Origin of the sequence: Streptococcus vicugnae, from assembly GCF_016461705.1 — a bacterium.
In the GTDB taxonomy this organism is placed as follows: Bacteria; Bacillota; Bacilli; order Lactobacillales; family Streptococcaceae; genus Streptococcus; species Streptococcus vicugnae.
The window spans coordinates 576,714-692,056 of the sequence record NZ_JAEMHW010000001.1; the positions used below are offsets into that span (position 1 = coordinate 576,714).

At 37.2% G+C, this 115,343-nt stretch carries 110 protein-coding genes, 1 tRNA gene, 1 other RNA gene and 6 pseudogenes (2 of these 118 cut by a window edge); 21 read left to right on the forward strand and 97 right to left on the reverse strand.

Annotation, left to right across the window (positions count from 1 at the left end):
• The 11 genes from JG537_RS02820 to rsgA form a co-directional block, all read right to left on the reverse strand.
• Positions 1-83: the start of a phosphoglycerate kinase gene (locus JG537_RS02820; RefSeq protein WP_132869847.1), read on the reverse strand. It extends 1,114 nt beyond the left edge of the window; only the first 83 of its 1,197 coding nucleotides appear in the window; its start codon is at positions 81-83; the stop codon falls past the left edge of the window.
• Positions 84-266: 183 nt separating this feature from the next.
• On the reverse strand, positions 267-1,280 hold the full coding sequence (gene gap / locus JG537_RS02825; RefSeq protein WP_004233286.1) for a type I glyceraldehyde-3-phosphate dehydrogenase: 1,014 nt from the start codon (positions 1,278-1,280) through the stop codon (positions 267-269).
• A 207-nt stretch (positions 1,281-1,487) separates the two neighbouring features.
• Complete coding sequence (gene fusA, locus JG537_RS02830) at positions 1,488-3,566, reverse strand: elongation factor G (protein ID WP_132869672.1); 2,079 nt, start codon at positions 3,564-3,566, stop codon at positions 1,488-1,490.
• A 198-nt stretch (positions 3,567-3,764) separates the two neighbouring features.
• Positions 3,765-4,235 (reverse strand): 30S ribosomal protein S7, encoded by a 471-nt coding sequence (rpsG, locus tag JG537_RS02835; RefSeq protein WP_004233289.1) that lies wholly within the window; start codon positions 4,233-4,235, stop codon positions 3,765-3,767.
• Positions 4,236-4,256: 21 nt separating this feature from the next.
• On the reverse strand, positions 4,257-4,670 hold the full coding sequence (rpsL, locus tag JG537_RS02840) for a 30S ribosomal protein S12 (RefSeq protein WP_009854984.1): 414 nt from the start codon (positions 4,668-4,670) through the stop codon (positions 4,257-4,259).
• A 274-nt stretch (positions 4,671-4,944) separates the two neighbouring features.
• Positions 4,945-5,760 (reverse strand): pur operon repressor, encoded by an 816-nt coding sequence (gene purR, locus JG537_RS02845; protein WP_074482592.1) that lies wholly within the window; start codon positions 5,758-5,760, stop codon positions 4,945-4,947.
• Positions 5,761-5,911: 151 nt separating this feature from the next.
• Positions 5,912-6,853 (reverse strand): 3'-5' exoribonuclease YhaM family protein, encoded by a 942-nt coding sequence (locus JG537_RS02850; RefSeq protein WP_074482593.1) that lies wholly within the window; start codon positions 6,851-6,853, stop codon positions 5,912-5,914.
• A complete protein-coding gene (locus JG537_RS02855) occupies positions 6,843-8,117 on the reverse strand; it encodes a DNA recombination protein RmuC (protein WP_199543376.1) in 1,275 nt (424 codons plus the stop codon). The genes JG537_RS02850 and JG537_RS02855 overlap by 11 nt, the downstream gene beginning before the upstream one ends.
• A gap of 2 nt (positions 8,118-8,119) precedes the next feature.
• The gene (locus tag JG537_RS02860) at positions 8,120-8,752 is read right to left on the reverse strand and encodes a thiamine diphosphokinase (RefSeq protein ID WP_199543384.1); all 633 of its coding nucleotides are present in this window, start codon (positions 8,750-8,752) and stop codon (positions 8,120-8,122) included.
• The gene (gene rpe / locus JG537_RS02865; RefSeq protein ID WP_074564456.1) at positions 8,745-9,407 is read right to left on the reverse strand and encodes a ribulose-phosphate 3-epimerase; all 663 of its coding nucleotides are present in this window, start codon (positions 9,405-9,407) and stop codon (positions 8,745-8,747) included. Before rpe ends, JG537_RS02860 begins: the two co-directional genes overlap by 8 nt.
• Positions 9,408-9,413: 6 nt before the next feature.
• Positions 9,414-10,286, reverse strand: coding sequence for a ribosome small subunit-dependent GTPase A (rsgA, locus tag JG537_RS02870; RefSeq protein WP_132869853.1), 873 nt, complete (start codon positions 10,284-10,286; stop codon positions 9,414-9,416).
• A 152-nt stretch (positions 10,287-10,438) separates the two neighbouring features.
• Here rsgA and JG537_RS02875 point away from each other — a divergent pair.
• A tRNA-Ser gene (locus JG537_RS02875) sits at positions 10,439-10,527 on the forward strand.
• 940 nt (positions 10,528-11,467) lie between these two features.
• On the opposite strand, the gene JG537_RS02880 is transcribed toward JG537_RS02875, so the two are convergent.
• From JG537_RS02880 to JG537_RS02905, 6 genes are all read right to left on the reverse strand, one after another.
• Complete coding sequence (locus tag JG537_RS02880) at positions 11,468-12,832, reverse strand: sensor histidine kinase (RefSeq protein WP_199543386.1); 1,365 nt, start codon at positions 12,830-12,832, stop codon at positions 11,468-11,470.
• Positions 12,833-12,844: 12 nt separating this feature from the next.
• Positions 12,845-13,573 carry a LytR/AlgR family response regulator transcription factor gene (locus JG537_RS02885; protein WP_199543388.1) on the reverse strand — a complete coding sequence of 243 codons (729 nt, stop codon included), beginning with the start codon at positions 13,571-13,573 and terminating at the stop codon, positions 12,845-12,847.
• A 98-nt stretch (positions 13,574-13,671) separates the two neighbouring features.
• On the reverse strand, positions 13,672-13,965 hold the full coding sequence (locus JG537_RS02890; protein WP_199543390.1) for a bacteriocin immunity protein: 294 nt from the start codon (positions 13,963-13,965) through the stop codon (positions 13,672-13,674).
• A 46-nt stretch (positions 13,966-14,011) separates the two neighbouring features.
• Entirely contained in the window at positions 14,012-14,239 is a 228-nt protein-coding gene (locus tag JG537_RS02895) for a bacteriocin (protein WP_132869871.1), read from the reverse strand.
• A 270-nt stretch (positions 14,240-14,509) separates the two neighbouring features.
• A complete protein-coding gene (locus JG537_RS02900) occupies positions 14,510-14,821 on the reverse strand; it encodes a bacteriocin immunity family protein (protein ID WP_199543393.1) in 312 nt (103 codons plus the stop codon).
• Between the two features lie 168 nt (positions 14,822-14,989).
• Positions 14,990-15,289, reverse strand: coding sequence for a DUF3884 family protein (locus JG537_RS02905; RefSeq protein WP_199543396.1), 300 nt, complete (start codon positions 15,287-15,289; stop codon positions 14,990-14,992).
• 218 nt (positions 15,290-15,507) lie between these two features.
• On the opposite strand from JG537_RS02905, the gene JG537_RS02910 reads away from it, so the two are divergent.
• Positions 15,508-15,645, forward strand: a complete 138-nt coding sequence (locus tag JG537_RS02910; RefSeq protein WP_199543399.1) for a competence protein — start codon at positions 15,508-15,510, stop codon at positions 15,643-15,645.
• Between the two features lie 21 nt (positions 15,646-15,666).
• Here the strand turns inward: JG537_RS02910 and JG537_RS02915 are convergent, their stop codons facing one another.
• The 11 genes and pseudogenes from JG537_RS02915 to JG537_RS09830 form a co-directional block, all read right to left on the reverse strand.
• Positions 15,667-16,974: a sensor histidine kinase gene (locus tag JG537_RS02915; protein WP_199543402.1), complete on the reverse strand. Its 1,308-nt coding sequence runs from the start codon at positions 16,972-16,974 to the stop codon at positions 15,667-15,669.
• 7 nt (positions 16,975-16,981) lie between these two features.
• A complete protein-coding gene (locus tag JG537_RS02920; protein ID WP_199543405.1) occupies positions 16,982-17,713 on the reverse strand; it encodes a response regulator transcription factor in 732 nt (243 codons plus the stop codon).
• Positions 17,714-17,729: 16 nt separating this feature from the next.
• Positions 17,730-18,056 (reverse strand): LytTR family DNA-binding domain-containing protein, encoded by a 327-nt coding sequence (locus JG537_RS02925; protein ID WP_009855002.1) that lies wholly within the window; start codon positions 18,054-18,056, stop codon positions 17,730-17,732.
• Positions 18,057-18,255: 199 nt separating this feature from the next.
• Complete coding sequence (locus JG537_RS02930) at positions 18,256-18,456, reverse strand: hypothetical protein (RefSeq protein WP_009855003.1); 201 nt, start codon at positions 18,454-18,456, stop codon at positions 18,256-18,258.
• Between the two features lie 321 nt (positions 18,457-18,777).
• Positions 18,778-19,791: a DUF6568 family protein gene (locus JG537_RS02935; RefSeq protein ID WP_199543407.1), complete on the reverse strand. Its 1,014-nt coding sequence runs from the start codon at positions 19,789-19,791 to the stop codon at positions 18,778-18,780.
• A gap of 884 nt (positions 19,792-20,675) precedes the next feature.
• Positions 20,676-20,843, reverse strand: a complete 168-nt coding sequence (locus tag JG537_RS09845; protein ID WP_447464613.1) for a Gip family bacteriocin immunity protein — start codon at positions 20,841-20,843, stop codon at positions 20,676-20,678.
• 5 nt (positions 20,844-20,848) lie between these two features.
• A pseudogene (locus JG537_RS09850) lies at positions 20,849-20,923 on the reverse strand (ComC/BlpC family peptide pheromone/bacteriocin); the annotation flags it as partial.
• Positions 20,924-21,161: 238 nt separating this feature from the next.
• The gene (locus JG537_RS02940) at positions 21,162-21,350 is read right to left on the reverse strand and encodes a class IIb bacteriocin, lactobin A/cerein 7B family (RefSeq protein ID WP_006531876.1); all 189 of its coding nucleotides are present in this window, start codon (positions 21,348-21,350) and stop codon (positions 21,162-21,164) included.
• Between the two features lie 19 nt (positions 21,351-21,369).
• Positions 21,370-21,603 carry a Blp family class II bacteriocin gene (locus JG537_RS02945; protein ID WP_199543415.1) on the reverse strand — a complete coding sequence of 78 codons (234 nt, stop codon included), beginning with the start codon at positions 21,601-21,603 and terminating at the stop codon, positions 21,370-21,372.
• A 176-nt stretch (positions 21,604-21,779) separates the two neighbouring features.
• Positions 21,780-22,451 (reverse strand): CPBP family intramembrane glutamic endopeptidase, encoded by a 672-nt coding sequence (locus JG537_RS02950; RefSeq protein WP_199543419.1) that lies wholly within the window; start codon positions 22,449-22,451, stop codon positions 21,780-21,782.
• Positions 22,452-22,589: 138 nt separating this feature from the next.
• Positions 22,590-22,700, reverse strand: a pseudogene (locus JG537_RS09830) (bacteriocin class II family protein); the annotation flags it as partial.
• A gap of 247 nt (positions 22,701-22,947) precedes the next feature.
• Here JG537_RS09830 and JG537_RS02960 point away from each other — a divergent pair.
• From JG537_RS02960 to JG537_RS09815, 6 genes and pseudogenes are all read left to right on the forward strand, one after another.
• Positions 22,948-23,205: a hypothetical protein gene (locus JG537_RS02960; protein WP_199543422.1), complete on the forward strand. Its 258-nt coding sequence runs from the start codon at positions 22,948-22,950 to the stop codon at positions 23,203-23,205.
• A 106-nt stretch (positions 23,206-23,311) separates the two neighbouring features.
• Complete coding sequence (locus JG537_RS02965; RefSeq protein ID WP_199543435.1) at positions 23,312-25,459, forward strand: peptide cleavage/export ABC transporter; 2,148 nt, start codon at positions 23,312-23,314, stop codon at positions 25,457-25,459.
• Positions 25,460-25,470: 11 nt separating this feature from the next.
• Positions 25,471-26,864 (forward strand): annotated as a pseudogene (locus tag JG537_RS02970) (bacteriocin secretion accessory protein).
• A 550-nt stretch (positions 26,865-27,414) separates the two neighbouring features.
• Complete coding sequence (locus JG537_RS09705; RefSeq protein WP_246454260.1) at positions 27,415-27,729, forward strand: CPBP family intramembrane glutamic endopeptidase; 315 nt, start codon at positions 27,415-27,417, stop codon at positions 27,727-27,729.
• A gap of 17 nt (positions 27,730-27,746) precedes the next feature.
• Positions 27,747-27,917: a hypothetical protein gene (locus JG537_RS02980; RefSeq protein ID WP_157769870.1), complete on the forward strand. Its 171-nt coding sequence runs from the start codon at positions 27,747-27,749 to the stop codon at positions 27,915-27,917.
• Between the two features lie 17 nt (positions 27,918-27,934).
• Positions 27,935-28,606 carry a CPBP family glutamic-type intramembrane protease gene (locus JG537_RS09815; RefSeq protein WP_199543437.1) on the forward strand — a complete coding sequence of 224 codons (672 nt, stop codon included), beginning with the start codon at positions 27,935-27,937 and terminating at the stop codon, positions 28,604-28,606.
• Positions 28,607-28,639: 33 nt separating this feature from the next.
• On the opposite strand, the gene rsmA is transcribed toward JG537_RS09815, so the two are convergent.
• The 4 genes from rsmA to JG537_RS03005 form a co-directional block, all read right to left on the reverse strand.
• Positions 28,640-29,512, reverse strand: coding sequence for a 16S rRNA (adenine(1518)-N(6)/adenine(1519)-N(6))-dimethyltransferase RsmA (rsmA, locus tag JG537_RS02990; RefSeq protein WP_009855016.1), 873 nt, complete (start codon positions 29,510-29,512; stop codon positions 28,640-28,642).
• An 88-nt stretch (positions 29,513-29,600) separates the two neighbouring features.
• The gene (locus JG537_RS02995) at positions 29,601-30,125 is read right to left on the reverse strand and encodes a DUF1697 domain-containing protein (protein ID WP_199543439.1); all 525 of its coding nucleotides are present in this window, start codon (positions 30,123-30,125) and stop codon (positions 29,601-29,603) included.
• A complete protein-coding gene (gene rnmV, locus JG537_RS03000) occupies positions 30,122-30,691 on the reverse strand; it encodes a ribonuclease M5 (protein WP_199543449.1) in 570 nt (189 codons plus the stop codon). Before rnmV ends, JG537_RS02995 begins: the two co-directional genes overlap by 4 nt.
• Positions 30,684-31,454 (reverse strand): TatD family hydrolase, encoded by a 771-nt coding sequence (locus tag JG537_RS03005; protein ID WP_199543451.1) that lies wholly within the window; start codon positions 31,452-31,454, stop codon positions 30,684-30,686. The genes rnmV and JG537_RS03005 overlap by 8 nt, the downstream gene beginning before the upstream one ends.
• Before the next feature lie 162 nt (positions 31,455-31,616).
• Here JG537_RS03005 and JG537_RS03010 point away from each other — a divergent pair, with 162 nt between their 5' ends.
• The gene (locus JG537_RS03010; protein WP_199543453.1) at positions 31,617-33,182 is read left to right on the forward strand and encodes an ATP-binding cassette domain-containing protein; all 1,566 of its coding nucleotides are present in this window, start codon (positions 31,617-31,619) and stop codon (positions 33,180-33,182) included.
• A 140-nt stretch (positions 33,183-33,322) separates the two neighbouring features.
• The gene (locus tag JG537_RS03015) at positions 33,323-34,528 is read left to right on the forward strand and encodes an L-lactate MFS transporter (protein ID WP_132869676.1); all 1,206 of its coding nucleotides are present in this window, start codon (positions 33,323-33,325) and stop codon (positions 34,526-34,528) included.
• 120 nt (positions 34,529-34,648) lie between these two features.
• On the opposite strand, the gene JG537_RS03020 is transcribed toward JG537_RS03015, so the two are convergent.
• Both JG537_RS03020 and JG537_RS03025 read right to left on the reverse strand, forming a co-directional pair.
• Positions 34,649-35,920, reverse strand: coding sequence for a 2-hydroxycarboxylate transporter family protein (locus tag JG537_RS03020; protein WP_199543455.1), 1,272 nt, complete (start codon positions 35,918-35,920; stop codon positions 34,649-34,651).
• A gap of 21 nt (positions 35,921-35,941) precedes the next feature.
• Positions 35,942-37,564 carry a malolactic enzyme gene (locus JG537_RS03025; protein ID WP_199543458.1) on the reverse strand — a complete coding sequence of 541 codons (1,623 nt, stop codon included), beginning with the start codon at positions 37,562-37,564 and terminating at the stop codon, positions 35,942-35,944.
• 157 nt (positions 37,565-37,721) lie between these two features.
• Here JG537_RS03025 and JG537_RS03030 point away from each other — a divergent pair, with 157 nt between their 5' ends.
• Positions 37,722-38,603 (forward strand): LysR family transcriptional regulator, encoded by an 882-nt coding sequence (locus tag JG537_RS03030; RefSeq protein ID WP_006530968.1) that lies wholly within the window; start codon positions 37,722-37,724, stop codon positions 38,601-38,603.
• A gap of 54 nt (positions 38,604-38,657) precedes the next feature.
• Here the strand turns inward: JG537_RS03030 and dltD are convergent, their stop codons facing one another.
• The 13 genes and pseudogenes from dltD to JG537_RS03095 all read right to left on the reverse strand — a co-directional run bounded on the left by dltD (position 38,658) and on the right by JG537_RS03095 (position 51,598).
• Complete coding sequence (gene dltD, locus JG537_RS03035) at positions 38,658-39,923, reverse strand: D-alanyl-lipoteichoic acid biosynthesis protein DltD (protein WP_199543461.1); 1,266 nt, start codon at positions 39,921-39,923, stop codon at positions 38,658-38,660.
• A complete protein-coding gene (dltC, locus tag JG537_RS03040) occupies positions 39,916-40,155 on the reverse strand; it encodes a D-alanine--poly(phosphoribitol) ligase subunit DltC (RefSeq protein WP_199543465.1) in 240 nt (79 codons plus the stop codon). Before dltC ends, dltD begins: the two co-directional genes overlap by 8 nt.
• A 26-nt stretch (positions 40,156-40,181) precedes the next feature.
• Positions 40,182-41,444, reverse strand: a complete 1,263-nt coding sequence (gene dltB, locus JG537_RS03045) for a D-alanyl-lipoteichoic acid biosynthesis protein DltB (protein WP_199543469.1) — start codon at positions 41,442-41,444, stop codon at positions 40,182-40,184.
• Positions 41,441-42,979, reverse strand: coding sequence for a D-alanine--poly(phosphoribitol) ligase subunit DltA (gene dltA / locus JG537_RS03050; RefSeq protein WP_199543477.1), 1,539 nt, complete (start codon positions 42,977-42,979; stop codon positions 41,441-41,443). Before dltA ends, dltB begins: the two co-directional genes overlap by 4 nt.
• A 15-nt stretch (positions 42,980-42,994) precedes the next feature.
• A pseudogene (locus JG537_RS03055) lies at positions 42,995-43,099 on the reverse strand (teichoic acid D-Ala incorporation-associated protein DltX); the annotation flags it as partial.
• 27 nt (positions 43,100-43,126) lie between these two features.
• Positions 43,127-44,284: an ATP-binding protein gene (locus tag JG537_RS03060; protein ID WP_199543604.1), complete on the reverse strand. Its 1,158-nt coding sequence runs from the start codon at positions 44,282-44,284 to the stop codon at positions 43,127-43,129.
• Positions 44,278-44,967: a response regulator transcription factor gene (locus tag JG537_RS03065; RefSeq protein WP_199543482.1), complete on the reverse strand. Its 690-nt coding sequence runs from the start codon at positions 44,965-44,967 to the stop codon at positions 44,278-44,280. Before JG537_RS03065 ends, JG537_RS03060 begins: the two co-directional genes overlap by 7 nt.
• 317 nt (positions 44,968-45,284) lie before the next feature.
• Positions 45,285-46,079 (reverse strand): helix-turn-helix domain-containing protein, encoded by a 795-nt coding sequence (locus JG537_RS03070; protein WP_199543484.1) that lies wholly within the window; start codon positions 46,077-46,079, stop codon positions 45,285-45,287.
• Positions 46,080-46,238: 159 nt separating this feature from the next.
• Positions 46,239-46,886: a beta-glucanase gene (gene bglS / locus JG537_RS03075; protein ID WP_132868951.1), complete on the reverse strand. Its 648-nt coding sequence runs from the start codon at positions 46,884-46,886 to the stop codon at positions 46,239-46,241.
• Positions 46,887-46,913: 27 nt separating this feature from the next.
• Positions 46,914-48,239, reverse strand: coding sequence for a beta-glucanase (gene bglS / locus JG537_RS03080; RefSeq protein WP_199543486.1), 1,326 nt, complete (start codon positions 48,237-48,239; stop codon positions 46,914-46,916).
• Positions 48,240-48,264: 25 nt separating this feature from the next.
• The gene (locus JG537_RS03085; protein WP_074482398.1) at positions 48,265-49,110 is read right to left on the reverse strand and encodes a carbohydrate ABC transporter permease; all 846 of its coding nucleotides are present in this window, start codon (positions 49,108-49,110) and stop codon (positions 48,265-48,267) included.
• Positions 49,110-50,054 carry a carbohydrate ABC transporter permease gene (locus JG537_RS03090; RefSeq protein ID WP_058832839.1) on the reverse strand — a complete coding sequence of 315 codons (945 nt, stop codon included), beginning with the start codon at positions 50,052-50,054 and terminating at the stop codon, positions 49,110-49,112. Before JG537_RS03090 ends, JG537_RS03085 begins: the two co-directional genes overlap by 1 nt.
• Positions 50,055-50,230: 176 nt before the next feature.
• Positions 50,231-51,598 (reverse strand): ABC transporter substrate-binding protein, encoded by a 1,368-nt coding sequence (locus JG537_RS03095; protein ID WP_199543488.1) that lies wholly within the window; start codon positions 51,596-51,598, stop codon positions 50,231-50,233.
• Positions 51,599-51,976: 378 nt separating this feature from the next.
• Between JG537_RS03095 and JG537_RS03100 the strand changes: the two genes are divergently transcribed.
• Both JG537_RS03100 and JG537_RS03105 read left to right on the forward strand, forming a co-directional pair.
• Positions 51,977-54,676, forward strand: coding sequence for a GH36-type glycosyl hydrolase domain-containing protein (locus JG537_RS03100; protein WP_199543489.1), 2,700 nt, complete (start codon positions 51,977-51,979; stop codon positions 54,674-54,676).
• Positions 54,677-54,695: 19 nt separating this feature from the next.
• A complete protein-coding gene (locus JG537_RS03105) occupies positions 54,696-57,107 on the forward strand; it encodes a glycoside hydrolase family 94 protein (RefSeq protein ID WP_199543491.1) in 2,412 nt (803 codons plus the stop codon).
• Positions 57,108-57,537: 430 nt separating this feature from the next.
• On the opposite strand, the gene bglS (JG537_RS03110) is transcribed toward JG537_RS03105, so the two are convergent.
• From bglS (JG537_RS03110) to JG537_RS03240, 27 genes and pseudogenes are all read right to left on the reverse strand, one after another.
• The gene (gene bglS / locus JG537_RS03110; RefSeq protein WP_213085470.1) at positions 57,538-58,257 is read right to left on the reverse strand and encodes a beta-glucanase; all 720 of its coding nucleotides are present in this window, start codon (positions 58,255-58,257) and stop codon (positions 57,538-57,540) included.
• Positions 58,258-58,640: 383 nt separating this feature from the next.
• Positions 58,641-58,814 carry a hypothetical protein gene (locus JG537_RS03115; RefSeq protein WP_199543493.1) on the reverse strand — a complete coding sequence of 58 codons (174 nt, stop codon included), beginning with the start codon at positions 58,812-58,814 and terminating at the stop codon, positions 58,641-58,643.
• A 151-nt stretch (positions 58,815-58,965) separates the two neighbouring features.
• Complete coding sequence (locus JG537_RS03120) at positions 58,966-59,175, reverse strand: CsbD family protein (RefSeq protein WP_074482394.1); 210 nt, start codon at positions 59,173-59,175, stop codon at positions 58,966-58,968.
• A 126-nt stretch (positions 59,176-59,301) separates the two neighbouring features.
• The gene (rpmH, locus tag JG537_RS03125) at positions 59,302-59,436 is read right to left on the reverse strand and encodes a 50S ribosomal protein L34 (RefSeq protein WP_002885866.1); all 135 of its coding nucleotides are present in this window, start codon (positions 59,434-59,436) and stop codon (positions 59,302-59,304) included.
• Positions 59,437-59,542: 106 nt separating this feature from the next.
• Positions 59,543-59,641, reverse strand: a complete 99-nt coding sequence (locus JG537_RS03130) for a helix-turn-helix domain-containing protein (protein WP_246454261.1) — start codon at positions 59,639-59,641, stop codon at positions 59,543-59,545.
• A gap of 11 nt (positions 59,642-59,652) precedes the next feature.
• Complete coding sequence (locus JG537_RS03135; RefSeq protein ID WP_199543495.1) at positions 59,653-60,396, reverse strand: hypothetical protein; 744 nt, start codon at positions 60,394-60,396, stop codon at positions 59,653-59,655.
• A gap of 56 nt (positions 60,397-60,452) precedes the next feature.
• Positions 60,453-61,023 (reverse strand): annotated as a pseudogene (locus JG537_RS03140) (hypothetical protein).
• A 47-nt stretch (positions 61,024-61,070) separates the two neighbouring features.
• Positions 61,071-61,294: pseudogene (locus JG537_RS03145) on the reverse strand (hypothetical protein).
• Positions 61,295-61,488: 194 nt separating this feature from the next.
• The gene (locus JG537_RS03150; RefSeq protein ID WP_199543504.1) at positions 61,489-64,833 is read right to left on the reverse strand and encodes a GBS Bsp-like repeat-containing protein; all 3,345 of its coding nucleotides are present in this window, start codon (positions 64,831-64,833) and stop codon (positions 61,489-61,491) included.
• A gap of 140 nt (positions 64,834-64,973) precedes the next feature.
• Positions 64,974-65,675 (reverse strand): LPXTG cell wall anchor domain-containing protein, encoded by a 702-nt coding sequence (locus tag JG537_RS03155; protein ID WP_246454262.1) that lies wholly within the window; start codon positions 65,673-65,675, stop codon positions 64,974-64,976.
• A 225-nt stretch (positions 65,676-65,900) separates the two neighbouring features.
• Positions 65,901-66,302 (reverse strand): DUF3021 domain-containing protein, encoded by a 402-nt coding sequence (locus JG537_RS03160; RefSeq protein ID WP_132868985.1) that lies wholly within the window; start codon positions 66,300-66,302, stop codon positions 65,901-65,903.
• Between the two features lie 10 nt (positions 66,303-66,312).
• Entirely contained in the window at positions 66,313-66,768 is a 456-nt protein-coding gene (locus JG537_RS03165; protein WP_132868984.1) for a LytTR family DNA-binding domain-containing protein, read from the reverse strand.
• 13 nt (positions 66,769-66,781) lie between these two features.
• The gene (locus JG537_RS03170) at positions 66,782-67,621 is read right to left on the reverse strand and encodes an ABC transporter permease (protein ID WP_132868983.1); all 840 of its coding nucleotides are present in this window, start codon (positions 67,619-67,621) and stop codon (positions 66,782-66,784) included.
• Between the two features lies 1 nt (position 67,622).
• Positions 67,623-68,474 carry an ABC transporter ATP-binding protein gene (locus JG537_RS03175; protein ID WP_132868982.1) on the reverse strand — a complete coding sequence of 284 codons (852 nt, stop codon included), beginning with the start codon at positions 68,472-68,474 and terminating at the stop codon, positions 67,623-67,625.
• Positions 68,475-68,596: 122 nt separating this feature from the next.
• A complete protein-coding gene (jag, locus tag JG537_RS03180; protein WP_132868981.1) occupies positions 68,597-69,607 on the reverse strand; it encodes an RNA-binding cell elongation regulator Jag/EloR in 1,011 nt (336 codons plus the stop codon).
• Between the two features lie 12 nt (positions 69,608-69,619).
• Entirely contained in the window at positions 69,620-70,435 is an 816-nt protein-coding gene (locus JG537_RS03185) for a YidC/Oxa1 family membrane protein insertase (RefSeq protein WP_132868980.1), read from the reverse strand.
• Positions 70,419-70,781, reverse strand: coding sequence for a ribonuclease P protein component (gene rnpA / locus JG537_RS03190; RefSeq protein WP_074482386.1), 363 nt, complete (start codon positions 70,779-70,781; stop codon positions 70,419-70,421). Before rnpA ends, JG537_RS03185 begins: the two co-directional genes overlap by 17 nt.
• A 140-nt stretch (positions 70,782-70,921) precedes the next feature.
• On the reverse strand, positions 70,922-72,316 hold the full coding sequence (argH, locus tag JG537_RS03195) for an argininosuccinate lyase (protein ID WP_132868987.1): 1,395 nt from the start codon (positions 72,314-72,316) through the stop codon (positions 70,922-70,924).
• A 559-nt stretch (positions 72,317-72,875) separates the two neighbouring features.
• Positions 72,876-74,066 carry an argininosuccinate synthase gene (locus JG537_RS03200; protein ID WP_199543506.1) on the reverse strand — a complete coding sequence of 397 codons (1,191 nt, stop codon included), beginning with the start codon at positions 74,064-74,066 and terminating at the stop codon, positions 72,876-72,878.
• Between the two features lie 218 nt (positions 74,067-74,284).
• Positions 74,285-75,451 (reverse strand): CynX/NimT family MFS transporter, encoded by a 1,167-nt coding sequence (locus JG537_RS03205; RefSeq protein ID WP_199543508.1) that lies wholly within the window; start codon positions 75,449-75,451, stop codon positions 74,285-74,287.
• 176 nt (positions 75,452-75,627) lie between these two features.
• Positions 75,628-77,085, reverse strand: a complete 1,458-nt coding sequence (gltX, locus tag JG537_RS03210; protein WP_199543511.1) for a glutamate--tRNA ligase — start codon at positions 77,083-77,085, stop codon at positions 75,628-75,630.
• A 122-nt stretch (positions 77,086-77,207) separates the two neighbouring features.
• Entirely contained in the window at positions 77,208-77,705 is a 498-nt protein-coding gene (locus JG537_RS03215) for an LURP-one-related/scramblase family protein (RefSeq protein WP_199543526.1), read from the reverse strand.
• A 74-nt stretch (positions 77,706-77,779) separates the two neighbouring features.
• Positions 77,780-78,706, reverse strand: coding sequence for an aldo/keto reductase (locus JG537_RS03220; protein WP_132869764.1), 927 nt, complete (start codon positions 78,704-78,706; stop codon positions 77,780-77,782).
• 27 nt (positions 78,707-78,733) lie between these two features.
• Positions 78,734-79,231 (reverse strand): beta-class carbonic anhydrase, encoded by a 498-nt coding sequence (locus tag JG537_RS03225; protein WP_199543530.1) that lies wholly within the window; start codon positions 79,229-79,231, stop codon positions 78,734-78,736.
• Between the two features lie 132 nt (positions 79,232-79,363).
• A complete protein-coding gene (gene radA / locus JG537_RS03230) occupies positions 79,364-80,725 on the reverse strand; it encodes a DNA repair protein RadA (protein WP_199543608.1) in 1,362 nt (453 codons plus the stop codon).
• Between the two features lie 39 nt (positions 80,726-80,764).
• On the reverse strand, positions 80,765-81,211 hold the full coding sequence (locus JG537_RS03235) for a dUTP diphosphatase (protein WP_074480130.1): 447 nt from the start codon (positions 81,209-81,211) through the stop codon (positions 80,765-80,767).
• 26 nt (positions 81,212-81,237) lie between these two features.
• Entirely contained in the window at positions 81,238-82,005 is a 768-nt protein-coding gene (locus JG537_RS03240; RefSeq protein WP_074482378.1) for an epoxyqueuosine reductase QueH, read from the reverse strand.
• 202 nt (positions 82,006-82,207) lie between these two features.
• Here JG537_RS03240 and JG537_RS03245 point away from each other — a divergent pair, with 202 nt between their 5' ends.
• Both JG537_RS03245 and galU read left to right on the forward strand, forming a co-directional pair.
• The gene (locus JG537_RS03245; RefSeq protein ID WP_199543532.1) at positions 82,208-83,224 is read left to right on the forward strand and encodes an NAD(P)H-dependent glycerol-3-phosphate dehydrogenase; all 1,017 of its coding nucleotides are present in this window, start codon (positions 82,208-82,210) and stop codon (positions 83,222-83,224) included.
• A 65-nt stretch (positions 83,225-83,289) separates the two neighbouring features.
• On the forward strand, positions 83,290-84,204 hold the full coding sequence (gene galU, locus JG537_RS03250; protein ID WP_199543610.1) for a UTP--glucose-1-phosphate uridylyltransferase GalU: 915 nt from the start codon (positions 83,290-83,292) through the stop codon (positions 84,202-84,204).
• 60 nt (positions 84,205-84,264) lie between these two features.
• On the opposite strand, the gene JG537_RS03255 is transcribed toward galU, so the two are convergent.
• From JG537_RS03255 to tgt, 12 genes are all read right to left on the reverse strand, one after another.
• Positions 84,265-84,936: a rhomboid family intramembrane serine protease gene (locus tag JG537_RS03255; RefSeq protein WP_132869015.1), complete on the reverse strand. Its 672-nt coding sequence runs from the start codon at positions 84,934-84,936 to the stop codon at positions 84,265-84,267.
• Complete coding sequence (locus JG537_RS03260) at positions 84,933-85,460, reverse strand: 5-formyltetrahydrofolate cyclo-ligase (RefSeq protein ID WP_132869014.1); 528 nt, start codon at positions 85,458-85,460, stop codon at positions 84,933-84,935. Before JG537_RS03260 ends, JG537_RS03255 begins: the two co-directional genes overlap by 4 nt.
• 281 nt (positions 85,461-85,741) lie before the next feature.
• Positions 85,742-86,875 (reverse strand): N-acetyldiaminopimelate deacetylase, encoded by a 1,134-nt coding sequence (locus JG537_RS03265; RefSeq protein ID WP_199543533.1) that lies wholly within the window; start codon positions 86,873-86,875, stop codon positions 85,742-85,744.
• A gap of 58 nt (positions 86,876-86,933) precedes the next feature.
• Entirely contained in the window at positions 86,934-87,632 is a 699-nt protein-coding gene (gene dapD, locus JG537_RS03270) for a 2,3,4,5-tetrahydropyridine-2,6-dicarboxylate N-acetyltransferase (protein WP_132870035.1), read from the reverse strand.
• Between the two features lie 204 nt (positions 87,633-87,836).
• Positions 87,837-88,433 (reverse strand): immunity protein, encoded by a 597-nt coding sequence (locus tag JG537_RS03275; RefSeq protein ID WP_132869656.1) that lies wholly within the window; start codon positions 88,431-88,433, stop codon positions 87,837-87,839.
• A 157-nt stretch (positions 88,434-88,590) separates the two neighbouring features.
• Entirely contained in the window at positions 88,591-89,940 is a 1,350-nt protein-coding gene (locus JG537_RS03280) for a glucose-6-phosphate isomerase (protein WP_132869657.1), read from the reverse strand.
• Between the two features lie 197 nt (positions 89,941-90,137).
• Positions 90,138-90,223, reverse strand: an RNA gene (gene ffs / locus JG537_RS03285) — signal recognition particle sRNA small type.
• A gap of 31 nt (positions 90,224-90,254) precedes the next feature.
• A complete protein-coding gene (tadA, locus tag JG537_RS03290) occupies positions 90,255-90,761 on the reverse strand; it encodes a tRNA adenosine(34) deaminase TadA (RefSeq protein WP_199543534.1) in 507 nt (168 codons plus the stop codon).
• On the reverse strand, positions 90,761-91,537 hold the full coding sequence (locus tag JG537_RS03295) for an MBL fold metallo-hydrolase (protein ID WP_199543535.1): 777 nt from the start codon (positions 91,535-91,537) through the stop codon (positions 90,761-90,763). Before JG537_RS03295 ends, tadA begins: the two co-directional genes overlap by 1 nt.
• A 73-nt stretch (positions 91,538-91,610) precedes the next feature.
• Positions 91,611-92,141: a biotin transporter BioY gene (locus JG537_RS03300; RefSeq protein WP_199543536.1), complete on the reverse strand. Its 531-nt coding sequence runs from the start codon at positions 92,139-92,141 to the stop codon at positions 91,611-91,613.
• A gap of 3 nt (positions 92,142-92,144) precedes the next feature.
• Positions 92,145-92,447 (reverse strand): CHY zinc finger protein, encoded by a 303-nt coding sequence (locus tag JG537_RS03305; RefSeq protein WP_213085472.1) that lies wholly within the window; start codon positions 92,445-92,447, stop codon positions 92,145-92,147.
• A gap of 132 nt (positions 92,448-92,579) precedes the next feature.
• Positions 92,580-93,722, reverse strand: a complete 1,143-nt coding sequence (gene tgt / locus JG537_RS03310) for a tRNA guanosine(34) transglycosylase Tgt (protein WP_199543550.1) — start codon at positions 93,720-93,722, stop codon at positions 92,580-92,582.
• 260 nt (positions 93,723-93,982) lie between these two features.
• On the opposite strand from tgt, the gene JG537_RS03315 reads away from it, so the two are divergent.
• Positions 93,983-94,738: a DUF975 family protein gene (locus tag JG537_RS03315; RefSeq protein ID WP_132869395.1), complete on the forward strand. Its 756-nt coding sequence runs from the start codon at positions 93,983-93,985 to the stop codon at positions 94,736-94,738.
• Positions 94,739-94,817: 79 nt separating this feature from the next.
• Here the strand turns inward: JG537_RS03315 and perR are convergent, their stop codons facing one another.
• From perR to JG537_RS03360, 9 genes are all read right to left on the reverse strand, one after another.
• Complete coding sequence (gene perR, locus JG537_RS03320; RefSeq protein ID WP_132869396.1) at positions 94,818-95,324, reverse strand: peroxide-responsive transcriptional repressor PerR; 507 nt, start codon at positions 95,322-95,324, stop codon at positions 94,818-94,820.
• Between the two features lie 232 nt (positions 95,325-95,556).
• A complete protein-coding gene (locus JG537_RS03325; RefSeq protein WP_132869397.1) occupies positions 95,557-95,979 on the reverse strand; it encodes a CoA-binding protein in 423 nt (140 codons plus the stop codon).
• A gap of 104 nt (positions 95,980-96,083) precedes the next feature.
• Entirely contained in the window at positions 96,084-98,720 is a 2,637-nt protein-coding gene (gene polA, locus JG537_RS03330) for a DNA polymerase I (RefSeq protein WP_199543566.1), read from the reverse strand.
• Positions 98,721-98,990: 270 nt separating this feature from the next.
• Positions 98,991-99,935: an AEC family transporter gene (locus tag JG537_RS03335; protein ID WP_132869398.1), complete on the reverse strand. Its 945-nt coding sequence runs from the start codon at positions 99,933-99,935 to the stop codon at positions 98,991-98,993.
• Between the two features lie 113 nt (positions 99,936-100,048).
• Positions 100,049-101,302, reverse strand: a complete 1,254-nt coding sequence (locus tag JG537_RS03340; protein WP_132869399.1) for a YkvI family membrane protein — start codon at positions 101,300-101,302, stop codon at positions 100,049-100,051.
• 210 nt (positions 101,303-101,512) lie between these two features.
• Complete coding sequence (locus JG537_RS03345; protein ID WP_074564569.1) at positions 101,513-102,535, reverse strand: ArsR/SmtB family transcription factor; 1,023 nt, start codon at positions 102,533-102,535, stop codon at positions 101,513-101,515.
• Positions 102,536-102,555: 20 nt separating this feature from the next.
• Positions 102,556-103,482: a DMT family transporter gene (locus tag JG537_RS03350; RefSeq protein ID WP_199543568.1), complete on the reverse strand. Its 927-nt coding sequence runs from the start codon at positions 103,480-103,482 to the stop codon at positions 102,556-102,558.
• Positions 103,469-104,239, reverse strand: coding sequence for a DUF4931 domain-containing protein (locus JG537_RS03355; protein ID WP_132870008.1), 771 nt, complete (start codon positions 104,237-104,239; stop codon positions 103,469-103,471). The genes JG537_RS03350 and JG537_RS03355 overlap by 14 nt, the downstream gene beginning before the upstream one ends.
• Positions 104,240-104,480: 241 nt before the next feature.
• Positions 104,481-105,773 carry an adenylosuccinate synthase gene (locus tag JG537_RS03360; protein WP_074482359.1) on the reverse strand — a complete coding sequence of 431 codons (1,293 nt, stop codon included), beginning with the start codon at positions 105,771-105,773 and terminating at the stop codon, positions 104,481-104,483.
• A gap of 411 nt (positions 105,774-106,184) precedes the next feature.
• Here JG537_RS03360 and gshAB point away from each other — a divergent pair, with 411 nt between their 5' ends.
• From gshAB to dusB, 5 genes are all read left to right on the forward strand, one after another.
• A complete protein-coding gene (gene gshAB, locus JG537_RS03365; RefSeq protein WP_199543575.1) occupies positions 106,185-108,434 on the forward strand; it encodes a bifunctional glutamate--cysteine ligase GshA/glutathione synthetase GshB in 2,250 nt (749 codons plus the stop codon).
• Between the two features lie 103 nt (positions 108,435-108,537).
• Entirely contained in the window at positions 108,538-109,356 is an 819-nt protein-coding gene (locus JG537_RS03370; RefSeq protein WP_199543576.1) for a hypothetical protein, read from the forward strand.
• A 26-nt stretch (positions 109,357-109,382) separates the two neighbouring features.
• Complete coding sequence (locus JG537_RS03375) at positions 109,383-110,654, forward strand: toxic anion resistance protein (protein WP_074869506.1); 1,272 nt, start codon at positions 109,383-109,385, stop codon at positions 110,652-110,654.
• A 120-nt stretch (positions 110,655-110,774) separates the two neighbouring features.
• Complete coding sequence (gene hslO / locus JG537_RS03380; RefSeq protein ID WP_074964930.1) at positions 110,775-111,641, forward strand: Hsp33 family molecular chaperone HslO; 867 nt, start codon at positions 110,775-110,777, stop codon at positions 111,639-111,641.
• Entirely contained in the window at positions 111,634-112,611 is a 978-nt protein-coding gene (dusB, locus tag JG537_RS03385; RefSeq protein ID WP_074482354.1) for a tRNA dihydrouridine synthase DusB, read from the forward strand. The genes hslO and dusB overlap by 8 nt, the downstream gene beginning before the upstream one ends.
• Positions 112,612-112,688: 77 nt before the next feature.
• On the opposite strand, the gene JG537_RS03390 is transcribed toward dusB, so the two are convergent.
• Together JG537_RS03390 and JG537_RS03395 are read right to left on the reverse strand one after the other, a co-directional pair.
• A complete protein-coding gene (locus JG537_RS03390) occupies positions 112,689-115,130 on the reverse strand; it encodes an ATP-dependent Clp protease ATP-binding subunit (protein ID WP_132869022.1) in 2,442 nt (813 codons plus the stop codon).
• Positions 115,127-115,343 carry the 3' end of a CtsR family transcriptional regulator gene (locus JG537_RS03395; RefSeq protein ID WP_074482352.1) on the reverse strand. Its footprint extends 245 nt past the window's final position, so the window shows 217 of its 462 coding nt (coding positions 246-462); its start codon lies off the right edge, out of view; the stop codon is at positions 115,127-115,129. The genes JG537_RS03390 and JG537_RS03395 overlap by 4 nt, the downstream gene beginning before the upstream one ends.

Sequence of the window (115,343 nt, forward strand, 5' to 3'; positions counted from 1 at the left end):
TCTTTCAAAGGTACGTTAAAGTCAACACGGACAAGAACTTTTTTACCTTTCAAATCAACGTCTTTAACAGTCAATTTAGCCATTGATAGGACTCCTTATATTTTTTTATACATGCTAATTATATCACAAAACCTGTAAAAGAGGTAGTTAAATCAATAGAATTTGTCCTTCAGCTCCCCTACTACTATGTCTTGAGTAATTCAGCATATTTAAGAGAAATAAAAAAAGAGAGGAACGAATCCTCTCTTCTTCAGCTAACTCACTGATTATTTAGCAATTTTTGCGAAGTATTCAAGAGTACGAACAAGTTGTGAAGTGTAAGACATTTCGTTGTCGTACCATGAAACAGTTTTAACCAATTGAGTACCGTCAGCTGCTTCAGTTACTTCTGTTTGAGTTGCGTCAAACAATGAACCGAATGAGATACCTACGATATCGCGTGAAACGATTGGGTCAGTGTTGTAACCGAATGATTCAGTTGCAGCAGCTTGCATAGCAGCGTTAACTTCTTCAGCAGTTACTTTTTTGTCAAGAACTGAAACAAGTTCAGTAAGTGATCCAGTTGGAACTGGTACACGTTGAGCATGACCTTGAAGTTTACCGTTCAATTCTGGGATAACAAGACCGATAGCTTTAGCAGCACCAGTTGAGTTAGGAACGATGTTTTCAGCAGCAGCACGTGCGCGACGGAAGTCACCTTTACGGTGTGGTGCGTCAAGAGTCATTTGGTCACCAGTGTAACCGTGAACTGTAGTCATTGTACCAACTTTAAGACCGAATGATTTGTTCAAAGCATCAGCCATTGGTGCAAGACAGTTTGTTGTACATGAACCAGCTGAGATAACTGTTTCAGTACCATCAAGAATTTCGTGGTTAGTGTTAAATACGATTGTTTTAACATCTGATCCACCAGGAGCTGTGATAACAACTTTTTTAGCTCCACCTTCGTGCAAGTGTTTTTCAGCAGCAGCTTTAGTTGCAAAGAAACCAGTTGCTTCAAGAACGATTTCTACACCATCGTTAGCCCAGTCGATTTGTTCTGGGTCACGTTCTGCAGAAACTTTAACGAATTGACCGTTAACTTCAAAACCACCATCTTTAACAACAACATCACCGTCGAAACGACCTTGAGTTGTATCATATTTCAACAAGTGAGCAAGCATAGCTGGGTCAGTAAGGTCGTTAATACGAGCTACTTCAACACCTTCAACGTTTTGGATACGACGGAATGCAAGACGACCGATACGACCGAAACCGTTAATACCAACTTTAACTACCATTAGTGATTTCCTCCTTATGAAAATCAAAAAAAATTTTTTTATTTTAAAAGGTTTCCCTTTTAGACAATTGTGAAAAGATTAACTTACGTAGGCACAAATCAACCTTTCAACGCTATTATTATATAACTATTTCGCTAAAATTGCAAATATTATTACCGTTTTCATTACAAAAAAGGACGCTCATTTGAGCATCCTTTTTAACAGTAATTATTCACCAGAATTTTTCTTGATGATTTCTTCTTGAACTGATTTAGGAACGTCTTCGTAGTGGTCAAATACCATCATGAATGTACCACGTCCTTGAGTTGCAGAACGAAGAACTGTTGCGTAACCGAACATTTCAGCAAGTGGAACGAAGGCACGAACGATTTGGCTGTTACCGCGAGCTTCCATACCATCAACACGTCCACGACGAGCTGTTACGTGACCCATAACGTCACCAAGGTTTTCTTCTGGAGCTGTGATTGTAACAAGCATCATTGGTTCAAGAATAACTGGGTGTGCAGTTTTAGCAGCTTCTTTAAGTGCAAGTGATGCAGCGATCTTGAAGGCAGTTTCAGATGAGTCGACATCGTGGTAAGAACCATCGTAAAGTTTAGCTTTAACGTCAACCATTGGGTAACCAGCAAGAACACCGTTAGCCATAGATTCTTGAAGACCTTTTTCTACTGCAGGGATGAATTCACGAGGAACCACACCACCGACGATAGCATTTTCAAATTCGAATCCTTTACCTTCTTCATTTGGAGTAAATTCAATCCAAACATCACCGAATTGACCTTTACCACCAGATTGGCGTTTGAAGAATCCACGTGCTTGAGTAGCTTGGCGGAATGTTTCACGGTATGATACTTGTGGAGCACCTACGTTAGCTTCAACTTTGAATTCACGTTTCATACGGTCAACAAGGACGTCAAGGTGAAGTTCACCCATACCAGAGATAACTGTTTCACCAGTTTCAACGTTAGTTTCAACGCGGAATGTTGGATCTTCTTCAGCAAGTTTTTGAAGAGCGATACCCATTTTATCTTGGTCAGCTTTAGATTTAGGTTCAACCATCAATTGGATAACTGGTTCTGGAACGTCGATTGATTCAAGGATGACTTTAGCTTTTTCATCTGTCAATGAGTCACCAGTTGTAGTATCTTTCAAACCAACAGCAGCGGCAATGTCACCAGCGTAAACTGTTTCGATTTCGTTACGGTGGTTAGCGTGCATTTGAAGGATACGTCCGATACGTTCACGTTTACCTTTAGAAGTGTTAAGAACATAAGAACCGCTGTTCAATACACCTGAGTAAACACGGAAGAATGTCAAACGACCTACGAATGGGTCAGTCATGATCTTGAACGCAAGAGCTGCAAATGGTTCGTCATCTGATGCTGGACGTTCTTCTTCTTCATCTGTATCTGGGTTAACACCTTTGATTGCTGGGATATCAAGTGGGCTTGGAAGGTAATCGATAACCGCATCAAGCATCATTTGAACACCTTTGTTTTTGAAGGCAGAACCACAAAGAACTGGGAAGAATTCAACGTTGATAGTTGCTTTTCGGATAGCAGCTTTCAATTCAGCTTCAGTGATTTCTTCACCTTCAAGATATTTCATCATCAATTCTTCATCAGTTTCAGCAACTGCTTCGACCAATTTTTCACGGTATTCGTTAGCTTGATCAACGTATTCAGCTGGAATATCTTCTTCAAGAATATCTGTACCAAGGTCATTAGTGTAGATTTCAGCTTTCATACGAACCAAGTCAATGATACCACGGAAGCTATCTTCTGAACCGATTGGCAATTGAATTGGGTGAGCGTTAGCTTGAAGACGATCGTGAAGTGTGCTTACTGAGTAAAGGAAGTCAGCACCGATTTTGTCCATTTTGTTTGAGAATACGATACGAGGAACACCGTATTCAGTAGCTTGACGCCAAACTGTTTCAGTTTGAGGTTCTACACCTGATTGTGAGTCAAGAACTGTAACCGCACCATCAAGAACACGAAGAGAACGTTGTACTTCGATTGTGAAGTCCACGTGTCCTGGTGTGTCGATAATGTTTACGCGGTAGTCTTTCCATTGTGCAGTTGTAGCGGCAGAAGTGATTGTGATACCACGTTCTTGCTCTTGTTCCATCCAGTCCATTTGTGAAGCACCTTCGTGTGTTTCACCGATTTTATGGATTTTACCAGTATAGTAAAGAATACGCTCAGTTGTTGTTGTTTTACCAGCATCGACGTGAGCCATGATACCGATGTTACGAGTTTTTTCAAGTGAAAATTCGCGAGCCATTTTTTTCTCCTATTATAAATTTAGTTTACTACTTTATTATAACATACTTTTAGAACGGATAGGCAGGACCTACCCGTTCTAAAGATGTTTTATTAAATATGATACGACTTAGACCAGAATTTCTGATTAAGCATTGCTCGAATACCAGTAGTAAAACATGTTAAAAGTATTCGAAGCTTCGTACCTTTATCTTGCTGATTACCAGCGGAAGTGTGCGAATGCACGGTTTGCTTCTGCCATACGGTGTGTATCTTCACGTTTTTTAACTGAAGCACCTGTGTTGTTAGCAGCATCAAGAATTTCTTTTGCAAGACGATCTTTCATAGTGTGTTCACCACGATCACGTGATGCGTTTACCAACCAACGAAGTCCAAGAGTTGTACGACGTTCTGGACGAACTTCAACTGGGACTTGGTAGTTAGAACCACCGACACGACGAGCACGTACTTCAAGAACAGGCATGATGTTTTCCATAGCTGTTTCGAATACTTCAAGTGCATCGTTTCCAGTAGCTTCTTTAATTTGTTCAAATGCATCATAAACGATTGATGCAGCTGTACCACGTTTACCATCAAGCATAACACGGTTGATAAGACGTGTTACAAGTTGTGAATTGTATAATGGATCTGGCAATACTTCGCGTTTTGGCGCTCTATTTTTACGACTCATTCTTTCTTATCTCCCTTCTTATTATCCTTTAGGACGTTTAGCACCGTATTTAGAACGGCCTTGTTTACGGTCAGCAACACCTGCAGTATCAAGTGCACCACGAACGATGTGGTAACGTACCCCTGGAAGGTCTTTTACACGTCCACCACGGATAAGAACAACACTGTGTTCTTGAAGGTTGTGTCCGATACCTGGGATGTATGCAGTAACTTCGATAAGGTTGCTCAAACGTACACGAGCGAATTTACGAAGGGCTGAGTTAGGTTTTTTAGGTGTCATTGTTCCAACACGTGTTGCAACACCACGTTTTTGTGGTGAAGATACGTTAGTTTGAACTTTTTTGTGGCTGTTGTAACCAACGTTAAGAGCTGGTGATTTAGATTTTTCAACTTTAGATTTACGTGGTTTACGTACCAACTGGTTGATTGTAGGCATCTACTTTTCTCCTGTAAGATTTTTATTTTGGTTGATAAGGCGCTTGGTGACAGTCCTTATCTAAAATGTGTACTTTGCAACATTTGTCAGCACGTCTCTGTACACTCTGGAGAGACCAAAAGTAAAAAGTACCGTTCATAATAATACCACATTGACGTCTACATGTCAATTAATTTAGCTTTAATTTCTTGATTTTCCTAAAACTTCTTAGCTAATAAATTTCATTCTCAAATTTTAATTCAAATACCAAAAAAGAGGCTCACGCCTCTCTGTTTTATTTGTCAAAAATGTTACCAAGTTCAACTTTAACGTGGTTATTCTTAACATCGATTTCTGAAACTTTTAGCAATGATTTATAGTTCATGCGGTCACGTTTTTCTTGTGCATTTTCAGCAAAGACTGCAACCCCAACAAGAGTACTATCAAACTCTGTTAAAAGACTAACCATACCAGAAATTGTACCACCACCTTTAAGGAAGTCATCAACAATCAATACTCGGCTATTTGGTTTCAAGCTACGTTTTGATAAGAACATTTTTTCAATACGGTCACTTGAACCACTTGCATAATTGACAGAAACGGTAGATCCTTCAGTAATCTTAAGGTCTCGACGAACAATAACAAAAGGAACATTTAAAATGTTAGCCACAGCATTTGCCAACGGCACACCTTTTGTAGCAACTGTCATAACAGCATCAATTTTGTTTCCTTTAAAGGCATTAGCAATAATACGCCCAACACTTTGTAAAATGCGTGGGGTACTTAGCAAATCTGATAAATAAATGTAACCACCTGGAAGGATACGATTACTTTCTGACATACTATCACGTAAATCTTCAATAACCGATCTTGCTTCTTCTTCAGAGATTCCTGGTGTAAAAATGACACCTCCACTTGCCCCTGTAACAGTTTCAATTTCGCCAATTCCAGATTCTTCAAAAGCTTTTTTAATGATGGCGATATCTTCAGAGATAGAAGATTTTGCTGCTTCATATTTTTCAGCAAAAGTATTTAAACTTGTTAACTTATAGGGGTTGTTAATCAAATAGTTGGAGATGACAACCATGCGTTCACTACGTCGTAATTTCATAATTTCTCCATCTTTTAATATCTGTTTTTGTCATTATATCATAAGAAAGCGAAAAAAACGAACGTTTTAATAAAAAAATGTGTATTTTTATGTTTTTTCTTAATGTAAAGGCATTCCAAAGTGGTAATTATTAAAATATACAGTCATTTAACTATTTTAATTTTGGTTTGTAGAAAGAACGATTATCCATAGCAAAGATACGATTTGTCATTTCACCTTCATCAATTCGACTCAAAGCTGTTGTCATCATCATCATTTCCGCATCAATATTATCAATCATATGAATAATTTCTGCTTCCATAACACGAGGACGAACTGGGCTTCCGTATTCAAGCAACCCATGGTGACTTAAGACAACGTGACGAAGAATAATAACATCTTCTTTAGTATCATCGATATTTAACTCTGTGAGAACCTTAGTAATTTCCTCATCAATCAAGGCAATATGGCCAATTAAATTACCACGAACCGTATACTCAGTGTTGTCAGGTCCTGTTAATTCAATAACTTTAGCTAAATCATGTAACATGATACCAGCGTAAAGTAAACTCTTATTGAGTTGAGGGTAAACATCGCCAATCGCATCTGCTAAACGTACCATAGTAGCTGTATGGTAGGCAAGTCCTGATTCAAAAGCATGGTGATTTGTTTTAGCAGCCGGATAAGTGAAGAATTCTTTATCATATTTACGATAAAGTGCTCGAACAACACGTTGCCAAACAGCATTTTCAATCTTGAACATCATTTGCTCAAGGTAATCTTTGACATCAAGAACATCAACAGGTGATTTTTCTTTAAAATCACGTGGGTCGTTTGGTTCACCTTCACGAGTGTTACGAAGCGTAATTTGATTGACTTGAGGTGTTCCGTTATAAACCTCACGGCGCCCTTTCATATAAATAACTTTACCTGCAGTGAACTCTTCAACATTATAAGGTTGTGCATCCCAAAGATTACCAGATATCTCACCACTGTCATCCTGGAAAGTAAAGGCAATGTAATCTTTACCAGCCCTTGTTTTGCGAAGTTCTGCAGTTTTTATCAAATAGAACCCTTCAAAGAGTTCATCTTTTTTCATTTGACTAATTTTCATGATTGTCCTCTTCTTCTAATGGCGGGAGGTTAAGCAAGCTTGTCGTTGCTTGATCTTGGTAGGACTCTACTGTATTCAAAGCACGAATAATGGCATTTGTTCGAGTAGAAATTAAACTGTCTAAAGTGTTATTTGCAGTGTTAATTTGTTTTTGAGCTTTAACAAGCATATTACCAAATTTCTCAAATTCCACCTTAACATTTCCTAAAATTTTGCTTATATCGTTCGCATTTTTCTGAATATTAAGAGTTTTGAAGCCGACAGCAAGCGAATTTAATAAGGCAGATAATGTTGACGGACCAGCCACAACAATATTTTCATCACGTCGCAAGCTATCAAAGAAGCTTGCATTGCGAACCACTTCTGAATACAAGCCTTCAGTCGGCAAAAACATAATACCGAAATTAGTTGTCTCAGGCGGATTTAAATATTTTTTATTAATATCTTTAGCAAAGCGTTTAATGCTATTTAAAAGTGATTTACGATAAAGTTCAACTTGTTCTTTATCGCCATTTTCATAGGCGTCTTCTAAGCGATAATAAGCTTCCAAAGGGAATTTTGAGTCGATTGGTAAATAAACATAACCATCGTCTTCAACTCCTGGAAGTTTAATGGCATATTCAACACGTTCGCTTGAACCAGAAACCGTTGGAACTTCTCGTTCATACTGGCTTGGTGTCATAATGTCTTCAATGATTTGCCCTAATTGCAACTCACCAAGAATACCACGTGTTTTAGTATTAGAGAGCACCTTGTTTAGAGTTCCAACATCCTGAGCGACTGTTTTCATTTCCCCCAAGCCTTGATTAACTGATTCTAATTGTTTCGATACCGTCTCAAATGAAGCTTTCAAGCGATTCTGCAACGTTTGTTCTAGTTTTTCTTCAACTGTCTGACGCATTTCTTCTAAGCGTTTTTCATTAGACGCTTGCATTTCTTTAACAGAATTTGTCAAATTGCGATTGATAATCTCTAAACGTTGATCAGAACGATCACGATTATCACTTAAACTTTTATGAAGAACATCACGAATATCATTTAATTGTGTATATAAATCATTTTGTAGACGATTCAGCTGACTATTTAGCGCTAGCACTTGATCCTTCTGAGCTAAATCAAGTTGATAAGATACCTGATCTGATAAATTATCTGCATTATCGTCCATTTTTTGTGATAAATCATCAGTTAGCTTTGTAATTTTGGATAGCAAGTAAACCAACAAAGTAACACTAATGACTCCCAACAATAAAGTTATTACTAACATTTTTACCTATCCTTACTTTGAATAACGATAAGATAACCTGACTCTAGAGTAACTGTAATAGGCTGCTGATCTAAAAATTCATTACTAGAATAGATTTTTTTCTTGAAAAAATTACTAGCATCCAAATTATATTTAGCCCCGTCTATGGTCAAATTCGCATCACCATCAGCCATGAAAGAAACGTAAGTCATTCCATCTTCTGGCAAAATTCGACATGACCCTGCTGGATAAAACTGAATACAATTTTGCTTATCTCGCAAAGTTATCTGTCGCATGAAGGGCGCCAAATCAGGATCACCAGGCAAAAATAGATTTGACATCATGTGATCAATACGACCACCAAAGGCACCAAAAATCGTTACTTGTGCTTCTGGGTACTGCTCGAAAACCTTTTTTAGAGCTAATTCTGTATCGGTGTCATCCTTCTCAGGACTAGCTTGAATAAAAATTTCTGCCTTAGTCTTAATTCGTTGTAATTCATCTTTGCTAACCGAATCAAAATCACCGACCGCAAAGTCCAACGGAAGGTGATTTTCTAATAAAAACAAACTTCCTCGATCTACGCCAACAAAAACATCAAATCCAGTGGAAAAATCTAATAATTGACCACCAGCAAATACAGCTACTTTAGTCATCTAACGCCACACGTAATGTTTCTACTTGTGCTGCTAAATCACTTGCTTTGAAGAGATATGAACCAGCGACAAAGACGTTTGCTCCAGCTTGATAGCAGGCTTTGATTGTCTTGTTATCTACACCACCATCAACTTCGATATCAAAATCATATCCTTTTTCATCACGAAGCTTAGCAACTTTACTTACTTTTTCGAGCATTTCAGGAATAAAGGCTTGTCCACCAAATCCTGGATTAACTGTCATGATAAGCACTTGATCAACCAAGCTCAAAACAGGTTCAATAGCTGAAACAGGTGTTCCTGGGTTAATAACAACACCAGCTTTCATCCCAGCTTTTTTTATTTTTTGCAATGCTCCATGAATGTGAAGAGTTGATTCTGCGTGAATTGTCATAATGTCAGCACCAGCTTGAGCAAATGCGTCAACAAAACGTTCTGGATTGACAACCATCAAATGGCAATCAAAGACAAGTTTGCTATGTTTACGCATGCTAGCCACAACATCCGCACCAAAAGTGATGTTAGGTACAAATTGGCCATCCATAATATCAATATGTACGTATTCAGCACTTGTTTCTTCGATACGTTTTAATTCTGAAGCAAAGTTAGCATAATCAGCTGCTAAAATTGATGGAGCGATTTTATTGTTTGACATAAGTACCTACTTTCTTTTTACAACTTTCTTATATGTTTCACGACGATTTTCAATTTCACTGAGAAATTGAAGATAATTATCATAACGTGATTGCCAAAGTTCTCCAGCCTCAACGGCGTCTTTGACCGCACACGATGGTTCATGAGTATGCGTACATGAACGGAATTTGCAGAAATGGCTTAAACGACGTAGCTCTGGAAAAGCGTTATTAAGATCTTCTGCATTAGTAATTTCGTAATCCAGTGATGAAAAACCTGGCGTATCAGCAATTTTTCCACCATTGACATTATAAAAACTAACAGCTCGTGTCGTGTGTCGACCACGTCCAAGACTATCTGAGATTTCGCCTGTTTCTAATTTTAATTCAGGGGCAATCTTATTGAGCAATGTTGATTTTCCAACACCAGTTTGTCCCATAAAAACAGTCACTTTATCAGTCAAGAGCGGAAGCAATTCTTCTAAAGTAGTGCAAAATTGGTAACCAATTTCTTGATACTGTTTCTGAATAGCTGTTATTTCATCAGGATTTACCAATAAATCCATTTTTGAAATATAAACAATCGGCTCAATAGCTTTATGTTCCAATAAAACCAAGAAACGATCCAACAAATTAGCATTAAAATCCGGCTCTTTTGCTGACATAATGACCACTGCTTGATCAATATTGACAATCGGAGGACGGACAAGACTGTTTTTCCTGTCGTGAATTGCTAAAATATAACCTTCTGAATGATCTTCTGCTGAAAATTCAACAAAATCACCAACATAAGGTGTTTGACCTTTTTTTCTAAAATTTCCACGCGCACGTGTTTGATAAATCACTCCGTCAGATTCAACATAATAAAAACCTGCTAGAGACTTGATAATTCTACCTTGCAAATGTATTTCCTTTTTTTGATTGATAGTCCCATTATAGCAAAAAATGGGCGTTTATTCAGTAATCAAGCCAAAAGATTTCACTTGATTGTCTTTTTGAGCCCAAAGGCGTATAATGACATTGTCTTTTTAAAGCGAACAGACATTCAAACTTTGGAAAGGTGGCCCAGCTTGGTACGGCACCAGACTCGAAATCTGGCAAGTGGAATCCTTTCACGCGCGGGTTCAAATCCCGTCCTTTCCTTATAACAAATAAAGAAGCTGGGACAAAAGGTGCTCAGCTTCTTTGTTTACGTAGTTATTATTTACAAGACGCAGTAGTTTGGACTTCAACAATCTATCCCCAGATTGTTGAAGGTCACTGTCAAAAAATATTAAAACAGCGATTACCAACTTTAGTCAACTTAGAGTTTCCCATGCACAATTGATTAGGCGCTTTTTGACGCTTGCTTTGCAAGCTAGATTTCCAACCTCGAAAGATTCCCCCAAATCTTTCGAGCCATGGGGTGAGTTATAAAGGTTCGGGGAACCTTTATAATCGGGAAATAAAACTTACAAAGTAAGTGTCAAAAACGGTCTGGGGATAGACCGTTTTAGATCAGCAACAAGCAATTAAGACTTGCTGAGAAATCGAATTTCTACGAAACTACTGATTCTCTTTTTAATTTCTAGGCTCATGAATAAAGTCTCCACTGGAGACTTTATTTATCTCACTCCCTTTCTAATTTCAAAGAGTACGTTGTTAAACGTGATGGAAGAATTTGATTGAAAAACTGTTAGCTGCCTCTCTATCTATATTATTCGTAAAAGGTTTTAAAAAAATGCCCTATTGGGCATCGAATAACACAATTTTTTTTAAAAATATTAACAATAAGACCAGTACCTACTGATAGTAGGATAATACCTATAAGAGCTCCACTCCACAAACTATTCAAAAGAAATGGTGACGTATTTTTGTTACCATGTTTTTTGTGTTGTCAAACAATTTGTAAGCTGTAAATAATTGATAAACAGCTAACAATAAACAAGCAATACCAGCTAAAACTTCTAATATAGAATTTACCTCTTTTCATTTGAAGTTTTGTTAATTGTTATCTAAATAAAGTATATATTTTCATTGAAATAATGCAAGTTTTTTGTTGAATTTATCAGAAAAAACGTAACATTTCTAATGCACCATATTGCTAGGATTCATAGATTCTCAAAATTTGTCTAAAGAAGTGATTTGAGCTGCTTGTTTCAATGGAGAGATTGTCATATTCTTGCTGAAATTCACTAACTGTTGCTAAGCCAGTACCACGATTGTCTCCTTTGCTTGAATAGCCTTTTTGATAAATGTTATCAATCGGAATATTATCTTCTTTGGTTGAATTTTCAATCATAAAAACAAAGTTATCATCTTGATAAAAATTCGCTACGGATATTTTAGGAACATCTGACAACACTGCGGCTTCAATCGCATTATCAAACAAGATAGCAAGGATACGAATGTAGGTAATAAGTGGAATTTTGGGACACTCCACGACTTCAGGAACTTCCAAAGTAATGGTGATTCCAAGATTTTCAGCCTCTAGAAATTTAGCAGACATCAAACTTTTGATGGCACTATTTGAAATATGAGACAAGCGTGTCAAATCGAATTTGCTATTTTTGACGAGCTTCTCAGAATCGTTGGCAATGTCATTGTAGATTTTTTTGATAGTTTCCAAGTCATTTCGCTCGATACTTTCTCCTATACTCAACAAAATATTGGCATAGTCATGTCTGAAACTTCTGACCTCTTGGTACAAACTTTCCACATGTTTGCTGTAATTTTCCAGCGAAATTAATTCTAGCTCCTGCTGCCTTTGTAATTCTATCTCTTGTTCACGGACGTATTTGTAATTCAGATAGAACAAAAATAGAAAAAGAAGAATAATGTAAACAAAAGTAACTCTTTCTCTAAACGATTCACTACCTACGCTACCAAATGGACTTTTCAAAGCAACATAATCTATTCCAAAAAAATAGAAAGCCATTAGCAGATTAATCAAGATAAGACTTGTCGAGCTAAGGTAATTTTGCAAGGTCTTTTTGACATTTGAAATATCAATTTCCAGTAATTTTGAAGCCATAAAATAGATTGGAACGGGTGTCCAGATGTCAACATGAGCAATCCATGACTGTCCGATAGCATTGATTCTTGTGGAAAATAGCGCCGCTAATGAATAAGACACCGTCCTAAGCAAAATATCCTCTACCGCAACTGGAAAAAGCCCATAAAAAATATGATACCTTGGTAGCAAGGACCTATCATGACGGTAAGATAAGGTGGTAAACCACAACAACACCACAATATTTTTAATCATGACAGTTTTGAAACCGTCCATATCCGCAAAGCACAAAAGCATGACAACCGCAAAGCCTGATGCAAGAATTGGCAACACTAAAACAGATACTAGCCATTCCCAAACGGCAAGTCGGTACTTGGTAATGCTCTTAAATAGGATAGCATACCCCAAAAACGTGACAAAGGTTTCTAAAAACGCAATTAAACTCCTTAAATCCAAAACTTCTCCACTCTAACTTTCTAGTTTAGTTTTTAATTCTTTCATGTGTTTTTTGGAAACGTAGCAAGATTTTCCACCTACAAAATAAACAAGCCCTTCTTTTTTATCCAAACTGACAACATTATCAGGATTAATCAGATAGGATTTATGGCATTGAAATAGCTTATAATTTGCCTTTTTAACTTCTCTAATTGTCCCGTAAAAATTACGCTGTCCTGTCCGTGTCACCAACATCAAACGGTGCGCTTCCGCCGTTTCAAAATAAAGAATATCTTCAAACGGTATTCTGATTTTGGTTTTATTGTTTTCAAAAATAAAGGTATCCAAGCTTAGGCGAGGCACTTGTCCTTCAACGACTTTCTTTAAACAAGCCTGCAAATTTTCCTTGATTGCCAAGTCACTGTCAGTTTTATCAATAAAATCAAGGGCACTGACTTGCGCACGATAGGTCAGGAGCATAAATTCAGAATGCGTTGTAACAAAGACAAGTGTTGCTGTTTTCGAAACGTCTCTAATCGCCTTGGCAACTTCAATTCCTTTCGTTTTATCGCCATTGATATCCAAATCCAAGAAAAAGATTTGAGGAGCCGTTTCATCAATAAGAGTGATAAGACGACTAGGCTCACCAAACAATTCAAAACAACGATGTTGCCACTGATTGTCCACAAGCACCTCGTCAATCATTTTTTCCAAGCGAAACTGCTGATTTACGTCATCTTCCAAAACATAAATATCAATCATTTTCTTCTCTCCTAAACAGTAACTTTGCTTTCTAAACATGAAATGATCTCCCTCTTATTGTAACATATCAAAAATTCCCTATCACATTGATAGAGAATTTACAGTATTCTGATGTTTTGAAGTGCTCTTAACTCTTTTAGTTTCGCCGATTGTTCCCTTGTTGGGTGAATAGCATTTTCCACCAAAACAGTTGATAAATCAACATTTAAACGACTTAAAATATAGGGCCTTGACGTCCCACTATTTTTCAATTCTTCATGATAAGATTGCAATAATTGTCGTAACGGGTTGATTTTCACATTGTTATCAAGAGTTGCTAGCAAATCATCAATAATGATTAATGCTTCGTCTCTTCTTTCTTTTCCCCCAGAAAACCACTTTAAATTCGGCATAAATCTTCCTCCAAATACTTATTAGCTCGCTGTTAGGTAATATTAGTTAGTCAAAAGAAACTCTACGAATAAAGGTGACAATGAGTAAAGCGACTACGTAATATGGCAGAAAGCGAGTACCGAGCAAAGCCGCTACAACACCAGCTCCCATTCCTATTATCAAGCTATTTAATATTGGATTTTTAACTATTTTTTTCATCTTTTCTCCCTGAAAGTCTAAATCATCAAGAACACTTGGCAAACTGTCCAAGAAAAATTTTTCACATCTCTCCACGATTCCCTCACATTAGAAAGTTATTTAATAACCACTAATTACTATAATCCTTTTTGAGTGATAATTTCATTTAATGTCATGAAATGACCAAAAATAGTCGTGAAAGGTCAAAATTGTCAGTTAAGGCGTTTTATGACTTACCTGCCTTTTTGGCACAGCAGTAACAATTTTGAAAATAAATGCTTCAATCATCGTTTGATAATTGCTGTATTGACAAGCTTTCCCAAGTGTCGTGATGATGTTTTCTATTATTTTTTTATACTAAAGTTATCAATAACCGCCGCCCACGACACCCATAGCTATGAGACCACGTCCGAGATTTTTTTCAAATTCTCCATATGTCGCGATTTTTTGATAAAAAGTGTTCACCGATGCGCTCATTTTTGTTTTCTTGGCAATATTTGCAACACCGATTCGACGTAAATCAGATACCAAAGACATCACAGCTCTATCAAAATCCTGACCTGCTTCTACCGCATTTTTGAAAGTTAGTAGTGCTTGACGTTCTTCATCTTTGATGTCAACAGACAAGACAAGGTCATAAACCTCATTTAACAACTCTTCTTTTACTAATTTTGTCATAATGTCTCCTTCTAAGGCAATAAAGCATTGACAAGACTACGACCAAAGTCGCGTCCAGACATGTAAATCATTTTTAAACCTGCGGATAAACGGTTAATAACAAATGATGCCAATAACCAAAACCGCTGTTTTATGCTTTGAAAATAATGTTTTTATCATAAATACTCCCTATAACCCCAATATTTCAGAAAATGGCAAGTAATCCGTCGTAAATTCTAGCTTTTGAGCTTCGTCAGCAGAGACTTGAGCTTGTTGAATGAAATTTTTTTGAAAGTCAGCCAAAGTCAACTCAGAATGGCAAAGCCAATGATTTCCAGTTGTGATGTACCATTTCCCCAAAGGTTTCAACATCGTCGAAAACTGCAACTTTTTTGTCAGATTTGTCTGGTCGATAACATAGATTTTTTCATGCGTATAGGTTGGAAAAACAATCTTTTTAATCAATTGTTTTACTGATGCCACTGACATGACAATCACCTGCTTTCACTTATATTTCTTATAACACGCCTACATTATACTCCTTTTCAACTCATAACGAACACCCAAGTCGCAAAACGTTGTTTTTTAGTCGCGAATGGTAATTTTTTAATACTTACCGTTTACGACCGAAAAATGACTTTTTATGACTTAGAAAAAGCTTTTAAGAACTTTTCTGCTACAATTAATCACTAAGGAGGTTTATAAAAATGATGACAGAAAAAATGTTTAAAGAATTAAATCAATCTGAATTAGAGAAAACGATTGGTGGAAAGAATAGGGATTTCTTAATTGTTGGACCTTTCGATTGGTTGAAGAAAAATCATAAGCCTACTAAACACGCTTAAACCAAAAATCATTCGACTATTTCAGTCGAATGATTTTTTGATTCGTATTGTTTGTCTGAAATGATAATTTTTACTTGATGTTTGTACCGACATATTTGGATATTTTTTCAACATCTGGTTAACCGTTTTAAGACCAACACCTCGTCCAAAGCCCTTACTTGAATAATTCTTCTGATAAATCAATTCCACAGGAACTCGCTCTTCTTTTGTGGTGTTATCGATAATTAGTAAATAGTCATCTCCTTGATAGAAACAAGCAATAATCATGGCAGGCTTTTCAGCTTCAATAGCCGCTTCAATCGCATTGTCACATAAAATGGAGACGAGCCGCACATAATCTAACAAAGGAATATCTGGAGCTCCAATTTTATCTTTAACTTCTAATTCTACCTCAATATGATGAGATTCCGCTTCTAAAAATTTAGCTGATAAAAGGCTTTTTATCGCATCATTATCAATATTAGTCAATCGTCCAATATTGAAGCGACTATGTTGAATAAACTTTCCAGAATCCTCTAAAACGGCATTATAAATATTCTTCACCATGCTCATATCATCTTGGTCGATTCCCTCTTTTAAACTCGCTAAGATATTAGCATAATCATGACGAAAAGCTCTTAGTTCTTCATATAGGCTTTCGATTTGTTTACTATACACTGACAAAGAATGCAGTTCTTGTTCTCGCGCTAACGACACTTCTTTCTCAAGCCAATTTTGATAAGAGCGATTCATATAAAACAGCATTAAAATGAAGAAAGTGAAATAGAGAACTACCAACCATTGGCGATAAACCAAGTTTGGGACACCACCATAAACTTCCATACCTGTTAGAAATTCAATCATGACATAGTAAAACATCATTGTTACATCTGTAAATATTAGTTTCTTTCGTAGATTCTTTATCTCACTTAGTTCAATAAAAGTTTGAAAGTTAATTTTGAACAACTTCACCATCATAAAATACATCAGAACTATTGAAAATTCTACAATGACAAATAATAAATTATTTTTATCTAAATCGGTATAACTAAAATTAAAAAATGGAATAATAAAGAAGCTAATAATTCTTTTAAAAGCACTCTCTATAACCCATGGAATACTCCCATAAAATACGTATAGAGAAAAAGGCAAGGTTTTATCTCTCAAATAAGATAGAAGCATCAAAATTAAAATACGACCGATAATAGTGTAAAACCATGTGAAATCAATGACAAAGAAAGTAACAGCTATCGTTATTATTTCCCACAATTTCAGCTTTGCTCCTCTAACATTAGAGTAAATCAACATAATCACAGGATAGTAAGCTAGTTCACTTAGATAATTGCTCATTAGCTTTTCACCTCATCTCATTTAATAGAGGTTTTATTTTATCCCTCGAAACTAGGCAAGTGTCTCCAGTTTCAAAGTAAACACACCGTGTCGCTTTATCAAATCTGACTACATTATCCACATTAATGACAAAAGAACGGTGACACTTGAAAAGACGTTTGTCTGATTTAGCAATCTCTGCAATCGTTGCATAAAATTCCATTCTGTCATTTTTCGTATGCAAAATCACGCGGTGCACAGCAGGAGAGGTTTCAAAATAGAGAATGTCACTATATGGCATGCGCACACGTGCTTTAGGAGTTTCAAACAAAAAGGAGTTTTCGCCGAAATTATCATTTTGATGTTTCATGGCTTCCTTTAGGCACAACTCTATGCGTTCACTAAATGCTTGGTCATTCAGGTTCTTATCAATAAAATCAATTGCCCCTACTAACGCTTGGTAGGTCAGCAGCATAAATTCTGAATGAGTTGTTACAAAAACAATGATAGCTGTTGCATCTTTTTCACGAATAGCTTTAGCGACATCAATTCCTTGTTTTTCGTCGTCTCTGATTTCTAAATCAAGAAAGAAAATTTGATGCTCTCCTTTTTCAGTTGCCTTAGCTATAATCTCATTTGCGGAACTAAACACCTCTATTCTCTGATAGTCCCAATTATTTTTTGCCATAATGGTCGCAATCTCGCGTTCCATACGAAATTGCTGTATGATATTATCCTCTAGTACATAAATATCTAACATAAATCTCCTCTAAAAATCAGTCATTTGAGATGATTTCTTTTAGTTGACTTCCTTTACTTCGTGCATAATGTACAGGTCGCTTTTCATCTCCAACATATAAAAGTCGCTGCTCTCTATCCATTATTCGTATTTTATCCCTATTTACCAAAGTATCACGGTGACACCTAAAGAACTGATGATATTCTCTTTCAATATCTTTTAATTGATGATAAATGTGATATTCCTCATCAGCGGTTACCACCTTGACCATATGAATTTTTTCCTTAGAGACTTGAATAAAAAGGATATCGTCAATAGCCAATTTATAATCTCGCCTGTTAATTGTAAATTTAAAATATTTCATAAATCATTATTCCCTCCAATAACATTATAAAGGAAATACTGATAAAAAAATCTCCAAGTCATAAACAGACAAAATAAGGTCACGAACGGTCACTTTTTATTGTAACATAGTAAAATGATATTCTGATATACTAAAAAACAAAAATTAAACACACTAACAACTAGTGGATAATTTTTGTTTTTCCATATTAGAGAAGTGATTAAAAGACATTGAGTAACAAACCTAATCCAACAATAAAAAGAATAATCCCAGATAGACCGCCGCTCCATAAACTAGCCAACAGAAACTGCGATGTGTTTTCATTGCCATTTGCTTTAGTGTCAGTAAACAACTTATAAGTGTTATAAAATTGAAATACTGCTATTAATAAGCACACAACACCAACGATTTTAGTTACCATAATAGTCTCCTTTATGCTTCAATATTATTTTGAACAAGTTTAGCTAATCGCTTTAGCTTGTCCACACATAAAGTATATATCTTTTCCGAGGATTTTTTCGCCAAAGTCGTAAAATACCAATTTTTAGTCGCGAATAGCTATTTTTTATCTTTTTTGAAATAATTCTTGCATAAAAGCAACACAAACAACCCGCCAAATAATAAATTGTAAGTTGTTGAATTCCAAAAATCTTTATTGTACACAAAGTAATTAAACAACATTAAGCATATTCCAAGAAAGTCAAATATGAGAGCTGTGTATAAACTATTTTTACAAACTTTATCATTCATTTGCTACTTTTCCTCTGCCAAGTTTCATTAAAATCAGTCCAAACAGAGAAATTAACAGTCCGTATGCTGAAAAGTTGTTTGCTTTAATGCCTAATTTAGGTAGGACGTTGCTATTATTAGTTTTTGTTTCATGTTTAGAGAAAGCTTGTGGGCTTTCTGGAACAATTAAGGCTTTTTCAGTGGTTTTAACATCATTTTGCGGTAAAAAAATCACATTCTGAATATTAGAATCAGTTTTTATTTCTTTAGTGTCAAATGCTATCGTTTCTGTATTATCTTCATTTGATTGTTCAGCCATTGCTGCTGCCATAGCCGCTGGAATTTTCCCATAAAAGAGATAGTCATAAAGTTCTTGTCCAGAAATACCACCACCAATCCACGCACTCACGATTTGACCATTTTGCAAACGGATAATGGTAGGCGTTCCTGGAATACCGACTGTTCCAAAAAGAAAGTTCGCTGCTTCTTCATCAAAATCCTGACTGTCAGTATTGTAATACTCTAGACGATTATCCATTAAAGTGTTGAACTCTTTTAAAGCTGGGGAAAACTGACGACAATAGTAACAAGTCGGACGTCCAACATAAATCACATGCTCTTTTCCGTCCTCTGTAAACATAGCATAAACATCTGTCATTGGAACGTGATTAAAGTCTGCGACATTTTCTTCATATTGGGAAATAGTGACTTCAGCTTCTTCTGGCTCATCTGATGTGTCTGATTCTATCGTTTCCGTTGCTTCGGTTGATTCCATTATAACTGATGAATTATCAGCCGTTTCAATTGATAATACCTCCTCAGTTTTTTCGGATTGACTTTCTGAAATATCATTTGATGGCTCAATAATATCTGTTGCTAGATTTTCTGTAACATTATCTCCATTATCCACAACTTCTGTCGTTTCAGTTGTAGGCACAAGCTCATCATCAGCAAAGACAGAAACGGTTGCCATTGATAAAACAGTTGCAGATAATAAAATTGTTGATTTAAAAATATTCTTTTTCATAAAATCTCCTTTTAATTAAGATTGTCACCGCGATTGACCATTTCAGTTTAACAAATTCTCTTGGAAATAAACGTCCAAGTCGTAATTTGTCATTTTTAGGTCATAAACGGTAAAATTTGATTAAAACAAAAGCCGATAGGAATCTATCAGCTTGAAAATGTGTGACTATCACAATAGTAATACATTATAAATTATTCTTTCAGGCAATATTATTGCCATAAAAATATGAATCTGATTATCAATAATAGTTATTATTTTTTATCTCTATTTTCATAATATATCAATAGCAAAATAAGCAAACAGACTATCGTCAGAAAACTAGTGTTAGCTTCCTTTTGACTTAAAACATAACAAGTCAAAAAAATGATATAAGATGAGGCTTTATTATTTTTCTTAATAAAGAAACCGTCAATAAAAATTATAGCTAAGATAATGCAGAATAAAATAACAAAAATAGAATAGTACATAGAAATTAATTTGCTTTATTTATACTATACAATATAAACATTGTGAAGAAAACGAGAACTCCTTTTACTAACATACCGTCTGTCGATAATACTGCCTTCGCTCCCATTGCCAAAAACAGTATATTTTTTAGAATAGCTCTCCAATTTTTCATCTACAAAAACTTCCGTCATCTGTCATTACATCAAATTGTTCAAAAGTTTTTGTATTCATTTGAATACCTCCCAATAATTTTTTGTCATCGCAACTGACAGATTTTACTTTAACAGATTGTGCGGTTAATGTACGACCAAGTCGTAATTTGTTGTTTTTAGGTCGTAAATGGTAAAATTTGATTAAAACAAAAGCTGATAGGCAATCTATCAGCTTGAAAATGTGTGACTATCATAATAGTAATACACTATAAAATTTTTAAATCCCTATCTAAACATATTAGACAGAATATCTACCACAACATAAACAATTGATAAAATCAATAAAACTTTACCGATCGTTTCTCGCTCTTCAGTCGAAACTTTAAATACTTTGCAAATTAATAAATAGCATACTAAATTAACAAAAATAATAATACTATATTTTATAATCATATATTCTATAAGTAGGCAGAGATACCCGAAGCCACACAGATCATTGCAGCTCCACCTCCAGTAATTGGTCCAGTAGCTGCAGTAGTAACACCGAAATATACTAAATTAGCAACAATAATACTATGTTTTTCAAGAATAGATTATATAATAGCTAAACTATATATTTATGACGAAAAATATATAATTATTGTAAATAGTAGTGTTATTATAAATAATCTAGGGTACATCTCTCTATGTTTTTTGTCAAACAAATAGAATAGAACATATATAATGACTTGAGCTACTACAAGCCTAATTAATTCACTCCCCATCATTATATCAATTAAAATATGCTGCAGCTGCTCCTGCAGTACCACATACAACAGCATATCCTGTCGCGGTAACTGGACCGCCTGCCCATGCTAAAAGCATACCTCCGAGACAGCCACCAACTGCTGCTCCAACTTTTCCTCCACCAGAAACTAACTCTAAATCTGAGTTTGTCATTTCATGAAATTTATCATTCATCCTCAAATACCTCTTTATATCAAAGACTAGCACCTACACAATATAAGCCACCAGCTATTGCTCCAAAATGGGCTCCAACAAATGCTCCTGGAATTGAAGTAACACCAAGCGTTGCCATACCACCTACAAATCCTGATCCTGCACCTGTTAATGCGCCACCAAAAATTGCATTAACACATTTGTTTCCACCTTCAACGGTTGAAAGTTCTGTGTCTGTCATTACATCAAATTGTTCAAAAGTTTTTGTATTCATTTGAATACCTCCTAAAATATTTTTATCAATCGCGATGACAAAATTTATTTTGTCAGAATATTCCATCTTTTTTCGTTCAAGTCATAAAACGTTATTTTTTAGTCGTAAACAGTAAGATTTTAAAAAATAGTTACCATTCACGACTGATCTTAAATATTTTATATGATTATTTTTTACTAACCAAAGAAAACAAATGCAATCAGATGCCAGCCAAGATAAATATTCCACGCCATGTGAACAAGAATTGATGGATAAATCGAACGTGTTTTTCTAAAAAGAATCGCTAAAATTAAACCAAGAAAAGCATAGTTTTTAAATACCTCTAAACTAACACCATAAGAAAATAGATGAGCCACTGAGAACATTACAGCAGATAGTAAGCAATCTAAGTAAAACTTTGATTTCTCAAAAAAGCTAGTCATCAAAGCGCCACGATAAACTAATTCTTCTAGGATTGGTCCGATGATAAAGGGTTGTAATGCTACCAAAAACGCCTGCGGTGAGTGACGAAAAAATAGTAAATCATTATTTATATCTCCACCAACAAATAACAGTTTATTGAAGTAGGCGTATATCATCCCAAAAGCAAGCAAGGTTAATAGATAATCAAGGGGTTGCAGCGTTTTAATGCTGAACATTTCTGGTCTTCTTCGCCTTAGATATATCACCAACATGATAGTATATATGATGGTAAAAGCATTAATGAAAGGGTAAAAATAATCTGTTAATGGTAAATCAAACCGTTTTAAAATAGTAAACATTACAAACTTCAATCCAAATAGATGACAATAGATAAAAAATATTGCCAATAGTTTTGGAGCAAGTGAGTTCTTTACTTTTTCTATCATAAATACTCCTTTTTTTAAAAACGGAAGGAGTCAAAAAATGACTTCTTCCGTGATTAATTATCATTTCTTCCCACGTTTCTCTGGACAAACATAAGGCCACGGGGTAACGTGAATCCCATCTCTACAATATGTAACATAGCCATACCAATCAGCACCGCCAGTTTCAAATGCTACCTGATTCCCGCCTTCCACAGTAGAAAGTGCTTCATCTGTCATTACATCAAATTGTTCAAAAGTTTTTGTATTCATTTGAATACCTCCCAATAATTTTTTGTCATCGCGATTGACAAAATTTATTTTATCAGAATATTTCATCTTTTTTTGCCCAAGTCGTAATTTGTTGTTTTTAGGTCGTAAATGGTAAATTTTTTTGTATTTTCATGATTTTTTGACCGTTTGCGACTTAAATTTGACTTTTTATGACTTGGGTATTTTTAATGTTATTTTTATGGCATAATGAACAATTGTTACTAAGAAAAAGGGGAAGATTGGGACCATGCTAACACGATTTTTTACTATTTCATCACGCACCTTGGCTTTTTTAGAAAAGCTGAAAACTGTCTTTGATTCTTGGCTTGCACCACTTACATTGCTTCTGCTAGGGATTACTTATTTTTTCATCGAAATCAATCGACAAGTGGCAATCGTATTATCTATTATTTCATTATTTTTAATATTTACCTATCTCATCTTAGAAGCATATCTTTTTATCCGAATCAGATTTTTTCTTTGGAAGAATGGTAAAGAAAAATAATTTCTTGACCGTTTGCGACCTATTTTTGACTTTTTACGACTTGGGCGTTTTTTAATCTTGTTTTATGGCACAATAGTTCTAGTTTCATTTTTAAAAGGGAAAGGTTATGAAAAGATATAAATATGTTAGTCAGATTGATTTGCGAGACTGTGGTGTGGCAGCTTTGGCATCAGTTGCCAAGCATTATGGATCAGATTTCTCGCTGGCTCATTTGAGAGAATTAGCCAAAACAACTAAGGAAGGGACAACAGCATTAGGGATAGTTGAGGCAGCTAAAGCAATCGGCTTTGAAACACGCGCCATTCAGGCTAATATGGAACTGTTTGATATGGCTGATATTCCCTATCCTTTTATTGTTCATGTTAATAAAGAAGGCAAACTCCCGCATTACTATGTTATCTACAAAGCCAAAAAAGATTATCTTATTATCGGTGACCCTGATTCGAGCGTTGGGGTCACTAAAATGTCCAAAGCGCATTTTGCCAAAGAATGGACTGGAGTTGCTATCTTTTTAGCGCCTGCTCCGCACTATCAACCGCACAAAGATAAGAAAAATGGCTTAACAAGCTTTTTACCAATTATTTTCAAACAAAAGGCACTGCTAACTTATATCATTCTGGCAAGTTTGCTCGTGACCTTGATTAATATTGTTGGGTCTTACTATTTGCAAGGAATCTTAGACGATTATATTCCTAATCATTTGCAATCCACTCTTGGTATTGTCTCGGTTGGGTTGATTGTAACCTACATAATGCAACAAATCATGAGCTTTTCACAAAATTATTTACTTGTTGTGCTGAGCCAACGGTTAACGATTGACGTGATTTTGTCTTATATTCGTCACATTTTTGAATTGCCCATGTCCTTTTTTGCCACAAGGCGGACAGGTGAAGTTATCTCACGTTTCACCGATGCTAACTCGATTATTGATGCACTGGCATCAACGATTCTCTCTTTATTTTTAGATGTGAGTATTTTGTTTATTGTCGGAAGTGTCTTAATTCTGCAAAATGCCAATCTTTTTTTCATCACCTTAATAGCATTGCCTATCTATGCTATTATTATTTTGGCTTTTATGAAACCTTTTGAGCGAATGAATCACGATGTCATGCAAGCCAATTCTATGGTTAGCTCTGCGATTATCGAAGACATCAATGGTATTGAAACAATTAAATCTTTGACTAGTGAGGAAGTCCGTTATCAAAATATTGACCGTGAATTTGTGGATTATTTGGATAAAAGTTTTACGCTTAGTAAGTATGAAGCTGTGCAAACGTCGTTAAAACAGGGAGCGCAGCTGATTTTAAACGTCGCTATTCTCTGGTATGGTTCACATTTAGTCATGGCTGGGAACATTTCAGTAGGACAATTGATTACTTACAATACGCTTCTGTCGTACTTTACAACACCAATGGAAAATATTATTAATCTGCAAACCAAACTACAATCTGCCAAAGTAGCTAACAATCGTCTCAACGAAGTTTACTTAGTGTCATCTGAATTTGATAGCAAACCACTCTTAAATGACAGCCATTTTCTACAAGGAGATATTGTTTTTGATGATGTTTCTTATAAATATGGTTTTGGTCGTGACACGCTGAGTCATGTGAATTTACACATTAAGAAGGGTGAAAAAATTAGCCTAGTTGGTATCAGCGGTTCTGGTAAGACAACCTTAGCTAAAATGATTGTCAATTTTTACACACCTAACCATGGACAGATTACCCTTGGTGGCTACGATTTAAAAACCATTGATAAAAAAGCCATTCGCCAATACATTAATTACCTACCACAACAGTCTTACGTCTTTTCAGGGACGATTTTAGAAAATTTAACCTTGGGAGCACCTGACAATATCACGCAAGAAGAAATTCTGAAAGCTTGTGAAATCGCTGAAATCCGTGCTGATATTGAATCGATGCCACTAGCATACCATACCGAACTTTCAGATGGTGCTGGGTTATCTGGTGGGCAAAAGCAACGTTTAGCTTTAGCACGCGCTTTACTGACACAAGCTCCCGTCTTGATTTTAGATGAAGCCACAAGTGGTCTTGATGTTCTAACGGAAAAACGTGTGATTAAAAATTTACTATCTCTCACAGACAAGACTATTATTTTTGTTGCCCACCGTTTGAGCATTGCTGAACAATCTGACCGTGTCATTGTTCTAGATAAAGGACAAGTTATCGAAGAAGGGCATCATAAACAACTCATCCAAAATCAAGGTTTCTATGCACAGTTATTTCATGAATAAAAGGAGAACATATGAATCCTAAATTATTTCAATCTGCTGAATTTTATCATAGGCGTTATCATAATTTTGCGACTGTCTTAGTGATTCCAATGACACTCTTGGTCTTTTTCTCCTTGCCTTTTCTCTCATTGGTAAAAAGGAAATTACCGTTACGACACTTGGTAGTATTAGACCAACAAAAGTCATCGCTGTTGTTCAATCAAGTAGCAATAACACCGTTTTAACCAATAATCTTAGTGAAAATAAGGCAGTCAAAAAGGGGGATCTACTCATCCAATACTCCGACAAATTGGAAGATAGTCAACTTAATGCCATTCAAACACAAATCGAAAGATATGAACGTCAACAAGAAGCACTCAATCAATTGAAAGAAAGTCTAAAGCAAGGACAAAACCTTTTTACAGGTGATGATGAATTTGGTTATTCAGCAACCGTTGAGCGTTTTTTAAATCAATCTCAAACAATTACTGCTCAAGTTTCTCAATCAAACCAATCAGTTGCTAAACAAGAAGCTGGTGTCAACCAAGCAAATGCAGCTATCGCAAATCAGATTGCTAACCTACAAACCCAAGCCAGTCAATATCAAGAAGTTAAAGATGCTATTCAAACTGATAAAACAAACGTATCTGGCAATAATCCATATGCAGCTACTCTTAATAGCTATCTTAGCCAAATTCAAACAATTGATACGCAAAGCAGTTCAACTGACAACAATTCTGCTAGCAAAGAAAGCATTAAAAATCAATTTTTAACAGACCTACAAGGGCAGATTGATAGCATTAATGCCTCTATCTCTAGTTTGCAAACACAAGCTGCTTCCAATTATTCAACGGGAAGTTATGACACTAGTGCCACTAGTCAAATTGAAAGCTTACGTCAGCAGGAATTGACACAAGCTGAAACACAGCTCGCACAAATTACTCAAGAAAAAGAAAATTTGCAAGCGCAGCTTGACCAGACAAATCTCTCCAAAGCTGACACCGTTTTAAAAGCTAGTCAAAGTGGCATTTTACATGTTTCTGATGAATTTGAAGGGCAAACGCTCTTGCCGCAAGGCAGTCAGATTGCAGAGATTTACCCAGATATTGTCAAAACACAGCAAGTCGCTATCCGCTATTACGTTGACTCCACTCATGTTAGTCAATTGAAAAAAGGACAGACTGTTCGCCTAACCCTTGAAAAAATTAGCAATCACGCCATTGTTATCACTGGCAAAATCAGCAAAATCGCAAGTTCCGCCACACAAACCAAAGAAGGAAATGTCTTTGAGGTGACAGCACTAGCCACCGTTGATAAACAAGATAGCTCCAAATTAAAATATGGTTTACAAGGCAAAACAATCAGCACTATCGGCAAAAAAACTTTCTTTAATTATTACAAAGACAAGCTATTAAAAGATTTTTGATAAGTCCAGCCATAATAAATGGCTGGCTTTAATTTTTCTAAGTCATCACACAGCAAAAATCAGTCGTGAATGGTCATCATTCTTTAAAATTTGACTGTTTACGACTAAAAAACAACATTTTATGACTTGGATAAAAAAAGATGATACATTCTGATAAAATAACTTGTAACTATCTTATTAAAGGAGTACTTATGATAGAAAAACTAAAGAACTTACTAGTTCCAAAACTATTGGCAATATTTTTTATCTATTGTCATCTATTTGGATTGAAGTTTGTAATGTTTACTATTTTAAAACGGTTTGATTTACCATTAACAGATTATTTTTACCCCTTTCTTAATAGTTTAACTATTCTGTTTGTTGTGGTATTAGTCATTTACCTAAGACGGATAAGACCAGAAATATTTCAATAACATCGCTAAAACCTTTAGACTATTTATTAATTTTGCTTGCTTTTGGGGTGATATACACCTACTTCAATAAACTTTTATTTGTTGGTGGAGATATAAAGAACGATTTACTATTTTTCCGTCACTCACCGCAGGCGTTTTTGGTAGCATTACAACCCTTTATCATCGGACCAATCCTAGAAGAGTTAGTTTATCGTGGTGTTTTGATGACTAGTTTTTTTGAGAAATCAAAGTTTTACTTAGATTGCTTACTATCTGCTGTAATGTTCTCAGTAGCTCATCTATCTTCTTATGGTTTTAGTTTAGAGGTATTTAAAAACTATGCTTTTCTTGGTTTAATTTTAGCGATTCTTTTTAGAAAAACACGTTCGATTTATCCATCAATTCTTGTTCACATGGCGTGGAATATTTATCTGAGCTGGCATCTGATTGCATTTGTTTTCTTTGCTCAATAAATACAAAAGGAGATATTATGGAAAAATTCATAAAACGATATGGTTATCTGTTAACATTATTGGCAGTTACTTATATCTGGGTACGCTTTATATTACTAAACGTTCTCAATTATCAACAAAAATTAATCTATACAGGCATTTATTTCATCTACATCGTGTTGGTGCTTTTAAAAGTTTATAAACAGTAAGATAGGAGAAATATCAGGTGTCAAATCAGTATCAACAAAAACTTCTACTTGCCTCTCCTCTTCTTTTTTATGTCATCTTTTTTCGTTCATTCCCATGTCTGTTAGGAAAAATCGTTACCGAATATGCCATTAATGATTTTTTGGGGACCATTCTATTATGCGCTTATTACACCCTTGTTAGTTTATTATTAGTGGGATATTTATTGAAACAAAATGGCAGAGCTTTTTTCAAAGTGAAGTTTCATAGCTACTATGTTAGAGTTGTTGTATTACTAGCTCTAGCAAATCTTGCCCTTTCAGCTGCGCTTCTCTGTTATCTCCCCATATCTTTAAACCAAGAATTATTAAATGAGAGTCGGATAATTTCAGCAGAAAATGTATTGCTAGTGAGATTTTATTGGGGTGGCATTGTTGCGCTAATTAATGAAGAATTATTTTATCGTGGTGTTCTCATGTCAACTTATTTTAAACATTCACGTTACCACCTAGATATTTTAGTGTCTGCTATCTGTTTTGCATCCGTTCATGTTATCTGGTCATCTTGGTCATGGTTTGATTTCATTCAGTATATCCCAGCTGGGCTTTCTTTGGGATTGATTTTTAAATGGACAAAATCCATTTATTATCCGATTTTATTACATTTTCTAGTCAACTATGGTCCTAAAATCATTTTTATGATATTAACCTAAAACCCCAGCCATAATAATGACTGGGGTTCATTTTTATAATCCGACTTCTTTTAAGGCGTCTGCTAATTTGGCAAATTCGGCAATTGAGAGGGCTTCTCCGCGAATGGATGGTTTGATTTCTGCGATTTCAAGCGCTTGTTCAAGTTTGGCTTTGGTTTCGTCTGCTTTTCCAAAATGGCTTGTTAGGTTGTTCCAAAGGGTTTTGCGGCGGTGAACAAAGCTAATTTTTGAAACACGGAAGAAGAAATCTTCGTCTTTGACTTGAACGAGCGGTTGTTCACGGCGAGTCATTTTTAAAATCGCTGAATCCACATTTGGTGCTGGTACAAAGACTGTACGTGGTACAACAAAAGCAACTTTTGCTGTCATGTAGTATTGCACCGCGATTGATAGTGAACCGTAAGCTTTGGTATTTGGTTCTGCTGAGATACGGTCCGCCACTTCTTTTTGCATCATTACGACAAATTCTGCAAATGGGATTTTTGATTCAATCAAGTGCATCAAGATTGGTGTTGTGATGTAGTAAGGAAGGTTTGCCACAACCTTGATTGGAAGGTCTGGATTAGCAAATTCTTTGATACGGCTTTGAAGGTCTGATTTCAAGATATCTTCATTGATGACTTTGACATTGTCAAAATCGCGAAGCGTATCAGCCAAAATCGGAATCAAACGGTCGTCAATTTCAAACGCCATAACTTCAGCAGCATTTTCAGCCAAAAATTCTGTCAAAGCACCGATACCAGGACCAATTTCGATAACGTTGACATTCTTATCAATCTCAGCAGTATCCACAATTTTTTGTAGAATGTTAGTATCTGTCAAAAAGTTCTGTCCAAATGATTTTTTAAAGGTAAATCCATGACGCTCAAGGACAGCACGCGTCACACTGTAATCAGCAATTCTCATAATTTAGTTAACTACCTTATCCACAAGTTATCCCCAGAATAAGGTTTTGTCATTCCTTTCGTTTCTGTCAATGCAAGTTACTATTGTATCACATCTGGCTTAAACGTGAAACACTTCTGAGCTTTCGCATGGTAGCTGTGATGTGTAATTGTTTTTCTAAATAATTGGTATTCAGTCGTTTTTTCTTGGCTTCTCTTGGTAAATAGAGATAGAGGCATTCACTTCCTGCTCGCAAGATCTCATCACCAAAGTCAGTTTCTAACAGGTCAGCTAACTTATCCTGCGAAAACTGGTCATTTGTAAAAACAAGGTGAACACGTGAAACGTCATAGCTTTCATCAAAGGGATTTTCAATAATTGCCGTTGTAAGCTGCGGTTGCTCTTTAAGAACAACAGATAAATCAGCTCCGATTTTTTCCTTAATCGTATCATGAATCAAGGTGCAAATAGCATCATCAGCTAAATCCGTCTCAAAAACAATATTGCCACTTTGAATATAAGTCTTGACGTTTTCAAGACCTGCTTCTGTTAAAATCTCTGCCAGATAAGCCATTTTAGGAATACGATTCTGCCCAACTGGCGTAACTCCCCGTAAAAGCGCAACTTTTTTCATCCCTCATATCTCTCCATAGCTTCTTCGACTTCAGCCAGAGTGATGCCAAAGAGTTCTAAGCGTTTAAGGAGTTGTTTACCGTTGCTGTAGCCAATACGGAGTTCTTCTCCAAGATATTCACGGCGTTTGCGGCTATCGCCCCCCATTAACAGCCCCATGCGCATCAAATCAGCTTTTGTGATGTCAAATTGATTATCATCATCAAAGTTTCCTAAAACATCTTTGAGAGCTTTTTGTAAGTCTTCAAAGCTAGCGTGTTCAACACCAAGTGAGCGGCCTTTACTTTTTGATTTTGGAACGGCTTCACCACGATTTAAAAAGGCATGTTTGACATTAGGAATAGCATTCATGATGATTTTACGGATGCGTTCCCCATTGTAATCGGGATCTGTAAAGACAATGACCCCACGCAGGTCATTTAGTTTTTCAATGCGTTCAAGGTCGTCATCGTTGATAGCTGAACCTCGTGTTTCATAAGTATCAACATCATAAAAACGACGCAGGTTAGCGGTGTCATCTTTCCCTTCAACAACAAGTACTTCTTGAATTTTAATTTTTTCAGTCACAGTTAAATAACCTCTTTGCATTGTCTGATGTTGCTTTTGCCACTTCTTCGCTAGTCAATCCGCGTAGCTCTGCAATTTTATCCACAACATAGCGTGTGTAAGCCGTGCGATTTTCACGGCCTCGTTTTGGAACTGGTGCAAGATATGGTGCATCCGTTTCAACTAAAATCTTATCAAGTGGCAATTTTTGCGCGGCTTCTTGAACATCCAGAGCCTTTTTAAAAGTAACAACACCTGAAAATGAAATCATCATGCCAAGCTCGACGAAGCGCTCTGCCATTTCCAAAGAACCTGAAAATGAGTGAATAATGCCACCACATGGTCCAACACCGACCTCTTTGATAACTTTGTAAGTATCTTCCATAGCATCACGAGTGTGCACAATAAAAGGCAGATTATGCTCTTTAGAAAGTTGAATTTGACGTTTGAAAACCTCAATTTGAACGTCTTCTGGGTCTTCCATCCAATAATAATCAAGACCAATCTCACCAAGACCAACCACTTTTGGGTGTGAGAGATTTGAAGCAATCATGTCCTCAATTTCTTGATTATAAGAACCTGCTTCAGTTGGATGCCAACCGATTGTAGCGTAAATTTCAGGGTATTCTTCAGCTAACTCAATAGCTCGTTTAATAGTTGGTGTATCAAATCCGACAACATTATGTCGAGTGACGCCCATTTCTTTAGCGAGGGCTAATTCTTCTGCTTCACGACCAGCAAAATCATCAGCGTTAAGATGCGTGTGTGTATCGAAAATTTCCATGCTTTTATTATAACACACACCACAAAAGACACCAAAGCAAGTGCCAGGAAAATCAGGGAAAATTAGATATAATATTCAACAAAAATATTCTTATGCAATCGTTTGCTTTATAGCGATATTTCTTTATAATAAAGGTATATTTAACAAAAGGAAATCTTGATTATGCTATCTTACTTGTGGAAGTTAAAAAAAGAAAATCTTATTTTAATCACTATTATCATTCTTTGGGTTGCAACTAATGTTATGAGTTCTCTCTCTTTAACATGGATGCTTGATGCCTTAATAAAAAGCAATTGGAACCAATTTATTTTTTGGTCTTGCATTGATGTTCTTTGTTGGGCTGGCTATAGTCTTCTACAAATTTGGAAAGATAGTCTGAAAGAAAAACTCTGCCAAAAAGAAGTGAATTTCATACGAGATGATTTACTAAATTCCTTAATTGTTAACACTTATTCTGGCAATAACCATCACACCAAATCTGAATACAACTCATGGTTGATTAATGATATGAATCTTTTAAAAGATAATGGATTCAAACAATTTTATGATGCTATTGAAAGTATTGTAACAGTCGCTTTAAATGCTTTTGCCATTATCTATTTCCACTGGTTATTACTCATCGTCAGTATTATAATGACAACCTTCGTTTATTTTATTCCTAAAGTTTTTGAGGGAAAAATCGCTCTAAGAACCGAAGAAGTATCCAATACCTCTAATCAAGCATTAAATAGAACAAGTGACTACCTAGAGGGCTTTGAAATCTTCTATCACAATAATCAAACCGACTTTTTTAAAAATCGTATTTTAACTGATTTTAGTAAACTTATCAAATCTAAAGTCACGCTAACTAGAGAATCAAGTAGCGCTAATTCCCTTTCCATGATGTCAAGTATTATCGCACAAGTTATAATCTTCATTGCAACAGGTTATTTAGTTATCAAGGGTGAAATCACTACGGGGGTTATCTTTTCAATTGCTAATCTAACTAGCTGCCTATTTAATTACACTAGAGGAGCTGCATACAATATCGTCACATATAAAGCAACTACTAAACTAATTGATAAATACCCTAAAACAATTTCAACCAAAAGAACTATTAGTCTAACAGATTTTAACCAAAACATCACTTGTCATCGGTTAAGTCTCCGTTTCGATAATGGAAAACAAATTACCTTTCCCGACTTTACAATTTCAAAAGGCGAAAAAGTTGCCCTTATTGGCAGCTCAGGTGCAGGGAAGTCAACACTCATTCGTATTTTAACTGGAGAATTAACAGATTATGACGGTGACATTTATTTAGATAGCCATAACTATCAAGAAATATCACTAGAAAGTTTACAAAATATTTTTGCTTTAATTCCGCAGAAAACTCATCTTTTTAAAGATACATTACGTACTAACCTCACGCTTGGTCGTTCTGTGGGTAAGAATTTTTTTAAAGAGGTTTTAACTTTTGCACATGTGGATAAGTTTATCGACAAAGGCTTAGATACTACTTTCCAAGATGATTTATCTGGAGGTCAAGCTGCCAGAATTGCTATTGCTAGAGAATTACTCGGTAATAAGCCAATTGTCATTATGGACGAAGCGGTATCTAATCTTGATAAGCTAACTGCTATTGATATCGAAAGAAAGCTACTACAAACAAACGAACTCACTGTCATCATGATTACTCACCACTTATACGATGAAAATAGAGCTTTATTTGATCAAATTATAAAACTCTGAACATTCTTAGTTACCTCCTTTTTGTTATTCGTTTTTTTATGTAAAAAAATACTATTTTACTTATTTTGAAAAATAAGATACAATAATATCCTAACATTTATAAAAATTAATTGGTTTAACATTCGTAAAAAGGAGAAAACATGTCAACCAAAAATCGTTACCTCATCGCAAGCTGCGGTGTTATCTTGCATTTAATGTTGGGATCTACCTATGCTTGGAGTGTTTATCGTAATCCTATTATCGCTGAAACTGGCTGGAATCAATCGTCAATTGCTTTTGCTTTTTCGCTTGCCATTTTCTGTCTTGGCATGTCTGCTGCCTTTATGGGACAAGTTGTTGAGAAATTTGGTCCTAGGGTGACTGGAACCATCTCAGCTATCTTGTACGCATCTGGAAATATCTTAACTGGAGTAGCACTTGCTAATCATAGTCTTTTACTACTATATCTAGGCTATGGTGTTCTTGGCGGTATTGGCCTTGGCACAGGCTATGTAACACCAGTCTCAATGATTATCAAATGGTTCCCTGATAAACGTGGACTGGCAACTGGATTGGCAATTATGGGATTTGGCTTTGCCTCTCTTCTAACAAGTCCAGTCGCACATTTCTTAATCACCAAATATGATGTTATCAACACCTTTTACCTGTTAGGGGGAGCTTATTTTCTGGTCATGCTTATCGTCTCACAGTTTCTCAAATTTCCATCCTACAGTGAACAGGATGCTGACGACAGTCATAAGCAATTAAGTCAAGGTATTGGAGCTAAAAAAGCCTTAAAAACAGTTGAATTTTACCTGCTCTGGCTAATTCTCTTCATCAACATTTCTTGTGGGCTTGCCTTAATCTCTGTCGTCTCACCGATGGCGCAAGATTTAGCTGGCATGTCTGCTAACCAAGCTGCGATTATCGTTGGGCTTATGGGAATTTTCAATGGCTTTGGCAGATTGCTCTGGGCTAGTTTATCAGACTACATCGGACGTCCCTTAACTTTCTTGATTTTATTTGTCGTTAATATCCTCATGACGGTATCTCTCATCTTCTTCCATGCTCCAGCATTATTTACTTTTGCTATGGCTGTTCTCATGACCTGCTATGGCGCTGGTTTTTCACTGATTCCACCTTATCTGAGCGATATTTTTGGTGCCAAGGAACTAGCAACCATGCATGGTTATATTTTGACCGCTTGGGCAATGGCTGCGCTAGCTGGTCCGATGCTATTAGCTGTAACCTTCTCAGCAACCCAATCATACAAGACAACTCTTATTCTCTTCATTGTCCTATACCTTGTTGCTTTAGCTATAATGCTCTGGTTGAAACAACAAAAAGCCAATAAATACCTGGATTAACCAAACAACCCCTTAACCTATTCTTAGGTTAAGGGGTTCTGTTTTGTCTAGTTTTTTTCAGAGTTGATAAAAATTTTAAAAGTTATCCAAACACATTTTTAAGGAGTAAAGATTGTTGAATCAATGTAAGAATTGGATTAAGATTCCACCTAGAATGAGGACAATAGCCCCTCCTAGTCGATTCGCCATTTGAGCAAAGGCAATCATTTCCATGCGGTTTGCGGCTGAAAGTACAGCAATATTTCCGGTACCACCCATAGAATTATTAATCATACCAGAACCAATAGCTGTTTCAACTGGATACATACCTAGAACCTTACCAAAAATCCAGCTAGCAAGTCCCATTGAAACAACAGATGTTAGACTGATAAGAACGAATTGCCATGTCATAGCTTGCGCAAGTGATGTTAGATCAATCATTGCAAGTCCAATTCCAGCTAAAACAGCATGCGTTAAATTCACCATAATCACACGGTTAAACATGACTACAGCTTCTTCTAATGGTTTTGGAACGATATCAAGTGCTTTGAGGATAAACACAATGATAATCATAAAGGCGTAACTATGCACTTTAGGAATCAAAGCGTTCAAAATCACACCTACAAGGAAAAGAGCAAACGCAATCAACATTCCAACACCGATTTTAGTTGGGTCAGGTGTTACTGGTGCTTTTTCCAACTCATCCTTGCTAACAGGGATAAGTACACCATGTCCATTAAATTTTGTATTAGCAAATCCACGCGCCAACACAATAGCACCAATAATAGCAAAAATATTTCCTAATGTAGTTGCCGGTGCTAATTGTGACAAGATTGATGAGGCATCTGTGTGAAGTCCAGCTGCGTAGATTTTTGATAAAGGAACAATCCCTGCTCCCATACCACCTGCCATTTGCGCAAAGGAGATATACATGACAGAATGTCCAAAGCCCTGACCAAGAAGAGCTCCGACAGCACCTGTTGCAAAGAATCCGACAACCATTGATAAAAGAGCAACAGGGATGAATTTAGCAGATGCTTTCACCAAGAGCTTACGGTTCATTCCTAGAATTGAACCACAAATAAGGGCAGCAATATAAAAATCTAGGAATCCCCAATCACTCATAAAGGCTGAGGTAGCTGCTACAACTGTCTTCGGGATAAGGCCAGTTGTAGCTAGCACTGCAGCTAAAAGAAGGGTAAATACAGAGCCACCACCAAGATAGGTATTCCAAAATGGTAATCTTTCACCAAGGAAGTAAAAGAGATGCCCTAAAACAACTAACATAAAGGTAATTCCCACCATGTTCAGTGGCAATTTATCCATAGCGATAACAGCAGCTAAGACGATAACCAGAGCCGTATAAAGGGGCAATGAAATACCCGCGATTTTAACATCAGAGAATTTTTTCATACGAATGGTTATCCTCCTTCATTAATATTTTGGATACCATTTAAGGTCACGAACAGCTTTAGCCATATCTTTTTCTTCAGCTTGAGCTAAACCTTGTTCTTGAGCTTTTTTAGCAACAGCTTCCGCAACTTTGATAGAAACTTCAGCAACGTATTGGAATGGAGGAAGAACAGGTGCACCTGGTTGACCTGGATCTACAAGACCACTTAGTGAGTGAGCTGCAGCACCAATCATTTCATCTGTAAGAAGTGAAGCTTCTGAAGCCAACATACCAAGACCAAGACCTGGGTAGATCAAAGCGTTGTTAGCTTGTCCGATTTGGTAATCAACACCTTTGTAGCTTACTGTACCTGAAGGCACACCAGTAGCAACGAATGCTTTACCGTCTGACCATTCGATAACTTGTTGGGCAGTTGCTTCTAATTTCTTAGTTGGGTTTGAAATTGGGAAGATAACTGGGCGTTCAGTGTTTTCGCACATAGCTTCAACAACTTCTTTTGTGAAGGCACCAGCATCTGTAGATGTACCAACCAAGATTGTTGGTTTAACTGTTTTAATAACGTTAAGAAGGCTAGTCATATCACCGCAGTCAGCGAAATCTTCACGTTTTTTAGCAAATGGTTTTTGAGCAGGTGTCAAATCTTCCATGTCATCAAAAAGAAGACCTTGTTTATCAATCATGAAGAAGTGTTTGTAAGCTTCTTCTGGTGTCAAACCTTCTGAAACCATTTCGGCGTGAACACGGTCAGCAATACCAGCACCAGCAGATCCACCACCGTAGCATAGGTAAACTTGATCAGTTAATTTTTCACCAGTGATGTCCATGGCACCAAAGATACCACCAAGAACAACGATACCAGTTCCTTGAATGTCATCGTTAAATGTTGGAATTTCTTTTTTGTATTTGTTAAGAATGTTAGCAGCATTTGAACGACCGAAATCTTCCCAGTGAAGGTACAATTTAGGGAACATGTTTTCAGCTGTTTGAACGAATTTGTCGATGAATTCGTAGTATTGATCACCAGTTACACGTTCGTGGCGGTTACCAAGATACATTGGGTTTTCCAAAAGTTCTTTACGGTTTGTACCAGCGTCGATAACAATTGGCATAACTGAAGCAGGGTCAATACCAGCTGCAGCTGTGTAAATCATCAATTTACCAACAGAGATATCCACACCTTGTACACCCCAGTCACCGATACCAAGGATACCTTCAGCATCTGTTACAACGATCAAACGGATATCGCGGTCGCCAGCAGCATTACGCAATGTTTCTTCGATGTTTTCTGGGTGGTTGATATCAAGGTATGCAGCGTATTGTGGATCAACGTACAATTCACTGTATTCTTCGATTGTTTCAGCGATAACTGGATCGTATACAATTGGGTTGAATTCAACGATGTGTTGGTTGAATAGGTAGTAGAAAAGTGTACGGTTAGTGTTGAAGATCTCCATCAAGAAATGACGTTTTTCAAGATTTGATGGCTTACGCAAGAAATGTTGGTAAGCTTGTTCAGCTTGTTCTTCGATTGTTTGAACGTAAGGCGGTAAAATACCAAGCAAGCCAAGTTCTTTACGTTCTTCCATAGTAAAGGCAGTACCTTTATTTAAAAACGGGTTGTTTAGAATTTCATGTCCACGCATGATTTTTCCTCCTGATAGTATATTAAATATGTAGAAAGATCTTATGCGGGTCATTATAAACTTCCAAACTTCTTATAGTCAAACCCATCAGTTTTAATAAATAATATTTATAAGTAGAATCCCAAAGAATATGATAAAATAAGTCAAGGAGGTAGGCATGAACTTACGTGATTTAGAGTATTTTTACCAGTTAGCCAAATCAAAATCCTATACTGGAACAGCGCAGCATTTCAAGGTCAGCCAACCGACAATTTCTTACGCTATCAAACGTTTAGAAAAAGAGTTGGACTGTGACTTAGTCATTAAAGATCCTTCGCACCGTACTGCCGAATTAACCTTACAAGGTGATATTTTCCAAAGTCACGTGGAGGATGTCTTACTACAAATCAAAACAGCAGTTAATGAGGTTCACCAATCACTCAATCCTATGACGACCGTTGGTTTCCCGCCCATTATCTGTAATTATATTTTGACTGAATTGCTGGAACAAAATGAAAACTTGGAACCTTTTTCACAGGTAAAAGCCATTCGTGGCGGTTCAAATAGCCTCATGATGAAATTGCTCGATGGACAAATTGATTTTAGTCTGCTTGGCTCACTAGCTCCTTTAAAAAATGACCAATTGGTCATCCGACAACTCTTCAAAAAAGATTTTTACGTTGTCCTTTCTAAAAATCATCCACTAGCTAAACAAAAAGAATTATCATTCCAAGATATTCTCTTTGAAAAATTCATTCTGCTAGATGAACACAACATCCACTTAACAGCTTTCAACCAGTTAAATCATCGCTATCACGACCAAGCATCTGTCTTATTCAAAATCGATGATGTGTCAGTAATCAAGCAAATGGTTGCTGAAAACATGGGAATTTCACTTTTATCTGATATTGCTCTTGCTAGTGATTCTGATCAACTCGTCAAAATCCCATTAGCAAAAGAGGATAGCATCACATTTTACGTCAGCTATGCCCATTCAAAACATGCTGTTTTATCAGATGAAACTGAAAAACTGATTGATTTGATTGAAAAAGTGTCATAGCAAATAAAACAAAAAACTCAACCCGATAGGGTTGAGTTTTTCCATGTTGAATTTTTAATAGAATGAATCAGGCTCTTTGGTGTAATTTGCCCATTTTTTACTTAGAAATTGTTTGTTGATTTGGTAGCTTGGTTTACTTTGCTTTTCAGTCAAGAACGGGTTAACAGCCTTATCCATAGCTACCCAGCCATTCCAGCCCATGTGGATAGTATCTTGCATGAAGTAAGCCTTATCACCATCTCTTGAGAAATCAGCAATATTTTTAAATCCTTGACTTTGCAACTGGTATTTGATTTTTTCAACTGCTTTTTGGTACATGTCTTCGTTAAGCCCTGTATAATCTGACCATTTGCTATTAACAGGTGGGATAACAAAAAGAACATTCGTATTGTTTTGAGCAAATTGGTTCAATACCAATTGTAGATCGTTGTACTCCGGTGATTTTAAGTAGTTAAATTTACGTTGGGAATTTTTGAGATCCTTCAATCTTGGCTTAATGCGGATATCATAAAAACCATTATCGATGCCGAAAGTGTTACCGCTACTTGCCTTTTTACCAGCTGCTGTCGCCTCTTTTTCTAAACAGTGATATGAAAAAGCATTTGGGAGTTTTTTAGCTTGAGTAACTACTTTGCTATCGTAATGATCAATCACAGAAACGCGACTGAAAAAAGCATCTTCTTTTTGATAAACAACACTTTGAGTTCTGAGTTTTCTCTTATCAGCTGCTGATAATTTTTTGCCTTCAGCTACTTTTTCCATCATGTCTTTGAATGAAGACTCTGGATAAAGTTTCAAGAAACGTTTAGCAGCATAACGATCATAAGCTGTTCCTGTTTGGCTTTGCAAGAAATCAATGGCTTGTCCACTGCTAAAATAGGTTTGAAATGCAGCCGCATTTGCTCCTTTAGACGTAAACCACTGAGGTGAAATGAAATAAACAGCCTGCTTATTTTTCAGCTCACCATTAATTTGTTGAATGCCATAAAAGTGTGTCAATGAAGCAGATCCTCTTTGACCAAGCAAATATGGTGTATAAGAACGATTGTAAGCTTCTGCAATGACAGAAGGGTGCATTTTATCAAAGCGCAGCCACTCACTTGAACCAAAGAAAGGAACGAAACGATGATTTGGATCCGTTAAAGCACGAACCTTTTTATATTTGCTCTTAAAACCTGTTTTGCTTAAGGAAACAGCATCTTTCTTTTCAACTTCTAGGGAGTGAGATTTATTGGAAACAGAGACACTGCCAAGGATAATGAATACAAGTAACAGAGCACAAATAACTGGTCCTAGAATTTGCCAGAGGCGTTTAAGCATTGCGAAGTTCCTCTATTCCAGCAATGATTTTATTAGCAGTATTCCAATCATCACGTCCAAATTCTGAAATTGGAATTTCAATATCAAAATGACTTTCCAATTCAACAATCAATTCGACAGTTCCCATACTATCAAGGACGCCTGCATCAAACAAATCTTCATCCATCATGTCTGAAACGTCTTCCATAAAAAGATCATCAATAATTGCTAATACATCTAATTTAATATCCATTTGCTAAACTCCTTTATATTGAATTTTTATTTTGCAGGTGGTTGAGGGAACCATAATTGATCCAAGAACCCTGAAAATAGTAAGAACGACAACATCACAACGTTAAATGTGATGAAAATACCAAGACCTTGTGTCCATTTATTATCAGGTAATGGCGATAAGCCTTGTTTTTTGCGCTCACGATTGATTTTTTTCTTCTTGCGAACCCATACATCATTAATCACAAGACCCACACCATGAAATAGTCCATAAGCGATATAGTACCACGTTAAGCCATGCCAAAATCCCATGATTAACATGTTAATAATATAAGCGACGCTTGATGTGACATTGCGATTTTTAAAAACTTTGTGCTTAACCAAAACCTTAACCAAACGCATGAAAACAAAATCACGGAACCAGAAAGACAAACTCATGTGCCAACGGTTCCAAAATTCCTTCAAATCACGTGATTTAAATGGTTGGTTAAAGTTAACTGGGCTCTTGATTCCCATTAGATTTGAAATAGCTAATGCAAACATACTATAACCTGCAAAGTCAAAGAATAAATCAAACCCATAGGTATACATCACACCCAAAGTAGCAATGTTAAACACACCGTCCATTTCTAGCGCTTCTTCCTTTAGCGACGCCATCAAAAGTGTTCCAAAGATGTAAGCTAGAATAAACTTATAAAGGAATCCCAGCATTAAATAACGAACACTCTCTTCAAGCATATCAAGCAGTTCATCTTTTTCAGGAATGTTCTCATAGTCTTCATCAAAGCGGTTAAAACGATCAATCGGACCACTTGAAAAAGTTGGCATAAAGAGAAGAAAACGCAAAAATTGCCATAAACTAAACTCTTTTAAAACACCATCTCGCATCTCCATAATCGTCCCAACCGCACGGAAGGTTAGGTAGGAAATACCTAAAAATCCAAAGAGCGATTGATGATTATCGATAGTCATTAATGGAGTAACCTTAGTCCAAGCCAAAGGTAAAATAGCTAGAAAAACACTAAGGTAAAAAATCCATTTGTTATTATGATTTTTTCGGTAAGTTTTGTAAGCAAAAACAAGAAATACTTGCCAGACAACATAAGCTAACAGAGAAGTTATTTGATGAAGATTTTTCCCCGTCAACATTAAAATGATAAAAGCCAGGCTAACCAAAGCTTCATAAACGGGAAATCTTTTTTTGAAAAAAAGTCCGATAAAGATAGGTAAAACTGCCACAATCAGATAAAGAAAATATTGCGGATTTCCGTAAGCTTCTAAGTGCGGCAATTGATGGAGAAACTCAATCATCGACTATTTACCTCGTTCATCAAGCCCTTGATATCAATTTTTCCATTTGGTGTCAACGGTAGGCTTTCGCGATAAAGAAATTTTGAAGGCATCATATAATCCATCATGACATCTTTCAAATCTTCTTTGATAGCCTTAGTGATATCCAATTGACGTTCAAATTGCTCTGAAACTCCCTCTTTCAACACCACATAAGCTAGGAGATTTTGTACCTTGTGGTCTTTGTTATAGCGAGGAACAGCGACAGCAGACTTGATGTATTCTGATTTGTTAAGATTTTGAGAAACTTCTTCAAGCTCAATGCGGTAACCGTTGAATTTGATTTGGAAATCCATACGTCCACCATATAGCAAGAGACCTTCATCAGTCATCACTCCTAAATCACCTGTGTGATAGGCTGGTAATCCTTCAAACTCAAAAAATGCAGCTTGGGTACGTTCTGGATTATTGAGGTATCCTTTTGAGACCGCTGGACCAGACACAATAATTTCACCTTGTTCACCATTTGGAAGAGCTTTACCATTTTCATCAATAACAAAGGTTGGTGAATCTTCTTTAGTATATCCAATCGGCAGACGTTTACATGTTTTCAACATCTCATCTGTGATAGCTACCGCAGAAAGCGCAACTGTAGCTTCTGTTGGACCATAAGCATTAACAATGCGTGCTTTAGGGAAACGGCTACGCAATTTTTGAGCTGTTTTTACTGTTAACTCTTCCCCATCGAAATAAAAATGTGTCAGATGTGGCAATGTCTCTTGATTGAAGTCAGTTGACAACATGGCCATATCAGCAAATGATGGTGTTGATGTCCAAACCTCAATCGGCAATTTATTAATGGTTGTAAAGAGTCGCTTGAAGTCAGTTGTTAATTCTTTCGGAAGAGCAAAGAGTGTCCCACCAAGTGCTAAAGTTGGTGCCCAATACATGACTGACAAGTCAAACGAATATGGTGGTTGTGCCAACATTTGTGGACGTTCTGGTACTGAAAACTCTTTATCCGAAATCATCCAATTGGTAAAGCTAAGCAGGTTATCATGGGAAATTTGAACCCCTTTTGGTTTACCCGTTGTCCCAGAAGTAAAGATAATATAATAATTATCATCACCTTTAACAGGATGAGTCAATTGATATTCAGATTTTTGTGCAAAAATCGTTTGTAATTGGTCAAGTGTAATCATTGGAATATTAGTTATTTCCAAAGGAAAGTCACCTACTGCAATAATCAAGCTTGGCTCAGCTACTTCTAAAATAGCTTCAATACGTTCAAGAGCTGAATGTTGGTCAACTGGAATATAAGCATGTCCAGATTTTGTCAACGCTACAAAAGTAGCTAACATATCATACTCTTGTCCTCCAAAAACAAGAACAGGAGATTTTTCTTCCAGCTTCAAAAAATCAATATAAGCTGCTAGAGAATCTGAATTTTCCTTCAAGTCACGGTAAGTATGAACTTCCCCTAAGACATTGTAGACTGGAAAATCGCCTTGTATCTGAGCAAAATGCTCAATTTTCTCAATCATATCGTGTAACATGAACAGTTTACCTTTCTAAAACTCATTGTAGATGAAATTACCTTGACCACGACCAAGATAACTGAAAAAATAAATTAAAACCGTAAAAATCACAAAATAAAACAAGGTTTTTAATACAAATCAAGTAGTATCCTTCATTGAAACTCCTTATTTAATTGGTAGTTGCACCTCAAACGTTAAATTACCGTCAACTTGCCAAACTTTGATACTGCCTTTGTGTTTTTCCACAATAGCCTTAGCAATCGCCAATCCTAAACCAAAACTTGAACTACTGTTACGAGAATCTTCAGCCTGATAGAAACGTTCAAAAAGATTATTTAACACATCATCTGGGTAGACTTGGCTAGGATTTGACACTCGTAAAATAGCCGTTTTCTTTTCTTGCAGCAAATCGACCTTAATCTTTCCCTTGTCCAAAGAATGCTTAATCGCATTATCCAAAAGAATAGTAATTAACTGTTTCAACTGAGATTCTTGTCCGAGAACTTCAATATTTTCTGAAATATTGTCCTCAATTAATTTGCCTTCTTCATAGGCCAAGCTTTCGTAACTCAGAATCATTTCTTGGCAAATGCTTGAAAAATTAATTTTGTCAAAATGAGCTCTGCCATCTTTATCAAGTTTAGATAAGCCAAGGAGCTCTTGAATCAAATGTTCCATTCGCTTCGTTTCAGAAAGAATATGATTCAAGTAACGATTAGAGGTAATTTGACTTTGCAAAACTTGAGCATTAGCACGAATAGAAGCAATTGGTGTTTTCAATTCATGGCTAGCGTCTGAAACAAAACGTTTCTCACGATCAATGGCATCTTGAGCTGGTTGAACGATAAAACGTGATAGGTAGATACTAACTCCCGTAAGCAAAAGAAGGCCAAAAATAACATAAACAGTAACCAGAAAAACTTGAGCATAAGAAGCTGAATAGCTTGAAAAATCAATAAAGACAAGTTGCCAAGTTCCATCTTTTGTTTCTTTCAAAGAATAGATGTAATCATGCCATTTCCAACTCTTTTTACCTCTTTTTAACAAATCTTTGCTGACTTCTTTAACCTCTTTATTGGTTAAAAAAGTGTTGTTAACTTGAATATCTGGTTTGTCATTTTCATCAATGGTGACAAAAGCAATGGCTTCGTCAGTATTTTCTTTGACATAACCATTAGCAGCCACCAATTTAACAATCCGATAAGTATCATACTCATCCCAATATTTGTCATAACGTTCACTAATGACCAATAACACCAAAACCATGGCGGTTAACATGGACATCGTAATCAAGACAAATTTTAGCCGAAGATTCTTCATGATGAGCCTTCTTTCTCTCCATCTTCTAGCGAATATCCAACACCTTTGGTTGTTTTAATGGCGGCACTTGCTGCCAAAAACCGAAGTTTTTTACGTAAAAAAGAGATAAAGACTTCCAGCTGATTATAATCTGATTCATCCAAAGGTCCCCAGACCTTCAAAATTAACTGGTTTTTAGGAATGATTTTCTGTGGATTACGCATGAAAGTTTCCATCAAAAGAAACTCTTTATTAGATAGCTTAACATCACGTTCTGCTACTGTTAACTCTCTGGTATCCTGATTTAGTATCAAATTTCCAAACTTGAGATGATTCACCTGAGTAATCGATGATTGGCGTGTTCGTAATCGAATACGTGCTAACAATTCTTCTGCCTCAAATGGCTTCGTCATGTAATCATCAGCACCTAAATCAAGTCCCAAGACCCGATCTTCTAACTGTGATTTGACTGTCAAAAAAATGATTGGTACTTCTATTCCCATTTGGCGCACGCGCTTCAAAACACTGACACCATCAAGCTTTGGCAACATAATATCCAGAAGAATTAAGTCATAAAGTCCTGTTAAAATATAATCCAGTGCAGACTCACCATCAAAAACCAAATCAACTTCATAACGATGATTTTCAAGAATGGCTTGAATCGCCTCCGCAATTCCTTGCTCATCCTCGACCACTAAAATTCTCAACTGGCTCTCCTCCCTTTTTACTCAAAACCTAGTATAAAACGCCAAAATTGAATTAACCTTGAAATTTTCTTTATTTTTTTAAGATTGCCTGGTTGAAACTACATCATTTTTACAGGGACTTATACCAAACCATTATAAGTAAGCCTAGCCCTAAAAGTCCGTGTAAATTGATGAAATTTTAAGGCAAAAATGTGGCAGTTTTCTGTATTCCTAGTTTATACTTAATCTCTCCAAATGTCCTTACAAAGCTGTAAGTTAAGCGAAAAACTAAAAAAAGGCTGAGGCTTCTACCTCAAACCTTATATTTCAATCAATTATTACATAGCTTCAGAAGAGGTATTACTCTTTTCACCCTCTGACCAAATTTTTTCATTCCATTTGACATTATGGTGTGTGTCACGGTATTTTTTAGGAGTGATTCCGACAACTTCTTTAAATTGCTGGATAAAGTGACTTTGAGATGAAAATGATAGATGATTAGCAATTTCAATCATTGAATAATCACTAAATTTCAACAAGTCTTTTGCAACTTCAATTTTCTTATTTTTAACATAAGTGCTAACAGAAACACCAACCTCTTTCTTAAATAAACGTGAAAGATAACTTGCTGAAATGCCGAATTCAGTTGCCAATTGTTCCACCGTAATACGTTCTTTAACATGACAATAGATATAATCTTTACAATCTGATACGTGTTTTGAAATGACATCTTTTTGAATTTCACGTCGCATACGTTCAGTGTAATCAATAACCATTTCATCATGTAAATTTTGAACTTCTTGAACAGTGTGAAGATCATCAAGTTTTTGAATATAAAAGTCACTAAGTCTAAACGCTTGTTCCAATTCCATACCATTTTGACCACACATGCGTGTAATCATTGCAGTTGTAATGACAAAATGATATTTCAAATTCGTAATTGGATTTCGTGAAAGAGTTCCCACACCATCTTCTGACACAAAACGCTCTTGTTCACAATTTTTACGAACTGCCTCAACATCACCTGTTGCTACCGCTTGATAAAATAAGAACTCTTCCGTCAAAGGACGATGCTCCACATCATCCAAATTATCACTAATGGCTAAAAGTCTCCACTCATCCTTATAATTCATCCCAATCTCCTTTTTGTAAACGATTACTATTTTCTTATCATTTTACCACATTTCTGTACTTTTGATAAAAATCAAGTGCAATGAAATAAATAAAATCTCCAATGGAGATTTTATTTCTATTCCTACAAAGAAGATTACCAGTTTTGAATATTAGCTTCTTTAAGATTCTTTATCATAGCTAATCCAGTCATAGTAACCATATAAAGGTGTCTTTCCATCATAATGATCTAGCCAATCATCAACACCAATTCCTGGCCAAACGTTCATCATGATTTTTCCAGGCGTACTTGGAAGATTTTCAGTTACTGTATGAACCGCTTTTCCATCAACATACCAAGTAATATGGTCTTCACGCCATTCAAAACCATAAGTGTGCCATTCTTCTGAAGCATCAAATCCTAAATCATAAAGATATTCATGATTACCAACACCATCAGTAAAATAGTTAAATTGAACTTTTGTTGTATCTTTGCCAAGAAATTCAATGTCAATTTCATCCCATTTTGTCCCATCAGTTGGACCTGTGTAGGTAAAAAATGATGTTACCACACCAGTGTTCTTAATAGCTTTCATACGAACTTGATAAAAGCCGTAATGAAAATAGTCTCTTGTTCGCCATTCACCACCAGTATAACCAGCAGCATCACGATCAATCTTTAAACTAAGACCGTCACCTTCAAAATTAACATTGTCAGGTTGCCAAATGCAATCAAACATATCACCATTTGCACCTGTTCGTAATTCCATATAAGACGCATCATAAGTTTCAAAAGTTGTCTTAAAATGTGCTTCTTGATTTATCTTCATGTTTTTAACACTCATACTTTCTTGATATTATAATTTACCTTTTTTAAAAGGAAGTGCTAAGAAGCCAAGGAAGGCTACCAAGACACCAGAAATTGTCAACAATTTGCTTGGACGTTGACCAGTTTCTGGCAAAGCTAAGAATGAATTTTTAGCAAGACTAGCTGTTGATACAGATTGTGTGACTGCTGCTTGATTTGTTGTTACTTGTGTTGATGAAATTGTTGATGTTGCAGAGGCTGTTGAAGCTGCCAAATCAGCTGCCGCAGCTTTTGCTTTTTGATATGCCTCAACCGCTGGATTTTCAACTTCTACTTTATTGCCGTTGTAAGAAATCCAATCATAATAAGCAACAAGTGGTGTTTGACCATCATATGGTGCCAACCAATCGTCAACGCCAATTCCTGGCCAAGCATTCATCATGATTTTTCCTGGTGTAACTGGGAGATTTTCAGTCGCTGTGTAAACCGCAACACCATCAACATACCAAGTGATGTGATCAGCTTGCCAATCAAAACCATAAACGTGATAGGCTTGTGAAGCATCAAATCCTAAATCATAAAGGTATTCATGCCCACCCACACCATTAGTGTAGTAATTGAATTGAACTTTTGTTGTGTCTTTTCCGAGAAATTCAATATCGATTTCATCCCAAGGATTGTTGTCACTTGGACCAGTGTAAGTAAAGAATGATGATACAACGCCTGGATTACTAATTGGTTGCATACGAACAGAATACATACCGTAGCCAAAGAATTCACGCGTACGCCATTCAGCAGCATTATAACTGTAAGCACGTGTGTTGTTACGGTCAATTGTCAATGTCAATGTGCCATCTTTAACAACCGTATTATCTGGAACCCAGCGACAATCAAATGGATCACCATTGAACCAGTCAGAACGTTCCATTGTAGTATCGTCATAGTTATCAAAATCTACACGATAATCACCTGTGTGAAGAACTTGCTCAGGTGCTTCTGTTGTATCTTCAGAATCTGAATCAGTATTTTCTGTAGCAGTTAACTGAGAATCAGTTTGCTCTTGATTGTCAGTTGATTGAACATTAGTCTGCGCTTGATCATTAGAAGCCAGTACTATTTGATTAATGTCACCTGCTTCAGCAGAAGAAACTGCATTTGATTCTGAGGTTTGATTAGGGACTTGGGCAATAGCTTGATTGCCTGCTTCACTGACATTTTCTTCTGTATTAGTCGTTTGAGCATTTGTCACAAGTGCTGCATTATCTGTTGATGCAACATTATTTACCTCATCAGCTGATACAAAATTAACTCCAACATTTAAACTGCACAAAGCAGTTGCGTAGCAAATGTACTTTACTACATCTTTCTTAGACATGAAATCTCCTTTTTTCTCTTATAAATTATTCCTTAACACCACCGAGTGTAACACCTGCAATGATGTATTTTGAAAGGAAAAGATAAACAATAATAATTGGTACGATAGCAACCAAAATCATAGTATAGATTTTACCCATATCAAAGTTCATATAGTCTGCACCACGCAATGTTGCGATCAAAATTGGAACAGTCATCTTGCTCTTTGTTTGGATAACCAAGGCTGGAATGAAGTAATTATTCCAAGAACCAACGAAGGTAAAGATTGCTTGAACCGCAATAGCTGGTTTCATAATTGGAAGAACGATAGTATTAAATGTTCTAAATTCATTCGATCCATCAATACGAGCAGCTTCTACCAATGAAATTGGTAATGATGATTCCAAGTAGCTATACATGAAATAAAATACCGCTGGTGAAGCAACTGATGGAATAATCAATGGAAGCCAACTATCGTACATTCCCATGTTAGTGATTAAGCGCAAGAAACCCATTGAAGTAACTTGTGTTGGCATAACCAAAATCGCCAAAATGAAAGTAAAGGCAACTTTTTTCAACTTAAAGTCATAAACATATAAACCATAAGCAGTCAAAGCTGAGAAATAAGTACAGATAGCAGCTGTCAAGCCTGAAATAATCAAGCTATTCAAAATCCCATGAAACATTGGGAAGCTACCATCATTAGCTACCTTACTCAGATTATCAAATAATGAAGCACCTGGTAGCGCTGAAAAGCCTTTTTGCAACTCAGCATGTGAGTGTGTCGCATTGATAATCAAGATATAAAAGAAGAATAGGCACATGAATGATAAGGTAATTAATACAAAATGTGCCACAATAACACGTAATCTGTTTTTTGCTTTTGTTGACATTATTTCGCCTTTCTACCTTTGTGTTTCAATTGGTGTTTGGTCATTTTAATTTCATTGTTAGTCATACGGTAAACGAACCAACAAAGAATAGCACTAACCACAAAGAGGTAAACTGATAGTGCACCCGCCATACCGTAGTTCTTGCTCTTCAAATGATTATTCAAGAACATAATCAAAGTAGTTGACGTACGGTCTGGTGAACCTTGTCCATTTGTCAAGATTTGAGGAACGTCGAACATTTGCAAACCACCGATGATTGAAGTAATCAATGTATAAGCCAAAATTGGTCGAATCATTGGCAAAGTGATATAGAAGAAACGTTGACGACTGTTACAACCATCAATTTCAGCAGCCTCGAAGATATCTGGACTAATCCCCATGATAGCTGCCATCAACATGATTGTTGTATTACCGAACCACATCAAGAAGTTCATCACACCAACCAATGAACGAGTTCCTAGAGCTGATCCCATAAAATCAATTGGTTCTTTAATCCAACCAAGTGATTCTAAAATAGAATTAATCGGACCATTTGTTGAAAAGAGTGTGAAGAATAACATGGCAAATGCTGAGGCCATGATTAGGTTTGGCAAATAAATGACAACTTTAAAAAATTGTCGTCCACGAATTTTAAGTCGTGCATCAACAAACCAGTTGGCAAGCAGCAAAGCAATGACAATCTGCGGAATAAATCCAATCAACCACATAATCATTGTATTTGCCGCATATTTCAACATGTCTGAATGCAGTAAGCTCACGTAATTTTTTAACCCAACAAAGTTAGGTCCAATTTCTGTCATCCCTGAACGATAATATTCAAAGAAACTATACCGAATGGTATCTACCAAAGGTATAAAAGAGAAAATGAAGAAAATTAGGAAGAAGGGAAGGATGAAAATATATCCCCATTTCCCATAATCTATACGCTTACGTCTTTTTTTCATCTTTATCACTCCTCCAAAATACGGGGAGCAAGTCAGAATACCTTCCATCTGGAATCGATTTTCTAACTCGCCCCCGCAAGGTCTACCAAAATTCTAAAAACCTCTATTAAGCGACTCAATCCTCTAAACTAATAGCATTTAAGTCTGGGACAATCGACCCAAACTCTTTAAGCTATTTAGTCTGGCCATTTTACATCTGTAATTTCTGGATAACGTTCTTTAATGGCTGTTTCAAAGTTTGATTTAGCTTTGTTGTAGCTTACTTTACCTTGTAGGTAGTCATTAAAGGCATTTTGAATCAATTCAACACAACCTTGGTCATATGATGACAATGGCGCAATCTTGATTTTTTCTGCAACTGGTGCATAGTAAGAATAAGCATTTTCACCACCAAGGAAGTCTGATTTGAAGCTATCATCTTTGGCTGCTGCTTCCATACCAGATTTAGTATTTGTGAAGTCTTGGTAATCTTTAGAAATCTTCAATAGGTTATCTTTATCAGCTGTCAAAGCTTTGATGATTTCTTTAACATGTTTAGGGTTATCAGTACCTTCGGCACCGTGGATATATGAACCACCCCAGTTGTATTCTTGTGGTGGATTAGTAACTGCCCAGTCACCATCTGCGCCATCCCAGTTAGATTTCAAAGTAAAGTCAATACCCCAAGCTGGGAACAAGAATGCAAAGACTTTAGATTGTGAACCCATAGCTTTGTTCCAGTCATCTGTCCATTGACCTTTAACTGTTTTATTGAAGTAACCAGCGTCAAGCCATTCTTTAGAATCTTTAACCCAGTTCATGATTTGAGGGTCTACACGTACAGTTGTTGAACCTTTTTCAACCCAAGGTTTAGAAATACTGTTACCGTACAAACGGAATGTATCAGCATATGATGCAAATGTGTAGTAACCTTTATTAAGAAGTTCTTGTGATGTTGCTTTCATAGTATCCCAGTCTTTAACTTTTTCACCAACTGCTGTTGGGTCATCAGTACCAAATACTGCTTTAGCAATATCACGACGATAGATTAGAACACCTGGACATGTTTGCCAAGTTGAACCACGTTGCACACCATCTTCATCAGAAGCAGTTTCCTTAGTAAAATCATATTGGTCAGCCAAATCTTTCTTAGGATTAATTCCTAAATCTTTAAGTGGCATTGCAACGTTTGCTTCTTTTGAAGTGTATTTTGTAACGTAGTCAGTTTCTGATAAGAAAATATCAACTTTGTCATCTGCATCAGCTGAATCTTGTTTTCCAAGAGCTTCATCCAATTTTTGTTGATAAACACCGTCTTGGTTTGGATTGATAATCCAGTGGATTTCTGTACCATCTTTTAATTTAGTAACAGTTCCATCTTTAGAAGTTTCTTTAACTTCTGGATAAACGGCTTCAACACGTTGACGGAATTCATCATTCCAAGAATAGATGTTGATGACTTTGCCTTCTGCACCTGAAGCTGATGTGCTTGATTTAGAAGAGCAACCAACCATTGTCCCTGCTGCAAGAGCAATCGCTATAAAAGCGCTTACTTTTTTGTTCATGATCCTTCTCCTTTTTGAGGTTTCCCCTCATGTTTTTTGTAATTGCATTATACCCCGATTGACTGAAGTGTTATATTATAATATTTTAAAAAATATCATTTTTATGACCTAGTTTGAAAAATTTTTACAAAAAATCATGTTTTTCTAATCTTTTTAATAGGTAAACCCTTTCAATAAAATGCGCTTAGTTCCTTTTATATCAATGGTTTTAGCCGTTTTTCTAACTTTAAACCACGTCATTCCCTAATAAAAGTCCTTATGTACAAAAAATGACACTTCTTTAGTTAATATCATAATTATGATATTTTTCTCTTCTTTTTTGTTTTCTCTAAATTCAATTTCGACTAAAATATGTGGCAGAAGATAAAGGAGATAACTATGAAGCCATTAACATTTACTAATAACAAGGGAGATTTCAAACTTTCCCAAGCAGAAAATATCAGTTCTTTGTACTTTCCACTTGCATCTGAAGTGGGATTAAAAAGTGCAGTCACTCCTAACCTAGGCGGTGACTCAAAAATTAATCAAGAAACTTTCCTATTAGAACCCGTCAGTGTGGATAACCTTCACAACAACCGTTCAACTCGTAATTTCTGGGTCCGCGATGACAAAGGAAATGTTTATTCTGCTACAGGAGCATCGGCTCAACAAGAAGCTCTACGCTTCTCAGATCAAGAAGAAGAAAATACGGTTGAAGCTGGTTTTATGTGGCACACTATTGAACGTAAATCAGCTAACTTACCATTGAAATCTACTATTACTTCCTTTGTGCCTCGTGATGAAAATGTCGAAATCATGCGTGTGACACTTGAAAACTTATCTGATAAGGATCAAACCTTAACTGCTTTTGGTGCTGTTCCAATTTTCGGACGCAGCGCCGATAATATTCGTGACCACCGAAACGTTACTTCAATGCTTCACCGCATTTCAACAACTGAAGATGGTGTTCTTGTCTGTCCAACAATGTCATTTGATGAACGTGGTCACCAACTTAACCACCAGATTTATTATGTACTTGGTTTTGATGATGCCGAAAAAACACCAGAAACTTTCTATCCAACCGTAGAAATGTTCATCGGAGAAGGTGGAACATTTACTCATCCAGCTACCATATATAAAGAAACAACTGGAGTTGCTAGCAATACTCGTATTGATGGTCGCGAAGCTATGGGAGCTTTCAAATTTGAAACCTTTACCCTAGCGGCTGGTCAAAGTAAAACCTTTATCCTATTAATGGGGATTAATGATAAAACTGAAAACATCCAAGCCGTCGCTAATAAATACAAAAATCTAGCTACTGTTGATAAAACATTGGAAGAAACTAAAGATTACTGGCAAGAAAAAGTCGGTGTTGACTTCAAGACAGGTGACAGTGACTTTGATGGCTACATGAAATGGGTATGTTTCCAACCATTCCTTCGTCGTCTCTTTGGTTGTTCATTCCTTCCACACCACGACTATGGACGTGGTGGACGCGGATGGCGTGACCTATGGCAAGATTGTTTGTCATTATTGCTAATGGAACCAAAAACTGTTGGTGACATGATTGTTAATAACTACAAAGGTGTCCGTCTAGATGGTACCAATGCTACAATCATTGGTGATGGCGACGGAAACTTCCTGGCTGACCGTAATGGTATCACTCGTGTTTGGATGGACCATGCCCTCTGGCCTTTGATGACAACTAAACTTTATATCGACCAAACTGGTGACATCGATATTTTGACAAAAGAAGTCTCATACTTCAAAGACCCGCACGTTAAACGCGGAACTGAGATCGACCAAGATTGGAACGATGCTTACGGTAACCAACAACGTACAGCTGATGATGCTATTTACACTGGTAGCATCCTCGAACACTTGTTAATTCAACATTTAACAGGATTCTATGAAGTTGGTAAACATAATATTTATCGTCTCCGCGGAGCTGACTGGAACGATGCTCTTGATATGGCTGATGAAAACGGTGAAAGTGTTGCCTTTACCGCAGCTTATTCTGGTAACTTAATGGATCTTGCCAACTTGATTCGCCTATTGGAAAGTCAAACTAACACAGATTCTATCGAAATTCTTGAAGAAATTGGACTTTTGCTTAAGAAAGATTCAGATATCTACGATAACATCGAACGTAAACACCAAATTCTTGAAGCCTATACAAATCAATGTCGTCACAATGTCAAAGGACGTAAAATTAGAATTTCTCTTTCTGAACTTGCTCTTAACCTTATTCAAAAAGCCGCTTGGTTACGTCAACACCTTCAAAAACAAGAATGGCTTGACTTCAATGACCAAGAAGGTTGCTACAATAGCTACTATGACAACAGCAGCAAACCAACTGACGGCTTCTATAACGACCGTATGCATATGATGTTGACTGGACAAGTCTTCCCTATCATGAACTATGTCGCTACAGATGAACAAATCCGTAAAATCACCGCTAGTGCAGACCACTACCTCTACCGTCCTGAAATCGGTGGCTACCGTCTCAATACAGATTTCAAAGAAATCAAAACAGACCTTGGACGTATGTTTGGTTTTGCTTACGGTGAAAAAGAAAATGGTGCTGTCTTCTCTCACATGACTGTTATGTACGCTAACGCACTTTACCGTCGTGGATTTGCTAAAGAAGGATGGAAGGCCCTTAAAACACTCTCTGACACAGCATTAAACTTTGAAACTAGCCGTATCTATCCTGGTATCCCTGAATACTTCCGTGCTGACGGTCGTGGAGTTTACCACTATCTAACAGGTGCTGCAAGCTGGTACATGTTGACAATGGTTACTGAAGCCTTTGGTGTTCACGGAAAAGCCGGTGACCTTGTCCTTTATCCTAAACTTCTTGCAGAACAATTCGATGAAAAGGGTCGCGCAAGCATTACAACTCAATTTGCTGATAAGACTTTCAAAATTCACTACGATAATCCAAACAAAAAAGACTTTGGAAAATACATTATTAAAAAAGCTACTTGCGATAATAAAGAAATCGATATTACCGATGATGCTTTTGCCTTCATCACAAAAGCTGACCTCGCTAAACTCAGCGATGACGTTCATAAAATTGTCATTACATTAGACTAAGGAAATGAAAGGAAATCCTATGAAATACGGATACTTTGACGATACCAATCGCGAATATGTTATCGACCATCCCAATACTCCTAACCCATGGGTAAACTACCTTGGGTCACCTGAATACGGAGCTATCATCTCCAACAATGCTGGAGGTTATAGCTTTGCCAAATCTGGTGCTAATGGTCGTATTCTTCGTTACGTTTTCAACAACTTTGACCAACCTGGTCGCTATATTTACCTACGTGATGATGACACTAAAGACTTCTGGTCTGCATCATGGCAACCTGTTGGAAAAGATTTAAAAGATTACCACAGCGAATGTCACCATGGTATGGGTTACACTAAAATGATTGCCGATTATGCTGGTATTCATTCTCAAGCAAGCTATTATGTTCCAAAAGATAAGAGCTATGAAGTTTGGGCAATTACAGTGACTAACCGTTCTGAACAAACTCGTCACCTAACATTAACCGGTTACGCTGAATTCACTAACCATAGTAACTATGAACAAGACCAAGTTAACCTTCAATATTCTCTTTTCATCACACGCACACTCTTCCAAGATAACCGTCTCATTCAACAAATTCACGGTAACTTGGATACGCTTGATGATAGCGAACAAGTTGATGAAAAAAACGTTACTGAACGTTTCTTTGGACTTGGTGGTGCTAGTGTTAGCTCATTCTGTGGAGATAAAAAAGGCTTTTTAGGTCAATATAACGGTTACGACAAACCTGCTGGAGTCGCATCAGGAGACCTCGGAAATCAAACAAGCTACAACGAAAATGCCTGTGGTGCTCTTTCAAGTAAAGTCACACTTGAACCTCAAGAAAGTAAGACACTTGTCTTTCTTCTTGGTGAAAAACCATCCCAAGAAGCGGCGGACATCATCGCTCATTATGCTAATCCAGCTGAAACTGTTGAAGCAGAAATTCAAGAACTTCGTAAAGAATGGGAAGGTCGCTTAACTAACCTTCAAGTCAACACACCTAGCCAAGAATTTAACACAATGCTTAACACTTGGAATGCTTACAACTGTTATATGACCTTTATCTGGTCACGCGCAGCATCATTCATTTACTGCGGACTTCGTAATGGTTACGGCTATCGTGATACTGTCCAAGATATCCAAGGGATTATCCACTTAAAACCAGAAATGGCGGCGGAAAAGATTCGCTTCATGCTATCAGCTCAAGTCGACAATGGTGGCGGACTTCCTCTTGTCAAATTCACTCACAATCCAGGTCACGAAGACACACCAGACGATGCCTCTTACGTTCAAGAAACAGGTCACCCTGCTTATCGTGCTGACGATGCCCTCTGGCTCTTCCCAACAGTTTATAAATACATTTCTGAAACAGGTAACCTTGGATTCCTTGATGAAGTGATTCCATTTGCAAACAAAGGTGAAGCAAGTGTTTATGAACACTTAAAAGGGGCTGTTCAGTTCTCTCTTGATCACCTTGGCCCACACGGCATGCCGGCTGGCCTTTACGCTGACTGGAATGACTGCCTCCGCCTAGGAGCAAATGGTGAATCATCATTCGTTGCCTTGCAATTCTATTATGCTCTTAGCGTTTTGAGAGAATTTGCCGAAGCTAAAAACGATACTAACTACCTTGAATTCCTTGATTCTGAACAAGAGAAAATGGGACAAAAAATCCAAGATCTTTGCTGGGATAATGACCGCTTTATTCGTGGATTTACCGAGGCAGGTGAACGTATCGGTGCTGCCGATGACCCAGAAGCCAATATGTGGTTAAACCCACAAAGTTGGGCTGTTATCAGTGGATTTGCCAACCAAGAACAAGCTGAGCTTGCCATGAACAACGTTTATGATCAACTCAATACTGACTACGGTGCTATTCTCATGAATCCACCTTATCACGCTCATGCCTTTGATGGTGCCCTTGCAGTTATCTATAACCAAGGCACAAAGGAAAATTCTGGTATTTTCTCACAATCACAAGGATGGCTCATTCTAGCAGAAGCCCTTCGTGGACAAGGACAACGTGCCTTCACTTACTTTATGGAAAATGCTCCCGCTGCCCAAAATGACCGCGCAGATATCCGCAAATTGGAACCTTACTGCTATGGTCAATTTACCGAAGGACCTGCCAGTCCACACTTTGGACGTTCACATGTTCACTGGCTCACAGGTACAGCTTCAACTGTTATGGTCGGTTGTGTCGAAGGTATTCTTGGACTCAGACCTGATTTGAACGGTTTGAAACTCTCACCAGCTATTCCAAAAGAATGGGATAACTTCAGCATGACTAAGATTTTCCGCAGTAAAGAACTTCACATCACTGTGGAAAATCCAGAGCATAAAGAAACAGGCTTTACAAAACTCGTCCTCAACGGTCAAGAGCTTGACCAAGCCTACCTTCCTGAAGATCTCTTGCAAGAAACCAACCAAATCACTCTTACCCTTTAAAAAACTCAAAAATGCTGGGAATATATCCCAGCATTTTTTATGTTATAGCATTAAAAAAGTAACAGAACGTAACTTTGGATTACCTCTCTATTTTAAGATTATTAGAGAAACAGTTTTGACGCTCACTCTCTATAATCTCATATCTACTTTATAGTCCATTACAGCCATTCTACGAGCTTATTTTATCTTATCGAATATTTTATCATTCCTTCTCTTAATCAAGTAAAAAACGATTCAAAAACTCTTTCAATACATTAGTACAATTCAAAAAGGAACTGAGATAATCTCAGTTCCTTTTATCTTTAACGTTTTAAAAAGAAAGAATTTTAAAGAGTTTTTTGTTAAGAGAGAGTTTAACCGATTTGTTGGGGAGTGTAATTTAAATCAGTTAAGTAAAAACAAATTGTTATTTGGTTGCTATCTAGCTTTATTAAAATTGATCATAGCTAATCCAATCATAGTATGCATACAAAGGAGTTCGACCATTGTATGGAGCCAACCATGCATCAACACCTTTTCCTGGCCATGCATTCATCATAATCTTACCAGGTGTGTTAGGAATATCGCTATAAGCAGTATAAACAGCTTTTCCATCAACATACCAAGTAATATGATCTGCTTGCCAATCAAAGCCATAAGTATGGAAACCTTGAGAAGCATCAAAGCCTAAATTGTGAAGATGCACATGTTCGTCATTTTGACCTCTACCGTTAGTAAAGTAGTTGAATTGAACTTTTGTTGTATCTTTCCCTAAGAATTCAATATCAATTTCGTCCCATGGTTTGCCTTCACTTGGACCAGTATAAGTGAAGAAAGATGAAACAACCCCTGGGTTTTTAATAGGTTTCATGTTGACTTGGTAAAGACCATATCCAAAACGATCTTTACTACGCCACTCACCTCCAGTGTAACCACCGCGGCCATCACTATCAATTTTAAGGCTCATCAAACCATTATTAAATCCAACATTTCCAGGGACAAAATTACAGTTAAACATACTGCCATTAGAACCATTACGAAGTTCCATAGTGTTACCATTATAACCATTTAATTCTTGACTATAATGATATTTGCTCTGCGCATCAACACCTTGTTGAATCCCAAAGAAAGCCAAGAAGAGAACAATTAGACAACTAACTTTTTTCCACATAATAATACCTCAATTTAAATCATTTTAAAAAGGAGTTCTGTTAGAAAAAGGAACTAATCTCCTCTACTACAAATTGAAAACGCCTAATCAATCGTAGTTAAATTCACTTTTTCTTTTCAGTAACTTTTACTTCAAAAATGGGGCAATTTTTCTTTTTCATAATTCCGAAAAGAATGCTAGTCACACGAATAATGTTTCTCTCTAAAATCCTCCTTACACCGTTATGCCATAAGTATAGCGCTTTCATTTTTTATAATATATTATATTGTCACAAAAAATATCACATTTACGACATGAAGGCAGAAAATTAAAAAGTCTTCTTAGAACCATTTTGTAAAATAACTCTAAGAAGACTTCTTAAAAATAAAGAAATAAGTTATCTGTTAAACGTGATGACTCAATTTCACTCGTTTATAAGACATGATAACTTGCATCAATGCTGACAAAAAGAAGATGACTGCAGCAAAAATCAAAACACTTTTCACGCCACTATCCAGAAATGCTAAAACCAACAAAATCAAATCAATAATTCTGACATAAACACTAATTTCTTTCATCAACATATCCTTCCTTCATAATTTTCTATGTTATGTATTTTTATAAAACCGCTTTCATTTATATTATACTACATTTTCCACTATTTTTTCATAAATTCTTAAATTTTTTTATAAAAAACCACAATTTCAAAGTGAAACTGTGGTTTAATTACTATTTTTTCTTATCTAATGCTTTCTTGATGCTATCAACAGCCCCCTCAGAGCCTTCTTTGATATCATCAACAATTTCCCTACCTTTAGCCAGTGTTTTATCAACCAAGCCTTCAATTTCTACCTTTTTATCACCAGTTACCTTACCTAGCCCTTCCTTAAGACTTCCCTTAACTTGGTCCAGTTTAGCTTTGTATTTTTCGTCAGACATACCACTGTCCTCCTATCTTTAAGTTACCTAGAGTCTACCATTTTACTTTAGAAAAGTAAAAGAATTCGCTTTCATTTTAGTCAAAATAAAAGCCGCCAGACTCGAGCACTGGCGGATAGTCTATCATTAAGCAGATAAAACTTTACGTCCTTTACGACGACGAGCAGCAAGCACGCGACGTCCGTTTTTAGTTGACATACGGTGACGGAATCCGTGTTTACGTTGACGACGGATTTTACTTGGTTGATAAGTACGTTTCACGATGAATACCTCCTCATAGATTTTCGTATTCGTTTAGCCGGCTATATTTGATCAGTTACTAAACATACCATACTATTTTATAATAAGTCCGTCTAACTGTCAAGCTCTACTTTGAAATAGTTGATAATCCGATACCCGTCTCTGCAGATAATTCCTTCATTGTCTTTCCAAATTGTTTTCGTAATTCATTCACTCTATTATCCAATAAAACACCTCCTATGATACATTCAACAATTGTTTTGCTTTACGTTGTGAACCAATCAAGAACACTACGCATTTTCCAATATAACTAATAGCAGGAGCATAACTTCCTAACCACCCATTTTCATCAATTGTTACTGCCGTATCAATTTTAAAAGCTTGCCAAATGACAAGCGTTAAAACAATAACTGCTCCTTGAAGCGCAATTGCACCAAAAGTTTTTAAAAAGTTAGTGGCAATATGTCGTGTATTATCACCCATCCAAAAAGCAACAATGACTGGCGCTATTGCTTTAAAAAAATAAAGTTCAATAAAACGCAACAGAACCATAACTTTGATTGACAACATTGCTGCAACACCAACAAATCTAGCTACTAAATTAATTGGATGTCTAATAAACGGATTTCCTTTTTTAATATCAATATATTCAAACATTGTATCTCCACTTAAATCGACACCAATCAATTTAGTAATACCATTGGTAAACCACATAATAGCATTTAATACAGCACCTGATTGAGCAACTAGAAAGTATGCAATAAAGTATTTTATAGCAACTTCTAAAAACAACTTCCAAGTCATTTCGCCACCTTGATTACGAATAAATCGGTACCATGAAAGCATCTCAATTAAAAACAAAATTGACACCAAAATATAGCCAATTGCCATCAAAGACTTATTGATTGCACCGATTGATGAATTAACTGTTTTATTATAACTACCTAAAGTTTTAGTTAATTCAGAAAGAGTTTTATCCATACCTCTCCTTTCTAACAAAAAATAAAAAAGAACCTCGAAAGGTTCTTATCAAATCATTATTTGTATTCTTCTACTTTTGAAAAAGTAGCAATAAGGGCAAGTAAAACAATGACTATACCAATAATCCAAGCATCCCGTACAGGTTGGGGAAAAAATTAGGGACTACATTGAGGAAAAAATCTTTTCCTAGAATAAAATCCATAATCTCTCTAAATGGAGTTGGGAAAGTATTACTTTCTAAATCAGAACCATATTTTATATCTGTAATAATTCCAATAATAAATCCAAACATAAACTTAGAAACAAACCAAATGACAAATACACCGATCGCTGATTTGATGAGATTAAAGAAAAGCATTGTTAAGTATAGTGGAGACATAAGGATAAAGAATAAAGCTTTAAAAAACCACGTCCCAGAAAGCTTAAAGCATCTTTCAAATGTTCGCCTAAAGATGGCTTATAAGAAGCATTAATACGTTCCAATTCAGCTTATGACTCCTCTGGTGTATGCCATTTAATACCAAAGTGTTCCCATTGAGCATTATCTAATTCATCAGCCGTTGGTGGACGTCCATTAGTGGCTTCAAAATCTTTGGCAAAAGCTACATAATCAAATTCCTTACTCATTCCTTTTTCTCCTTGTAACCCTTTTACTTGCCCTTATTATAACATATTTAGAATGAAATTGCTCGCATAGCCGCAACAATTGCTGCTGCAACACCAGCTGAAATAACCGCAATAGCACCACCTGAAATCATTGAAGTCATTCCTTGATCATAGCGGGGTTACCGTTTTTACGTCCAGAAAAATAGCCAAAGGCTCCTGTTAATACCCACCCAAGACCTACAATTGAAAGAATTCCTCCTAAAGCTGTGACAACACGAACTGCTGTATCCATAATATGTTCTCCTTTCAAATTTAAGAAACAAAAAAGACTGTAACGGTCTTATCAGTTATTTGTTACAGTCTTTATCAATAGAGCTTTACCTGCTCCACGCAACAAGCCACCTAGGCGATTTATTTTGACACTATTTAGAAAAAAAGGTGACTTGCTGGTTAGAGCAGGCAAAGCCTGTTTTAATAAAGTATTATTTAAATATCTATGATTTTGACAAATGGATTTCCTAAACCACGAGTATCCACACTTTGCGTACTTTGTTCATTCCAAAGTGAGACAATTGGATACCAACCGTTATTGGCTGAATTGTATGGGTCGTAAACATAAGTATTTCCATTTGAATAGCCTTTAAGAACAATCTCATGGCTTGTTCCCCATCCCCACGGAGAGAATTTGTCCTGTTGAACGGCAGCTACCACATGATGCCCTTCTTTAAGAGCACTTGTTAAGGCAGCTGAGGAATTAAGAACAGTCGGTGTCAAGCCCCATTGACGAGAGGCAACCAAGATACCATTTCCTGTTGTTCCTTCTGTTCCTCGATTAAACTCAACAGTATTGTTATAGAGGTAACTTGCTACTGTAGTTGGAAGCACTTCATTTCCTGTTAGAGATGAGAAGACCATGGCAAGACTGGTTGGGACGCAGCCTGTAGATGCCAAAGTGTAGTAACCATAGCGATTACCACCCCAACGACCATCACGTTGGTTGTAATAAGGTGTACTATAATTTGTACGTTTAACGGTAAAATCAGTAGACGTCAAGAAGTACATTTGACCATTATCAGACTGATACACATGTAGATGATAAGTTCCCGTACCAGAATGATTAGCAACATTAATGAGACCACTAGCACTTGTTCCTGAAGTTGTCACATCATACCACTTAATGTCATCTTGTCCATTCGTATCAGACCAAACAGCGTATTTAACCGTTCCACTTGAATAAACACCTGAAACGTTAACGCTATAGACACCTGTTCCTTTATAAGTCGTTGACACACTAGCACTTGTCTGCTTATTATTTAAAGCATATTGACCGAGATTATAACCAATTGTTTCACCATCTTTAGTTTTCACATAGACGTGAATAGTGTAATCCGCTGAAATATTATGATGGTATTTTTCATCAACTGTAATCACAACTTTGCCATTTGACACCTTAGAACTTGTATACCAGTGAATATTTTTTTGATTAGGATCTGACCAAGCCGCAACTGACACACTAGCAACATCTTTCGAAGTTTCTGTCTCTGCAATTACTACTTGTAAAGTACCGTTAGCCGCATTATGATTCTGAACAGTTACCGTTGGTTTTGAAAGGCTTTGATTAAAGGTTAAATCAATCCCATCTGAGCCTGATAAAGCCACAAATGAATGTGTCACTTCACTTGTTCCATAGACATGGACATTATAATGACCTGTCTCAAAGTTATGATTTTTAGCATAGAACGTGTAGGTATAACTTCCGTCTGACTGTTTAACAGCTTTATACCATTTTAAATCATCTTGATTGTTCTTACTTGTCCATGTTGGCAATTGAATATCATGGATATAAACAGGGACATCAGTTACCGTTACTTTAGCTGAGGTATCACTCACTTTAGTAATACTTACCTTAACTTCTGGTTTTGGGACATCGATACTTGTTGCACTAATGATTTGCATTTGTCCTTTGACAACAGCATAGGTATGAATCAAATAAGGTCCATAATCACCTGTGTAGGTAGCGGTTGTCTTACCACTATGATCAACTTTATACCATTTAAGATCATCTTGGTTATTTTTCGTAGACCAGACCGCATGATAGACCGTTAAGTTTGTACTCACATCACTTGGCATAGTAATGTAAATCCCTTTTTCACCTAAAGAAGCTTGAACCTGTACATCTCCATATTGATAATCTGCTGTGAATCGTGTCCCAAGTAACCCTGTTAAGTTATTTGTCACACGACTATTACCGTACACATGAACGTTGTAAGTCCCTGCTTCTAAGTTGTGAGTCGCTTCACTAAAGATAACATAATAAGAGCCATCAGCGGCTTTTGTTGCCTTATACCACTGAATATCATCTTGACCACCTTTTTCAGTCCACGTTGGTATTTGAATACTATCAATGTAAACTGGTACATCTGTGACAGTCACTTTATAAGTTGTAGCACTTTCCTTGGTGATTGTTGCTTTAGCGCTTGGCTTTGGAACATCAATCGATGTCGCACTCAAGCAAACCATTTGCCCTTTAACCACGCCATAAGTATGAATCAAATAAGTGCCATAGTCACCTGTATACTTAGCTGTTAATTGACCATTTGAAGGAACTTTATACCAAACAATATCATCTTGATCGTTTTTAGCAGACCAAACCGCATGATAAACTGTCATTCCTTGGCTAACATCACTTGGCATAGTGATGTTAATACCTGTTTGAGCAAGACTAGCAGATACCGCAACATCTCCAAAAGTATAGTTGCCTTGGAAGCTTGTGCCTGTCAACCCTGTTAGAGAATTGGTAACAGCACTTGTTCCGTATACGTGAACATTGTACTTACCGCTTTCAAGGTTATGTTCGGCAACACTGATAGTTGCAGAGTAGGTTGTCGAACCATCCTTGGTAGTCTTATACCAAATAATATCATCTTGCCCCTTATTTTCCGTCCATGTTGGCAAGGTTACACTAGTAATATAAACTGGTACGTCTGTAACAGTTACTTTATAAGTTGTAGCGCTAGCTTTTGTAATGGTTACCTTAGCACTTGGTTTTGGCACGTCAATTGTTGTTCCGTTCAGTCCAGTCATCTTTCCATTGAGATTTTGGTACGTGTGAACATTGTATTTACCGTATGAGCCCGTATATTTAACGGTTGCTTTTCCGTTGCTATCTGCGGTGTACCAAACTAAGTCATCTTGACCATTAACGTCAGACCAAACGGCAAACATGATTTTAGCGCCATTTGCAATGGCTTGATTGTATTGTAAGTTAAAGCCGCTGCTTGCTAGAGAAACGCTTGTGACTTCATTAGTCGCATTTCCAGTTGCTCCACGCTCAACAGTCACATTGTCAGCTGATTCTTCAACAGTTACTTCTTGTTCATCAGTTTGGACAGAATCTTGTGTGTCAGCTGCTTTATCTTCTGTTTGCTCTGCTATTTCACTATTAGATACTTCTATTTCAGCAGTCGTTTGTGAGCTTTCTTCGCTATCTGATGACACGTCTTTTGCTGTTTCAGAATCAGCGTTATCAGTTGTCATCTGTTCTTGAACATCAGCTTGGTTATCTTCAGAAACCGTTTCCTGTTCATCATTAACCGTGACAGTTTCTTCACTAACAACAGGCTCTGTTTCAGTAGCAGCTTCGTTGTTGTCTGCTTCCGTAGCAACTGAATCAGTTGCTAATTCAGTTGTCGTATTGGTTTCAATAGTTGTTTCATCTGCGCTAACACTTGCTGTTCCTAAGGTAGCAATTAAAACTCCCGATAGTAACAAGGTTCCAATGGCACCATAGGCTTTCGATTTTTTGATTGTTCCATGACCTTTTTGTTTCATAAACACTCCTTCATTCGATGATTAGTTTTGATTATTATAACAAAATCTTAAGCTATTTTTAAGGTAAACGCTTCATTTTCCTTAAAAATCAAAGACCGCACAAGGTCTTGTTCTATTGTGCAGTCTTTAAAAAGTAATCATCAGTCTTCTTTGCGTTTACGAACGCCAAGGATACCAAAGACAAACATTAGTACACCAATAAGTGATGCCATAATATTGAGTGGTGTTGTTTCGTCACCTGTCAATGGCAGAACACTAGATTGAACAACTGGAACATCTTCAACTGGTGTTTCAGGCGTTTCTGGAACTTCTGGGTCTGGCGTGTCAGTCACAACTTCTGTTTGGGAATCAACACCATTAATTGTATTGATAAGAATGTTATGAACGTCACCTGATGCAATACGTTCAGCTTCAAGCCAAGCGTTAACATCAAAAGTACCAACAATACCAAGTGATTGTAAGAAGTCGCTATCAACAACTAATTTCCAAACTCCTGCTTCTTCATCCCAAGTCACTTTGACGATAGAGTTAACAAACTCTTCATTTGTATCTTGGTTAAACGTGAAGTAGAAAGCGTACTCTGTTCCTTCTGGAATAACGTCACCTGCTTTAATAACTGTTCCTGAAATAGAACCATCTGCGTTAACAATGTTAACCCTACCCGCCTTAGAATTCATCACCTGCTGATTTTGTAAAAAATCATCCCAAGTAAATGTTTCTCCTAACTCGTCTGCTAAAACCGTCAGATGACTTCCAAAACTAAGCAATGTAAACGTGATGACCGTTGTTATCACTGTAGCTTGGCATATTATCCCTTTCATCGCAATCGCCCTTTCCCTCATAAAAAGACAGTCCTTAAAAACTCCCAAAAAAAGAGAACAGAAACCTGCTCTTTTCTACGTGACTATCTCTAATATATTTGCTTTTTTACATTTATTTTCGGTAATCTCCCTAAAAGATACCAATGTCATCATATCATTTGATATAACTTTTTTCCACATATTTTGAGCATTTTTAAGCAGCTAAAAAGCCTCTTAAAAACATAGAGACTTTTATTAGTAGATTATCTATTGATCTATTTTTTCTTTCAATTTCTGGTTAATATTTTTTACGCGATTGTTAAAACTAATATAAATCACAAACCAAATAATCAAATACGTTAAGACAAATTCCCCTAAAAATTGCCATGACCAAATAAAGGATTTTGTAATACCAAGAAGTATATTCAACCAGCTATTCAAACTATAAACTAAACAAAAGTGAATAATGATTTCCCATATCATTGGGATGGCCTCAATTTCAAAAATCATACTGACCAAGCCAATCAAGCCACTTATAAAGACAACATAGGTTATCTGTTGAACAGTTTGCACCTCAACATGACATTGCCATAAGTAAAATAAGTAAATAAGACTTCCAAAACCAATCCCAATTAAAAAATACGCAACGCCTCGTTTAAGATATCTCATCAATCACACCTCACATTCCCAAAGCTTTTTCGACATTAGACAGATAACGTCTACTAACATCTGTCGTAATATCATTTGTCAGCAAAGCTAGCATATTTCCTGAAAAGCTACTCTCTAACGATTTTAAATGATTAATATTAATCAAGGCGTGCTTTGAGACCTGCACAAAATCTGGATTAGCTAGTCGCTCACGGAACTTGTATAAACGATCATTTGTCACAAGTCTCCCATTGGTCGTCTCTAAAACTAAGGAACTTCCGTCAACATCCACAAGAATCAAATCTGATACACGTAACATTTCTGTTCGAACCGATGTTTTAATTGGCAAAATTTCCATTCTACTCTGCTCAAATTTTGCTAAATAATCTAAAACCTCCTGAACAGCTTGGTTACATTCTCCGCTTCGTACCAAAACTTCAATAGCCTCTTTTGGTAAGTTACTATCCTCTTCAAACTGGTAGTGCACCCTTTAACTCCTCTTATTTCTTTTTAGTAAATGACAATCTTTTAGCATATAAACTAAGAGCCAAAAGAACAATTACTCCACAAATGACAAGACTAACTAAAAGCATTTCTTGGTTCAAGGTCGTTAATCTTTTTAATTTTAAACCAATTCCTAAAAATTCCTTTGCATCTGCGTTTACGGCATCTTTTCCAATTAAGAGCTGACGATAGGCAGCTGAGACATAGGCGGCAGGCGTCAATTTAACCACTTTTTGTGCAAAATCAGGCAGAGCTCCAATTGGCATGTAAACCCCAACAAGAAAACCAGAAACAGTTCCAACAATTGTCGCCAAAGCTTCACTTGTTGATAAGGTTTTAATGAATTGCAAGACAAACAAAGCAATTCCTGATCCCATAATAGAACTTAGGAGCATGACTAAAAGGATTTGTGGTAAATAATCTAAATCAAAATTAACATCATCTTGCCAGTAGAAGTACAATTTCATAATGGCTAACATAATTAATTGCATGATAAAACCAATCACACTAGAAGAAATCAAATAGCCAAGATAAAGTTTTAAACGAGAAATGTCTGTTAATAAAAAGTCTTCCAATTTATGGCTTACCTTATCCTGAACCAATCGCGTAACCCCAGTCCAAGTTGTTGTAATACTCGTAACAGCTAACGTTCCACCTAGAACCCAATTATCAAGAAGTTCTTCCAAATTCGGTGTTCCTGCAAATGAATCCTGCATATTTTTCTGCAAGAAAATCACATAAAGAATAAAAGCAATCAAGGCTCCAAGTAATGAGAAAAAGACACTAGCCTTATTTGAAAAATAAAGTTTTAAGTTTCGTTTTGTCATTGCCCACATCTTACGCCATCTCCTTTCCCGTAATGTTCAAAAAGACATCATTGATATTTGCTTTAACATAATCAAAATCATTAATAACTGTACGTTTATCTGATAAAATGGCCAAAGCTTTTGCAGAATCTTCAACAATAATTTTCAAACGACCATCTCCCAAACGCTTACAGTCAAGGTCTGAGAAAGCAGCTACGTCACTTGTTTCAACCAATAAATATGGTTTTGAATAAGCTTCTTTTAATTCCTTAGCAGAACCTTTAGCCAAAACCTTCCCTTGGTCAATGATATAGGTCATATCCGCATTCTCTGCTTCTTCAAGATAATGAGTCGTCAAAAAGATGGTTAACTTCTCTTCACGTTGCAAACGACGTAATAAGTCCCAAATAGCCTCACGTGTCTGAATGTCAAGCCCTGTTGTCGGCTCATCCAAAAATAACAAGTTAGGTTTATTCAAAAGCGCACGAACAATATCAACACGACGTCGTTGCCCTCCAGATAATGTGCCATAAGCCTGATTAAGAAAAGTGTCCAAGCCTGTTAATTGAATTAATTTTTCTAACCAAACTTTATCTTTTTGATGATAAAGTGCTTGTCGACTCTTTAAATTATCCAAAACACTTAGTTCAGCATCAAGAACGCTATCTTGAAAAACCATTCCAATCTTCAAATCTGCTGCCAATTCAATCTCCCCTGAAGTTGGTTCTAACAAACCAGTTAGCATCTTCATCGTTGTTGATTTCCCAGCACCATTTGTCCCGATATAGGCTAACAATTTCCCTTCTTCCACTTCCAAATTTAAGTGATCAATTACTATTTTATCTCCGAAGGTTTTGATTAGATTTTTTGTTCTAATTAGCATAATCGTCCCTCCCTTTTGACATTATTTTATCAAAAAAAGGCTCGATATAAAGCCTTTTTCGGTAAGCGGTTAAAAATACTTGCTAAGCGGTAAATAAAAAAGCCCTAACGGGCTTTTTCCTCTTATTGAACAGGTGTGACAACCACATAACGATTTGGATCGTTACCTTCAGAATAACTATCAACACCTTCGATACCAGTGATTGTTTTATGAACAATTTTTCGTTCACTATTACTCATTGGATCCATAACATAATCTTTACCAGTTTCAAGTACGCGACTAGCAGCTTTACGTGTGAATTCAATCAATGTTTCTGTACGATGTTCTACGTAATCATGAACATTTAAGATAACAGAGAAGTTCTTTGAATAGCGGTCATGTAAGAAATTTTGTGAAAGCAATTGAAGTGACTTCAAGACTTTTCCGTGATAACCAATCACTCGACCTGCTTCTGGTGTTTCAATTTGTAAGTTGATTTGACGACGGTTGTGGCTTGTCTCAACAGTTGCCTCAATATCCATCTCATAAATCACTTTTTTTACGTAATCAGCAACTTCTTCGGTTGCTTTTTCAATATCTTTGCTCAATTCACGTTGAGCTGGAAATTCACTAGCAACAAATTCTTCAAAGCTTTGATCTGTATTAACAGGTTTTGGTGTGTCTGAAACCTCTTCTAGCTCTTGAGCAACTTCTTCTTTAGCATCATTTACTTTGCCAAGTGCTTCTAGAACTTCTGTATGACCAGCTTCTTCAAGAATGGTTTGTGTTTTTTTCTTGTGCATGACGATATCCTCTTTGACTGAGTCATCAATGACTTCGCCACGCTCTTCCATTTTCTTAATGATACTAGCAACTTTTCGAAGCTCCATAGTATCTTCAAATTTTGATGATACTGGCTCATTTTTTTGATTAACTTCTTCAGGTACACCTTTAACTGCTTTTTGGTTTGCTCGGTGAGCAGTTACTTCGTTAATCCCTTCAATATCTACTTGAGCTGGTTTCTTACCAAAACCAAAGAAACCTTTTTTCTCACGAGAAACAACTTTAATGTGGGCTTTAAGACGTGAAAGATTTAACTCTTTCAAACCTTTTTCAATAGCATCTTCAACAGTCCGACCTGTGAATATTACCATATTCTTATCCTCTTACTTTCTTCTCTTTTGCGCTTTCTTCTTAGCACGACGAATTTTAGCCGCGCGTTCTTTTTCAGCGTTCTCCTCTTCCTTACGTTTTGCAATAATTTTAAAAGGATTGTTCAATAAAAGAATTTGGAACACTTGGAATGCATATGATACTGTCCAATAAAGCACAACCCCTGAAGCCAATCTGAACCCCATAAAGAAAATCATAATTGGCATCGCATAAGTCATGATGGTCATGGCAATATTTTTTTCACGCGCAGCTTTATTACTCAACCAAGTTGAAAGGAAAGTAAAGAAAGCAGCTAAGACAGGCAAAATGTAGTATGGATCCGGTTGTGATAACTCAATCCATAAAAATGTTCCTGTTTTCAAGAAAGCAACACGCGTCAATGCTTGATACAGAGCCATCAAAATTGGCAATTGAACAACCAAAGGAAGCATTGTCGCATATGGATTAACACCATATTCTTTGTATAAGGCTTGGCTTTCTTCAGTTAATTTCATGCGGCTATCTGTATCGCGACCTGGATACTTAGCTTGTAATTTTTTAAGCTCTGGCTGCAAATCTTGCATCTTTTGTCCAGATTTGATTTGCATGTTGTAAAGCGGCATCATGATAGCGCGAATGATAATGGTAAATAGGACAATCCCTACACCAATACGACCATTAATTGAAAGCCACTGAATAGCTTTGGCAAAGAAGTAAACGATTTGTTCCCAACCATTGGTTGATGAAGCAGTTACTTCGCTGCGCCCACAAGCAGCCAAAAGTCCTAAGGCAAGACTACTCAATCCTAATAATTTAATCTTTCTTTTCACTATTGAGACCTTCCTGATATAAATTAGCAAGTTTTAAAACATGCAATAAGTTTTTCTTCACTTCATGGTAATCAAGTTCCTCGACACCTTTACGTGCAATGATGACAAAGTCCTGATTATTAATCAAGTTTGGTGACAATTCCATGATAACGTGACGAATTTTTCGTTTAATACTATTACGAGTAACTGCGTTACCAAGTTTTTTGCTCACAGAAAGCCCTACTCGATAGTGGCTCTGATTTTTTTCTAAATGATAAAGGACAAATTTTCGGTTAGCAACACTTGTTCCTTTGCTAAAAATCGCCTGAAAATCTTTGTCACTTTTGACACGATAGGTTTTCTTCAACGTACGACTCCATTCTAAATTATTTTTATTATACCATAAAATTCAAAAAAGCCCTAACCTCTAAAGAGTTTGGGCTTATTATCTTTAAAATATTTTTATTGGAAAATACGCTTAAAAATCTTGGAAAGCCTAAATGTCTATTAATCTAGATTTTGCAAGTCTTCATTGGCTAATTTAATTTGCCATTTCACTTGGTCAAAACCTGTACCACCTAGTGAATGACGACGTTCAACAGCTGTATGAGATTTCAATGTTTCATAGATATCTTCTTCAATCAAATCTGAAATTTCTTGATAGCGTTCAAACGGCACATCTTGCAAATAATAACCTGCTTTAGTGCATTCTAGAACCAATTTACCAACAATTTCATGTGCTTGACGGAACGGAAGACCTTTGCTTGCAAGATAGTCAGCCAACTCAGTTGCATTTGAGAAGTCTTTTTCAGTGGATTCAGCCATGTGCTCTTTGTTGACGGTCATTGTTTTAAGCATGCCAGCCAAAATATCGATAGCTACTGTAATTGTTTCAACTGTATCAAACATGCCTTCTTTATCTTCTTGTAAATCTTTATTGTAAGCCAAAGGTAAAGATTTCATGACTGTCAAAAGGCCAAATAAGTTACCGTAAACACGACCAGATTTTCCACGAATCAACTCAGCCATATCTGGATTTTTCTTCTGTGGCATGATTGATGATCCTGTTGAGAAGGTATCAGAAAGTGTCACAAACTTAAATTCATTTGAGCACCAGCTGATGATTTCTTCACAGATACGGCTCATGTGCATCATCAAAATAGAACTGTTTGACAAAAATTCTAGAATAAAATCACGGTCAGACACCGCATCAAGTGAGTTGCTGTATGGTTTAGCAAAGCCCATGAGTTCTGCTGTCATCTCACGATCGATTGGGAAAGTTGTTCCAGCAAGAGCAGCTGCGCCAAGTGGTGACATATCAGCATGCTTGATGTTAAATTCAAAACGTTCACTATCACGTGTAAACATGTTGTAGTATGCCATCAAATGATGTCCAAATGAAATAGGTTGAGCATGTTGTAAATGCGTATAACCTGGCATGATAGTGTAGACATGTTCATCAGCTAAATGAACCAAAGTTTTACGCAAGTTCGTAAGCTTTTCAATCACTTCATCAAGCTTAGCCTTTAAGTACAAGTGCATATCAGTTGCCACTTGGTCATTACGTGAACGAGCTGTGTGTAATTTACCAGCTACAGGACCAATTTTTGCTGTCAAAAGACTTTCCATATTCATGTGAATGTCTTCGTTTGACACATCAAATTCAATTTTTCCTGCCTTGTATTCTTCAAGCAATTCTTCAAGACCTGCTTTGATTTGATTGGCTTCTTCTTTTGCGATAATCCCTGTTTCACCAAGCATTGTCACGTGAGCAATTGAACCTTTCAAATCAAACTCTGCCATTTTTTGGTCAAAAGAAATCGATGCTCCAAATTCTTCAACCCACTTTTCAAGACCAGCTTCAAAACGCCCGCCCCATAATTTATGATTTTCTGTTGTCATAGCAATGATACAATGAACTACCATCCCAAGTGGCGTTCAAAGCCTTTCTCTTTTCTTATCTAGTCATGAGTATAGCTGGTTCACTTGCTTTTACAGCAAGCGAAGCGACTATACTAAATAAGTCCAAGGAGCGACCTAGGACTTATAATGTGTTGCCTCACGGGGCGATTTCTTAAATGATTCTCTCCGGATATCATTATTTAAGCTCGATGCCACTCTCTGTTGACATTAACGAGGTTTGGTAAGTTATAAGAAAAGAGTCTCAGATGGGGCTCCCTGTCCCCTTTTATCTGAAGCTTGGTGGAAATTTTCGGTACTAATCATCGTCATCATGGCTTGCCGTACCCTAAGTACAGCCTGCGCCATTCTTCCTTAATTAGCCTTGAAAATTTCTCACCAATTCTTTTCTTACTTATTAAGATTTTTATCTACGGCTCAATTCCTTGATTGACATCAAAAATATCAGCTTAGAAACTATCTTTTCTTGTTTATTGGCTGTGACTGATTCACGCCTGTGTTTTTCTTTTCTTTTTCATTATTTTCTGCTTACGCAGATATATTATTTATTGTTAACTTGTGAGTTAACTTGAGTTGGTAGTCCCCAAAGTTTGATGAAACCAACAGCTGCATCTTGGTCAAAGCTATCAGCGGATGTGTATGTTGCCAAGTTTTCATCGTAAAGTGAGTTTGGTGATTTACGAGCAACAACTTGTGCATGTCCTTTGTAAAGTTTCACTTTAGCAGTACCGTTAACCACTTTTTGTGTTTCTTTGATGTAAGCAATAATAGCTTCTGTTGCAGGACTGAACCACAAAGCATTGTAGATAAGGTTTGACAATTCATTTTCGAGAACTGGTTTGAAATGAGAAACTTCACGAACCAATGTGATGTCTTCGATTTCTTTGTGAGCTGTCAAAAGTGTGATAGCACCAGGACATTCGTAAATTTCACGAGATTTTATACCAACCAAACGGTTTTCAACGTGGTCGATACGTCCGATACCATGTTTACCAGCGATAACATTCACTTCTTGGATAAGGTCAGCTAGTTTCATTTCTTTGCCATTAAGGGCAACTGGTTTACCAGCTTTGAATTCGATATCGATGAATTCTGGTGTATCAGGAGCTTCTTCTGGTGAAGTTGTGATACCAAAGGCATCTTCTGGAGCTTGGTTCCATGGATTTTCAAGAACACCACATTCGTTAGCACGTCCCCAAAGGTTTTGGTCAACTGAATATGGATTGTCAAGGTCCGCAGGAACTGGAACTCCATTTGCTTTAGCGTATTCAATTTCTTCTTCACGAGACCATTTCCATTCGCGAACTGGAGCGATAACTTTCAATTCTGGATCAAGCGCAGCGATTGCCACTTCAAAACGGACTTGGTCATTACCTTTACCAGTACAACCGTGAGCAATTGTTGTTGCACCAGTTTTATGAGCAATTTCTACCAATTTCTTAGAAATGACCGGACGGCTAAGTGCTGATACCAATGGGTATTTTTGTTCGTAGTAAGCATGAGCTTGAAGAGCTGGAAGAACATATTCTTCAGCAAATTCATCTTTAACATCAAGAACGTAAGATTCAACCGCACCAACTTTAAGTGCTTTATCATGAATAAAATCAAGGTCTTTACCTTCGCCGACGTCCATACAAACGGCAACGACATCATAATCTTTCATGAGCCAAGTAATGGCAACTGAAGTATCAAGACCACCAGAGTACGCAAGGATAACTTTTTCTTTTGACATAGGACTACTCTCTTTTCTTATTTTGTGTTTTTATCAACTTTATGTGTATAATTATACACATATCTTTTACCCCTGTCAACACTTTTTTGAATATTTTTTCAAAAAAAATTACTTTTTTATGATTTTATAACAAATATACAGTATATATACAAAAATTCTGCACTTTTTATACAAAAAAGATCCCTAGCCAAATCTAGGGAACTAATATTTTTCATCTATTATTGAATTTTTTCAAAACGTTCTGTATAGAACAAGGCTACCGTCATAATAATTGTACAGATAAATAAGCAAAATGCTGCTACTGTCCATGAACCAAACAAGTTGAAGCTATATCCAAAAAGTGTTGGTCCAAAAGCCGCTAAGAAGTATCCTCCCGATTGTACCATACCAGACAACTGTGCTGTTTGACTTGGTGTGTGTGATTTCATTGAGAAAGTCACAAGCAAGTAAGGGAACAAAGCACTAACAGCAATACCGATTAAGACATTAACAGTCAACCAATAAGCAAAACTGCTTGTTTGGAATAAAAGCATACCTGTTCCTACAATTGCACAAGCTGACACAATCGCAAGCATGATTTTACGATTTTTACTTGAAAGATTTGTTGTCAAAGTTGGAATAGTTAATGAAAATGGCAAACTAATCAATGAATAAATAGAAGCCAAAATACCAGCTGCCTCACTTGAAAGGCCTGCTTGACTAGCCATTGTTGGCAACCATGTCATTCCTGTATAGAAAAGAAGTGACTGCAAACCACCAAAAATAAGAAGGGCAATGGCAGCTTTATTTTTCCAAAGAGATGATGAGTGTTTTTCTTCATCTTGCTCAGTCATATGATTATGGAAAGTATTTGGAAACCAAACCACTAAAGCTACCAAAATCAAGAAACTAAGAATCAGAATCAAACCTTTCCACGATGTCATTTTAACAATCGGAACAGCAACCGAAGCAGCAACTGATGAGGCAAGCCCCATAGCTGTTGTGTAGATTGTTGTCAAAAGTCCAATTCGAAATGGTTGGTTTGCCAAAATGACACTTGGGAACAAGACATTCATCATGGCAATACTAATCCCAATAATCATTGTCCCGATATAAAGACTTGGAAGGTTAAGCACACGCATACTTGAACCAATAAACATGGCAATCAAAACCATGGTGAATAATTTTTCAAGTCCAAACTTATCCGCTAAACGTGGTGCCAAAGATGAACAAAAGGCAAACATAATCAACGGAATACTTGTCAAAACACCCAAAGAATTGACTGGAACTCCTAAACCATCCGCAACATAGCTAAGGACAGTCGGAATTGTCGTAAATGGGATACGCATAACAGCGCCCACAAGAATAATTCCTGGGACGAAAAAGATAGAATAGTCTTTTTTCATGTAACTCCTCTTAACTTATAAATAAACAATTTTAAAGCCTATTATAGCAAGAACTAGTGGCGTTTAGAATAGGCATTATCAAAGAAAACGTTTTTCACAACAAATTAAAATATTTCTCAAAATTCATAATTTATAAACAAAAAGCCTGAGACATTCATCTCAGACTTTTATTGATATTATTTCAAGTTGTTAAGCATGTTTTCGATGTGTTCGATTGATTTTTCACGACCAAGAAGGTAGATAGTATCTGGAAGTTCTGGACCGTGCATTTCACCTGAAACGGCGATACGGATTGGCATGAATAGGTTTTTACCTTTAATACCAGTTTCTTTTTGAACAGCTTTGATTTGTGGGAAGATGTTTTCTGATTTGAAATCTTCGTCACTCATTGCTTCCAATTTAGCTTTGAAAGCTTCAAGAACTGTTGGAACTGTTTCACCAGCCATGAATTCTTTTTCAGCTTCTGTCAATTCTGGGAAATCTTCAAAGAACAAGTCAGTCAATGGAAGGATTTCATCAACAGATTTCATTTGTGGTTTGTAAAGTTCAACCAATTTTTCAGCTTTGTCAGTCAAACGACCAGCTTCTTCCAAGAATGGTTTAGCCATTGCAAAGACTGTATCGAAATCTGCATTCTTGATGTATTCGTTGCTCATCCAGTCCATTTTCTTTTGGTCAAATGCAGCTGGAGATTTACTCAAACGGTGTTCATCAAAGAGTTTGATCAATTCTTCACGTGAGAAGATTTCATCTTCACCACCAGGGTTCCAACCAAGAAGAGCGATAAAGTTGAATACTGCTTCTGGCATGTAACCTTTTTTACGGTAGTCTTCGATGAATTGAAGAGTGTTTGTGTCACGTTTTGACAATTTTTTACCAGTTTCAGAGTTGATAATCAATGTCATGTGACCGAATTCTGGTGCTTCCCAACCAAGTGCTTCGTAAACCATCAATTGTTTTGGTGTGTTTGCGATGTGGTCATCACCACGGATAACGTGAGAGATTTCCATCAAGTGGTCATCGATAACAACGGCAAAGTTGTATGTTGGGTAACCATCTTTTTTCTGGATAACCCAGTCACCACCGACGTTTCCACCTTCAAATTCGATGTCGCCTTTAACGATATCATGCCATTTGTAGATACCTGATTCGTTAACAGCCAAACGTACAGTAGGGATGATTCCTTTTGCTTCACGTTCTGCAATATAAGCAGCTTTTTCTTCTTCAGACATACCAAGGAATTCGTTGATGTAACGAGGTGTTTCACCAGCAGCTTCTTGGCGTTCACGTTCTGCAGCTAGTTCTTCTTCAGTAACGTATGATTTATAAGCTTTACCTTCAGCCAACAATTGGTCAATGTATTTTTGGTAGATGTCCAAACGTTCTGATTGGCGATATTTTTCGTGAGTTTGTGGGCTTTCGTCCCAATCCATTCCCAACCATTTCAGGTTTTCCAATTGTGAACGTTCACCGTCTTCGACATGACGTTTACGGTCAGTATCTTCGATACGGATTACAAAATCACCACCATGGTGACGAGCGTAAAGATAATTAAAGAGCGCTGTACGCGCATTTCCGATGTGTAAAAGTCCTGTTGGACTTGGTGCATAACGCACGCGAATTTTCTTAGGCATTTTCGTCTCCTGTTAAATTTCAATCGTTTCTATTATAGCACAATCTTGAGTATTGGAACAAAAAATTCAGCTGAAAAACAGCTGAATTCCTTCTTATATTTGAGATTTTGATCAATCGGGTTTTAACTTGATGCTGCGCTGCCTGCACTCGATTCTTTTTCCTTCACATAATCAATAGCAATCACTAAAGAAATGACCAAATCTGAAAGGGAATCGTCGTAAATTTCTACTTGATAGGTTGAAGGAAATCTAAACCATTGTTGGCGAATATTAGCCACTTCGCGTCCTTGATTAAGCAAGCTAAAATTCATATTCCAGATATCACCTGACACCTCTAGTCCAAAATCAGAGATATCATATTTAGCTTTTAATAACGAAAAACGTCTTTGAATCGTGATTTCCTTACCATCTGCAAAAGTCACCGTAAAACGCTGGAAAGGAAAACTGAAACCTTGTTTGATATGACTGACGGTTTTGCCTTGACTATCAGAAATCGTAAATTCTTTAAATAATTTTAACAAGGACCCTTGAACATGATAGGCTAGCTGCTTATCTTCATCAAAAATATCAAACTTTCCAGCTAGTGACCATAACTTTTGTTTGATTTCAAATCTTCGCATAACCTTTCCCCTTATTTCTCTACCTACAACCCTTTTAAGCAATTCAGATCAAAAATTATCCACAAGTTTAGTTACTATGGCAAATCATTTCCTGCAGCCAAGTAAATCTCATACCACTCTTTTCGTGTCAATACAAACTCTGTAGCCTTAGCTGCCTCTGCCACTCGTACTGCCTTAGTGGTTCCGATAACAGCTTGCATTTGAGCAGGATAACGCAAGACCCAAGCAATAGCAATCGCTGATGGTGTCACTTGATATTTTTCTGCCAAACGTTCCAAAACGCGATTCAATTCTGGGTATTTTTCAGAACCCAAGAAAACACCACCAAAATAATCGAACTGAAGCACTGACCAGGCTTGAATAACTACATCGTTTAAGCGACAATATTCAAAAATACTACTATCACGAACAATACCTGCTTCTTGATTCATATTAACATGAAAACCAGCATTAAAACCTGGGCTAAAAGCTGCGCTCAATTGCAATTGATTAGCTACCAAAGGTTGCTTAACATCCTTTTTAATCAATTCCATCATCATCGGATTCTGATTCGATACTCCAAAATCGATAACCTTGCCTTGTGCCTTTAACAGATTAAAAGCCTCTGCTATTTCTTCAGGTTCCATCAGAGCATCTGGACGATGAAGCAATAGTGAATCAATGTAATCAATATTAAGACGCTCCAAAATGCCATCTACAGCTTTAAGGATATGTTCTTTTGAAAAATCAAAGTACGTAAACTCCTCCATTCGAATGCCACATTTTGATTGAATCCACATTTTTTCACGCAAATCTGGGCGTCGTTTCAAAACTTCTCCAAGAATACGTTCACATTCCCCATGCCCGTAACAATCTGCAATATCAAAGGCATTAATTCCAACTGCTAAAGCTGATTCAATTAATGCTTCAACTTGATCAACTGTCATTTCTGAAATACGCATTAATCCCAAAACAACCTCTGAAATTTCTGTCTGGCGTTCACCAAATTTGATATATCTCATCATTTCCTCTTTTCTCTAAATCCAAAATTACATGCTAACCTCTGTAATGCGACCAGTATCCACATCATAAACAGCACCAGAAATCACAATATCATCAGGAATCAAAGGAGAATTACGCAATTTTGTAATATCCTCTCGAACGCTTTCTTCAACATCAGAAAAGGGCAAAAAGTCTTTTCCATGCACCTCTACTCCTAGATCACGCGCTAACTGCTCTGCAAAGCCTTCATTACTAAGTCCCTGCATGCCACAATCCGTATGGTGCAAAACAACAATCTCGCGTGTACCAAGTTGCTGCTCTGAAATCACCAATGAACGAATGGTATCATCTGTCACGCGCCCGCCTGCGTTCCGCAAAATATGAGCATCACCAAGCGCCAAACCCAGCGCATGCGCCACATGCAGACGTGAATCCATACAAGTAACAATAGCAACATGCGTTTTAGGTTTCTGAGGCAAATGCGCCGTTCCATGTAAGTCTGCATATGCTTGATTTGTTTTTAAAAATTTTTCAAAATAAGACATTCAAATTTCTCCTTAAGAGTCGCTCATGATAGCGTTTTTCTCATCTTATCATTTTTAGTTTTGCTTGTCGCCTAAAAAGACTTCTACTCCACAATACAAAAAAACTGAGACTTACATCTCAGTTTTTCTTCATTAGCCAAATACTTTTTTGAGTACTTCACCAACAGTTGTCACACCAATGACTTGAATATTATCTGGAATATCAATACCTGATAGAGAATTCTTTGGTGCGTAAACTTTGGTAAAGCCAAGTTTTGCCGCTTCGTTGATACGTTGTTCAATACGTGTCACACGACGAATTTCACCAGTCAAGCCAATTTCACCGATAAACGCTTCTTGAGGATTAGTTGGCTTTTCTTTGTAACTTGAGGCAATAGCCACCGCAACAGCCAAATCAATCGCTGGTTCATCAAGCTTAACACCACCAGCTGACTTAAGATAAGCATCTTGGTTCTGCAAAAGAAGCCCACAACGTTTTTCAAGAACCGCCATAATAAGACTAACACGGTTAAAATCAAGTCCCGTTGTCGTACGTTTGGCATTTCCAAAAACAGTCGGTGTCACCAAAGCTTGAACTTCCGCCAAAATTGGACGACTGCCTTCCATGGTTACCACGATAGCTGAACCAGTCGCACCATCCAAACGTTCTTCTAAGAAGACCTGACTTGGATTGAGCACTTCGACTAGACCACCAGATTGCATTTCAAAAATGCCGATTTCATTAGTTGAACCGAAACGGTTTTTCACCGCACGTAAAATACGGAAGGTATGATGACGTTCCCCTTCAAAGTAAAGAACTGTGTCCACCATGTGTTCAAGCATACGAGGACCCGCAAGCTGCCCTTCCTTTGTCACATGACCAACGATAAAGGTTGCGATATTATTGGTCTTAGCCAATTGCATAAGCTCTGCTGTTACTTCACGCACTTGAGATACCGAACCTTGGACTCCTGAAATATCAGGGCTCATAATGGTTTGAATCGAGTCAATAATCAAGAAATCAGGTTGAATTTGCTCGATTTGTGCGCGAATGGCTTGCATATTTGTCTCAGCATAAAGGTAGAATTCATTGTCAATGTCGCCAAGACGCTCACTACGTAATTTAATCTGCTCAGCTGATTCTTCACCAGACACATAAAGAACAGTTCCTTTGTCTGCTAACTGAATCGAAACTTGCAAAAGAAGCGTTGATTTTCCGATACCTGGGTCACCACCAATAAGCACCAAACTACCTGGCACGACGCCGCCACCAAGCACTCGGTTAAATTCATCCATATCAGTCTTGGTACGTGAATAGTTAATCGAGCTAACATCCTTCAACTTGGTTGGCTTACTCTTTTCACCCATCAAACTAACACGCGCATTTTTAACCTCTTGCACTTCAACTTCTTCAACAAAAGACGTCCAAGACGAACAGTTCGGACAACGCCCTAAATATTTCGGAGAATGATAGCCACACTCCTGACAAATAAACGTTGTTTTTTTCTTAGCGATAGCTCATTACCTCCTTGCTTAGTTTCTTACCTTAAGGCCTTATTTTCCTGTTGACCCAAATCCGCCAGTACGTACGCCGTCTGCTTCGTCACCATCAGCAACCAAGAAAGGCATGAAAACACCTTGAACAATGCGTTCGCCAGCTTCAACGACGACAGTTTCATCTGTGATATTTTTCATTTGCGCAAAGATATGTCCTTCATTTGCGGGATTGCCATAATAATCACCGTCAATGACACCAACTGAATTAATCAAAACCAAACCTTTTTTACGTGGATTTGATGAGCGGTCAAAAAGATAAAGCACTTCGCCAGCTTGCATATAAGCTTTGACACCAGTTGGCACCAATTTAATCTCACCAGGTGCGATTTCTGTTGTGACAGCCGCTTTCAAATCATAACCAGCCGCATGTGCTGTTTCACGTTTTGGTAGCAATGTTTCATCTGTGAATTGTGAAACCAATTCAAACCCTCTAATTTTGCTCATTTTGTCTCCTTAATTATCTATTCGTATTAAATTTCTTTTCCTTCAAAGGTAAAGCGAATGTGTGGGAATTCTTTTTCACCATCTTTTCCAACCATAAATTCCTTAGCTTCTTTTTTGATTTGATTTAAATCAACACCTTGGATTTTTGCTGCAAAGACACAGCCACAATAACATTGACGGTAGATATCATATTCTTCACACATTTCAACTGAACGGCGGTAGCCATTGTTTTTCTTGAAATCACTTGGCAAATATTTAGTCGCATAAACTTTTTGGACTTCAATACCAACACTGTTGATGACTTGAGAATTTTTGTGTGGACTGATTGTTAGTGCACTGGCAAAGTAATCATATCCAAGCTCAACTGCCATTTTAGCAGCTTTATCCAAACGATAATCAAAGCAAACCGTACAACGTTCTCCACCTTCAGGTTCATCCTCTAAGCCATGAACCTTTTGGAAATATTCTGATGGGTCATATGGTGCCTCAATGAAATCAACAGTATTGCCTGTTTTTTCATTAAATTCTGAGATGAACTTTTGCACCACATAAGCACGACGAAGATATTCATCTTTAGGGTGAATATTTGAATTAGCAAAATAAACCGTCACATCAGCATATTGCGTTAAATATTCTAAAGTATATGTCGAACACGGTGCACAACAAACGTGGACAAGAATTTTAGGCCTTACTTCTTCTTGCGCCCAACGCTTTGCCATTTGTTGCATGACACGGTCGTAGTTGATTTTTTGATTGGGATTCATCTTAGACAGAATCTCTTCTAAATCAATCACCTGATAAGTCTTCCTTTCCTATTCCTGTTAAGTCATTTCATTATACCACAAGTTATTTTACAAAAACATATCGACGTTTTTCTACAATATAGCTTCCATAAAAATATGACAAAACTCACCTTTTCTAATAAACAAAGACAAACAGACTGCTCTTATGATATAATGGAAAATGTAATCTTGCTCGTTTAAGAGAGGAGTAAAAATGACAAGACAAAAAGTTGCTGTCTTAGGGCCTGGTTCTTGGGGAACCGCTCTTGCACAAGTATTAAACGACAATGGACATGAAGTTTGTCTATGGGGAAATATCCCAGAACAAATCGAAGAATTAAATACGAAACACACAAATACTCGCTACTTCAAAGATATCACTATCTCTGAAGACATCAAAGCGACACTTGATTTAAAAGAAGCACTTACAGATGTTGATGCTATCTTGTTTGTTGTTCCAACAAAAGTAACACGTTTGGTTGCAAAACAAGTCGCTGAAACACTTGACCACAAAGCTGTTATCATGCACGCTTCTAAAGGTCTTGAACCTGGAACACACGAACGTCTTTCAACAATTCTTGAGGAAGAAATTCCTGCTGAATTGCGCTCTGAAATCGTCGTTGTCTCTGGACCAAGCCATGCTGAAGAAACAATTGTTCGAGATATTACTTTGATCACTGCTGCTTCAAAAGATCACGAAGCTGCTAAATACGTTCAAAAACTCTTTAGTAACAATTATTTCCGTCTCTACACTAATACTGACATCATCGGTGTAGAAACAGCTGGTGCCCTAAAAAACATCATCGCTGTTGGAGCTGGTGCCCTTCACGGTCTTGGTTTTGGTGACAACGCTAAGGCTGCTGTCATCACACGTGGCCTTGCTGAAATTACGCGCCTTGGGGTTAAATTGGGAGCTAACCCTCTCACTTACAGCGGACTTTCTGGTGTCGGAGACCTTATCGTAACAGGAACATCTGTTCACTCTCGTAACTGGCGAGCTGGTGATGCTCTTGGTCGCGGTGAAAAACTCGAAGATATCGAGAAAAACATGGGCATGGTTATCGAAGGGATTTCAACAACTAAAGTTGCTTATGAGCTAGCCAAAGAATTGGATGTTTACATGCCAATCACAAGTGCTATCTACAAAGTCATCTACGAAGGTGCTGACGTTCGTGATAGCATTCTTGGCATGATGTCAAATGACTTCCGTTCAGAAAACGAATGGCACTAAAATTAAAATTATAATATAATTTAATTCAGCATAGTTTATTTATGAAAAGGAGTTCTCGTATGAGTATGAGAAAAGTTAGAAAAGCCGTTATTCCCGCTGCTGGTCTTGGAACACGTTTCTTGCCAGCTACAAAAGCACTCGCTAAAGAGATGCTTCCAATTGTTGACAAACCAACCATCCAATTTATCGTCGAAGAAGCCTTGAAATCAGGTATTGAAAATATCTTGGTTGTTACTGGTAAATCAAAACGTTCTATCGAAGACCACTTTGACTCAAACTTCGAATTAGAATACAATTTGGAACACAAAGGGAAAACTGATCTTCTTAAACTCGTTAATGACACTACAGCCATTAATCTTCACTTCATCCGTCAAAGTCACCCTCGTGGACTTGGTGATGCTGTCCTTCAAGCTAAAGCTTTTGTAGGCAACGAACCATTCGTCGTTATGCTAGGTGATGACCTTATGGATATCAACAACGATAAAGCTGTTCCACTTACAAAACAATTGATTAACGATTATGAAAACACACACGCATCAACAATTGCTGTTATGCCTGTACCACACGAAGAAGTTTCATCTTATGGTGTTATCGCACCTCAAGGCGAAGGAAAAGACGGACTTTACAGTGTTGAAACATTCGTTGAAAAACCTGCACCTGAAGATGCACCTAGTGATCTTGCTATTATCGGTCGCTACCTTCTTACTCCAGAAATCTTCAATATTCTTGAAACTCAAAAACCTGGAGCTGGTAATGAAATCCAATTGACAGATGCTATCGATACTTTAAACAAAACACAGCGTGTTTTTGCGCGTCAATTTAACGGTGATCGCTATGATGTCGGTGATAAATTCGGCTTCATGAAAACTTCTATTGACTATGCCCTTGAACACCCACAAATCAAAGATAATATGAAACAATATCTTATCGAATTGGGAAAAAAATTAGAAGCTGAATCAACTAAAAAAGAAACTAAATAATATGCTATAACATAAAAAAGTTCCTCTAGACACTGTCTAGAGGAACTTTTTATTATAACTTTAATGTAAAGCCAAGACAATCAAGAAAAGACTTAAGCCAACGTAAGCCGCTGCCGCCAACCAACGTTGCCATGGTTTAAACATACCTTTCTCCACAAGCGTTGGTAAAAAGATGGCACATAAGACACCCCCCACAAGACCACCAATATGACCAGCAATCCCAATACTTGGAGTAAATAAATTAAAAATCAAATTCACAATAATCAAAGCTTGATAATTTCTACCAAGTTCTTTCAAATAAGGATTTCTTCCAAAATACCCAGCAACCATAATCGCCGCAAAAACACCGAAAAGCGATGTTGAAGCCCCCGCAGCAATCACGTTTGGCGTAAAGAAAAGCGTAAAGATATTCCCAACAATCCCTGATAAAACATACAAAGCTAAAAACTTATGATGTCCCCAAATTTGCTCTGCCAATTGTCCGACAAAATAAAGCGTCAACATATTAAAGAAAAAATGTTCCCATCCAATGTGCACAAAAATCGGAGTTACCAAACGCCATAATTGGCTTGGAAATAGGCTAACATAAGCTCCACACATTCCACCAGCATTAAAAATCGCTTGGTTGGATGTGGCATTTCCAAAATAAATTACCTGCATGGCTATAAAAACCAAAGTCGTTAGAGCCAGCAAAAAAATCGTCACTGGACTTTTTTTAATAACGTTTTTCATCGACTAAATACCTCCATAACAGCGACATCATGACTGTCTGGCTGAAACTCTACTTTCTGACACTCATAAATCGTACTGATTGTTTTGCCTTTATAATCCACTAAATACCTGTCATAATAGCCAGCTCCATATCCAATTCGAAAACCATCTTGGTTAAAAACAACGCCTGGCACATGAATCAAATCGATTTCTGACTTATCCACAGCTTTGTCACAAGCAGGTTCCCACAAGCCAAATGATGTTTTCACCAAGTTATCCACATCATAGAGACAAAAAATCATTTTGCCGTGTGGGTAAGTCTTTGGTACTAAAATGGTTTTGCCATCTTTTTGAGCTTGTTTAATCAATAATTCGGTATTGTACTCAAAATCAAAAGCTAAATAAGTGGCAATAGTATCCGCTTTTTGATAAGCAGAAGATGCTAGCAACTCATCTAATAAAGCCTTATCTTTCAAGGCTTTTTCTTTTCTATCTTGATGTTTTAAATGAGCAATGATACTCTTTCGTAAGGGTACTTTTTCCATGCTTTTATGATAACACAAAACCGAGATTTTACTCAGCAAAAACCTTAAAATTTACTTTAAGGTTTCTTTAAGGTTTCTCCGATATACTGTATCTATCCTAAATAGCGGTTCTCCCAAACCGCTGGGAATTGGCTCTTTTGGAGTTATTCCCTTTTCATAAATCTCCTGGACATGATTGAAAAATCATGTCCTTCCCTTTTTAAGCCGCTAGCTCCCAATAGCGGCTTTTTTTATTTTTCAAATACAAAAAAAGGTAGCAAGACTAAAAACTTGCTACCTTTTTAATGACTTGCTTTTTCTTTCAAGAAAGCTGAAATTTCACTAACCGCAAACGGAAGAGCTGCTTCATTTGGACTCATCTTAGGATGGTGAAGAGCGTAAGGTGTTTCAACTCCTAACCAGAACATCACTCCTGGAATTTTATTTAACAAATACCCAAAATCTTCTCCAGTCATAGCTGGCAAACAATCAATCAAATGAACCGCTTCTCTGTTTCTAAAGAAATCCATAAGTTCACTTGCTAGTTCAGGATTATTTTCTACAGGTAAATAACCACCCTGCTTAAGGTTTACATCAACTTCCATACCAAAACTTGCTGCCACTCCTTGGGCTATCTCTGTTACACGTTTTTGAATTAAGAGACTCATCTCCTGCGTTAACGTTCGGATAGTCCCGTGCAACTGCGCGGTTTCAGCAATAACATTATTAGTAGTTCCAGAATGGAAAGACCCAAAAGTGACAACACCACCTTGAATAGGATCAACATTTCGGCTGACGATTGTCTGTACCTGAGTGACAAAATAGGACGCCGCAACCAAGGCATCGTTAGCTTCGTGTGGAAAAGCTGCATGTCCGCCTTTTCCTTTAAACGTCACCAAAACTTCACAAGTCCCTGCAAATAAAGTTGAGGTATTTGTCGCGATATCACCAACTTTAAAATCAGGTCTCACATGAAGCCCATAAAATTCATCTGGCTTCCAATCTCCAAAAGCATTATCTTGATACATCAGCATGCCACCAGCCTCATTTTCCTCAGCTGGTTGGAAAAGGAAAAGAAGATTATTTTTAGGCTGTACTTGTACCAATTCATTTAACAAACCAAGAGCAACTGTCATGTGCATATCATGACCACAAGCATGCATACGTCCTTCATGTTGACTAGAAAATGGTAGACCCGTCTCTTCAATCACTGGCAAGGCATCGATATCTGTGCGCCAGCCAATGGTCTTCTGAGGAGCTGAACCTTTTAAAAAGACCAAAATACCAGTTCGCCAAGTACGTTGTTCAACAAAATTTTTTCCAGCTGTGATTTCTGCAATACGGTCTAAAAGGTAAGCTTGAGTTTTAAATTCCTCCAAACCAATCTCAGGAATCTGATGCAAATCACGACGAATTTTAATTAAATCTAAAGTCATATTGTTTCCTTTATTTTTTAAAAGCTTGAGAGAATTTCCCAAGCCTTTATATCTCTTATTATAAATTACGCAAAGCGTCTTCAAGCGCTGTTTTTTGTTGTGTTTTGGCATCAATTTCTTTAATGACACGTGCAGGAACGCCTGCTACCACAACATTTTCTGGAACATCTTTAGTGACAATAGCTCCCGCTGCTACGACAGAACCATTACCAACTTGAACACCTTCGATAACCACGGCATTAGCACCAACAAGAACATTGTCACCGATGCGAACTGGTTCAGCTGAAGCTGGCTCGATAACACCTGCAAGAACAGCACCAGCACCAATGTGACTGTTTTTACCAACAATAGCACGTCCACCAAGAACAGCACCCATATCAATCATTGTCCCAGCACCGATTTCAGCACCGATATTGATAACTGCTCCCATCATAACAACGGCATTGTCACCGATAGTCACTTGGTCACGAATAATCGCACCTGGTTCAATACGAGCATTAATATGGCGTTTATCAAGAAGTGGCACTGCTGAATTACGACCATCTTGCTCAACAACATAGTCTTTGTTTTCAGTCAAATTAGCCAAAAGTGGTTCAACATCTTTCCAGTCACCAAAAAGCACATTGCCAAGTTTTAGGACGTTTTCTGGAACTGCTGCAGCCAATTCACCTTCAAATGTCACCTTAACATTTGTCTTTTTCTCCGCATTCCCAATAAACGCAATAATCTCTTGAGCCGTCATTTTTTGTGCAGTCATATTTAAGATACCAAGAGTGTTAAATAGCAGAAATTCGCCTTTTCTAATACTTTAGCTTGGGGTAATAAAAACCACTCCCTTGCCAAACACTCTATTCCTTCCATTCAAAGTTAGTTAATTGTATACTATTATAACAAATATTCAGAAAATTTGGAAAGAATTTTTATTAAAAAATCACTCAGCAAAAACTGAGTGATTAGTTTATTATTGAATATCTAACTTAACAACTGCTGGTTCAGCTGTAAATGAGAAACTTGGTTCTACTTCGACTTCGATATCACCACTACCGTTAACGCCGAAATATTGGACAGCACCTTCAAAACTACGTCCTTTTGAAATAGAATCTAAAGTTCCACCATTTGGATAAGTATCCATTTTTTTACCATTCACATATAATTCCAAATCATCACCTAAGACATAATCATCATCTGATAGATTATTAACGTTATAAGTAACTTTCAGAACTTTTTCTGGATTAGTATCAGCAAATTCATTACGTTCATCAGACCATTCAGCACCAGTAATAGTGATTTCCGCTTCATCTTTAAAGGTAATAACATCACCTACTTTATAAGTCTTCCCTTTATCCTGTGAACTTTCTTTTGTTGATGAAACAGCTGATGTACTTTCACTTTTTGCACTTGAACTAGCACTTGTGTCTTTTGAATCGCTATCACCACCCATGTTGGCAAATACTCCAATAAGTACAACTGCTGCTAATACAATAAACCATGCACGTTTATAAAAAGGCTTCTTTTCAACGTACACTTTACCATCTTCGGCTTTGATTTTTTTAGCCATCTTTCCTTCTCCATTTTCCTTAAAATTTCCTCAATTATATATATATATATATATAAATTGTCAATAGGTTTCAGAAATTTTTTTGATAAATTTTGAGGAAATTTTCACATGCAAAAAAAGCTTCCAAAAGGAAGCTTTCTATCTGTGTATTGATGAATTAAAGACGTGCGTTCAATTCAGCTGACAAGTCTTCAAATCCTGGTTTACCAAGAAGAGCAAACATGTTTTTCTTGTATGCTTCTACACCTGGTTGGTTGAATGGGTTAACAGCGTTAAGGTAACCTGAAAGACCGATAGCCAACTCGAAGAAGTAGATTGTGTAACCAAGAGTGAATTCATCTTGTTGAGGAAGTGTCAAGAACATGTTAGGTACGCCACCGTCAGTGTGAGCAAGAAGTACACCATCAGTTGCTTTTTTGTTTACGAAGTCAACATCTTTACCTTGAAGGTATCCAAGACCATCAAGATCTTCTGACAATTCAGGGATAACAACGTTTTTACGTGGTTTATCAACACGAACAACTGTTTCGAAGATGTTACGGTAACCTTCTTGGATAAATTGACCAAGTGAGTGAAGGTCAGTTGAGAAGTTAGCAGATGTTGGGTAGATACCTTTTTGGTGTTTACCTTCTGATTCACCAGCTAATTGTTTCCACCATTCACCAAAGTATTGAAGTGATGGTTCGTAGTTAGCCAAGATTTCAGTGATGTAACCTTTACGGTAAAGTACGTTACGAACTGCAGCGTATTGGTAAGCGATATTTTCTGAGATTTCAGCAGAAGTCAATTCTTTACGAGCAGCGTTAGCACCGTTCATAAGAGCTTCGATATCGATACCAGCAGCAGCGATTGGAAGAAGACCTACAGCAGTCAATACTGAAAAACGTCCACCAACGTTATCTGGAACAACAAATGTTTCCCAATCGTTAGCAACAGCTTCAACTTTAACAGCACCTTTAGCTTTATCAGTTGTAGCGTAAATACGTTTGTTAGCTTCTTCTTGACCGTATTTTTCAACTAGAAGTTCTTTGAAGACACGGAAAGCGATAGCTGGTTCAGTTGTAGTACCTGATTTAGAAATGATGTTAACTGAGAAATCTTTGTCTTTAACGTATTCAACAAGGTCTGCAAGGTAAGTTGAAGAAATTGAGTTACCAGCGTAAAGGATTTGTGGACCTTTACGATCTGCAGGTGCTTGAAGGTTGTAGAAGTGATTGCTCAAGAAATCGATAGCAGCACGTGCTCCAAGGTAAGAACCACCGATACCGATAACGACAAGAACTTCGCTGTCTGATTGGATTTTAGCAGCAGCTTTTTGGATACGAGCAAATTCTTCTTTGTCGTAGTTTTCAGGAAGGTCTACCCAACCAAGGAAATCAGAACCAGGTCCTGTACCTTTACGCAAATATTCGTCAGCAACGTTGACTTGTGTTTGCATGAAGTCGATTTCTTCTTGTTCGACGAATTGACCCAACAATTTTGAATAGTCAAATTTAATATGTGTCATTACAATACTCCTCAAAAAATTAAATTTCTCTTCTATATTACTCTTTTATGCGCTTTTTTTCAATCATTTTTGCTAAATATTCCTATAAAATAAAGCGTTTCACAGCCTCTTTCTAACTTACTGAAAACTTTCATGAAACAATCACTTTTCAATGAAAAATCCCAGCTATTAAACAACAAAAATAGCACATCAGAAAATAAAAAAAAGAGCACACACCTACAATCGCTTAGGGCTGCTGGATTCCTCCCCTGACCCGCTTCACGCGCAGATGTTGCTCCGAAGAATATTATATCATAAATTTTTGATTATGCAAATTAGCACTGTTCCTTAGCAGCACGCTTGGCAGCCTTCTTTTTCTCACGATTTTGACGGAAAAAATCTTGCATGATTCCAGCGCACTCTGCTTCAAGAATGCCAGTCTCCACCTCAACACGATGATTGAGGCGAGTATCAGTCAAGATGTCATACAAACTACCTGCACCGCCAAATTTTTGATTAGCCGCCCCGTAAATCACTTGCGGAATACGGGCAAGCCCAATAGCTCCGCTACACATGACACAAGGTTCAATGGTGACAAATAAAGTACTCTCCAGCAAACGCCAGTTTCCTTCATTCTCATTGGCTTCGTTGATAGCCATAATTTCAGCATGTAAGATTGCTTTTTGCTGTTCTTCGCGCGCGTTGTGCCCGCGTCCAATAATCTCACCATCTTTGACGATAACACAGCCAATAGGAATCTCATCCTTTTCCAATGACTTCCTAGCTTCCTTGAGCGCTTCACCCATGAAATATTCTTTTTCTTCCTGTGTAAATTCAGCCATTAGAGCTCTCCAAGTTGCCATGATTTGTGTGGTTCAGCCAAATCAACAGGAACACCTTCAGCATAAATTTGTGCTTCTTCTTTAAGAACTTGAAGATGATTTTTAGCATCAATACCTTGTGGAGGTACTGGTGGTGTATGTGTCAAAACGAGTGATTTAACACCTGCAGCTTTAGCAATTTGTCCAGCTTCTTTTGTTGTCAAATGTGCTGGGTGATTTTCATTACCAGCATAAAGATAAACATCTGCTAAAAAGAGATCTGCGCCTGCGGCGAATTGTTCCAAATCAGCAAAGTAACCAGTGTCACCAGTAAAGACAAGTGTCTGACCTATAGCACGTTCTACAATTCGAAAAGCGTAACAAGGAACGGGATGAACAGTCTTAATAAAGGTAATATCAAATGGACCAATATGCTCAACACCAGAGACATTATAGGCTTTCCCTTCAGAGACACCAGGCAAAGTCAATTTAGCAAATTCCCCCTCATCCTCAGTGTGTCCATAAATCGGCAACACTTTTGGTGTCCAAAGGTATTTTGGATAAAGTTGGAAATAATGACGCAAGACACCCAAATCAGCAATGTGATCAGGGTGATAATGTGAAATAATCACCGCATCCAAATCAAGTGGACTGATTTCTTTTTCTAGCTCCGTAACGGCACGACTTCCGCAATCCATAAGCAATTGAAAACCATCTTCACTCGTAACGAGATAAGAGGTTGTTCCGCCATCTTTATAAGGGTATGCACCCCAGCAACCAAGTGTTGTGAGTTTCATAAGCGACTCCTTCTCTAGTTATACTTACTCACATTATAACAGAAATAGACGCTTTTTTAAAAAGACTGTTCTCTTATGCCAAGCCTAATTTATCTTTAAATTTATAAGCAATAGTACTAGCAACCACAGCTTTAATTGTATCCCCAGGAATAAAAGCAAGATTTGATAAAAGCGATGTCACTAAAGGCATGTGCATGTAGACAGAAAGATAAACAGCTCCTGCCACATCAACAAACAAAACTCCACCAAGTAAAATCGCAACTAAATAACTGATAAATGATGTATTTTTAAAGCCCTTCAAAACCAAATTAACTAAAATTGGCACGAAAAACCAAGCAATGACATAACCAGCTGTTGGTCCAGCCAAAACGGCAAATAGAGTTCCTCCTGAGAAAGCTGGTAAAAGCATTCCTAAAAGGAAAAATAAAAGAATTGATAAACTCCCCTTCTTCCAACCTAACAAAACTCCTGCTAACATGACTCCCAAATTCTGCAAAACAATTGGAACAGGAATAAATCCCAGTGGAATGGCTGGAATGAAGCCCAAAATAACCAAAATAGTTGCCATCATGGCAATGTAAAGTAAATCCCTGACGTTTTTCATAACCTACTCCTTTGAAAAATAAATAGTCTCATGTAACTGACACTTTGGATTAAAGGCATGGTGACAATAAGGGCAAAACCCTTTTTTATACTCCGTAAAAGTTAACGTATGACGACAACTGCCACAAAGCACAGGTGCATCATCGTCTACCGAAACAGGCTCAAAAGGGTGATCTCGCAACTGGTCATGACACTGATAACAAGCAAAATATTCCTGACACTTGCCACACTTCAAAGCAACAACGTCACGTTCTGTGTGATAATGTTGGCATCTTCCCTCACTATCAAGATCAATTCCATAAATCATTATAATCACCAACCTTTTAACAAAGTTTACTACTTCATTTTATTTTAGTCAACTATTTTTTATATATAGGTTAACACTTTTTGAGATTCAAGAAAAAAAGCCTGAAACAATCGTTTCAAGCTTCATAATATATTAGAAATTACGGTCACTCTTATTGTAGCCATAACGTTCAAAGAAATCTTCACGGAATTCCAAAAGATTATCATCCATGATTGCTTGACGAACTTTTTTCATCAAGTTTACAAGGAAGTAAAGGTTATGGTAACTTGTCAAACGAAGACCAAAGGTTTCATCAGCTTTGAGAAGATGACGAATATAAGCACGTGTGTAATTACGACATGTGTAGCAATCACAATCATGATCAAGCGGTGTGAAATCTTCGGCATAAGCTGCATTTTTAACCACTAAACGTCCTTCACTTGTCATACATGTTCCGTTACGAGCGATACGTGTTGGAAGCACGCAGTCAAACATGTCGACACCACGGATAACACCATCAATCAAGCTATCTGGTGCACCAACCCCCATAAGGTAACGTGGTTTATTTTCTGGCAACATTGGCACTGTGAAATCAAGCACCGCATTCATTTCTTTGTGTGATTCACCAACAGCTAATCCACCGATTGAATATCCCGGGAAATCCATGCTGACCAAGTCACTAGCTGATTGGCGACGAAGGTCTTTGAAACCAGCACCTTGCACGATACCAAAAAGCCCTTGGTCATGTGGACGACGATGTGCTTTCAAGCCACGTTCAGCCCAACGACTTGTACGTTCGATTGATTTTTTAACGTAATCATACGGTTGGTAGAATTGAGGGCATTCATCAAAGCTCATCATAATATCTGAACCAAGGTTATTTTGGATCGAGATAGCTTTTTCTGGTGACAAGAACATTTTTTGACCATTAAGGTGGTTTTTAAAAGTAACCCCTTCTTCGGTAATGTTACGTGTTTCAGCCAATGAATAAACTTGGAAACCACCACTATCTGTTAAGATGGCTTGATCCCAGTTCATGAATTTGTGAAGACCACCAGCACGAGCAATGAGCTCATCTCCTGGACGTAACCAAAGGTGATAAGTATTTGATAGGATAATTCCTGAACCCATTTCTTTAAGTTCTTCTGGTGATTGTGTTTTAACTGTTGCTTGTGTCCCAACTGGCATGAACATTGGTGTCGGGAAAGTCCCGTGTGGCGTGATGATTTCACCCAGACGAGCTCCAGTGTGTTTTTCTTTTTTAATTAAACGATATTTAATCGGATAATCTGTCATTTTTTTCTCCTAGCTACCACAAAAAACAGTTGTGGGCATTTTTGATATTGTCATGATTAGAAGTAATCAGACAGAGAACGAATCTAATATCCAGACTCTACTATGTATTGCTTTTAAAAAGCGCAACCTTTACGATTTTACCAGAAATCACATTATTTGTCATGTTTATATGTTTTCGTGTGACTTATCTAATACAATATGTTATAATGGAGACGTGGAAGTATTTACATTTTAAGGAATTTTTAAAGGAGGTCTATATTATGAAAGCTTCAGAAACTCGACAAAAAGCTAGAGAATTTCTAAAAACTCTCTCTGGCAAGTATCAATTGTTTATTGTTTCTATCATCTTGGCGATTTTAACTATTTCAGTGACTTATCGTGAATCAATTTATTCTTACAATGGCACTGAAATTAGCGTCACGCAATCTGTTCCAAGTATCATCGGAATCCTATCAGCGCTTTTCCTTGCTTCAGCAAGCTTTGCAGTTCTTGATGTAATGCGTCACAAAGCTGATCACGTTGAAGTTGGCGATAACATGCGCGTCTTCTCAAACGAATTGTTCGGTAAATACGTCGTAACCGCAATTGTTAAATGGGTATTCCTCTTCTTGTGGTCATTAATCGCTATCGCTGGTATTATCATTCTTTCTGCTGGGGTTATGTTTGCTGCTACAGATGATTCTGCTGCAGGCTGGGTTATTGTCCTTATCGGCTTTATCGTGATGATTGCAGGTTTTGTCCTTGCAATTATGAAAGAATATGCATACAGCATGACAACTTACGTTCTTTATGACGATGTCACAAATGGTACTTATGAAGGTCCTCGTAGCGTTATCGCTAAAAGTACTAAATTAATGGATGGAAATAAATGGCGCTACTTCTGTCTACAATTCAGCTTCATTGGTTGGATTATTTTGACTGCTCTAACATGTGGTCTACTTCACTTCTATACTTTGCCATATATAACAACCGCTAACCTCTTCTTCTACGAAGATTTACGAGAAAAAGCTGAATAATAAAAAGCTACAGTTTTACTGGAGCTTTTTTGTACCCTGATATTCAACCAAAAAGAAGATGTTTCTCACATCTTCTTTTTTAATCTTCTTTATGTTCTTCTCGATAAGCCATGAAAGGTTCTCCTGCTGCTTTAAGCTTTTCTTGGCATTTTGGACAAATCCCGTAAGCAGTCAGCTGAACCTTGGTAATCATGTAGCCTGTTTGTTCATAAGCTTCTTTTCCAATATCAATAGCATCGACATCCATAAAGTCTGCAATATCACCACAATATTTACAAACAATGTTGATATGCTGGTGTCCCATGAAATCATAGTAAGTTGTTGGGTCGTTAGTCACTTTTAACTCAGCAACAAACCCTTCTTTAACCAAGATTTTCATGTTATTGTAAACTGTTGCCAAACTCATATTAGGATGTTCAGGCAACAAGTCCTTATAAATCTTTTCAGCACTTGGGTGCTCATGACTATTTATGATATAAGCGATAATGGCCTTACGAGTCTCCGTAATGCGAATGTGCTTCCTTTTGAGATGCTCGATAACATTTTCATAGGCATCCAAAGGACGGTGATGGGTATGAATGTCCATTATGGCTCTCCTATTCTATAGATTAAAGTCATTATAACATAGTTTAACTGTTACTCGTATCGACATGCTCATTCATTTTATTATAAAAATCTGACGATTTCAAGTTTTCAAAGTAAAAGTCTCTTATTTTTTCTAAAAAACGCTTAAAAACTGGTTTTTAGAGCATGAAAAAATGAGAAAACTCTTTCTTGAAAAGTCATCTCATTTTCACTAGTATTTTCAAAGAATTATTTTATAACCCTTGGTACTCAATCTTAATACACTTGTTCATGACGATTTTATCACGTCCAGCAGCCTCCAATATATCTGCAGCTTCTTGACTTTCTAAGCCCAATTGCGCCCAGAAAACATCAGCATCCGTTTTGATAAAGTCTTTGGCAACTTCTGGTAGGAAATCACTTCGTCTGAAAACATCCACAATATCAATATGGACAGGAACATCTTGAAGCGAAGCATAGACAGTTTCACCAAGAACCTTTTGACCCGCAAGGCGAGGATTGACCGGAATAATGGTGTATCCTGCTTCTTGCATAATCTTTGAAACGCCATATGCTGGGCTATTTTCACGGTAAGACAAGCCGACAACTGCAATGGTTTTAGCATTTTTAAGATAAGATGCAATCACATCTTGGCTAGGATTTTGAAATGATGTCATTTAGCTGCCTCCTTTTATTGCGTTTTTCTTAAGTATAGCAAATCATTGATTTTCTGCCTAGCAAAAAGGAAATGACTGTATCAGCCACTTCCTTTTCATTTTTTCTATTTTGCTTCGTACCATGTTTGGCCTGCACTTTCGTCTGCCACAAGTGGGACTGAAAGTTCAATGGCTGATTCCATGGTTTCTTTGACTAATTTTTCAATAGCTTCTAGCTCGTCTTTTGGTACTTCAAGGATAATTTCATCGTGCACTTGTAGAAGCATTTTGGTCTTGAACCCACCATCAACAAGAGCTTTATCAAGGTTAATCATAGCGATTTTGAGAATATCAGCTGCGCTACCTTGAATTGGTGAGTTGATGGCTGTACGCTCTGCAAATTGACGTACGTTGAAATTGCGAGCATTGATATCTGGCAATTCGCGACGACGGTGGAAGAGCGTTTCAACATAGCCTTTATCTTTGGCATCACGCACCACGCGCTCCATGTAGTCTTTAATACCTGGGTAGCGTTCGAAGTAAGTCTCAATGTATTGTTTTGCCACTTTACGTGGAATACCCAGATTGTTAGCAAGACCGTAATCAGAAATTCCGTAAACAATACCGAAGTTAACAGCTTTGGCGTTACGACGGTCATTTGGTGTGACGTCTTCAGCTTTTTCGATACCAAAGACACGCATAGCTGTTGAGGTATGAATATCTGCTCCTTCACGGAAAGCCGCAATCAAGTGTTCATCATTTGAAATATGAGCTAGCACGCGTAACTCAATTTGTGAGTAGTCAGAGCTCAAAAGCAATTCGTCTTCTGTTTCTGGGACAAATGCCTTACGAATTAAGCGACCTTGTTCCAAACGAACTGGAATGTTTTGCAAGTTAGGATCAACACTAGACAAGCGCCCTGTTTGCGTCAAATCTTGCAAATAACGCGTATGAATTTTGCCATCTTTCAAGATAAAATCTTGCAAACCAACGATGTAAGTTGATTGAAGTTTAGCGATTTGACGGTATTCCAAAATCTTAGACACGATTGGTGAGATTGGGGCCAAGCGTTCCAAGACATCTACTGCTGTTGAATAGCCTGTCTTAGTTTTCTTAGTGTAGCTTGTTGGCAATTGCATCTTGTCAAAAAGCAATTCTCCCAATTGTTTTGGTGAATTAATGTTAAATTCCATGCCAGCAAGGTCATAGATTTCTTGTGTCAATTCATCAATAACAGCTTGGTTGGCTTTTTCCATGTCTTGCAGCGTTTCTTTCTTAACCGAAATACCAGCGATTTCCATCTTAGCAAGAACGTTTGCAATAGGTTGTTCCATGTCAAAAAGAAGGCTTGCTTGTTGATGCTCTGTCAACTTGTCTAGCATGGCTTTTTCAGAGTGGTTCAAAACGACAATCTTACGAGCCAAGTGGCTAAGAAGCACTGCTTTGTCTGGCACGGCGCGTTTAGCCCCTTTACCATAAACCGCTTCATCGCTATCAAGAACATACTCTGTATAAAGACGAGCAATCGTTGATAATTCATTGTCATCCACGGTTGACAAGAGGTATTTCGCTAAGCGGCTGTCAAAAGCTGGCGCAGGCAAATCAATTCCTAAATGACTGAGAAGCACTTTGCTGCGTTTGAAATCATAAGTCTTGATTGGTTTAGCTAGCGCTGCTTTGAACAAATCGTCCTTAAGCAACTCAAGGTTTGTTGAGGCATAGATTGCCTTGTCATTTCCCCAAGCAAAACCAATGATGTTTTCAATATGATAATTATCACCTAAAATTTCAAAATAGAAAAATTGGTCATCGGTAAACATATCAGCGCTTAAGCTGTCCACTTCAGTGTAGGCAACGTCAAATTTTTCTTGTTTCTTAGTAGCACCAAGATTGTCTTTAAACTGTTTGAAGCCCATTTCATCATAAAATGGCACAAGTTTTTCTAAGTCTGGTCCGCTGTAATTAATATCATCTAAGCCAATCGCAATCGGCGCTGTGATGTTAATTGTCGCCAAGGTCTTAGATAAGAAAGCTTGCTCTTTATCATTAATCAAGTTTTCTTTCATTTTAGATTTCTTCATGCCGTCGATGTTTTCGTAAACACCTTCAAGGCTTCCGTACTCTAAGAGAAGTTTTAGACCTGTTTTTTCACCAACTTTTGTAACACCAGGTATATTATCTGATTTATCTCCCATAAGAGCTTTGAGGTCAATGAATTGTTTTGGTGTGATTCCCATTTTTTCCATGAGGTAAGCTGGGGTGAATTCTTCAAACTCAGCCACACCTTTTTTAGAAATTTCAACAGTTGTGTTGTTATCCGCCAATTGGATAAGGTCTTTATCTCCACTGACGATTGTAACATCATACTCATCTTCGTTTTCAGCTAATTTATCAAGCGTTCCGATGATGTCATCAGCTTCATAGTTTTCCAACTCATACCAGTTGATACCCAATGCTGTTAACATTTCACGGATGTATGGCAACTGCTCACGGAATTCATCTGGTGTTTTAGCACGACCAGCTTTGTAATCTTTGTACATTTCCGTACGGAAAGTTGTCTTTCCAGCATCAAAAGCCACCAATACATGCGTTGGCTGAACTCTTTCTAATAAATGATTGAGCATAAGGTGAAAACCGTAGATAGCATTGGTATGAAGACCTGCTCGGTTCTTAAAGCGATCAATCTGATTGTAGAGTGCAAAAAAGGCACGATAAGCAACGGATGAACCGTCAATCAATAATAATTTTTTCTTGTTTTCCATGGCTTTATTATAACACATCTTGAGCATGCATTTTAACTTAAAAGGTGCTCAAAAAACGATAAAAATAATCCTTTCTATTAAGATTTATTTAAGCCAGTGCTCTTATACTGTAATCATTCCTAAAACTTTCACAGCTAGCTTTGCTAGCTCGTATCCATCCACTTCTCCCAGAGACTGGATGAATGTATCTTTTTCATAATCTCCTTAAAGTCTAGCTCTGCTAGGCTTTTTGTATTAAAAAACACTTCCGTACTTGGAAGTGCTCAAAATTTATAAACCATTTAATAACAGCATTAAAAGTGGAACCACAATGATGGTCAAAATAGTTGATTCAGTCACCATAATGGCTGCATAATCACTATCTGCCCCATAAAGCTTAGCCACAACAGGTGCATTGGTCATAACAGGCATGGCTGATTGAATGATAAAGACTTCTTTCATCAGCTGTGGCATTTGGGTCTGCTTCACGATAAGCATCATCAAAAGCGGAGCAATCACAAAACGACCAACTAAAACCAAGACATTGTCTTTTGTAAAACGCAAGCGTGACAGCCCTGCATTTGCCACTGAAATCCCAATAAAAATCATTGATAAGGGGATAGTCAAGTTCCCCAAATATTGAAAATCGCTGAGTAAAAAGGCTGGCAAGTGAATGTTCAAAAGAACTAAAATCACCCCAACAATAAAGCCTAACAATGGTGGCGAGAAAATTTTCTTCAAGGTACCACGGAAATCAAGAGTCACCTCTTTACGACCATCTTTTTGAATCAAATAAGTTCCGATAGTCCAAAAGAAAGTCGTATTACACATATAATAAACCAAAACATAGGGAATACTTTTATCACCAAAAAGCGCTTGATTGATTGGAAGACCAACAAAAATCGTATTCGAATTAAAGAACATGGAAACAAACAAACCTTGATGTTTTTTATCAATCAAGAATAAGTGTGCCACTGCCACAGCAATTGCTAATAAAATCACCATAGACAATGCTGGAAAACGCAGTTGCGGCAGCATCTCTAACAGTTCCTTTGCCGTAAAACGACCGACAATGGTTGAAATCATATAACATGGCAGAGCCACCTGAGTCACTAACTTAGCAATCAAATTTGATGATTTATCATCAAACCAACCTTTTTTAGCCAAGACATAGCCAACCATGACCATGATGAGAATAATCAGAACACCTGAAAAACTAGTCACAAACCTTGTCATTGCTTACTTCCTTTTCATCTTTTAGTTTCAGTATAGCATATTTTTACCGCTTTCTTAACCTCTAGAACAAATATTCAAAAAAAGCTGGGAAAAACTTCTTCCCAGCAATAGTTTTAATGATTATCCTCGTTTTCTGAATCAAAAACTTGTTCGACATGTTCATGAATATCTTCTTTAATCTCATCTGTTTCAACCACAGATTCTTCACCCAACTGTTGGTATTCTACCTTGTCTTTCTTAGTAAATTGCTTATTATCGTCATATTTTTTAGAAATCAAAGAAATCATGCGGCGACGCAAATGTTTTTCGTCCTGCACATTACTTTTTTCACGAATCCAAGCTTGAAGCAAAACAACCAACATAACCAAACCAATGTAACCAAGCACAGGATACATGACAGAAACCAATTGTTTAAAGCCAAGGAAGGACAAGACATACCCAGTCACGACAAAGATAACCATGTAACGTTTAAATTGACCCTCACCTTTATTTTCAGAAAAGCGTTTAGCTAGAGCGTAATAAAGACTAAAGGCTGTGTTGAAAATAAGTCCAAATACGACAAGGGAATAAGCAAAAGCAAACCAAGGGTGGATTTCATTGGCAAGTACTAACATTGGAATATCTGCAGAAGCAATTTTCCCAACACTTACAAATAAAACAAGCGATGTTACGGCAATAATGACACCAACAATAGCTCCACCAAGAGTTCCACCTTTTTCAGCCACACCAATGCGGATAATAGAACCACCAAGTACAAAAGCCATTGACACTCCAGTCATGACACAAAGGGCAAAGTAATTAAGAACTGACAACCAAACATTTGGCATATTTGTCGGTAAGGATTTGGCTAGCGTATTGAGTTGTGCAAAATCAAATGAGTGTCCAATAAAGGTATGTCCCGCAATAATTAATACCATGACAATGACGATTGGGGTAAATATACCAATAATCTGAGTAATCTTCTCGAAATCAAGGAAACTAACAAAAATCACAAGGAGGGCACAGATTAAAGCTCCTAACCAAGTCGGTAATCCAAATTGTTGATTAAGGTTAGACCCCGCACCTGCTATCATGACAAAACCAATGACATAACAAGATACAATCAAGGCAATATCTAAAATCCAGTTCGTTATCGGGTGTGCTATTTTTGATAGAACCTCCGAGTGATCATTTGAACGATAATAACTACCAAAAGTCACGATAATACATCCAAAAATGGCGTTTAATAACCCTAAAACAACAACTCCGACCATTCCCCAGATACCAAAACTAACAAAGTATTGCATCAAATCTTGACCTGAAGAAAGCCCCGCACCTACGATAACACCAACGTAAGCAAGCGCAATTGAAATAATTCGTTTAACCATTTTTCCTCCTTTAGTTAACAAATCACTCTAACTAGGTTAACAAAAACAGATTAACACTAAATAACTTTCGTAACGCTAAATTGACAGTTGTTAATTTTTTCTTTCTTTTTTAACTTTTCTAACACAAGAAAAGCAAGCAGATTCTTTCACCCTTATTTTAACACCAAACCCTACTAGAACTGTGATTCTAGCAGGGGGTCCACCATAAAATTAGCGACTAGCATTATTATAAAAATTAGGAATCAAACTAAGAACTTTGTTGGTATTATAATAAAAAACACGCTTACCATCTCGGATTTTATTTACCAAACCAGCCTCTTTTAACAAAGTCAAATGATGAGAGATTGTTGGCTCACTGACACTTAAAATTTGCGATAAATTTTTGGTTGTCTTTTTTCCTTTATTTAAGTTAACTAGTATATCAATTCTCACCGGATCCGATAAAATTTTAAAAGTGTTGGCCATGACTTGTCGCGAAAAATTTCCTATATGTTGCGAATTTATATCATAAATGATGGTAATACCATTTTTAAGCCGATTTACTCTAACATGGGGCCAAGTCACAGAACTTGGAATGAAATATAACTTTTCTCCATTATCTAGCTTATAAACGTCATCTTCCTTAGTTTGAATCTTAATCGAATCATTATTCCAATAAATTTGATTGGAATCAATGGTGCTAATGAAATTTATAAATCCTTTTTCTGCAATATAATCCCTTTGTTTTTTGACATTATGGTTCAAAATATTAATCAAATTTGAATTCGAAACCAATTCTTTAAAATAGGTATCATGATATTCCCTCAAAAAAGAAAAAAGCTTCAAAAAAACCAAATTCTGATTGCACTTCAAATCATGTACTAACTCTGTGTTATCGAATTCCTTGAGTTCCTGAATCAAATCATCAACATTTTTGTTAAAAAAACTAGTTCCTAAATGAGATAGCTGCAGTTCTAGGCACTTATCTTCAAGAATCATCTCTTCCATAAAAAAGCTAGGAACAGCCTTCCTATAAAGTGGCGAAAAATACTTTAACTCAGCTAATGTTTTACAATCCATCTGTTTTCGAGTTTCAATAGCCCATGCGGTCATTAGACCATGCCCCTCAGGATTTAGCAAAACATGTAAACTACAAAAAAGCTCACTAAGAGGTGAAAAAATGCTACGACAATTATTATCCATCGAACGAATATTTTCCACTAATTGTTCTGAAAAATTGATTGTAATCGTCATTAACTGCCCCCTATGAAATCCTAAATTTTTCTCCTAGCTAAATTATTGACAACAATTGCCCCAATTGTTAAACAAGCTCCAAAAATTTCAATGGCTGAAATCCGGTAACCTAAAAAGACTTCTACCAAAAAAGTCACAATTGGCACCAAATTCATGAATAACGAACCATTCTGAGGTCCTAAAAACTTATTCCCAACATTCCACATCAAGACACCAATAACACCTGAAAAAATACTCATGTATAATAATTGTCCTTGAACAGATTGTAAATCAGATAAAGATGGAGCATTAGAAATATTCATTTTTGTTAGAATAATTATAACAAAAATCGAACTGATATTCCCAAATAAACAGCTTAAAGTCGTATATTTTAATGGTGACCAACTTGGATAATGACTAACACCGATTGTATAAAATACCCAAGCAAATACGCTTAAAAAAATTAAGATAATTGGTTTCAAAAGATTCTTTTCTTGCTGAAAAATAAAAATATTTCCTTTTGTAACAACTAAAAATACTCCTAAAAGAGAAACCGAAACCAAAATCAAACTCAAAGTTAACCAACCTGGAAATTCTCTTTTATAAACCCATAAAACCAAAATAGAAACCATTGGAATTAAAGCCATTAACAAAGAGGCTAATATTATTCCTTGAGTTCCTGCCATCTTTTGACCAGCAAAAACTAGAAAATTGTAAGCACAAAAAGCCATTGTTCCTAAAAAATAAATGCCAATCAATTGACTTTTGTTAACCGTAAAGCCACCTTTTCCCTCTCTCAAAAAAAGAATCACTGACAAAACAATTGCTACAATCAAATACCTTATTAAAGTAAACCAATATGGGTCTATTACATGTAAGGCACTTCCCGCAATTGGCCATTGAGCACCAAACATTACCCCTGCAATCAAACAACTACAAAAACCTGTTAAAAATTTATTTTTTGACATAATAACTCCTAAACTTCTTCAAAAACTCCTGCTTAATCTCTACCAATCTAGTCATATCATTCATTTGCGATACCTTATACCCTACATAATAAGGTGACACTACAAAGCGAGGAACAACTTTACACATGACTTTAGCTTTACTTCTGAAAAAGAAAAGATTATAAGAGCGACAATTTCCTAAAAAGTAGTCTTTAAGCAAATACATGACAACATTTTTAATAGCATCCGCAAAATAATCCAATTTATTCTGACTTGTGATGATATTAAATTCGCAGAAACCCATTATTGGCTCAGTTGATAAATTGATTTCAGCATGATAACTATCCTCTTCACATACAGTAAGCCCTTCAAAATTTTCAGTTTTTAAAGCTTCATAGACGTTTTGGGATTCAAATCCTACTATTTGCAGGTGAGGATGACGCAAACTACCGCCTGATAAAGGCCCATAATTTTTAAACATTGCCACGCTTTGAAATGTTTTCTGCGATTGCATGCTAGAAAATTTATCCATTGCATATCGAATCAACTGCCGATTATAGTCATAAGTATAATTTGAAATATCTCCCCAATGATCATCAGACTCGATAATAATCGTTTGATAAGTTTCCTCTAACGTTCGATATTTATTTTCCAACCAAATCATTGCTCCATTTTGATCAAGAATATTTGTCAACTGATGAACCTGACAAAATGGACAATCACTACTATCATCAGGCTTTTCTTTTGCAATTTTAGGATTAAAAATCAATGGTTTCATAATCTCCCTCCTTTTAACTGTAAATTATACTGAATCACTCCTCCCATTCCAATCTATTGTGATTTTTTGAAATCGTTAATCACTGAACATATAGAACCAATTATACAAAAGACCAATTTTACTAAGTAAAGTCAGCAAATCCATTTCAGATTTATCAAATCGTTAATTTAGAAAATCACTAAAAAAACCACTGAATACAAAGATTCAGCGGTTTTCTATATTTATAACCTAAAAATTCTTCTTAGATATTTGCCCAAACTGATTCGAGAATGTTAGTTTGGTCACGGTCTGGTCCAACTGAGAATGTTGAAATGCGTACGCCAACAAGCTCACCAACACGGCGAACGTAGTTGCGAGCATTTTCTGGAAGTTCATCTAGGCTACGGCAACCTGTGATGTCTTCTGACCAACCTGGTAATTCTTCATAGATTGGTTTACAACGTTTCAATTGTTCAAGACTTGCTGGGTAGTGGTCGATACGTTGACCATCAAGGTCGTATGCCACACAGATTTTAACAGTATCAAGGCCAGAAAGGACGTCGATTGAGTTAAGTGACAAGTTTGTGATACCAGATACACGACGGCTGTGACGCATAACAACTGAGTCAAACCAACCAACACGACGTGGACGTCCAGTTGTTGTACCATATTCGTGACCAACTTCACGGATACGATCTCCAACTTCATCTAGAAGTTCAGTTGGGAATGGTCCATCACCAACACGACTTGTGTAAGCTTTACATACACCAACAACTTTGTTGATTTTACTTGGACCAACACCAGAACCAATAGTTACGCCACCAGCAACTGGGTTTGAAGATGTAACAAATGGATATGTACCTTGGTCGATATCAAGCATAACACCTTGTGCACCTTCAAAGAGGACACGTTTACCAGCGTCAAGAGCGTCATTTAAGATAACAGATGTGTCTGTTACATAGTCTTTAATTTGTTGACCATATTCATAGTATTCTTCAAAGATATCTTCAAATTTGATTGGTTCGCATTCGTACATTTTTTCGAAAAGACGATTCTTTTCTTCCAAGTTCACGCGCAAACGTTCTGCAAAGATGTCTTTGTCCAAAAGGTCAGCAATTCGGATACCAACACGCGCTGCTTTATCCATGTAAGCAGGGCCGATACCTTTGTTTGTTGTCCCAATTTTGTTATCACCTTTAGAAGATTCTTGCAAACGGTCAAGTTTGATGTGATATGGCAAAATAACGTGTGCACGGTCTGAAATACGAAGACTGTCTGTCTTAATACCTTCATCGTGCAAGTATTTCAATTCAGTTACCAATGATTTTGGATTAACAACTACACCATTTCCGATAACTGAGATTTTCTCTGGGAAGAAAATACCTGATGGAATCAAATGCAATTTGAATTTTTTACCGTCGATAACGATAGTGTGTCCTGCATTATCTCCACCTTGATAACGTGCAATCACTTCTGCATCTTGTGACAAGAAGTCAGTGATTTTACCTTTACCTTCATCACCCCATTGGGTACCAACAACTACTACTGATGTCATATTCTGTTCGATATTGATACGAAATCACCTAGCGAGCAAATAAAAACGATACTAACTTATCCAGCCTGTCGTCTCCATCTCCAAGCTAAAATTCGTATCTTCGTCCTTTCTCTACAACTTGGCAGGAATCTCACCTGCGAGTTTGTCTTACAATTTATTATATGACTTTTCTGCTTTTTTTTCAATATTTCACGGTAAAATATTATTTTTTCCGAACTTTTTTTGAAAAAGGGGCTAAATATGACAGTTTTCCTAACATAGTCTCAATTTTCTAAAAATTCTTAAACTTTTTGTACAAAAGTATAGAAATTCTTTGCATTTTCATAAACTTTTCCATAGAATAGGTATACATTACATACAATGGTAGAATTTGCCATAATAATAATTGAAAATCAACGGAGATACATAGATATGAACATCAATAGTTTATTACAAGATTCGTCTAAACATTTACCAATCTTGCAAGCAACTTTTGGTTTAGAAAGAGAAAGCTTGCGGATTAATCAGCAAGGCAAAATTGCTCAAACAAGCCACCCAACCTGTCTTGGAAGTCGTTCTTTTCACCCTTATATTCAGACAGATTATAGTGAAGCTCAGCTGGAACTCATTACTCCTATCGGGCAGTCAACCAAAGATGCCCTACGTTTTTTAGGAGCCATTACAGACGTTGCAGGGCGCTCGATTGATAAGGATGAATACCTCTGGCCTTTATCAATGCCACCTCAAGTCAGTGAAGATGAGATTCACATTGCTCAATTAGAAGATGATTGGGAGCGTCATTATCGTAAACATCTAGCTAAGGTTTATGGCAAAAAATTACAATCTATGTCTGGCATTCATTACAATATGGAGCTGGGAAAAGATTTGGTCGCTGCGCTTTTCCAACAAAGCGGCTATGATTCGCTCATCACCTTTAAAAACGACCTTTATCTAAAATTAGCTCAAAATTTCTTGCGTTATCGTTGGCTTCTAACCTATCTTTACGGAGCTTCGCCAATCGCTGAACAAAGATTTTTAAGTCACAAATTAGCTCAACCTGTTCGGTCTATTCGAAATAGTCAGTTTGGTTATGTGAACCACAAAAATATTCAAGTTTCTTATCAAAGTCTTGAAAAATATATTACTGATATCGAGCATTACGTAACTTCTGGTCAGCTTATTGCTGAAAAGGAATTTTATTCTGCTATTCGCCTACGTGGTAGCAAGCACATCCATGATTATATCGCACAAGGCGTTACTTACCTTGAACTACGCTGCTTTGACCTTAATCCTTTTGATCATCACGGAATCACCCAAGAAACACTTGATACTGTTCATCTTTTCGTTCTTGCTCTTCTCTGGCTTGATAGTAGCTCTGCTATTGACCAAGATATCGCTAAAGCTACTGAGCTTAATAATGTCATTGCTCTTAGCCACCCGCTTGAAAAATTACCACAAGAAGCACCTATTTCAGAAATCTTATCAGCTATGCAAGGCGTGATTGAACATTTTGACTTGCCATCTTATTACCAAGAATTGTTAAATCATGTCAAAGAACAAATCAAGAATCCTGAATTAACTATTGGAGGACGTTTACTAGAAAAAATTGATAATCTTTCATTAGAAACATTTGGTCAAAAACAAGGACAAGCTTTCCACGAGTATGCCCTTAAAGCTCCCTATGCTCTTAAAGGGTATGAATCAATGGAACTCTCTACTCAAATGTTAATGTTTGACGCTATCCAAAAAGGCCTTCACCTGGAAATCCTTGATGAGAATGATCAATTTATTAAATTATGGCATGGCGATCATATTGAATACGTTAAAAATGCCAATATGACTGCTAAGGACAGCTACATTACACCACTTATTATGGAAAATAAAGTGGTTACTAAAAAACTCCTCGCTCAAGCAGGTTTTCCTGTTCCAGCTGGCCAAGAATTCAGCGATAAAGACAGTGCGCTCCGCTATTTCTCACAAATCAAAAATAAAGCTATCGTCGTTAAACCTAAATCAACTAACTTCGGTCTGGGAATTTCTATTTTTAAAGAACCAGCTGAACTGACAGCGTATCAAAAAGCCTTAGATATTGCATTTTCTGAAGATGATACCGTCTTAGTTGAAAACTTTATCGCAGGTACCGAATACCGTTTCTTCGTTCTTGATGGCAAATGCGAAGCTATTGTCTTGCGCGTGGCAGCAAATGTCGTTGGCGATGGCAAACACACCATTGCCCAATTGGTAGAACTCAAAAACCAGAGTCCTCTTCGGGGCCGCGGTCACCGCTCACCACTTGAAATCATTGACTTAGGAGCTGTCGAGCGTCTCATGTTAGAACAACAAGGTTACACTCCTGATGATATCCCAGCAAATGGTGTCAAAGTTGATTTACGCCGTAACTCTAACATTTCAACTGGTGGCGATTCAATTGATGTTACTGATATCATGCCATCAGATTATAAAGAATTAGCCGCCCAAATGGCTAGCGCTGTTGGAGCTTGGGTCTGCGGAGTTGATTTGATTATCCCAGATAAAACCTTACCAGCTAGCAAAGAAACACCAAATTGTGCTTGTATCGAATTGAACTTTAACCCTGCCATTTACCTTCACACTTACTGTCATGAAGGACCTGGACAAGCCCTCACACCTAAAATTCTAGCTAAACTTTTCCCAGAACTTTAAGCTCAAAAATAATCTTCGTCAAAGTACAGTCATTGCTTGTCATTATTCCCCTTTTTGCGATAAAATAAATACAATCTTAGATAGAAATGGATTGAATGAGTTTATGTCAAGACCTAGAAATAGCGCCGGAGGATTAATCACTATTATTATTGGCGTTATCCTGCTTATCGCTTTACTCGAAAGCTTACTTGAAGTTATTATCCCAATTGCCCTTATCGGTGGTATTGGATTTGGCGTTTATTATTTGGCGACCAAGCAATCACGCTTAGAAAAAGTAAATACCAAACAACGTCTTCAAGACTTAAAAGATAATATTCGCGTCGCTGATCGTCAGTCAAAACTTCTAGACAATTACCTCGATGAAAAAAACTACACACAATATGTCGTTGTGGCGCGCCAGCTATTGCCACAAATTCGTCATATTAAAAGTGAAGTTACTGACCTTAAGGCTAAAATGGACCTCAAAATCTATAAACGTGTCCTTAAAAAAGCCGAATCAGTCGAAAATGATATTCTCTTGCAACTGGATAAATTGGATATCTCTCCAACGACAGCAAGTGCTTCTAAGGAAGAAACAGATTTGCTAAAACTTGCTCCAGAGTTGGCTCATCTTTATAACAACATTCAGCAAGATCACCTTACCATTTTGAAAAAAATTGAAAAAGCTGATAACCGTGAAGAGCTTGCTGCTCTGCATGAAGCTGATATGGAACGATTCCATGATATTTTAGATGGCTACCTCAAAATCAAAAGAGCTCCTAAGAATTACTACAATGCTGAGGAGCGCCTAGCAAAAGCAAAAGCTGCTATGGAAAAATTTGATTTGGCACTTGATGAGACCCTTAGAAAACTTAACGAAAGCGACTTGAAAGACTTTGACATTAGCCTACGCATGATGGCTGATGACGATACTAATTTGTAATTTAGCTCTGACAAAGGAGATTATTTATGGCTGATACATTTAATTTTGACATTGATAAAATCGCTGATAATGCTATTACAAAAACTGATAAAACAACAGAAATTATCGTAGCAACTGACACCGCCTCAACTGGACAAGTCTCTTTTTACGATAAGTTGACTCCTGAACAACAAACTGCTATTACCGCTAAAGCGCCAGCTTTGGTTGATAATTTTGTTGCTGACCAGAATGCACTGCTTGATTTTGGAACATCTGCTGTTGAAGAAGTTAACACGACTGTCAATCGCATTTTGGCAGAACAAAAGAAACTGGAAATTCCGCAAGTTGATGACCTGCTCAAAAATGCTAACCGTGAATTGAATGGCTTCATTGCTAAATATAAAGATGCTACACCTGCTGAGCTTGAAAAGAAACCGAATTTCTTCCAAAAACTTTTCAAACAAAGTAAAAATAGCTTGCAAGAATTCTACTTTGATTCACAAAATATTGAACAAAAAATGGATGGCATGGCTGCCGCTGTTGTTAAACAAGAAGAAACCTTAGCACGCAACATCGTCTCTGCTGAGATGCTGATTGAAGATAATAACAAATCGATTGAAAACCTTGTCGGTGTGATTGCTTTTATCGAAGCTTCTCAAACAGAAAGTGCTAACCGCGCACAAGCCCTTCAAAATGAACTGGCAACACTAGATAGTGCAACACCAGAATATCAAACAAAATCTGACGAACTAGCTCGCATGACTGAAGTTATCAACACACTGGAACAACAGCACACTGAATACCTCAGTCGCCTTTACGTGGCTTGGACAACAACGCCTCAAATGCGTAACATGGTCAAAGTGTCATCAGACATGCGCCAAAAACTTGGTATGCTTCGTCGCAACACCATTCCGACAATGAAATTGTCAATTGCCCAGCTCGGCATTTTGCAACAATCAGTTAAATCTGGTGTGACTGCTGATGCCATTGTCAATGCTAATAACGCTGCTCTTCAAATGCTTGCTGAGACTAGCAAGGAAGCTATCCCTATGCTGGAACGCACTGCTCAAAGCCCAACGGTTTCTATCCAGTCTGTCACAGCTCTTGCTGAAAGCCTCGTTGAACAAAATAACGGCATTATCGCCGCTATTGACAACGGTCGTAAACAACGTGCCCAACTCGAAGCAGCTGTCGTCAAATCCGCAGAAACCATTAACGACTCTGTCAAAATCCGTGACCAAAAAATCGTCGAAGCCCTTCTTAACGAAGGCAAAGAAAGCCAAGAAGAAGTCGAAAGAACAGACATTACAGAAGAATAATAATAGTAGTAAAAAGGCGAGAATCCTCGCCTTTTTTATCTTCTTACTTTTCACTAGATGATTACGCTTTAACAGCCACAATACTAGCCCATCAAATTTGCTTTGTGTTATAATATTCTTATGGATAAACTTATAAAATCAATTTCAAAATCTGGTTCTTTCCGTGCTTATGTGCTTGATAGCACTGAGACTGTCAGAACTGCTCAAGAAAAACATCAAACACTTTCTAGCTCTACAGTTGCTCTAGGTAGAACGCTTATTGCCAATCAAATCCTAGCTGCCAATCAGAAAGGAGACAGCAAAGTAACCGTCAAAGTCATTGGTGATAGCTCATTTGGCCACATTATCTCTGTGGCTGATACTAAAGGACATGTTAAGGGCTATATTCAAAATACTGGTATCGATGTTAAAAAAACTGCTACTGGCGAAGTCATGGTTGGTCCATTCATGGGACATGGTCAATTCGTTGTCATTACTGACTATGGTACAGGTAATCCTTACACATCTTCAACACCACTTGTCTCAGGTGAAATCGGTGAAGATTTGGCTTTTTATTTGACTGAATCTGAACAAACACCTTCTGCCGTTGGACTTAATGTCCTTCTTGACGACGAAGATAAAGTCGAAGTTGCTGGTGGCTTTATGTTGCAAGTTCTTCCAGGTGCATCTGAAGAAGAAATCAACCGCTACGAAAAACGTATCCAAGAAATGCCTGCCATTTCAAAACTCTTGGAATCTGACGACCACATTGAAGCTCTTCTAAAAGCTATCTACGGCGAAGACGAATATAAAGTTCTTGCTGAAGATGAAATTGGCTTTAACTGTGACTGCTCACGTGAACGTTTTGAAGCTGCTCTTGTCACTCTTGGCAAAGACGAGCTTAAAGCTATGAAAGACGAAGACCACGGTGCTGAAATCACTTGCCAATTCTGTGGTAAAACTTACAACTTCACTGAAGATGACTTGGAGGAATTAATCAATGACTAAACTCAGCTCATCATTTATGATTGGTGATGTTGAAATTCCTCACCGTACGGTTCTAGCACCCATGGCAGGGGTGACAAACTCTGCTTTTCGTACTATTGCCAAAGAATTCGGAGCTGGCTTAGTCGTAATGGAGATGATTTCCGAAAAAGGTCTCCTTTACAATAACGAAAAAACCCTTCACATGCTTCACATTGATGAAACTGAACATCCAATGTCTATCCAATTATTTGGTGGAGACGCGGATGGTTTGAAACGTGCAGCTGAGTATATTCAAGAAAATACAAAAGCTGACATCGTTGACATCAATATGGGCTGTCCTGTCAATAAAGTTGTCAAAAATGAAGCAGGAGCAAAATGGCTTAAAGACCCTGATAAGATTTATCATATCATCGATGAAGTCACTTCTGTTCTTGATATTCCACTAACTGTTAAGATGCGTACAGGCTGGTCAGACAGCGAACTTGCTGTTGAAAACGCATTGGCTGCTGAATCAGCTGGTGTGTCTGCCCTTGCTATGCACGGACGTACTCGTGAACAAATGTATACTGGTAAATGTGACCATGAAACACTTGCTCGCGTCTCAAAAGCCATCACTAAAATTCCATTTATCGGAAATGGTGACGTGCGCAGCGTTCACGATGCTAAGTACATGATTGAAGAAATCGGTGTTGATGCTGTTATGGTTGGACGCGCAGCCATGAACAACCCATACATCTTCACTCAAATCAATCATTATTTTGAAACTGGTGAAGAGTTACCAGATCTTCCATTTGCCAAAAAATTGGACATCGCAGAAGATCACCTCAAACGTCTCATTGACCTCAAAGGTGAAAAAATCGCTGTCCGTGAATTCCGTGGTCTAGCTCCACATTACCTACGTGGTACTGCTGGCGCAGCTAAAATCCGCGGAGCTGTTTCACGCGCAGAAACTATCGACGAAGTCAAAGAAATCTTTAACAGTTTGCGATGAGAAAAAAATCCCAGAAACTTTCTCAGGGATTATCTAAAAACAAAACCCCTACTGGTTTACCAGCAGGGGTTATTTTATTAAGCAATATCAAATTTGAGTTGTCCTTTAGAAACACCAATTTTAAGGGTATTTCCACTTGCTAGGTCGCCTGCTAGGATAAGCTCTGATAATTTATCTTCAACTTTATCTTGGAGAGTACGACGAAGTGGACGAGCTCCCATTTCTGGGTCATATCCAGCCTCAGCAAGATATTTAAGTGCTGAGGGTTGGAATTTAAGCGTAATATCTTTTTCAGCTAAGGTTGCAACCAATGGTTTAACCATGATTTTAACCACGTCACGCATATTTTCTTGTGTCAAGTGGTGGAAAACAACCTTTTCATCAATACGGTTGATAAATTCTGGACGATAAGCTTTCTTAAGTTCTTCCATGATACGTTTTTGCATAGCATCATAATCATGAGCCATATCACGCGCACCAAATCCAACAGTTTTATCATCACGAAGAGCTGTCGCACCAAGGTTTGACGTCATGATAATAATCGTATTTGAGAAATCAACTTTACGACCACGACTATCTGTCAACACACCATCATCCAAAACTTGAAGAAGGACGTTGAAAATATCTGGATGAGCTTTTTCAACTTCATCGAAAAGAAGGACTGAATAAGGTTTGTTACGAACTTTTTCAGTCAATTCGCCACCTTCTTCATAACCAACGTATCCTGGAGGAGCTCCGTTAAGACGACTAGCCGCAAATTTTTCCATGTACTCAGACATATCAAAACGAATAAGTGCTGATTCATCATCAAAGAGAAGTTCAGCCAAAGCTTTAGCTAATTCAGTCTTACCAACACCAGTAGGTCCCAAGAACATGAATGACCCAATTGGACGTTTTCCTGTGCGGATACCTGCTTGATTACGACGGATTGCTCGGCTAATCGCTGAAATAGCAGCATCTTGACCAATCACACGCTTGTGAAGCTCTTTTTCAAGCGTCAAATATTTCTTGCTGTCAGCCTGTGTCATTTTCTCAACAGGAATACCTGACAAACGACTAAGTGTTGCCATGATATCATCTTCAGTCACAGCTGTTGGTTTACGTGTCACTTTCTTACGTGACTCTTTAAGCAATTTTGTAGCTAATTTGAAATCACCTTCTAAAATAGCTTTATCTGCAGCTGTAAGAGCTTCTGGGGCTTCTTTTTTAACCAAACCTTGAACAGTTGCACTAGCTTCATCAAGCAAATCAATAGCTGAATCTGGTAGATTTTTACTTGTCAAATAACGGTGTGCAGCTTTAACAGCCGTCAACACAGCTTGATCAGAAATCGTCACATTATGGAAAGTTTCGTAAGATTTCTTAAGCCCAAGTAAAATTTGATAAGCATCTTCAACACTTGGTTCTTCGATGGTGATTTTAGCAAAACGACGAGAAAGCGCAGCATCTTTTTCAATATGCTTTTGATATTCTTCTTGAGTTGTCGCACCAACCATGTGAAGTGTCCCACGTGCAAGAGCTGGTTTTAAAATATTAGCAGCATCTAAAGTACTATCAATTCCAGAACCAGATCCCATAATAGTGTGCACTTCGTCGATGAATAAAATGATGTGACCATCTTCTTCAATATCAGAGATGATTTGATTCATGCGTTCTTCGAAGTCACCGCGGAAACGCGTACCAGCCACAACACTCATCATATCAAGTTCTAGAACACGCATGTCTTGAAGTTCGTATGGAATCTCACCATCAATAATTCGTTGTGCCAAACCATAAGCAAGAGCTGTTTTACCCACACCAGCTTCACCGACCAAGACAGGGTTGTTTTTAGTTTTACGGCTAAGGACTTGAACCATACGTGAAATTTCTTTATCACGACCAATAACTGGTTCTAATTTCCCTTGACGAGCCATTTCAGTCAGGTCACGTGTGAAATCAGATAATTCTCCCGCTGTTGACTGAGGTTTCATCATTTCAGAAAAAGCTCCGCCCATTGATGCCTTTTTCGGTTTGCGAAGGTCATGGATAGCTTTGATTTTTTCTTTAGTAAATCCTGCATTACGTCCTAAGCTCTTACGTAAGTCAAGTAAACGTGCTGAATCACCGTCTTCTTTATTTTTAAACCCTGCAACTTCTAATAAACGAGTGGCAAATAGATCTAAATTAAGCAACATCGCATAAAGAACATGTTCTGTCCCAACTTCTGTGCCACCAGTCACTTTGCAAATAGATTCTGCAAAAGCTAACACATCTTTAAGAGCCTTTGATTGCTCCAAAAATTGAACATTTTTTACATCACTCAAAGGTGATTTTCCAAGTGCCAATACCGCTGCTGCTTCATACTCTTCGTAAGCAATCTTATTTTGGTATTCAGCAAATGTTAATCCTGCCACTGAATCATGAACAGCTACCATGGCTAAAAGTACATGCCAACTTTCTAGATATGGGCTTTCAAATCGTGCCGCCTGGTACTGGGCGATACTGAAAACCTCCTGCATTTTCATTGAATATTCACTCATAAATGGAATCCTTTTCTATCTAATCTTTGTAAGATTTTTCGCAACATACGTGCTCGAATGGCTGGAGCATCTTTGCCTAAAACATCATCAGTAGCTGTTGCTAAAATCAGATTTCCTTCACGTTCACTAATAATTTTTTCGTCAAAAAGTAATTGAATCAAATCCGTAAAGACTTGCTCACTAATTCGTTCACCGATATTTGCCATAAGATTG

Coding starts and splice junctions, on each gene's coding strand:
- JG537_RS03010 (WP_199543453.1), top strand. CDS start 31,617: ATGCTATCTTACTTGTGGAAGTTAAAAAAAGAAAATCTTATTTTAATC.
- JG537_RS02860 (WP_199543384.1), bottom strand. CDS start 8,752: ATGACTAAAGTAGCTGTATTTGCTGGTGGTCAATTATTAGATTTTTCC.
- JG537_RS03340 (WP_132869399.1), bottom strand. CDS start 101,302: ATGGTTAAACGAATTATTTCAATTGCGCTTGCTTACGTTGGTGTTATC.
- JG537_RS03085 (WP_074482398.1), bottom strand. CDS start 49,110: ATGTCAACAAAAGCAAAAAACAGATTACGTGTTATTGTGGCACATTTT.
- JG537_RS03170 (WP_132868983.1), bottom strand. CDS start 67,621: ATGTGGGCAATGACAAAACGAAACTTAAAACTTTATTTTTCAAATAAG.
- JG537_RS03325 (WP_132869397.1), bottom strand. CDS start 95,979: ATGACATCATTTCAAAATCCTAGCCAAGATGTGATTGCATCTTATCTT.
- JG537_RS03305 (WP_213085472.1), bottom strand. CDS start 92,447: ATGATTTATGGAATTGATCTTGATAGTGAGGGAAGATGCCAACATTAT.
- JG537_RS02890 (WP_199543390.1), bottom strand. CDS start 13,965: ATGCCGAATTTAAAGTGGTTTTCTGGGGGAAAAGAAAGAAGAGACGAA.
- JG537_RS03280 (WP_132869657.1), bottom strand. CDS start 89,940: ATGACACATATTAAATTTGACTATTCAAAATTGTTGGGTCAATTCGTC.
- JG537_RS02925 (WP_009855002.1), bottom strand. CDS start 18,056: ATGAAATATTTTAAATTTACAATTAACAGGCGAGATTATAAATTGGCT.
- perR (WP_132869396.1), bottom strand. CDS start 95,324: ATGGACATTCATACCCATCACCGTCCTTTGGATGCCTATGAAAATGTT.
- JG537_RS03120 (WP_074482394.1), bottom strand. CDS start 59,175: ATGTCTGACGAAAAATACAAAGCTAAACTGGACCAAGTTAAGGGAAGT.
- JG537_RS02930 (WP_009855003.1), bottom strand. CDS start 18,456: ATGGTAACTAAAATCGTTGGTGTTGTGTGCTTATTAATAGCAGTATTT.
- JG537_RS02950 (WP_199543419.1), bottom strand. CDS start 22,451: ATGATAGAAAAAGTAAAGAACTCACTTGCTCCAAAACTATTGGCAATA.
- JG537_RS02935 (WP_199543407.1), bottom strand. CDS start 19,791: ATGAAAAAGAATATTTTTAAATCAACAATTTTATTATCTGCAACTGTT.
- hslO (WP_074964930.1), top strand. CDS start 110,775: ATGGATAAACTTATAAAATCAATTTCAAAATCTGGTTCTTTCCGTGCT.
- JG537_RS03390 (WP_132869022.1), bottom strand. CDS start 115,130: ATGAGTGAATATTCAATGAAAATGCAGGAGGTTTTCAGTATCGCCCAG.
- JG537_RS03090 (WP_058832839.1), bottom strand. CDS start 50,054: ATGAAAAAAAGACGTAAGCGTATAGATTATGGGAAATGGGGATATATT.
- JG537_RS02940 (WP_006531876.1), bottom strand. CDS start 21,350: ATGAATGATAAATTTCATGAAATGACAAACTCAGATTTAGAGTTAGTT.
- argH (WP_132868987.1), bottom strand. CDS start 72,316: ATGACAACAGAAAATCATAAATTATGGGGCGGGCGTTTTGAAGCTGGT.
- JG537_RS03105 (WP_199543491.1), top strand. CDS start 54,696: ATGAAATACGGATACTTTGACGATACCAATCGCGAATATGTTATCGAC.
- JG537_RS03315 (WP_132869395.1), top strand. CDS start 93,983: ATGAAAGCTTCAGAAACTCGACAAAAAGCTAGAGAATTTCTAAAAACT.
- JG537_RS02915 (WP_199543402.1), bottom strand. CDS start 16,974: ATGAGCAATTATCTAAGTGAACTAGCTTACTATCCTGTGATTATGTTG.
- JG537_RS03015 (WP_132869676.1), top strand. CDS start 33,323: ATGTCAACCAAAAATCGTTACCTCATCGCAAGCTGCGGTGTTATCTTG.
- dltC (WP_199543465.1), bottom strand. CDS start 40,155: ATGGATATTAAATTAGATGTATTAGCAATTATTGATGATCTTTTTATG.
- JG537_RS02995 (WP_199543439.1), bottom strand. CDS start 30,125: ATGAAAAAAGTTGCGCTTTTACGGGGAGTTACGCCAGTTGGGCAGAAT.
- JG537_RS02965 (WP_199543435.1), top strand. CDS start 23,312: ATGAAAAGATATAAATATGTTAGTCAGATTGATTTGCGAGACTGTGGT.
- polA (WP_199543566.1), bottom strand. CDS start 98,720: ATGGAAAACAAGAAAAAATTATTATTGATTGACGGTTCATCCGTTGCT.
- JG537_RS03370 (WP_199543576.1), top strand. CDS start 108,538: ATGTCAAGACCTAGAAATAGCGCCGGAGGATTAATCACTATTATTATT.
- dltB (WP_199543469.1), bottom strand. CDS start 41,444: ATGATTGAGTTTCTCCATCAATTGCCGCACTTAGAAGCTTACGGAAAT.
- dltD (WP_199543461.1), bottom strand. CDS start 39,923: ATGCTTAAACGCCTCTGGCAAATTCTAGGACCAGTTATTTGTGCTCTG.
- JG537_RS02900 (WP_199543393.1), bottom strand. CDS start 14,821: ATGACAAAATTAGTAAAAGAAGAGTTGTTAAATGAGGTTTATGACCTT.
- galU (WP_199543610.1), top strand. CDS start 83,290: ATGAGAAAAGTTAGAAAAGCCGTTATTCCCGCTGCTGGTCTTGGAACA.
- JG537_RS03225 (WP_199543530.1), bottom strand. CDS start 79,231: ATGTCTTATTTTGAAAAATTTTTAAAAACAAATCAAGCATATGCAGAC.
- JG537_RS02945 (WP_199543415.1), bottom strand. CDS start 21,603: ATGAATACAAAAACTTTTGAACAATTTGATGTAATGACAGACACAGAA.
- JG537_RS02920 (WP_199543405.1), bottom strand. CDS start 17,713: ATGTTAGATATTTATGTACTAGAGGATAATATCATACAGCAATTTCGT.
- JG537_RS09845 (WP_447464613.1), bottom strand. CDS start 20,843: ATGATTATAAAATATAGTATTATTATTTTTGTTAATTTAGTATGCTAT.
- rpsL (WP_009854984.1), bottom strand. CDS start 4,670: ATGCCTACAATCAACCAGTTGGTACGTAAACCACGTAAATCTAAAGTT.
- JG537_RS03205 (WP_199543508.1), bottom strand. CDS start 75,451: ATGAAAAAAGACTATTCTATCTTTTTCGTCCCAGGAATTATTCTTGTG.
- JG537_RS03175 (WP_132868982.1), bottom strand. CDS start 68,474: ATGCTAATTAGAACAAAAAATCTAATCAAAACCTTCGGAGATAAAATA.
- JG537_RS03245 (WP_199543532.1), top strand. CDS start 82,208: ATGACAAGACAAAAAGTTGCTGTCTTAGGGCCTGGTTCTTGGGGAACC.
- tadA (WP_199543534.1), bottom strand. CDS start 90,761: ATGGCTGAATTTACACAGGAAGAAAAAGAATATTTCATGGGTGAAGCG.
- JG537_RS02855 (WP_199543376.1), bottom strand. CDS start 8,117: ATGTTAGTAATAACTTTATTGTTGGGAGTCATTAGTGTTACTTTGTTG.
- bglS (WP_132868951.1), bottom strand. CDS start 46,886: ATGAAGATAAATCAAGAAGCACATTTTAAGACAACTTTTGAAACTTAT.
- JG537_RS02960 (WP_199543422.1), top strand. CDS start 22,948: ATGCTAACACGATTTTTTACTATTTCATCACGCACCTTGGCTTTTTTA.
- gltX (WP_199543511.1), bottom strand. CDS start 77,085: ATGCCTAAGAAAATTCGCGTGCGTTATGCACCAAGTCCAACAGGACTT.
- gshAB (WP_199543575.1), top strand. CDS start 106,185: ATGAACATCAATAGTTTATTACAAGATTCGTCTAAACATTTACCAATC.
- tgt (WP_199543550.1), bottom strand. CDS start 93,722: ATGACAGATTATCCGATTAAATATCGTTTAATTAAAAAAGAAAAACAC.
- JG537_RS03235 (WP_074480130.1), bottom strand. CDS start 81,211: ATGAGCAAAATTAGAGGGTTTGAATTGGTTTCACAATTCACAGATGAA.
- JG537_RS03335 (WP_132869398.1), bottom strand. CDS start 99,935: ATGACAAGGTTTGTGACTAGTTTTTCAGGTGTTCTGATTATTCTCATC.
- JG537_RS03155 (WP_246454262.1), bottom strand. CDS start 65,675: ATGAGGGAAAGGGCGATTGCGATGAAAGGGATAATATGCCAAGCTACA.
- JG537_RS03020 (WP_199543455.1), bottom strand. CDS start 35,920: ATGAAAAAATTCTCTGATGTTAAAATCGCGGGTATTTCATTGCCCCTT.
- rpsG (WP_004233289.1), bottom strand. CDS start 4,235: ATGAGTCGTAAAAATAGAGCGCCAAAACGCGAAGTATTGCCAGATCCA.
- fusA (WP_132869672.1), bottom strand. CDS start 3,566: ATGGCTCGCGAATTTTCACTTGAAAAAACTCGTAACATCGGTATCATG.
- bglS (WP_199543486.1), bottom strand. CDS start 48,239: ATGTCTAAGAAAGATGTAGTAAAGTACATTTGCTACGCAACTGCTTTG.
- JG537_RS02905 (WP_199543396.1), bottom strand. CDS start 15,289: ATGTCAGTGGCATCAGTAAAACAATTGATTAAAAAGATTGTTTTTCCA.
- JG537_RS03200 (WP_199543506.1), bottom strand. CDS start 74,066: ATGTCAAAAGAAAAAGTTATCCTTGCGTACTCTGGTGGTCTTGATACT.
- JG537_RS03260 (WP_132869014.1), bottom strand. CDS start 85,460: ATGGAAAAAGTACCCTTACGAAAGAGTATCATTGCTCATTTAAAACAT.
- JG537_RS03135 (WP_199543495.1), bottom strand. CDS start 60,396: ATGGATAAAACTCTTTCTGAATTAACTAAAACTTTAGGTAGTTATAAT.
- JG537_RS03220 (WP_132869764.1), bottom strand. CDS start 78,706: ATGAGATATATCAAATTTGGTGAACGCCAGACAGAAATTTCAGAGGTT.
- JG537_RS03360 (WP_074482359.1), bottom strand. CDS start 105,773: ATGACATCAGTAGTAGTTGTTGGTACCCAATGGGGTGATGAAGGTAAA.
- JG537_RS03255 (WP_132869015.1), bottom strand. CDS start 84,936: ATGAAAAACGTTATTAAAAAAAGTCCAGTGACGATTTTTTTGCTGGCT.
- JG537_RS02850 (WP_074482593.1), bottom strand. CDS start 6,853: ATGAAAATTAGTCAAATGAAAAAAGATGAACTCTTTGAAGGGTTCTAT.
- JG537_RS03160 (WP_132868985.1), bottom strand. CDS start 66,302: ATGAGATATCTTAAACGAGGCGTTGCGTATTTTTTAATTGGGATTGGT.
- bglS (WP_213085470.1), bottom strand. CDS start 58,257: ATGTGGAAAAAAGTTAGTTGTCTAATTGTTCTCTTCTTGGCTTTCTTT.
- JG537_RS03095 (WP_199543488.1), bottom strand. CDS start 51,598: ATGAACAAAAAAGTAAGCGCTTTTATAGCGATTGCTCTTGCAGCAGGG.
- rsmA (WP_009855016.1), bottom strand. CDS start 29,512: ATGAGAATTGCTGATTACAGTGTGACGCGTGCTGTCCTTGAGCGTCAT.
- JG537_RS03295 (WP_199543535.1), bottom strand. CDS start 91,537: ATGAAACTCACAACACTTGGTTGCTGGGGTGCATACCCTTATAAAGAT.
- JG537_RS02980 (WP_157769870.1), top strand. CDS start 27,747: ATGGAAAAATTCATAAAACGATATGGTTATCTGTTAACATTATTGGCA.
- JG537_RS03070 (WP_199543484.1), bottom strand. CDS start 46,079: ATGAATTATAAGGATGAGTGGAGACTTTTAGCCATTAGTGATAATTTG.
- JG537_RS03030 (WP_006530968.1), top strand. CDS start 37,722: ATGAACTTACGTGATTTAGAGTATTTTTACCAGTTAGCCAAATCAAAA.
- JG537_RS03150 (WP_199543504.1), bottom strand. CDS start 64,833: ATGAAACAAAAAGGTCATGGAACAATCAAAAAATCGAAAGCCTATGGT.
- JG537_RS03215 (WP_199543526.1), bottom strand. CDS start 77,705: ATGCGAAGATTTGAAATCAAACAAAAGTTATGGTCACTAGCTGGAAAG.
- JG537_RS03350 (WP_199543568.1), bottom strand. CDS start 103,482: ATGTCAAAAAATAAATTTTTAACAGGTTTTTGTAGTTGTTTGATTGCA.
- JG537_RS03265 (WP_199543533.1), bottom strand. CDS start 86,875: ATGACTTTAGATTTAATTAAAATTCGTCGTGATTTGCATCAGATTCCT.
- JG537_RS02885 (WP_199543388.1), bottom strand. CDS start 13,573: ATGATTGATATTTATGTTTTGGAAGATGACGTAAATCAGCAGTTTCGC.
- JG537_RS03275 (WP_132869656.1), bottom strand. CDS start 88,433: ATGGCTAAAAAAATCAAAGCCGAAGATGGTAAAGTGTACGTTGAAAAG.
- JG537_RS03100 (WP_199543489.1), top strand. CDS start 51,977: ATGAAGCCATTAACATTTACTAATAACAAGGGAGATTTCAAACTTTCC.
- jag (WP_132868981.1), bottom strand. CDS start 69,607: ATGGTAATATTCACAGGTCGGACTGTTGAAGATGCTATTGAAAAAGGT.
- JG537_RS03025 (WP_199543458.1), bottom strand. CDS start 37,564: ATGCGTGGACATGAAATTCTAAACAACCCGTTTTTAAATAAAGGTACT.
- dltA (WP_199543477.1), bottom strand. CDS start 42,979: ATGTTACACGATATGATTGAGAAAATTGAGCATTTTGCTCAGATACAA.
- JG537_RS03345 (WP_074564569.1), bottom strand. CDS start 102,535: ATGACGATTACAATCAATTTTTCAGAACAATTAGTGGAAAATATTCGT.
- dapD (WP_132870035.1), bottom strand. CDS start 87,632: ATGACTGCACAAAAAATGACGGCTCAAGAGATTATTGCGTTTATTGGG.
- dusB (WP_074482354.1), top strand. CDS start 111,634: ATGACTAAACTCAGCTCATCATTTATGATTGGTGATGTTGAAATTCCT.
- JG537_RS03115 (WP_199543493.1), bottom strand. CDS start 58,814: ATGAAAGAAATTAGTGTTTATGTCAGAATTATTGATTTGATTTTGTTG.
- JG537_RS03375 (WP_074869506.1), top strand. CDS start 109,383: ATGGCTGATACATTTAATTTTGACATTGATAAAATCGCTGATAATGCT.
- JG537_RS03355 (WP_132870008.1), bottom strand. CDS start 104,239: ATGAAACCATTGATTTTTAATCCTAAAATTGCAAAAGAAAAGCCTGAT.
- purR (WP_074482592.1), bottom strand. CDS start 5,760: ATGAAATTACGACGTAGTGAACGCATGGTTGTCATCTCCAACTATTTG.
- JG537_RS02910 (WP_199543399.1), top strand. CDS start 15,508: ATGATGACAGAAAAAATGTTTAAAGAATTAAATCAATCTGAATTAGAG.
- gap (WP_004233286.1), bottom strand. CDS start 1,280: ATGGTAGTTAAAGTTGGTATTAACGGTTTCGGTCGTATCGGTCGTCTT.
- JG537_RS03300 (WP_199543536.1), bottom strand. CDS start 92,141: ATGAAAAACGTCAGGGATTTACTTTACATTGCCATGATGGCAACTATT.
- rpe (WP_074564456.1), bottom strand. CDS start 9,407: ATGTCAAACAATAAAATCGCTCCATCAATTTTAGCAGCTGATTATGCT.
- JG537_RS03005 (WP_199543451.1), bottom strand. CDS start 31,454: ATGGAAATTTTCGATACACACACGCATCTTAACGCTGATGATTTTGCT.